This is a genomic window from Chitinophaga filiformis (assembly GCF_023100805.1).
Lineage (GTDB): Bacteria > Bacteroidota > Bacteroidia > Chitinophagales > Chitinophagaceae > Chitinophaga > Chitinophaga filiformis_B.
Map to the genome: position 1 here is coordinate 3,329,802 of NZ_CP095855.1, position 115,343 is coordinate 3,445,144.

Here is a 115,343-nt window from a genome sequence, read left to right on the forward strand (position 1 = left end):
TACGTTTGCCACTACGGTGATATTGGAAGCAGAGCCATTCTCTTCGGCGCCTACTTCTATACCGTAGCCATTGCCTTTACACCAGTTCCTTTCAATTTTGATGTCACGCGCACCATCTACATAAATACCACCACTGGTCGCATAGTCGGCAACGTTATTATAGCAGTTATTCTGACTAACCACACCATTGCGGGCCTGGTCAAGAGAGGCTGTGCTGCTTACACGGTAGTTGCCAATCAATGCAATACCAATGTTAGTGTTGTTATACACTTCACAATGCGTGATGCGGAAACCATCAATGTTACCATCGAGGGAAATAGCCTCGCTGTAACCGGTGATGTTATTGAACACTTTACAACTGTCAATACGGATGTTGCTAACTGCGTTTGCCTGTGTTTTACCTTCCCCATAGACGATGATACCCTGAGCGTTATCGTTATCGCCGGGCGTTTGGGTAGGTGTGGTAGTCCATGCTACTTCAGACACGTTTACATGATTCAGCTCAATGTCTGTCACAGTACCTGTTGAAGTGGCGGTGATGAGGATGCCCTGGGCATCTTTCTTAGTGACCTTGCCGACATTCAGGCCATAAAGACGAATATGGCTTTGATTTGCAATGGTTACGATGGCACTATTGGCGCCGCCCTTCTGGATATAGGCTGGCGCATCGGGAGAACCACTGAAAGTGATCGGCTGTTCGGCAGTTCCGGACACATTGATTTCCAGTTGCTGCTGATAAATGCCTCCGGCCAGGTGTACTGTTGTTCCTGGTTTGGCAAGGTTGGCTGCTTTTTGAATGGTTTTAAAAGCTTTTTCCGGCGATTTGCCGTCATTGTTGTCACTGCCAGTAGGGCTTACAAAATAATCCTGGACTGCGATAGCAGGTCCTGCGGCTAAGTTTTCATTGTTGTCAAGCTGCTCCAGGTTTTTCGAACAGGATGTGAGCACAATAGCACACGATGCTACAAGGAATAATGGTTTCATAATGGTTAAGTTAATTTATTAACTAACCACTAACGTGGGGAATGTCCTATAAAGTATATATACGATCTGTTAAATTAATGAAAACAGGGAAGCCAGCCGGCGCTATATCAGCGTTAGGTAAGCCCTTTGTTTTGATCCCACAGGATCGCCTTTAGCAGAAAAAGTATACCAGCCGCAATATCAATAGGTATCCAGCTTGACTTCCTGTATAAATACACTGGCAGGATGGGGTTAAAGATAACAGCGATCACCAGCAATATAAAGACCCAAAATACCAGGTGCTGTTGATAGGATCTTCTGATAAGCAATAAAGCGCAGATGAACACCAATATTCGCAGTACGGTATAATAGGCAATTGGCAGCTTTAAAATTGCTACGAAGAGCAGGACAGCTATAAGGAAGGTAAAGGAGCGCATGTTGAAGTTATTCTTCAGATCCTAAATCCCGCTGTTCCAGCCGGTGCAGCTTTTCATTTATCTTGTCGAGGTAAAACACGATATCATTGATACGGAGCACCCACCGCACAAGGGCTACATACAAGGCTATTAAGAGTATAAGGATGCCTATAACAACGATAACTGAACCATAATAGTAATTCATATCTGAGGTTTTAGAGGTAAATGACGAAGTGTTTCCGGGATTTAAAGCTAAAGCTTAAATCCATATAGAGCGCAGGTGCGCAGCAAATACGGGAAAAATCCCCTGTCACAGATCCGGATATTATGCGGGATTAAAAAAAGGGGAAATTTCCCCCTCCTGCCCAGGTTTTTTCCGTCAGAACTTAGTTTCATTTTTGCTGGGACAAAGAGATATACCTGCTGGTACAAAAAAATCCCAATAACATGAAGAATGCGAATACCCCGACCCGTGGAATACCCCTGATGTGTATATTGACATTTTTGCTGGGCTGCGGCTCAGGGACAGGCCGGCCAAATAGCGGCAGCTGTAGTGCGCCCAAATATACAGAGCCTGCTGTAAGCTATAGTATCTATATAGAAAATTCAGGTAGCATGGCCGGTTATCTCGGTAATACTTCAGACTTTAAAACGGTGCTGATGAATTTTGTAAGTGATATTCCGGCTTATCTGAAACAGGAACCGAACGTTTTCCTGATAGGCGGGCGTGTTTGCCCTTTTCACCCGGAAGATGGCACGTCTTTCGTCAAAAGTATCATGGGGCTGACCCCTAATGCACTTAGAAATTTATGTCCCTCAAACGGATCTTCGCCACTTCCCCAGATCATCGATTCCTGCACCAGCAACATGGAAAGAAAAGTAAGTATACTGATATCCGACTGTATCTTCTCAGCTAAAGATGGCAACCCTGCTTCCGCTGCTGCGGAATTAAAGGTCTTCATGGCAAAAAAGTTGCAGGCTGAAGGTAGTCTCTCCACCATTATCATCAAGTATAACGCTAACTTTACCGGAACCTATTATGCAGAAGCGGCCGGTGGAAAACCGGTGAAAGTGAAGAACATCAACCGCCCATTCTATTTGCTGATATTCGGTAAGAAGCTTAACCTCGCATCCATACTGCAAAAAATAGACTTTAAACATTATCCCGGATTTGAAGCCAGTTATTGCCTGTCGGCCAATGAGCCTGCAGATGCCGCTTATGCTGTCATGACCTATAAAAACAGGAAAGGGAATTTTGAATTCGTGAAGCCTTCCTGCATGATGCGGATCTCTGAAGCAGAAATGAGCAAGGGTGTGTTCCAGTTCTCTTTCGATGCAGACCTCAGGCAACTGGGCTACCTGGACGACTACCTGCTGAATACACAGCATTATATGGTTAATGATGGATTTTCAGTAGTAGCTGTTAATAAAACGACCGGGCAGCAACCATATAATATTACTTTATCGACCAAACAATTACACCCGCCTTATTTCCTGAAATTGCTGCTGGCATATGACATTCCTTCCTGGGTTATAAAAACGGGTAATGAGAATGACAGGACCCCTTCAGACAGCATTCAGCAGCATCAGACCTTCGGCTTTAAGCAATTAGTAACAGGTATATCTGATGCATACAAAGGTGCCAGCACAGACCGGGCATTTAAGTTACCCATAAGAACTATTGAGATTAATAACTAATACCAAAACTCAACACCATGGATATTTTACCCGGCTTGTTTGAAGCTGTAGGATTGTATTCTACCTCCGGCGGACTCGGAGAGCACTTACGCGGTCTGGGCGTGGACTGTCAGAATATGTCCCGCCAATCTGCCTACAACATTGTATTCCTTTTTATGATTGTGGTGAATGCCCTAATCATACTGAATTATTATTATGGATTGTTAAACAGGCAACCCTTTAACAAATTAGGCTGGTGGCTGATAAACGTCTTTACAGGAGCATTCATTATTTACCTGATCGCTTTCCTGGGGGCCTACAGGGACCTGGTGAACCGGAATTACTGCGAACAGTTATCCTTCCACAGTGGCGATTGCATGGGCTTCGGCCTCAGCGCGGCCATTTATTCTGTGCTCTGGTCAGTATTGCTGTCTCTCTTTATTAAATGGAAAAGCATCTGTAACAAAAAAATCCCTTTTTGACCATGGCAAAGCTATTTTTATTTGCAATAGGTGGTACAGGATCCCGGGTAGTAAAGGCCTTTACCATGTTAATGGCTGCCGGCGTGGAGATAAAGAACACCGATGCTATTGTACCTGTTATCATCGACCCGGACACCTCCAACGGGGACCTTACGCGCACCGTCGACCTGCTCAAAACCTACAAGGCAATCCGGGAGAATGGCGCTTCCGGCAACAGCGATTTCTTCAAAACGATGATCTCCTCTCTCGACGAATTGGGTGATGGCGGTTTCCTGTCAGATAATTTTAAATTCGATATCGATGGCGTAAAGGAACAACAGTTCAAAGAATTCATCGGCTACAGCGAACTTGATAGAAATAATAAGGCCTTCGCATCGCTGTTGTTTTCTACAGCCAACCTGAATGCCGATATGGAAGTTGGCTTCAAAGGCAATCCTAATATCGGCAGTGTGGTATTGAATAAATTTAAGGAGGCGCCCTTTTTTAGAAAATTTGCTTCCAGTTTCGAAGAGCAGGACAGGGTATTTATTATCGGTTCGATCTTTGGCGGCACCGGTGCTGCAGGGTTTCCGCTGTTGGTGAAGAACATCCGGGATGCAGCGCCACCCATACCCAGGCATTTTTACCTGCAGCGGGCAAAGGTCGGTGCAGTGGTGGTACTGCCATATTTTGGTGTAGACAAGGTAAGTGGAGTTACCATCGATAGTAATGCCTTCATTACTAAAACGAAGGCGGCCTTATCTTATTACGCGCGCAATATAACAGCGGAAAGTAACCGGGCAGTGAATGCCCTGTATTATATAGGCGATAAAGTGACCAACGATCAGAAAGGCGCAGATGGCGCGAGTGAACAAAGGAACAAGGCGCACTTTATAGAGCTGGCTGCGGCACTTAGCATTGTCGACTTTATGGCGCTGGAAGATAATAAACTGCAGGTCAGTGATGACCGGAAAGCCGTCAACCCTAAATATTTTGAATTTGGCCTCGGAAAAGAAACGATGAATATTACTTTCCCCGATCTATCAAGACAGACCTATGATCTCCTTGCCAAACCATTGACCCGGTTCAGTCTTTTCAGAAGTTTTATGGACAACCACTATGAAGAGTTCTCAAGGAAGAAAGGCGAAGCATGGGCGAATCACGGGAATAACAAACTGACGCCGGAAGAACTGGATGGCCGGTACCGCGGCGCTATCACTGTATTCAACCGCCATTATACCGAATGGCTGAATGAAATGGCTTACTCTAACGTTGCATTTTCTGCTATTGATACCGGAAAGAATGGGAAGGATATCTATAACCTCATCAATGGAATGCCCGGCAAAACGAGTTTTATGAAGCGCATGCTGGACGCTGCCGGAATAAATAACTTTTTGAAGGTACTGTCAAAGTTGGAACCCGAACTGGATCATTTGAGTAAGCCCCGTAAGCTGCTGGCATTGTTTTCTGCAGCAACAGCTGCTATTGTCAATGAAGAATTAAACCTATAATTGTTATGAGCAAGATCTTTCGCCTACATAAGGGGGCTTCTGAAAATATTGAAGGCTGGCAGGATACAGGAGGGCATCTGCACGATACGTTTATCAATTCCATCAGCGATCCCGCCGGGGCAGACGCCAATACGCAAATTACTTCTATCCCTACGCCATTCGCAAGGATGGACCTCGTAAGAACAGCCTTCCGTAATGTAAACCTTAGTGGCGTGATAGATGGTACTACTATCTATCATCGCATCATATCAGATTGCCTGGACATTGCGAATATATTTTTTAATATCGAAGCACTCACCGATAAGATAGAGATCATAGAATGGAACGCCGGCATCTCCGTCAATGGCAATGATATTGAAATTTCAGATGATAGTGACCTGGGCATGTTGATCAGGTCCAAAGATGCCAGGCATAAATTGCTGGGAGAGACTTTGAAGACATACATTGCACAGGATAAAGCCGCCTTTAACTTTTCGCACCTGAGCCATTTCTACCTGCTTAATTTTAAGAACGGCCCTGAGCCCATTAATATCATCGGGGGCACTTCACCCTCTACTTTATTCTTTTCTTCTGCCAATGACCTGTCTTACGTGGACATCACGTTTGCAAACGACAAGGTATTTGACAGCCAATACTGCCCTTTACATAAAAGAGATAAGGACTTTATCACGTTTATGTATGCATTAAAGGCATCTTTCCCCCAGTTCTCCAGCCGTTTTCCCGATGTAGACGCATATCTTGATACCTGCTTCCCCTTACTGGGGGAAGACCAGCGAACGATTATCCGGAACCTGGACGCCGGATTTTATGAAAAGGAATATCAGAAGATCCCGGTGAATTCAGTAGGCAACAATGCGGAGATATTACGCCATCCGCTGAGATCAAGGAAATACAGCACGGTGAAATTCTCCGATGAGAATGATTTTGTCATGGATGCTTCCCGGCTGGTAGAAGGTCTCATGCCCTGTGTGCTTCCCATGGAACCCTACAATGAACACATGAAATTTGTGGGAGGGCTGTGGCAGAAAGACTATCATAAGAAGGTGCCTGCATACGACCCTGATCCCTTATCTGAAAGGATGCTGCCGAACCAGGGACATGTAAAATATCCTTACCTGACGGTGAGCGATTTCCTGGAGCCTTACCTGGTAAAACTGCCTTATCCTATTGACACGAAGCGTTTCTTTGACGGCAATTATACGATCCGTAGCGGCGATAGTGATCATGGTTATGCATTGCCCATTAAAAAGGATTATTTCAGGTACTTTACCCTGGAAGATCTGCAACGTACCGTGTCTGATGGCAAGAAGCGCTTCGAGATGGTGCAGATGCCCGGAGGAGTAAAGGTGATATTGAGAATTCCTGTCAGGAATGGCCGGTTTATCGAAATGTCGCGCATTTATATAGTGAATCAATTCAGCGACAAGATCCAGTTGCCGGATGAAGCGAATAACCAGGGAATTATCGTTGAGCACCAGTTTACCGTGGCAGTATTTCCATTCCTCCGGATCAGCGATCCCAATATTAAGCCCCACTATAGAATAATGCTGGTAGACAGGGATACACAAGTGCTGACAAAGCATAACAGTTATACACTGAATTTCTATGATGAGACGCAGCCGCTGAAAGCCATTAACATGCTTCCTCCCCGTCACCGCAGCAATAAGCATAAACAGGAGGGTGTCACAACGCAATACAATATACTGGAGAATAATTTTGACTTTATAGAAGTTGTCAATACTACGGCCAGGGCACTGCTTATACCATTGTTCGTGCCGCAGCAAACAGCCGGGAAGGCCTTTAAGTTTGCCATTGACTTCGGTACGACGAATACGCATATTGAGTATAAGATCAGTAACGAATCGCCACGGCCATTCGATATTACAGCAGCCGATGTACAGGTAGGTACGCTGTATGCACCGGACGAGCGGACACTGGCGGCGCTGAAAGTGGCCAGACTGGGCCTGGGTGCTATTGCGCTTACTGAAGTGGTGAGGGAAGAATTCCTGCCATTTACGATAGGGCAGGGTAACCAGTATCGTTTCCCACAGCGCACGGTGATCTGCGACAACGGATCTTTTAATCCGGATGAAGCCAACTTCGCGCTGGCTGATCTGAATATTCCGTTTGGATACTTAAAAGAAGTGGTGCAGTATGGAGGAGAGATTACTTCCAACCTGAAATGGGGCGAGTTCAGGAACCAAAAGCGATTTGAGCGCCGAACAAGGGCTTTCATGAAACAGCTAATGCTCATGATACGAAATAAGGTACTGATCAATGGCGGAGATCTGGCTGCCACAGAGATTGTGTGGTTTTATCCAACAAGTATGACCATTTACAGGAGAACCTTCCTGGACAATGCCTGGAAGGATTACTACAAAAGATATTTCGGTGACGCCAATAAGCTGCATTGCATGTCTGAATCCTTTGCTCCCTTCTATTATTATTATCATAAAGAGAATGTAAGGGCGCACGACAGAAGTGCCGTGAATATAGATATTGGTGGTGGTACAACTGATATTGTGGCTTATAAGGGGGAATTGCCTATCCTGTTAACCTCTTTCAAATTTGCATCAAATGCCATATTCGGAGATGGCTATGGCAGCAACGTCAATTCAAACGGTTTCGTCCAGCGCTTCGAAACAAGTATCAGCGAGTCGCTGAAGAACATTACAGGCAATAATCTGAGTATAGTGTTAGAGGAACTGAAGAGCCGGAACTCAAACTCCATTGAGCTGATCGAGTTTTTCTTCTCCCTGGAAGATAATAAGGTCCTCAGGGACAAAGGTGTCTCGCTTTCATTCTCCAGGATGCTGATGGATGAGGGTGAATTGAAACTTGTATTAATCTTCTTCTATGCAGCAATTATATATCATGTTGCACAACTTATGAAGGCAAAGGGACTGGAAGTGCCCGAGTTCATCACTTTTAGCGGCAATGGCGCCAGGCTGGTGAGGCTTACAGACGGGGCTAACCTGCATACCCTGAATGCTTTTACCCGGATCATTTTTGCTGATGTGTTTGAGCAGGACTGCCCTGAAATTGAATTCAGGTTCAATGATAAGTCCAAGGAGATTACCTGCAAGGGTGGTCTTGAATGCACTGACTTTGTACATTTTCATAATCTGGAGAATGAGATCAGGAGCGTATTGGTAGGCGGAAAACAGGACCGCATCATTCCGCAGACGACGCTAAAGTACAGCCAGTTGGAAGACGAGCAGCTGATACAGGATGTTTGCGCAGCTGTGACTCAATATATCGATAAGTTCTTTGAATGGGATCATAAGTTTAATTACTTCCGCAATTTTGGTGTAAATCCCAGCAGGTTTGAGCAATATAAGCAGTTGCTGAAGGGCCGGGTAAGGAACGATCTCCAGAGCGGCATCAAGGAAAAGCTGAAGGAACTGGCAGGGAACGTTAATGTTGATCTTGAAGAAACCTTGTTTTTTTATCCATTGATAGGGGCTTTGAACAGGCTGGCCTATAAAATTTATCACGAAACTAACCTCATTAACTCATGAAAGGAATTATCACCTTACTGATCTTTGTATGCTTTTTTCATAACGGTGTATTAGCGCAGAAAACGGCGGCTAAGACCGTGACGGAGAAGAACGTGAAGAAGAATACTGCTAAAAAGACAGCTGCCAGGAAAGACGAAAGCCCGCAAAAAAGAAAGGAGAGCAAAGCTCCGCCAGAGAAAAGGAAAGAGACAGCGCCCGAACATGAAAAAAAGAATGTGATGGCTGAACCGGCTGATAGCGCTAAGGCGGCTGAAATAGCTGTCGCGCAGGCTGCTGATACTGTTTCGGCTACACCTTCTCCGCAGGAAGCGCCTGCTGCAATATCTTCAGCACCGGCAACAGCGCCGGCGCTGTTGCCGGTGGATGACTGGAGATGGTGGATAGTATGGCTGTCGCCGGTATTCATAATTGGCCTGGCCGTCTATGTTTTCCAGACAAATGGCAATATCTATAAGAGGCTCCACAGGATTCAGGCAGACCTTGAGGCACAGAAAAAAGATTTTACATGGGAGAAGGCAAAGCTCCCAACGGGGATCACCAGGGCAGAGGTAGAGCATCTGATTAATTCAAATCCTGCACTGACCAGGATGATGGATGAATGCACTACGCTGAAAAGCAACATGGAGAAACTCACGCAGCCCTCGCCTAAAATAGTTTCGTCTGTTCCTGTGGAAGAGTCAATAGCGAACACTTTTTATATGACGGGCCCTACCAACAATTACTTTCCATCCAGTGCAAAGTCCAGTCGCAGGGAGAATACGGTATATAAGTTCACCCTGCAACCCGGAGGGAACGAGGCCAGGTTTGAATTGCATACCACCGGCGCCAGTATCAGTGAGATCATCAAAGTGATTGAAAGCTATATTAAACCTGCCTGCGACGAGGAGAACCTGCCATCTTCCAACATCAGGAATATTGTAACCCGGAAGCAGGGTATTGCGATACTGGACAATGAAAAATGGATCATTAAAGACAAAGCCGTTATAAGATATGAATAATGTACAGGTAATAGAGATACTGGGTGTCATATCTATTATAGGGTTGCAGGTGACAGTGTTTGTAACGACATTAAGGCGGATAAGGACCTTTGAACAGATATTTCCCTCACACGAGGAATTTGAGGTGATCAACGTCGGATTGGCAAGGCGGCTGTTTCAATTACATCCTGCTGAAGTGTTGAAGAATATCGGGGAATATATCAATCGGAGCAATGAAGAAGAGGAAGAGCTGTTGTATGTGGACCTGGTATTGAAGAAGGACAAAGGAAACCATGTCACAGAAAAGATATTGACAAACATCAACACTTATTTGCTTCGGAACAGAGGCGTAGCGGCAGATTTTCACCTTATTAAAGACATGGTGGAGAGAAACGTGGCAGTGGTGGAAAATGATATTCAGCAGGCCGCATCATTGCCCCTGTACCTTGGATTGCTGGGTACCTTTATGGGAATTGTACTGGGGCTCATCCAGATATCCGGCAATAGCCTGGCGGGAGATCCTGCCAGTGCAGGTATGGCCATTCATTTACTGCTGGGTGGCGTAAAGATCGCAATGGTTGCCAGCTTTGCGGGATTGTTATGTACCCTGGCAACGAATAGCCTCTTTTTCAAACGGGCGAAGCGGAAAGTGGAGGATAGCCGGAATGAGTTCTATACTTTTATCCAGACAGACCTGATGCCATTGTTGAATCAGAATATTAATTCCACCTTATATTCCCTGCAGAACAACCTGCATAAGTTCAATGACGAGTTTAAGAGTAATGTATACCAGCTGAGCAGCGCTATGGGACAACATGTGCAGACGATCCAGTCGCAGGAGCGCATCCTGGATACGCTCAACAGGATGGATGTGGTCAATTTTGCAAATGCCAATGTTGTCATATTACAGGAACTACAGACATCTATCGGGCAGTTTAAGGCATTCAATGAATACGTAACCAATATCAGCGAATTGGTAGGCAGCGCACGGACATTTGCCGAAAAGATGGGACAGGTGATGACCAGGACCGAAGAGTTGCATGTATTGGGAGACAATATTGTGGGGGTATTTACGCAGAACAATGAATTGATGCGTTTCCTGCAGCAGCACTACAGCTCACTGGATGATAGTCATCAGCTGATCACAAAAGCCGTCAATGGAGTGGGCAATACCCTGGATGGCAGCCTGCAGCTGTTGAAGGAGTTTACCCAGGAACGGATCATGGAGATCCAGCAGCTCACCTTGAAAGAGATTGACCAGATAAAGAACGATTACTATGAAAAATGGAAGCACCTCGAGAAGCTGGGCCAGTTAGAGAAAATGAATGAGCACTTACAGGTTTTGAAGAGCCAGGGCAGTAACCACATGAGTATGTTCAATGGGTTTAATGAACAGTTCACCAGGATGATAGCAGAACTGCACCTGATCAAAAATATATCTGAAAGCTCTATCTCTGTGCGCATTACCAGGTCGTTTACGAAACTGTTAGGTAAAAAGACGATTGCAAGATGAATACCTCAAAATCAGATACCTTCTGGCCCAGCTATACAGACCTGATGACAAGCCTGTTCTTTGTGATGCTGGTATTGTATATTCTTACCTATGTAAGGCTGAACGCGACTATCCAGCTCCAGGCAAATAAGCTGAAAATTATTGAAACTGTAGAAGCAAACCTGCAGCCGCTGAAAACGGAGACATCATTGTTTATTTACGAGCAACAGTATAAACGATTTAAACTGGCGTTTGACGTGAAGTTTGAAAATGATCAGTACCAGTTAATACCGGGGCAGCTGGATAACTATGAGCAGACCATCAGTCACATCGAAAAAGCAGGGCTGAAGCTGAAATCTATCATTGATCACCTGAAGCAGGAGCGGGCGTCGGATGAGCGGCTGAAACAGGTGTCCTATGTGGTGGTAATAGCGGGGTATGCGTCCAGGACAGGAGAGGAGCTGCATAACTATGAACTAAGCTACAAGCGGGCATTGAAGTTAAAAGATTACTGGAAATCGAAGGGAATAGACTTTGAGGCCAGTGAGTATGAGGAGCTGGTAGACTTACAGATAGCAGGTAATGGATGGGGCGGTATCGGGCGATTGCCTTTGCAGGCCGATAACCAGCGATTTCTGATACAGATATTTCCGAAGATTGGTGATGTGAGGTGAATGAGAGGGCTTTCCCATTATGCCGGAAAGCCCTTTATTTATTTTACCGGTTCATAGTACAACAGCACTGCACCACTGCCAAAGGTTTTTGTCTTTAAGAGGGTAAGCGTTGTCCTGTCACTTATATTTTTAAACAATGGCAACCCTCCTCCTGCTATAACAGGGTGAACACATAACTGGCATTCATCAATCAATTGAAGGTTCATTAACTGGATGATCAGGCCCGGACTGCCAACCAGGATATCTTTACCCGGCTGCTGTTTCAGTGCCAGTACTTCTTCTTCCAGGCTCCGGGTTGCCAATCTTGCACTTTCCCAGTCTACACTTTTCAGGGTGTGGGAAAAAACAACTTTCTCAATCTTGTCCATTACCACGGCAAAATCGTCCATAGCTTTATTGCCCATAGGTTTTTGCACAAAGGGTTTCCAGTATTCCATCAGCTGATAAGTTGTTCTTCCATATAGCGCAACGCCTCCCTTACTTAGCAGTTCTGTGTAATGCTCATGTATTTCATCATCCGGATTGACGGCGGTATGATCGCAAAAACCGTCAAGCGTCATATTTATTGCTGCAATTACTTTTCTCATGCTATGTTGTTGGATCATTATCTTACTATCGTTACAGTACCTGTGAACATGAATTTACCACCTTCCTCGCAAAGCGTTTCAATCGCATATACATAACTGCCGATTGGTGCTACCTGATTCTTCCAGGTACCATCCCATCCTGCGTTGGCGGTATTGATCTGGAAATGCATCCGCTCAAACACCAGGCTGCCCCATCTGTCGTATACCCGCATGTATACCACCTCTTTTACGCCGCGTCCCTTAGGATAGAACCATTCATTCTGGCCGTCCCTGTTGGGAGAGAAGGCAGTCGGGAGGAATATAGCGCCCTCATTACAGGTTATCTTGAAGGCCACTTCATCGGTCGCCTTACAGCCGAATCTGTTCTCTACTTCCACTCTGTAGGTGGTAGACAGGTTGGGTAAAGCTTCCGGTACGGCGCAGGTGGTGCAACTGAGGTATTCCGCCGGGCTCCAGTTCCATTTTACCACATCCGGGCTGGCCTGTGTACGAAGTGTGATCGGTCTTCCTGCTGTTACTGTCCGGTCAGGCCCGGCGTCAATAGTAGGAGCGGGATTGACCGTTATTACCAGGGAGGTGTCGTGCGTGAAACAACCCTCATCGTCGTAACCTGTTACTTCGTAGGTGTAAGTTCCTGCTGCTGCGATGGTCACATTAGGATTCGGACTGTTGGCATCATCCAGGAATTGTCCCTTCCATACATAACGATCTGCGCCGGATGCCCGTAAAGGTACTGTTTGTCCCTGGCATATGGCGGTATCCGGCGTTGCCAGTACCCTGAATGGCAATGCTACGCTGATGCTTACATCGCCGGTATCCTTACAGCCGTTGGCGTCTGTCACCGCTACCTGGTAGGTGGTGTTGACGCTGGGGCTTGCAAGTGGGGATGCTGATTTCGGATTGTTAAGGCTTTCAGCGGGCCACCATTCATAAGTAACACCACCGGTCGCGTTCAGCGTAGTGCCGGCGCCGAGGCATACCACCTCGGATGCTGCAGTAGCATTAGCTACAGGTTTAGGCATGATATTGATCGTGTGATATGCCGTGTCAGTACAGCCACTGCTGCTGGTGGCAATGAGGTATACATCTGCAGGGCCGGTCTTACTGAAGGTCTGATCATCAGGTTGCCGTACGGTAGCGGTGTTACCATTGCCAAAGGTCCAGTTCCAGATCACATCAGGTGTCTTTGTCACATTTCCGCTGAAGCTTACCGGTGCATCCTGGCAGGCTTGCGCAGGACCGCTGATGGTCACGTCCGGTTTAGGATAAACGGTCACCTTTTCCGTCACCGACTGCGTACACCCATAAGCCGTGGTAGTAGTGAGCGTAAAGTTATAATCCTGTGCCTTATTCACATAGAAGCGGGCATTGGCGGTAGTATCGTCTTCTGCACGAACGCCCGGTTCATATGTCCATTTGTATTTCGCCTGTTTTTTCAGGGAGTCGATGGAGAAGCTGTTGAATGTCGGTGCAAAAGAAACCCAGCCTTCGTCGCATACAAATTTCGGAGAAGGCGTCATTTCCACTTCCAGTTTATCTATCACGATAGGATCAGTCAGGAAGGCTGCTCCTTTACAACCAGCCGAATCGGAGAGTATGAGCCGTGGCTGATAAATGCCCGGATTTTTGAAGGTATGCTTAATGACAGAATCTCCTGTTTCGCTCACAATACCATCTGTAAAGTCCCACGTAAAATGATACGCTGCAATTGCCGATACTTTGAATTCGATATCTTTCGTCAGGCAACCGCCATTGGAAGACGTCTTAATCGTACCATAAGGGCCTTTAACCTCCAGTTCCTGTTCGTAGATGTCTTCGTTGCCGGCTTCTCCTATCACCTTCAATCTTACTTTATACTTCCCGGCATTGGTGTAGGTATGGGATGGGTTATCGATAGTTGAAAAGCTGCCATCGCCAAAATACCAGAACGAGCTCTTATAGTGCATAGACGTATTGGTGAATTTGGCGATCACCGGAGGGCATTCACTATTATTTACGAAAGAAGTAGTAACAGTAAAGCTGGCACTAATGGTAGAGACCTTGATCTGTGCCTGGGCGCTGTCGCTACAACCATTATTATCCCTTACAAACAGCGTCACTGTATATACGCCTCTTTTCGGATAGTTCTTCACAGGGCTCTTATCTGCGGAGCTGGTACCGTCTCCGAAGTCCCAATGGTAGGTAGCAGTACCGCCGGTTTCGGTCGTATAATTATAGAATTGCACATTTCCGCCCGGTGGTATCAGTAAGGCGCTTGGGGCAAAGTCTGCGTTGGGGCCATTCACCTGTACTCTGGGGCCGGAGGCAGTGCTGGTACAGCCATCCTGGTCTGTGACGGTCATTTTAGGATAGAAGTACCCCGACTGGTTATAGGTATGTTTGAAAGGAGCAGCAGTAAATACCTGTGCAGCGCTGCTGTCGCCAAAATCCCATGACCATTTGGTTATAGGCTTGCCTTTGGAGGTATTTGTCCTGTCGGTAAATGTCAGTTCCGTAGTCCGGCATTCAGGGGGAGGAACAAGGAATTTTGCCACCGGTCCATGTACATTCGCAACGATCCTGTTGCTGGTATCGGGGCATCCCTGCAGGTTATACGCTACAAAGCGGATGGTGTCGGTACCCGGCAGCAGGTTATGGAAAACGGCGTTCTGGTAATTGCTGGTCTCGGCAGGAGTACTGTCTGAAGAGGTCCATCTGTAGGACCATACATTTAAGCCATAGATATCTTTATTGATAGCCGTTACACTTGCCTTGAGCGTATCGCTGCCACACAGGGTTGCTTTATCTGCGGTGATAGTAACAGGTGAGGGTGCATAAACCTGGACCATCATAGAGTCGGAGCTGGTACAGGACCCGTCGGAGACAGTTAACTTCACTTTGTAGGTGCCGGTTTGGGCGTATTTGTGTTTGATGGTGCTTGTTTTGGTCGTGTAGGCATCTTCCTTTCCATCGCCCCAGCTCCATTTCCAGCTGGTAACAGTGCCGATGGACTTGTCATTGAAGGTCATCTCTGTTCTGTTATTACAGTCGACCGGCTGCATGGTAAAGCGTGAAAAAGGATTTACTGCGGTGATATAACCAACCTTTGTAACTTTTTCGCTGCTGCAGGTGTAGTTGGAAACGCTCAGCGACACCGTAAAGGTGCCTGGTCGCTTGTAGCTGTGTGTAGTACTTTTTGAGCTGCTTACATCTCCTGAATTATCTCCATAATCCCATGTCCATTTGTTACCAACATCTGTCGTCGCCTCAAAATGTACCGTGTTGTTACCGCAGATTGTGGGCGCTTCCGGCGATGTGAAATCTGGTTTTGGCTTTTTATAAATACGGATGGCATTATCCGACTGAAAACTTACCGTGCCTTTACAGCCATTCCTGGTGGTATAACTCAGTGATGCGGCGTATTTTCCTTCCTTGTCGTAGGTATGTGTGGGAGTCGCCTCTGTCGATTTGGGGCTGCCGTCGCCGAAATCCCATTCATAACTTATAATAGAATCGCCCGGCGTGATGTAGCTGGTGAACCTGGTAGAAATCCCTTCACAACCGGTAGGCACGCTGGCATTGATATCCACCCGTGGTTTTACCAGATCTATACTTTGTGTTGCTGTAGCAGCGCAACCTGATGCACTGGTAGCGGTAAGTTTGATATTGAAAGTTCCCAGGTTGCTGTAGGTTACAACAGGGTTTTGTTGGGTGGATGTTTGTCCGTTGCCAAAGTCCCAGCTCCAGCTGTTAGCGCCCTGCGATCTATTGATCAGGTTCACAGTAACCGGGGCATCGCAGATGGGTTTTATATTGGTCGTAAAGTCTGCCTGCGGAGCAGCGGTCACCGTCACGTCTTTTGTTATCGTCTCCTGGCATTTATCGTAAGTTGCCGTCATAGTCACCTTTACAGGACCTGTGCCCGCCGGCGTATAAACACCATTCGCGGTGATGCTGCCTTTATCAACACTCCAGGTAACCTTATCGGCCTGTGGTGTGTTGAGTGGGATAAAGGTAGCAGAACTGTTATCACAAAGAGAGGCCGGCACGCGGAAGTCTGATGTAAAAGTAGCTACCTTGATATCTTCGGAGGTCTTGGTATCAGTACATCCCTTGTCGCTGGTAACAGTGAGCTTTATCTTGTAAACCCCTTTTGTAGTATAGTTGTGCGGACCAGGGTTCGCTCCGGAGGCAGTAGCGCCATCGCCAAAGTCCCACTGGTAGGTAAGATTGCCGGGGCCGGTGGTGGTGTTATTAACAGTTATTGCACCGGGAGTACTACACACCAGGTTGTCAGATACGGTGAAGTTGACCTTCAATGCGGCTGCCACCTCTACAATTTTACTGACCTTTTTTGAGGCAGTACATCCATTGCTATTGGTAACAGTAAGCGTTACGGTAGGCATCAATACATCTTTGTAGGTATGCACCGGATTGCTGCCTGTGCCGAGAACGCCGTCCCCGAAATCCCAGCTGTAGGCAGTGATGGTACCTCCTACAGGATCTGATTTATCGGTGAAAGCAACAGTAAGCGGCATACAACCACTGGCGGGGCTGGCACTGAAATCCGGTTCAGGTTTGGCCCAGACGGTAACAGTTTTGGTTACAGTGCTGGTATTGCCTGCAGCATTTTTTACTGTCAGCGTTACATTGTAAGTGCCGGGAGAAGTATAAGCGGCGCTGGGGCTTTGCTCTGTAGATGTGAAGCCATTACCCAGGTTCCATTGCCAGGAAACAGGATTACCGTCAGACTTATCAATGAATTGTGTGATAAGACTTTCACAATCACTTGTCTTACTCGGAGTGAAATCTGCTTTCAATTGTGCGTGTGCAACAGTAGTCAGCAAGAGTAGGCTCCAGAGTATAGCAAATGTGAGGACATTGCCTAAAGTTGTTTCGGTTTTTAGGGGCATAGCATATGGTTCGGATATGAATGTAACTAAATTCTATGCCAATGATTATAGCACGCAAGTGTTACAGTATTAGTGAGTTATGGGCTGTGTTATAACGGTAGAGCATGCTGGAAGAATAGTAAATTGATTTCGTGTATGCAAGAGATAATGTTATTATCATATTCTAATTTATTTTAGCATATCTGGCCCCTAAAGATTTTTTATTTTCTTTGAAAAATAGCTGAAATGTTTCCGTTGGGGTGATTCCGGTAGCGACCCCAACGATTTATCAGCCAATAGTGTTGCCTATTATTAACAATATTGAGTAGTAAACGCTTCAGTTGTTTTCATGCATTTATCCGACGGCGTGTGGTGGCCTGGAACATTCCATACCGCCACCGTTATGAACCTTTCACAATATTGAGTAGTTGACTCTTCCGTTATTTAAATAGATTTTATCCATCGGTGTCCGGAGCGGCCGTAGCAACGTGGATATGACTGGTATGTTGGCCGCTATAAGAACCGGAAGGCTGTTTATCATGGTGGCGTGTTGCCAGGCTTTAGGGCTATGTACTACAGGTTTCCGGAAGAAAGTTCAGCAGTTATTGTATTAACGAATTCAGAGCCGGCCAATACAATGGTGATAGCGGAGGGTGTAGCGGATATTCTCTTACAGCAGCAGGTTATCAGATGCCTCATGATGCTATTATGTCGGTGCCAAATTTACAATTAAGTGAGTTGTAACAGTGGTGCTACCGCTGTTCGGTTCTACGCCGGAAGCGGGCAATTGTTCGCCACCATAACCAGCCGCTAAGTAATAGCATAATAATAGCAATCCAGAGAAAGACCATACCGATAAATCCTGCCATTCCACAACCAGAAGGAGGGGGTGTGGTAATAGGTAAAACGTACACCATTTTTGCAGCAATTAAAAAAAAGGCAGTGGAGATCAGTGCTGCTATCAGCGAGACATATTTCACGGTAAAGGACTTTGTTTCAAAGGTATCGTTTTTTTTATATATGATCGCTGGTACTGGAAGACCCAATCAAGAGTGTTCCGTAAATAGCCCTTCTGATAAATGAAGCAACAGTAGATGGCGGCTCATACTGGTTCCGAGGGTATTCGCAAGGCCTGATACAACCTCAACTAAACGACTGCCGGAACTCCACTGGCGACAAATTAGTTTTAGCCTTGAACAGCTTACTGAACGACTGGATATGTTCAAATCCCAGTTCATAGGCAATTTCACTGACTGACAGATCAGTGGTTGATAGCATTTCTTTCGCTTTTTCAATCACTTTCCCGTGAATATGCTGTTGGGTGTTTTGTCCGGTCAGGACTTTGAGCAGACTACTTAAATACTTCGGTGACAGGTTTAAGGATTGTGCAACATAAGCAACAGTCGGTAAACCTTTGCCGATCAGCTCATCGCTGTTAAAATAATCATTCAGCAATTGCTCGAGGCGTCCGAGTATTTGATGATTGGCTTTTTCACGGGTAATAAACTGGCGGTGGTAGAACCGGTCGGCATAATTGAGCAAAGTCTCTATGTGGGAGATGATGATGTTCTTAGTGAACTTATCGGTATTGGCATCTATTTCCAGCTGGATGTCCTGCAGTATACGTACCAGCGTAGCTTCTTCTTTTTCAGACAGGAAGAGGGCTTCATGTACGGTATAGTCCCAGAAATCGTATCGCCTGATGGTCTGGGCTAAAGAGGTATTCCAAAGAAAGTCAGGATGGATGAGCAACATCCATCCTGATTGTTTGATCGCTTTAACATGATCGTCGAGCGACAAGCTTAAGACCTGTCCCGGCGCTACGAAAGACATAATCCCGTTATTGAAATCATACTGTTGTTGTCCGTACTTCAACTGCGCATCCCGGGCATTGGCCACTCTTTTTAAAGCAATGGCATAAAAATCATGCAGCCAGCTCGTAGGCGCTTCTATGCGCAGACGTTCAACAGATTCCACTTTAAACACACAGATCAATGGGTGTGCTGGTTGAGGCAGCTGTCTGAATTGCAGAAATTCACTGATCGTGCTGAAACGTTTCATAAGAGTTAGTTTTCGTCCCTTATTTTCAGTACTATTTTCCCCCGGACGTGTTTGGTCTCACTTTCACGATGTGCATCAGCTGCCTGCTGCAATGGGTAAATTTTACTGACCACCGCCTTTACTTTGCCTGCTTCAATTAACTGAGTTGTTCCACTCAGGTTAGACGCATAAGCAAGCCCCACTCCGACATGTGCTGCCCTGGCATTTTTGCTGGCAAGTGCAGTTGTAAGCTCTTCCGCGAACGGGCTGTCGAGTTGTGTGCATACAAAAATACCGCCTTCTTTTAAAACATCGGCCGACTTTAATCTGGCTGCATGATCTCTCACTGGCGAGGCATTGAATACGACATCGATCTTGCCATGTAAATCATCAAACGACTGCTTGTTATAGTCAATCGCTTCGTCAGCGCCATGTTCCTTTAAGAAATCAAAGTTATGTGGCGATGCCGTGCCGATCACATAGGCGCCCATTGCTTTCGCGAACTGTACCGCCAGGCTGCCTACGCCCCCTGCCGCACCATGGATCAACACGCGTTGACCTGTCTGCACCTTACCCAGATCCACAATGCCATTCCAGGCAGTCAGCGCACAGGATGGCAGCGATCCGGCCTCTATAAAGCTGATATTCCGCGGCATCAATACAAACTGGCTGGCCTTTGCTGTCAGGTATTCGGCATAACTGCCATCGCCGGGGAAATTCGGTACCCCATACACCCTATCACCCTTTTTGAAATCTCTTACCTCGCTGCCTGTTTCTTCGACAATACCGGCTGCATCTAAGCCAAGGCCCAGCGGCAGCTTCAGGTAGGGCCTTAGAATTTCATTCCCGCCCTGGCGAATGATGTAATCCGCCGGGTTGACACTTGTTGCATATACTTTTACCAATATCTCGTCGGCCGCAGGAACAGGGCGTGGTACCTCGTCTAGTTGCATTTGCTCAGGTCCGCCAAATGCATGAATTCTGATAGCTTTCATCCTTTGTATTTTTTTACAAAGGTCTATGCCGGCGGGGAGTTAGATTTAGCCTGAATACCTTTTGTTTCAGTTGAAACGCCCGGCAATGGTTGGTACGCCCCTCCCTAAAGTTGATTGATTTAGTCAATGGCTTGCGTGCTGCCAGGGATTTTCTTAGTTCACCCCCTTCCACCATTCCTCAAATACCTGCTGATCATTGTGCAGATCTACCAGCTGACCTATCATAGGTGTAGCCAGCGGAATATCTGCAATGGTCCGCAATCTTTGTAAAGGCTCATCCCAGGGGTGATTGCCCAGCGTAAACTTGGAAGAATGCACGGGCAGCAGTCTTTTTGCTTTCAGGTCTTTTGCTGCCTGCAACACCTCTTCCGGCTGCATGTGGATATACTTCCAGGCAAGGTCGTACTGGCCATTTTCAAGGATAGCGAAATCTATCGGGCCGAATTTGTTGCCTATCTCCGCAAAGTGAGTATCATAACCGCTATCGCCGCCTATATAGATCTTCATTGCCGGTGTTTGCAATACATAAGACTGCCAGAGTGTATTATTCCGGGTAAAGCTTCTGCCGGAAAAGTGACGGGTAGGAGCGGTATGTACCACAAATCCATTCCCGAGATCCACATCCTGCCACCAATCGGTCTCTATGATCCGGTCAGGTGTGTAGCCCCACCTTTCCAGGTGCTCTCCCACGCCCAGTCCGCAGATGACTTTACCAACCTTGTCCCTTAACGCGAGCATCGTTTTATAATCCAGGTGATCGTAATGGTCGTGCGATATGAACAGGTAATCTATTGCCGGAAAATCGTCAGTGGTATAAATATCAGCTCCTTTAAAAGCCTTAGTGCCTCCTGGTAAAGGCGAGGCGCTACCGGAAAACACGGGATCTACCAGGAAGCGCTTTCCGCCTGCCTGTATAAAATAGGAGGAGTGGCCAAACCATACCAGTGCATCCTGCTCCGGCGCGAGGGTCAGCAAATTTGTCTTTACCGAAGGCAGTGAATCTACCGGGCGCAGGCGTAGCCGTTTTTTGAACATAAAATCATATAGAACGCCGCCCATGCTATATCCTTCTGAAAGTTGCGGTGTATTATGGATGTTCTGGAACTGTCCGTCTTTGTAATGTGGCGATTGTTTGATCAATTCTAATCTCTTTCCCGAAGGTTTTTTCCCGAATAGTGGATGTCTCATATATATTAAAACTGTGATTATCAATAGTGCCAGCACGGCCAGCACTATTTTCAGGCATTTGATAATTATCCTGATTAATTTCTTCATATGAGTGTATGGACGAATCAGGTGCGGATATATTTTAAAAAAAGTGAAAATATTTCCGGGGGGATTCGTCCGGCGTAGGAGCGTGTTACCGAATGTGCCCAAACAGGCTCCGGCGGGAAAACTGCGCATTTCTACCCGGCTGTTTTCTACAAACTGATACGAATTTGAAAGGAAACCTGCCGGTATTATATAGTAGTAAGGCAGGCGGGCGTTCTAAGGCCGGGGGCTTTTACTCTAATAGCTTGTTGATTGTTATTATAATATAGGAGATTGCAGCAATCATATAAATCCAGACTTTCTTTTTGGTTTTCTCATCACCATATTTCCCCGACAGTATCAGATAAATAAAAAAGCACATTATTACAGAGATTACCGTGCCGCATATGGCAATAATCACTTTGTTAGGGCCTGCAAAAATGCCGAGGGTGGCAAGACCTGAAAGTATTGTTATTACTGCGACCAGTAAACCTTCATTATATGACACTTGTTTTACTGGTTTGATGCTGTTTAAGATCTCATATAACTCTGTATAATTGTCGATCTGAGATGGAATCTCTATATATAGCAGCATACCGGGGCCGGTTACAAGGAGATTACCAGTGCTTGTCCTGCTTATCTTCCTGATCTCATTCCTCTTTATAAATAAAGTTGGCAGGCCCGCTTGTTCCCGGGAGATTATTTCTTCCGTAATGGTTAGTGTATAGGTCTCTGCTGTCTTTCTTAGCTTTTTGACATTCTTGTTCATTGATACTCCGAGCAAAACAATCATTAAAGGAACAAAAATGAAAAGAGGATTTAAGTCGCCTGCTGCCATATCTTCCTTAAAAATAAAACTGCCGGCTAGCAGGCAGAAACATCCCATAATCAGCATCATTATTATGGTCCGCCTTATTAAGATCCTTTTGAATGTTGATAATTTATCCGGGGCTACTTTGAATTGTTGCATGATATCTTTTTCATTAGGTGAGAGATTACTTTATGTCAAAAGTACACCTCAACCGGTGACGATAGGTTAAGAAGATGTTAACGTGATAGCATACGTCGTGTTATTTCACTTGCAGGGCTCGTTTATCTTTTTGCAGCAATCAACCTATCCAGGATCTTCAGGTACAGATCAGTAGGAACCTGCCTGCCGTACTCATATTTTGTTTTAAAAGCCACCACCAGATCAAGCTTTGGCAGAACAGTGATAAACTGTCCATATGCGCCCGTCGCAGAATAAGCGCCTTCATAAAGATCATTACTGTAAGGCGCATCCCAGATCCACCACAAATAGCCATATCCAAAATGAAAATAAGCTGTTTTTGCTGCTACTGCCTCTTTATAGGGTGTGACGATAGACGTAGTTAATTTAACCCAGTCCGCCGGAATTATCTGCTGGTCTTTCCATTTGCCATTCCTGAGCATCAGGTAGCCTATTCTCGCCATATCCCTTGTTGAAAACCACATATGATAAGCCAGGTATTTTGATCTTGTTGTATCGCCTGTTTTGCGTTGCTCTTTTATATTCCAGTCCTGCATTTGCAAAGGCCTGGCAAGTATAGAGTCGATCAGCTGATAAATAGTCCTTCCTGTTTGTTGTTCCAGGATGTAGCCGGCAACGTTGAAATCCCAGTTGTTGTATAGCCAGAAACTGCCTGGTTTAACGCTACCTCTTTTGGGCGCCATGGCAGAGGCGTCACCCTCATTGCTCGCCGGATGATAAACGCCGGAACGTGCCGTGAGCAGATCTCTGATAGTAGCTTTCTTTTCTATTGGTAACAAGCCACCAACATCGTCAATCTGTAATCGTTCCATTGTGGTGGAAAGATCTATTCTCTTATTCGCTACAAAGGGTCCGTACAATACAGAGAGCAGGCTTTTCCTGCATGACGCCAGATAGCTGGTTTCCTTAACATCGCCATAATCAAATAGTATTTTCCCGGATTGTATTACCAGCATGCCCGTTGCATCGCTGCTGTCTATAATGAAGCGTTTAAGGTTGTTAAGGGCATCTTTGTTCCATCCTGCTGCGGATGCATCAGTTGCGAACTGCCAGCTGCTATCCGGATAAACAGTATTAGCAGGTTCCTGGCAAAAAGCTAAATATGGTGAAAGAAGGATGATGAACAGCAGTTTATGCATGTGGTATCAATTTGGGTTGGTTAAATGTATACCAAGCTTTTGAGATTGTCAAGGCTGGAGAAGGAATACTTCAGGAATGGGAATTGAATGAGCGGAGTTCCGGGAAACCGCTTACTAAGAACAAAGGGCCAACCCTTTTCGGGTCAGCCCTTTGTAAATACGGTCCTGGTCCTACATGAAACCCGTGTATATAACCAGGAGACATTTCCTATTAAACCGATTTTGGGGAATTACAATTTTACATAGGTCAGCTTATGGCTGTGTTGCCTGGTGTCGACTACAACGCCATTATACAATTGCTTCGTAGTAGTGGTGACTGTAACCGGGTAGTTCTCGTTATCGTATGTGAACACATTGGAAATTACCTCACTGTCACTGCCGGAACTGGTAGTGGCCGTCAGTACATTGTTTGCAGAAAGTCCGTCCGCAGGTTCATCCATTTGTAAGTTGAACAGTATCGGTTGTTGTGCCGTGTAGTTAATCTTGTTGTCGTAGGTATATACTGTTACAGTGGTGTCTTTTGTTTCCTTGTCATCCTTCATCGCAATGCTATACTTTTTGGTGATATTCTTGTTCGTATCCCATTCAAGTACGTTCTTTTGAAAGAGAGCGACGCTACCACCTGCTTCAGTAATGGCAGCAACGTAAATGGTAGCTATTTGACCTGATGCATTATATACAAGACTATCATACCTGCCGTATTTATCAAAGCCATATTCATAAGAATATGCTTTGATCAGTTCACCAACAGCATTGTATTCGAAAGTCTTGAACTTGTGCGTGATATCGTTTTTCGATATGCCGATCAGGGCAGCTGTAAGCCTGTTGTTTTCATATACCGGTTTCAGATAAGATGCAAATTCATCTGCTGGTTCATGCTGTTCAAAAAGGATCAGTCTCCGGCCTGCGTCATAACTAAGCGCACTACTATCCATGTCGGTAAGGTCAGTTGCTAATAGTTTAAGAGGATATACGGGGTCTGGAATGGCGTCCGGCTGCGGATCGCATGCGACAAACAATAGTCCGAGTACCAGTGAACTAAAAAACAATTTTCTCATAGGTTGAATATTTGACTGATTAAGATAAAAGCTGTGATGTTGCTTTTAGTTTTTTGACATAAATGTTAACAGATAGATAGGTTTTATTGTGTAGGTAAAACGAGCAGTCTTCCGAAATGTTACAGCGGAAGAAATTTTTTGTTCGACTTAATCTTTAGTGCCTGCTTATATTGAAGAGAGCAGCGCTGTCGGGCTTACTAATTAGTACTTCCACTCAGCAGGCTGAAAATCCCTGATGGCGGTACCAATGGTGTTACATTTTCCAATATCGGTAATATTCAGGTAGGTAAGCTGGTGTGCGCTATCAACCAGTATCAATTGTATATCGAGGTTCTTATGCAGGGTTGTGTAGCTGATAAATGCGCCGTTGTAATCTTTCCATTGGTAAGTATGGGAATTGAAAGTGATACCGGTGGCGTTAACGATCATGGGGTTACTATTGTAATAGTACCTGATAAAGGCATACAGCATAACGGCAAGCGGAAGGAAATAAAACAGACTATAAATGCGCTTTATTGTGAATAGCGTAGAAAGACCCGCTATTAACACAGCATATACGATCAAGATGGTATAATCCCTTTTAATCACTATGGCACCTTCCTTATTTTTCTTCGCCGGGTTATAAAAAGCGTATTTCCAGGCCGGCTTTACGGAGGTGGCTGTTAACCAATGGCTGCCATGCCGGCTCAGCATATGCTGTTCAATTAATTTAATAGTTGCTGTCTGATCCATCGTCTGATCTATCTTAAATCACAATACTGAGATATTCCTCCTTGGCTTTAAGCTGCTATTGTAATAGCTGTATCATTGCTTCCTCCTGGCGTGCTGCTGCCAGTGAAACCGGCGTGTGGCCCTGTGCAATGATGTGCTTGTCTGCACCTGTTGCCAGCAGCGCTTCCGCTATTTCCAGCAAGCCCATTTCTGCGGCACGGTGTAAGGCGGTAAATCCACGGTCATCCTGCGCATTCACATCTGCACCTGCTTTTATCAGTAGTTGCAATACATCCAGCCTTTTGGATTGTACAGCATTCATCAGGGTAGTGGCGCCTTCTGCAGAACGTGCATCAGGATGAGCGCCTAATGCCAGTAAGTGTTCCAGCACAAGGGTATCTTCTGCCACCAATCCCCATTGCAGCGCAGTCAGGCCATCGCCGGCAAGTGCATTCAGGTTATAACCTTGCTGATGCAGACTGGTGATAACATCCAGGTTACCTTCTGCAACCGCAATATGCAGCATTGTATGGGAACGCAGCGGTTCTTCAGATGGCGCTGTAAATTGCTCATCAAATACACCGATCTTGGCCAGGTTACCGAACATAGAGAAGCTCCACATTGCCGCTGTTCGTGTGTTGTCTTTCAGCTCTTCCGGTAAAGGTGCAGGTACGACTTGGTTCCGTACATAGCCTGTCATCAGGAAATGCAGGATCGATATAGTGTGTGCAGGCTTTTCCTCGCCAAAGCTGCCGCGGATGCTTTCCACAATGAGCATACCGTTTTCCTGCCTTGTCTGGGCCGTCACATATACCTGACGCATCCAGCTTCTTACAAATATCAGCTTGTTGTCGTGGAAGTAAATTGCCCATTTATGTTCCATAACCTGCGGAATAAACAACACGCCGGGATATAATTTCCCATCTACCGGGAATGTAAGATTGGCTGCTATTTCCGCTTCTTCCAGCGGTAACTGTTCCAGGAATACAAGACCATCTTCAGAATTGTAAGAAACAGCATTCTGTGCCATCTGCTCATCTTTCGATGTGGAGAGCATTGTTTCAGTAATAGGCCGCATGTCTAATAATCTCACCTGCCAGGGGTTGTCTTCTGGTGCGATCCATGGTAACGGATTTTCCTCCTGCGGAGGCGTGGCTTCTTCTTTCTTTTTGAAAAATTTGCTGAATAGGGACATTTGGGTTCAGATTATCTGGCAATATAGAGAATATCTGTTAGTATTCATAATAGGGCAAGAGGGGTGAAAGTTGCATTGTTTATCCGGAGCCATCTATGTCAGTCATGCCTGACGGAATTAACATACTAACGGTAAATCACCTCGTAAAAGCAATACAGGAAAGGAGATTGGACGATAGTATAGTTAATGGATAGATAGCGCCGGACCTTTCTGTACATTTTTTCATTTCATGTAAATTAATTTCCGTAAATAGCCGCATGGAATCAAAGGAATTAGCTAAACTTATTGGACCAACCCTCAGTGTAATGAGTATTTCCGAGACGATCAACCTGGATATATGGAGTAACAATATTCCGGCTATTACTTATCTCAATGGAATTATTCTGTTTGTTACAGGACTCTCGATTATCCGGATACATAATATCTGGACATCTGACTGGCGTATTGTGATTACACTTCTGGGTTGGGGCGCTGTCGCCGGCGGAGCATTCCGTATTTTTTTCCCTGCAGCCAAACAAGGAGGGCAGAATATATTCACCTATGCAATCATTGCTGTTTTGCTTTTAATTGGACTGTTTCTGTCTTACAAAGGCTATACGCCGGAAAAGCACAAATGATAATATGGCCGTTACGGTTAAGTGAATGTCAGTCTGCTATTGATTACTTCCGGAGAATCTATTAAATTCACGCAGCAAATCTATCCGGGCTACCCTGGGATTGGGCCAACTTGAATTTTAACCCCTTATTGAAAAATATATACATGTTGCGAACTTCAGTTATCATCTGACAATCAGTCTGATTGGCGGGCTTTCCCTCATGTTGCAGCGTTGCTCATTTTTCAACCTATTAAATACCACAACATTTATGAAACCTCTAAAACTACTCGCATTAGTTCTGCTCGGGACGTTATCCGCACATGCGCAATCTACTGCTGACCCTAAACAGGACCTTTTCTCACAGTCGTTCAGCAGGATGATTGTCCAGGACATTACTTATGCCATCGTAGGGGAAAATGCCCCGGTAAGTGGTGTGAAGATCGATGTGTCTAAACCAGAAGGAACAATATCCGCTATGTTCCCTAATAAAGCCCCTAAATGGTATTTTCCGTTCGAGATCTTTGGCTTCGAATTAAAGGGCGGTGTCACTGACAAAAACTTTGGTTTTTTCAAAGGTACAAATGCGAATGCTGCTTTTGAATTCAGACCTTCGTTTCACACCATAACCTGGGGAAACAGTGCTTTGTACGGATACGGAAACGAGGCCAGGGCAAATAAAAAGCTGGTAATTGCGAATAATGACCTGGTTTTACAGCAGTCTGTCAGGCAACGGGATACTTTTTTTGTACTGACGGAATTGTATAACCATCATCTCCAGGTTTTAAAAAGTCCCAAAAAAGGGCCGACAGGAATTGTCGCTGCCGATAGACATAAAAAGATCGCCGAAGTGCTGTTACAAAAGTTGCTTAATAACAAATCTATTACAGTAGATTCGAAGCTAACATGGGACCAGGTACTGAAATTGCTGCCACAGGCCACAGCAGATGGAAATGGCAATATCAATACTGATAAAGACTATTATCCGGAACTGGTTGAGCTTTATAAAAAGTATGAGAAAACAGATAAGAAGCGGAAAGATAACGAGCTGGATAAAATGGTAGCTAACTCCGATGGGCTTTGGACCAGAAAAAGGTACAGCTGGTGGTCGTTTAATCCCTTTGTAAAAACAGAAAAGGTGAATGAATATTACACTACATTCGAAGATAAGGATTCCCTTTATTTTAAACCTGATTATCGATGGACTTACGGAGTTTCAGTTTATTTCAATAAATATTGGCTCACACCTAATAAAATAGCGGTTCTTTTAAGAGGCGGCCCTTCATTGGCGTATAGTAACAACGTATCTAATCTTAGCAGCTTCAATTATGAAACCCGCACGCCCTTTTTTCAAAATGGCTCCTCGCAAACGGAGAAAATAAAGACGGGGACAGCATATAACAATTCGGCTATAAAGGAAGGATGGGAGCGGCAATTGGCGGCAGAATTCTATTTGCTGCCACTGAATTCCTTCGTTCCCGGTTTATACCTGGCGGGGAATATTGCTAATAGCGACCTATACAAGCTGCCAGGCGTGGTCGGAAGAGCTGAGGACACCTGGAAGGCTGGTGCTGAAGGAGGCCTGGTGTTTAATATAAATAACCGGGAAAAAGATAAGTCTCTTCTTTCTATTATTACCTATTTCCGGTATGAGGATTTTACTGATAAGACCAGAACTGACGCCATTACCGGCACTGAAGAGCCAAGACGGGACTTCCAGAAGCGAAACATCGGCATAGGCATTAAAATAGGCATTCCTATCACGTTGCCCAAGCGAACTGAATAAAGCCGGTAGTGAACTGTGTAAAGTGCAGATTAGCGTAAATCAATGCGAAGGGCACCTATCTATTTTGTTGAGAGATGGGTGCTCTTCTTGTAGGGCTTCATCCATTCAAGCTGTTCTTTGGCGCCAGGTCTTACTGGTATTCTTGCCCGTGTTTACAAAGACGTCCTTCTTCCCGCCTGTGATCCGGGCGATAATTTCGGGATCGATAATGGAAATGGGGACGATCAGGTAAGCTGGGCTTCTATGGCGGCCTTATCGATCACCGACCAGACCTGTCGGATCTTGTTATCCTGAAATTTGTAGAATACATTTTCAGCAAACACAACTCTTTTCCCGTTTACAGGAAGACCGAGAAAACTGCCCTTTGGGGTACAGTTGAATTGCAGCCGGCTCGCCAGGTATGCGGCATCGGCAACTAATATCTCAATGTTGTAGTGAAGATCAGGGATATCGCTAAAATCGGTCTTCAGCATTTCAATATATCCGTTTAAACCTAGCGACCTGCCATTATGCTCCACATCTGTGTGCACGAATTGATGAAGGTTAGGCCAGTCCTGCTGATTGAGGCGGGCAATATAATCCAGGTAGATATCACTGAGTGCAGACATAGTGTGTTTTAGTCATCGCAGCAAACTTTGCACCAGGCTGCAAGTTATCATTGCTTCACAGTTCCATCATTGTTAATAAACATAAATTGATGTTCCTGGATTATCTCTTTACCTCCGGCTGCAGAGAAACTGTCCCATAATCCTCTCCAGTCTTCAGAATCTGAACTGTTTTCGGTATCCCAACGGATGACATCATATATCCTGTGATCTACATTTTGTTGCCTGTCCACATTTATTTCGAAGAACTCTTCAGTTACCACTCCACAATCCTCATGCAGTGATACTTTCATAAAGGGATAGAAGTCTGTAACCATTGTTCTTTAGTTTTAGTAGCTATTAAAGCCGTTTGGCACCCGGAGGGACCTGACCACTTTTAAAAGCTTTTTGCTGATCTTTATTACCTAAGTCCATGCTGAAGTTTTCCCATTTCCCGTCGGCGCTCAACACCGCACAGTTCCAGTCTCCATCCACATCATCGGGGAACTGCCACAGGATATGATAGCCCTCTTCATTGGAAAATCCTTCTTCATCAGCCTGTAAGATGCCTTTCACCTTTTCCCAGATGTATGATTGTGTGGTGGTGATAATTGGGTAATTATCCTCTTCCATTCCTATAGGTAACAGCCGGAAGGCGTAAATAACCTGTACACGATCAAAAAAGCTGTTCAACCATTTCGCTGCAGCAGACGGTTGGAAATCAAGGATGCTTGCCCTGAATTCATCCAGCTCTTCCTTTCCCATTCCTTCATTTGTAACTGCATCTCTTTCAATTACAGCCAGCAGTTTGTCATTTTCATTCCTTAATTCTACACGTGTCCATTTTTCGGGCGTTTCATGCTTGAGCGCGCCCAGCCTGGCATTGAGACCTTCCTGGTCCAGCGCTTCTAAAATTTCATCTAAATGAATGTCAGGATTTTCTGTCCCCAGGACGCGTATGTAGTAACTCATGCCTGCTAAAGTAGAATGAAAGTTGCTTCCAGCCAAATAATAGTGTGCGGCTGATTGATTGGTAACATACTTAACATAACTGTTGACCCGGCGTACTGAATTGTTGAACTACCCGGCGTTGATAGTTATAGGTTTAAAATGGAGGATAGTAATGGCTTGCTTTTATATGGTGAATTGGGTGCAGATGCCGATAAGCTATTGGCGCCAGACGTCGCGGTGTTGGACATTCAGGGCTTATTTTATAGTATAAGGTATTTCTAAAGGGATAATGTCTAAGTCCGCTTGCTGAAATAAGGAATGTGGTAAGACGAGCTATGTCATGCCAAGGCAAGATAGAATTTCCTCTATCTTGCCTTTAGCCTTATCATCCTGTAAGGTATCTAGATGCCCAAAGATAGTTTTTAAGATACCAACAGGCCCTGGCACATTACTACCTTATCCCCGAAAGAATGCCAGCCAAGGTTGCCATCTCGCTGTCTGTCAAAGGTTGTAATGGTGTTCTTAAACTGCCTCCGTCTTCGCCAATAAGATGCAAGCCTGCCTTGATTGTTCTTGGTAGTCCTTTAGCAGTAATGAACCTTAGCAAATCGAGCTGTTTATAGAATACTGACTTTGCTTTTTGAAGATCATTTGCCTGAATGGCATCGAATAATGCAATATTCAGCTCAGGGATCAGATTCGGTGCTGCGGTACACCATCCATTTGCACCGGCGGAAAATGCTGCCAGCGCTAATGGGTTTGAGCCATTGTAGAATGCGACCTCATCTCCCAGTTCGTTCCTCAAATGATACATTCGTTGAATATCACCTGTACTTTCCTTGATCATGGTAACATTGGGAATTTGTAGCAGGCGCTTTAATAAGGCGGGCGTCATATCAATGCCTCCTGTTGCCGGATTGTTATATGCCATGATGGGAATAGATATTTTAGCGGCTACGGCGTCATAATGTGCAAAGATCTCATCGTCGGTTAGTTTCCAGTAACTCATCGGGATGATCATTACCGCCTTAGCCCCGGCTTTTTCAGCAAATTGTGCATGGTAGATCGTTTTATCTGTAGTCAGATTTGATACGCCAACAAGGGTTGGTATTCTGCCCGCAACCTGTTGAACGGTAGCTTCTGTAACAGCTTCTTTTTCTTCATCCGTTAAATATGGTAGAACGCCGGTACTGCCTAGTGGAGCGATGCCATGTGTGCCGGCGGTTACCAGGCGATCAACCAGTTTCTTAAATAACGGAATATTTACTTTCCCTTTTTCATCAAAGGGAGTTATTGGATAGGCGATTATGCCCTTAAATAAAATATTGTTCATGTTGTTCTGTAGTTGGTGAATGGAACTCTCCGCAGAGGTTTTTAAAATTAAAGATCCCTTCCTTCTTCTTCGCGCAGAGCAACACCCAGGTTTTGCAGCTGTGGCGCATTTTCGCAGGCCAGGTATTTGGCGGGTTCACTGTCACTGAGATTCTGATGTCTGTGCCAGGCCCAGGACGGAATATATACTGCATCACCCGCTTTCCACTCAACACGCTCATCTTCTACCTCGGTCCAGCCTTTGCCTTCCAGCACATACAGCACTGTTTCATAGGTATGCCTGTGGCGGTTGGTGAGTTGCCCCGGAAGTAAGCCGCCAATGGTCATGCTCACATTTTTGCTTGGGAGATCAACAAAAAACACAGGGTGCTTTCTTTCGGTGGAAAATTGCTGGTGGGTGCCTGCCTGTTCAACGTTCTTGTGGATCAGGTGTGAGGGTTTGACGTAAACCGGTCTGGCAAAGGTTTTATGAAAGTCTTTTGAGCTGAATGAAGGTTGTTCGGTGTTCCCTGTTTGTTCTGTTTTAGCATTTGTCTTTGTCATGTTTAATCTTTTTTATTGTGTTTTTGCAATGATTGCAGTACAAAAGTATATGCGGCCTGGATGAGGTGTATGGTGCAGTTTTTGTAAATTTAGGTAGTCCAGCAATTTGAGGGATAATTGTACATTTGCGGTTGATTATTCTGTATCTGAATTAAATGGATGTTCATATGCTTAGACCCTGGAAAGTAGATATAAGACTGGACTACAACGCCGATAAAGCCATTTATCTGCAGATAGCTGACGCTATTATATCGGCTATTCAGATCGGCAGACTGAAAAGCGGAGATGCCCTTCCTGGCAGCAGGAACATGGCAGAAATGCTGCACGTGAACAGGAATACGGTGGTAGAAGCACTAAACGTTCTGCTGAATGAAGAGTGGATTGTGTCAAAAGAGAGAAAGGGTGCTTTTGTGGCAGACGTGTTGCCCATATCGCACAGGAACAAAAGGTCTTTGAGTGAACAAAGGAATATCGTTCCTCCAACATTATGCCGTATCAGCTTTGATGACGGTTACCCGGATACCAAAATTGCTCCTGTAACGGAATTGGCCAGGGCATACAAGCAAATATTCAACCGGAATGCCCGTTGGCAGATATTGGGCTACGGAAATGAGTTGGGCGATGCTGCATTTAGAAATGCCATCGGACAAATGCTTAATCAACAAAGAGGAATGCATATAAATAGCGAAAGCATATGTATTACAAGAGGCAGCCAGATGGCCATGTATCTTACCGCTCAATGTCTGATCAGCAAGGGAGATTGCATTGTAATAGAGAACCCCGGGTATAAACCTGCCTGGAAGGCGTTTGAAGCGGCAGGTGCTCGTTTATTGCCGGTCCGGGTCGACAGTGAGGGATTAGTCATAGAAGATGTTATCCGCCATTTAAGGTCGTCCAGGAGGATCAAAGCCATATACACAACACCCCATCACCAATACCCGACTACTGTAACCTTAAGTCTTCAAAGGAGATTAGCGTTAATAAGGTTGTCAAATGAATACGGCTTTACGGTCATAGAAGATGATTATGATAATGAATTTCATTTTGGTTACAGGCCTGTATTGCCATTGTCCAGCTTCCCTGAACTGCAGCATTTTGTCTATATAGGTACAATGAGCAAGGTTGTAGCACCTGCATTGAGAATAGGTTATGTTGCGGGCAACGATACATCCTTAATTGAGAAGATAGGCGCATTACGTAAGATAATTGATGTGCAGGGTGATAGCATAATGGAACAGGCAGTATTGCAATTGATCGCTGACGGAACTATTAAAAAGCATGTAAAGAAAGCTACTCTTCATTATAAGGCCAGGCGTGATCTTACACAGTCTTTACTCGACAGGTATTTAAAAGGTAAAGCAGATTATCATCTGCCGGATGGAGGTTTGGCCATTTGGTTACAACCGGTAGCGAAAGTGGATTGGCAGGCGCTTGCTCAGAAATTGCTGCGGAAAGGTATAAAGATGTTGCCCCCTGATTTTTATCATGGGGAAAGTGAAACTACGGGGATGCGTTTAGGTTATGGAGCATTGGGGGAAGAAGAACTTGAAGAAGGGATTAAAGCGCTGGCAAAACTATTGTAGGATAACGCATAACCCGGCGGATTTTGTCTGAAAACACTTGAATGGCCGTCTGTATTAGCCGGTACCAGAGCAAAAAGAGGCGATATCATACTTTTAAGTGCCCCCAAAAGTGCCTGACGTTCGGGGGCACTTAAAAGTATGATATCGCCTTTTTTGATCTGGCTAGCCGAAGGAAATCGTGATGCGTACTTCCGGTGAGCAAAACAGGTTAAAAGCGGATAGTACAAATTACAGGGAAGTGGTCCGAAGGGAAGCGAAGATCCCTGCAATCCGTTAATACCGCGTAGTTGAGTACTTCTACATTATTATTTACGAAAATAAAGTCAATCCGTCCTTCTTTTACCACTTTGGTCCAGTTGTGGTATTTGAAGTCCTGGAAGGTGCTGTCGGGGCCATAAGGTGGCGTTTTTGATACCAGTTTCGCATCCCGGAACTGTTTTACAATAATACCATAAGCGCTCGTAGCGGGGCTGGAGTTGAAGTCGCCTGTGATGATCACCGGCGTTTGCTGGTCAGACAACAGGTGTATCTTTTCAAGGATCATCCGGGCGGCATTTTCCCTGGCCTGTATCCCTTCATTGTCGAAATGGGTATTGAAGACACAGAACTCCTTTCCCGTAGTTTTTTCAACAAGGCGAGCCCAGGTACAGATACGGATATACGCAGCATCCCAGCCTTTGGAGGGCGTTTCGGGGGTAGGCGACAGCCAGAAGTTGCCCGATTTAATTACATCATATTTTTCTTTACTGTAAAAGATCGCGGAAAACTCGCCGCCTTCTTTTCCGTCGTTCCTTCCAACACCTACATGGGCGAAAGTGCCCATTGCTTCCAGGTCATTCATCTGATCGATGAGGGCTTCCTGTACTCCGAATACATCGAATCCATGATACCTGATCAGGTCTTTCACCATTTCTTTACGGTAGGGCCATGCATTTGCACTGTCGTAAGCAGTATTAAGACGCAGGTTAAAGGTAGCCACTTTCAGGGTGCTAATGGATTGTTCAACCAGCTGTGGGGCGATGGCCTTCTGCCAGATGCGGTAACCTGCAGGTGTCATATGTAGCTGATCGTCCCTGAAGATCGTTGCATTGACAGTTCCGTCGGCGCGCAGCATTTTGCTGTACACATCGACGAAGAAAGTATTGGGCTGTTTGGCCAGGAACTTTTGGATAGCTTTATTGCTTTTCTGTATTTCGGGCAGCAATCTTATCCGGCTCGGACTTGGCTTAATAGAGATATAGGTGATCGGAATATTGGGTAATTTATGCCGGATCAATGTAAATAGTGCCTGGAAGCGGTTTAGCAGTAAGGGGGCTTTAACAGTATCCGACGCCAGGTCATTCTCTCCGCAATAGATAACGATTTGCGCCGGATGATAGGCAAAGATGATATCGTCAGCGTAATGTATGATGTCCAGCAGGTTGGATCCGCCGAAGCCGCGGTTTATGATGTGGTGCCCTGGAAACCAGTTGTTCACGTCCTGCCAGTACGTAAAGGAGGAACTTCCAATGAAAAGTATTTCGTTGCCTCGCGGAGGATTAATAGCGTCTTGTTGCCTGAACGCCTGTATGTCGCTGTAATACGGATATTGTTGGGCATAGGTGATGCTGAATGCGCAGATGCAAATAATTGCGGTAAAAATCCTTCTCATGGAATATCTGTTAATAGTTTTTCTTTTTCATATAGTGTCGAAAAGCTGTTAACTTACCCCATGGGTGCAAAAAAAATTATCTGGAGCTGCGGGGGCGCATGATGATGGTCGTGCTATCCCGTTTCACCACCTCGGTGTTCAGTACGGTGGAAAGGACGAATAGCGCATCGTCCAGTGAGGATATAAGAATGGGACCGTTTACGGTCCTGTTACTTAGCGCCGGGTCTTCCATAATTATTTTCTTTCCGAAAGTATCTTCCAGGTAAGTAAGGATCTCACTTACTTTAGGATCCTGCAGGATCAGCCGCTGGTTCTTCCATGCGCTGAATTTTTCAGGCGAGGTACTGGTTGTAAATGATTTCTTCTCCACGTCGTTGTACGATACAATCTGCCCGGGCGTCATGATGATATCCTGTTCATTACCGTTGGCAAAGCTTAGTTTTATTTTCCCGCTTTGCAATACTACCTCCGTTTTGCTGCGCCTTTGCCTGATGTCGAAGACGGTGCCCAGAACGGTGACAGTAAGATCTTTGATATGGACGAGGAATTTCTCGCTGTTATTAACAGGCCTTACACTGAAAAGGCCTTCACCTTCCAGCCATACCTCCCTGTTGCTGCCTTTTTCCCAATGCTCACTATAAGTGATCTTTGAATTGGCGTTCAGGTCAACCTGCGATCCATCCGGCAACCTGACCTGTTTTATTTCCCCGAAAGCGGTGCTGGCAACGATCTGCTCTTTACCGCCATGACGGAAAATGAGCCAGGCGCCAGTAATGACTATTATACCAGTTAGTACAGCGGCGGCTCTGAACAGGGTACGGCGTGAAAGGAAATGTACCTTATCAGACGGTGCAGGCAGGGTTTGCAGGAGCTGCAAATGTTTTTCCCAGGTCCTTTCTACCTCTTCATCTGTAGGTGTGTGAGCCACAAACGAGATACTTTTCAGGTATAAGCGGGCGTTTTCAATGGTTTCCTTTTGCTGGGGAAGGGCCTTGATCACTTTCTGCCAAAACGTTTCATGATCTGCAGAAGGTTGATACACCCATTCCTGGAAATAGGAATCCGCAAGAAAATCGCTTTCCTTATAGTGAACATATTTATGTGCTATGGATTCTTTTTTCATTCTATTATATATAGTATCTGGTGGCGCTTATTTTACCCCATACAGTTTCTGAAAATTTATACAAATAGTAAAAACAGCAAATATTAGAATAATAATAAAAAGATTATAACCTTTTCTTTCAGCGCTAAAAGGCTCCTTGCCACGATCTTATAAGTAGCTTTAACTGAAATATTAAGGATGGATGCCACTTCCTTATAGGAAAGTCCTTCGTAATACTTCAGGAATATCGCTTCCAGCTGCCGGCCTGTCAGTGTTTTAATTGCTTTTTGTAGTTTAATTTGCAGCTCCTCGTTAAGCTCATTACTGATGATCACATGCTCACTGGAGAATTCATAATCTACTTCTGCAGACTGATTTAATACAATTTTATCATGCTGCCTGATTTTTTTTATGAGAACGTAGCGGAATGATGAGTAGAGATAAAAATTGGGTGAATCTACATGCGATAGTTTATTCCGCCTGTTCCACAGATCAAGGAATACTTCCTGTATACTGTCTTCTATAAGATGAGTGTTGCTGGTGAACTTCCTGCCATAATTGTAGAAACGCCTGTAATACTCTTTGTACAATCCGGAGTAGGCGTCAATGTCGCCATTCATAATATGCTGGAAAACCGGATTGTCCATTTTTGATCAGTGATTAGTGGAATAGAGGTACAAAATTATTGAAAAAGAATATTACCTACGGAACTGTACCTGTTTTAAAGATAGCTTATATATTAAGCTATTGTTAGCGGGAATCTTTATGTGAACCGGAGAAATTAATGTTATTGCTGAAAATTATTTGATTGTCAATGTTTTGTGAAATTGTGTTTTCGGAGGGTATAACTATACGTGTATTTTGTACGCTCAATGTTGCTGAAAAAAAATTATCAGGTAGTGGGGTAATTTTTAAGGTATCTGACACTTCTTCTGTAAAGGAGCAAATTCCACATTAACTAAACGAAAAAACGCCAACTATGACGCTGCGCTATTTTAAGCGGTTGCTTGTAGTGCTGTTACTGGCTGTTACCAGCCAGGCGTACGCACAAAAAGCTGTCCCTGTAATTGATGCCTTGAAAGCTATTACCCGAGAGTACAAAACCGATTTTGTCTATGATCCGCAGGTTGTCAGAAATAAGACAACCACCTACAACATCAGCAACTTTGCAGGAAAGAAGCTGGAAGATGTATTAAAAGGAATATTATATCCGAATGGGCTGGTATTCCTGTATGTAAAACCTAACTACTACACTATTGTAGAAAAAGACAGGGTAGGCGAGTACCTGGCGCCTGTGCAAAATTTAAAGAATGAAGATAAACAGGTCGTCCCGCTTGTACAGAAGATCAAAGTAAGCGGTGTAGTAACGGATGGCACTCAGGCTATTCCTAATGCCGTTGTATTGGAAAAAGGAACCGGCAATGGTATTATGACCCAACCTGACGGTAGCTATTCCATCTCCGTTGCCAACCCTGACGCTACCCTGGTTTTTTCCCTGATAGGTTTTACCACCCGCGAGGAACTGGTGGGGGAACGTACCCGCATTGATGTAAAGCTGGAGGGTGCTTCCAAACAACTGGGCGAAGTGGTGGTAACTGCACTTGGGGTGAAACGAGACGAGAAGGCCTTAGGATATGCGGTACAATCTGTAAAAGGCAGCACAATGCAGACGGTGAAAGGGGTAGATCTTGGAACATCGCTTACAGGACAGGTTTCCGGCCTCACTGTTAAGAACTCCACAGAGTTCAACGGCACTCCCAAACTGGAAATGCGTGGGGAAACGCCGCTATTGGTAATAGACGGTGTGCCGTATGGTAATATGACGATGCGCGACATTCCGACGGATGATATTGAAAGTATTAACATGCTGAAGGGCCCTACTGCAGCGGCCTTATATGGCTCCCGCGGCGCTGCCGGTGCGGTAATGATCTCCACCAGGCGCAGCAGGGAAGAGCTGCTTACCATCGATGTAAACAGCAATACCATGTTCAATCTGGGGTACCTGGCACTTCCGGAAGTACAATCCTCCTATGGCCATGGTCTGGACGGTAAGATCAACACCGATTATGTCTGGGGGCCTAAGCTTGACATAGGACAGACAGCTACGCAATGGAACCCCGTTACAAAGCAGAATGAGAATATGCCACTGGTGTCCAGCGGTAGAGATAACCTGAAGAATTTCATGCAGACAGGCCTGATCACCAACAACAGCATCAGTGTTACCAAAGGTGGCCGGAATGGCTTTTTCAGGGCGGGACTGAACCACGTCTATAACAAAGGACAGTTCCCTAACCAGAAGCTCAACATCATTAACTACACCATGAGCGGCGAAATGAAAGCAGGTGAGAAATTCTCCCTGGAAAGCCACATGGGGTATACCCGTACTACGGCCCCCCAGCTGTGGGGCAGCGCCTACGATCAGCAAGGCTATATCTACCAGATATTAATGTGGACAGGACCAGATTATGACATCCGCCAGTACAAGGATTATTGGATTATACCTAACCAGAAACAGAACTGGTTGTACACCGCCTGGTACGACAATCCATACCTGATCGCTTACGAAAAGCTGAGAAGTACTGAGCAGAACAAACTGAATGCAAGTCTGACCATGAACTACAACTTCTCCAAAGACCTCAAACTGATATTCAGGAATGGATATGATTACTACAAGAACGAGGATGTAATCCGGAACCCGGCTGGTATCAACTCCACCAGGGGGATGACCATTGGGAATACTTTCGGATTTGATTTCAGCGGTAAAGGTTTATATGGCCAGAACCAAAGCTGGGGTAGCAGTATTAACAGCGATCTCTTACTTACCTATAACAAGCCGCTCGGGAAATGGAATTTCGACGCATTGGGTGGCGCCAGTATTTTCTATTACAAGCAAAGAGAACAGGGCGCCAAAACAAGGAACGGCCTGGCCGTTCCGGGCTGGTACTCCCTGGCAAACGCCGTCCCTTCAGCAACAGCCGGCGTTGACGGCATTGTTAATAACTACGGTACCTGGGCAAAACAAACTAACTCAATCTATGGTAAAGCCACACTATCCTGGAACAGCGCAGTATTCATTGATATCACGGGAAGGAATGACTGGAGCTCCACCCAGGCGGAGGACCAGCGCTCTTACTTCTATCCCTCTGTTGCCACAAGTGTATTAATGTCTGAGTTTATGAAAATGCCGCGCTGGATCGATATGTGGAAAGTAAGGGGCTCGTGGACGATGACTAAAACACCGCTGGACGTTTACGCCAATAACCTGGCCTATACCATTAATAACAGCTGGGGGACGCTTAGCGCTACAACGCCTGATAACCTGACGGGAAGCCACCTGCTACCTACCACAACAAGGACCTGGGAATTCGGTACTGCTGCCTACCTGTTAAACAAACGCCTGCATGTGGATGTGGCTTACTTCACCAAGCTATATTACAACAACCAGATCAAACAAACCCTCGCTCCGTCTTCCGGCTACGCTACGACCCTTATCAATACAGGTGAGACCTACGCAAGACGAGGTATTGAGATAACACTGGATGGTACCGTAATAAAGAAAGGCAGGCTACAATGGAATTCTATGGTGAATTTTTCCACGCAGAACAGGTACTTTGTGGATATTGACCCGGTTTATTCTGCTAAGAACCTCTGGACCAAATCGGGTGGCCGTATGGATGTATTAGCCTATACCCAGAAAGCGCTCAGGGATCCTCAGGGGAATGTGATCCATCAGGCCGGTTTGCCTATGTTGAGTAACTATACACAGCAGTATGGTTACACAGATCCTAATTTTGTATTCGGCTTCATTAACAATGTAGCCTATGGTAACTGGAACCTTAATATCAGTATTGATGGCCGTATCGGTGGTATGATGTACGATTATATCTACGCCAAGATGTTCGATACAGGCGCCAATCCTGAAACAGATAATAACCATCGCTATGATGAAGTGGTGAATGGCTTGAAGAACTATGTTGGTAAGGGTGTGAAGGTGGTCAGCGGTGAAGTAACCTATGACAACAACGGAAAGATCACCAAAGACACCCGTCAATATGCCACTAATGATATTCCTGTAAGCTACCAGGCCTATACACGTAAATGGGGTAACTCTTACGAGAATGGTGTAATGAAAAAGAGCTTTGTAAAGGTCCGCGAAATTTCACTTGGGTACAGGGTACCACAAACCTGGTTTGGTCACTCAGGTATCAAGAATGCCTCGGTTGCGCTCACCGGACAAAACCTGTTCCTGTTCACCAGATTCAAATACTCAGATCCGGACGTCGATACCGAAAATATGAACGCTCCTGCACAACGTATGGTAGGTTTTAACGTTAAGGTTGGCTTCTAAAACACTAATAATATGACTAAGCATATATCTAAAATAGCTGCTATGGCAATAGCCGTTTGTGTCGGTTTCAGCAGCTGTACCAAAAAGTTCGATACCATTAACACCAATCCTGATAAGGCATCTTCCGCCTCTTCTGAGTGGCTGGCCACCAATATCCTCACTTCGGTGACATCGAAGGATATTTCGCAGGGGACCAACTTCCGCCAGCCCTTTACCCTGGGGAAATATATTGGCTGGACAGAACTGGTGAGTGACTATCAGTACAACAGGATGATACGGGTGGATTTTGGAAGATTGCTGGTGCTGCGGGACGTAGAACCAATGATCAAAAATGCAGGCAATGAAAATCTGAAAAAGACTTACGAAGGTTTCGGGCATTTTATCCGTGCATGGCAGTTTTTTCAGACCACGATGCAGGTAGGTGATATCCCTTACACAGAAGCTGTTCAGGGCTCTGCAGGGCTTATTAAAGCGAAATACGATACCCAGAAGGAGGTGTTCCGGGGCATACTGAACGAGCTGGACCAGGCAGATGAGCTGTTGTCTGGCGCTGTTAATTTCTCCGGCGACTTCATTTACCAGGGTGACGTTGATAAATGGAGAAGGTTGGCCAACAGTTTCCAGCTATATGTATTGATCAATCTTTATAAGAAGACTGATGATACGGAACTGGATGTGATCAATAAATTTAAAACTGTTGCTGCCCGCCCGCTGATGAGGGACTTCAACGACAACTTCGCAGTTACCTACACCGCATCTGCAGGTTACTGCTACCCATGGAGCAGCACTCCTGCACAGTTGAACTCTTTCCTGAGTTACCCTGTACTTTCCAGTTACCTGTTGGATCCTATGAAAGCAACTGCCGACAGGCGCCTGTTCTATATGGCAGAACCTTCGCCGGCACAGATCGCAGCTGGTCAAACTGCTTCAGATTACAGCGCCTACCTGGGTATTGACCCCGCTGATGAATTGGGTGTGATCGTAACTAATAAGAATGCCGGTAAATTCTGCGCCGTTAATAAACGTTACGAGGAAATGTACAATGCCGAACCGGTTGGTTTGCTGAACTATTGGGATATTCAGTTCATTCTCGCTGAAGCAGCTGTACGGGGCTGGATTTCAGGTGCCGACGCACAGACCTTCTATGCCAACGGTATAAAAAGCCACATGCAGTTCCTGAAAAAGTATGCCCCTGCGTCTTATGCACACGGCATGGCAATGGATGACAACTATATCAACGATTTCCCCGCTACAATTGCACTCACGGGAACTGCAGATAACCAGATCAAACAGATCATTACACAGAAGTATATTGCAGGCTTCTTTCAGAACTCCGACTATACCGCCTGGTATGAAAACAGGCGTACAGGATATCCGGTGTTTACGCTTAATACAAGTACGAACCTGAACACTCCCGCCAGTGTATTTCCTTTAAGATGGATGTATCCTCAGAAGGAGCTGGATTATAACGCCGGAAATGTTACAAAAGCGTTGCAGGATCAGTTCAATGGGAATGATGACCCGAGCAATGCAATGTGGTTGCTGAAATAAGAATAGTGATGGAAGAGAGGCCGTCCCGTTTTTCGGGACGGCTTTCTTATGTGCGGTAAATATGCCAGGCTCTTTAAGGCATAGATCCCGGAGGAGTTGTTAAGGAGAAACGCTGATCCGGAGTAATGCACACATACATGCAAATGATTCAATACAAACGAGTATGTTTAGGTTGTTTATTATGAATTGATTATAATCTGCTGATCACGGTCATTGTTTATTAGATATCTGCTCGAAAAGCAACACAGGATTGAGATCAAGCCCCCTTTTTACGCCTCAAAAAAGGCCAAAGCACCTGTTTACACACAAATTATTTTCGCACGGCCTGTTAACAAGTTTTGACAGGCATGCTGAATGGATAAGGTATTTTGCACCTCGAAAAGTACACATCTCTAAACCATTCTAACAATGAACTACGTTATCAAAAGACATGGTGCGTTCGAACCCTTCATGCCATTTAAAATAAAGGACGCGATAGAAAAAGGGTATGCAAGTGTAAATAAAAAGTCAGATGATACAGTATATGAGAAAGTGATTGCAAGATTGCGGAGTAAGGATGTGTGGTCGGTGGAAGAAATTCAGGATCTTATCGAGAAGGAACTCTTTGCGAACAGCGCGTTTGAGGTCATGCGGTCCTTTATGTTATACAGACACACCCGCAAATTACAGCGGGAGCATGTACCTGGTATAGCTGAGCATACAACCATGGTAGATAGTACCCAGACAATAGAAGAGTATATATCACAAACAGACTGGCGGATCAATGCCAATGCGAATACTTCTTATTCCAATGCTGGCATGGTAAATAATGTGGCGGGTAAGGTCATTGCCAATTACTGGCTGGATAAGGTGTATTCGAGGGAAGAAGGATATGCACATCGTAACGGAGATATTCATATTCATGATATAGACTGTCTGACAGGATACTGTGCGGGATGGAGCCTTAGGGCATTGTTAAACGAAGGGTTCAATGGTGTGAGGGGACGTGTGGAAAGCCGGCCGCCGAATCATTTCCGGGAGGCATTGGGACAGATGGCCAATTTCCTTGGCATCTTGCAAAGCGAATGGGCGGGTGCACAGGCATTCAGTTCCTTTGATACTTATCTGGCTCCCTACGTTTTCAAAGATGACCTCAGCTATGAGGATATCCTGAAGGCGGTGAGAAGCTTTGTGTACAACCTGAATGTACCGGCCCGCTGGGGACAATCGCCATTCACGAATATTACCATCGACTGGACTGTACCAGAGGATCTGAAGTTACAGTTTCCCACCAGGAAAGATATTCATCTCTTTAATGGTATTACTGATCCGGTGATAGTGCAGAAAGCGAAGGACAGAGGCGTTAATGAACTTTCTGAACTAACCTATATTCATTTTCAACAGGAAATGAATATGATCAATAAAGCCTACTATACGGTGATGACAGCAGGTGATGCCAATGGTCAGCCGTTTACGTTTCCGATTCCAACGGTGAATATTACGGAAGATTTTGACTGGTATGGCGAAAACACAGACCTCTTGTTTGAGAACACTGCCCGTATCGGCTCTTCCTATTTTCAAAACTTTATCGGTAGTCAATATATCTATGATGATAATGGCAATCGCATAGAGAACCCCAATGCCTATAAACCCAATGCGGTAAGAAGCATGTGTTGTCGCCTGCAACTGGACCTGCGTGAGCTGCTGAAACGCGGAAACGGGCTGTTTGGCAGCGCTGAAATGACGGGTAGTATAGGTGTGGTGACAATCAATATGGCACGCTTAGGCTTCCTGCATAAAGGTGACAAGCCCGCTTTGTATGCTAAATTAGATAATCTGCTGGACCTTGCTAAATCTACCCTGGAGAAGAAGAGAGTATTCATCCAGGAGATGTACGACAGGGGATTGTTTCCATACACGAAACGTTATCTGCCACATTTTCGCAACCATTTTTCTACCATCGGCGTGAATGGCATTAATGAGATGATCAGGAACTTTACTCATGATCAGGAAGATATCATTTCCGATGCGGGTCGTAATATGGCTGCTGAGGTGCTGGATCATATCCGTAAGAAGATCACGCAATACCAGGCAGATACCGGTAATCTATACAACCTCGAGGCTACTCCTGCTGAAGGCACTACCTATCGTTTTGCGAAAGAGGATAAAAAGCGCTTCCCGGATATCATACAGGCAGGTATGGATGCTAATATCTACTATACCAACAGCTCGCAGATCCCGGTGGACTATACCGACGATCCTTTCGAAGCCTTGCTGCTACAGGATGAACTGCAGTGCAAATATACCGGTGGTACGGTTTTGCATCTTTACATGCGGGAAAAGTTAAGTACGCCCGAAGCGTGTCGCAACCTGGTAAAGAAAGTGCTTTCCAGCTTCAGGCTGCCTTATATTACCATCACGCCTGTCTTTAGTATTTGCCCTGAGCATGGGTACCTTTCCGGCGAACATGAACATTGCCCTACATGTGATGATAAATGCCTTGTTTATACGCGTGTAATGGGCTATCACCGGCCTGTTGAAAGTTTCAATATTGGTAAAAAGGGCGAGCATAGGCAACGTGTTCATTTTGTAGAAACGGTTGACCATGGCTAAGCCTATCTATAACATCACCCCCTTTACATTACTGGATTACCCTGATAAGACAGCCTGCATACTTTGGTTTGCAGGCTGTAATATGAGATGCCTGTATTGCTATAATCCGGACATCGTGGAAGGAAAGGGTAGATATAGTTATGAAGATGCCATTACATTCATCCGTAAGCGTAAATACCTGCTCGACGGCGTGGTATTAAGCGGCGGTGAATGCACATTGCATAAGCAGTTACCTGCTTTTTGCAGACAACTAAAAGATGAAGGTATGTTGATCAAGATCGACACCAATGGTACTAATCCTGATCTCATCCTCGATCTGCAGACTGATGGCCTGGTTGATTACATTGCATTGGATTATAAAGCGCCTGCCGCTAAACATGCGTCCATCACTCAATCTTCATTGTATGCGAGATTTGAAAGTTTTTTAAAGATATTGTTAAAAAGCAATATCCCTTTTGAGATCAGGACAACTGTTCATACGGACCTGCTCAATGAAGAAGACCTGCAGGAGATGATTGCTTTTTTGGAAAAGGAAGGATTCGCAGGGAAATTATTCATTCAACATTTTGTGAATGATTCACGGACGATCGGACAACTACGGAATATAGCCGGCAAAATAGATCCTGGTAAATTTGCATCCGGTGGCATAGAAATGGTGTTTAGAAATTAATTTATTCTTTTTTCCTGCTCCATAGAAGCAAAAGCAGGACATGCAACACGGTGAGCAAGCATAAATACAAGATGGGTTTATGATGGTACAAGCCCTGGCACATCCGGCTCAGCGATATCAGCACGGTTATCCATAAGAAGGCGAATGATAATTTATCTACCCTGGCTGAGCTATACCTGCTGGCAAGATACAGAAGCAAATGGCCACTTACCATGTGAACGAAGTACCAGCTAAGGAACTGTTTGCCCGCAAGATGATAGGGGAACCAATCGGCCAGTAATAAATAACCGTATAAACACGGTAATAAGAGGTAGCCGGCAATGGAAAGCAGGTAGCTTGTTTTATTTGTTGACACCATATTTCTTTGTTTTATAAGTTTGTTTTTAAATTAACTTCCGCATCCTCCGCATCCGCCACCACAACCTCCACCGCATCCACTACCACACCCACTGCTACAGCTACTTCCACAACTACTACCCTCGCTATCATTATTTTTTCGTTTTTCTTCGCTGCCTCGGGAGCCCGTTATGATCGATCCGATCAGTACCATAAGACATATGATGAAGGGAGCAAATCCGATATCGCCCGGACTGCATGCGGTAAGAAAGAGGAGTGGAAGGAGTAAGAGTCTTTTTAAGATCCGGGAAAGGACGTTTCTTGAGGGGGATTGGTCGCTCCAAAATTCGGGTGGTGGTTCTGTGTGAAACGTGTTACGGTAGAGATCAAGCGTATCTGTTCGCCAGTTTTCGTGTCTGTTTCTTTCCTGTGGGCCACCTGCGGAAGGGTGGTGGTGAATATTGCGATTTAATGTTTTTCCGCAGAATTCTTCCCAGTAGTTCTGTGTATAGATCAGGTGCAGGTGCCATACCTCATCTATTACCTTGGAAGGAGACGCTCCCTGCGGCGAGATACAACAGAGGAAAATGAACTTCCTGTATTCTTCTATGGCTTTCAACCCGAAATTATAGTCCCATTTGTTCTCCCGGGCAAGCTTGCGTGAAAAGGGGAGCCGGGCATCTGGGTCATCAAAGGGAAAGGATAGGATCCTTTGCCATAACTGCTCCTGTTGTGTAGTAAGTGTAGTTGTTTGATTCATAATAGTTTGTTTTTATACTGCTACAAAGCTCGCCCTGTTCGGAAAGATGGACGTATTGGAATTATCCTTTTCAGACTTATTTTCGTATTAAAATCGTATTATGACGACAGACGAACTGGCGCACCTCGAACGGCTCATGAACTACATCGCCCACCATTTTATCAAAAAGAGCAACTGGGAAGATGTATCAAAGGCAGAATGGCTTTACATTTCAGCTGAATTCAATAAATTAATGCAGAAGGGAAAACAGCTGCCGGAAGAAGCAGCCTTCCTGGGTGATAACTATTTTTATGAACACCTCATCATTAAAAGACTGAAGGCTGCGAAGACGGGGAAGGCGTTATCCGGGATCAGTAGTCCCAATTTCGGGAAAATGAATACCATTGCCGGTATACTGGGCTACGACAGCTATATGGATTTCCTCCGGAATGCCGCTACCGTTTTCAGTTTCCATGAACTCAAGATCAATATTCCGCTGGGAGTGGTCAACACGGCACTATTGGATCACCTTACGGGATGCTGGTATTGCTATAATAGCAATCTGCCGCTGACGGGCCCCGGTGCTAAAGAGGAGCGGGTAAGGCGTTCAGCCATGGAGATCTATCAATCAGGTGGTGAGTACCTGGTGGAGCGCAGCGGTAAGGACAACCATATGTATTACGGCAAGATCACCGCCTACGGCGACTACATTTTCATCATCATGAACAGTACTACTTTCATTCGCCAAAGGCATTTTATTGGCCGGGTGAAAGATGCCACCCGTAAGCTGAAGCAAAAAGACTTCAGTGTAGACCAGATGAATTTTGTAAGTACCTGTGTCAGTTTCAGCGAAGACCCGGTAGCACTGAACGAAATATTTGACCGCGTGCCTGCAGCGGATTTCGAGAAGCTGTCCGTTGATTTGCCGCTAAGTAGTCCTGAATTGCCGGCGCATATCCTGGAACAGCTTAAGAATAAGGGCTTGCACCAGATATCGGATTATTGATCGTTGCAGTGAAGAGATATTTTATGTTTTCTGCCGGCTTATCGGAAACAACTGGTTGTTAAAGAACGGGAAGCAGGGTACGGGATTTTTTGGGGGAGATACCTTAACTTTGATTTTTACAAATAAAAGGTATGAAAAGTGTTTCAATGAACGAACTTGACATGCGCCTGGCTACCGGGTCTCCTCTGGAGCTGAGTGCCTTGCTGCCAGAGGGTATTCAGCATGAGATCGGCCATTTCAACATATTCAATATAGCAAAGATCCGGCAGACTGTTCAGAACAGACCGAAAGAACCCTATCAGTGCCGTACTTTTTATAAGATCAATCTTTTACAGGGGCATTCGGAGATTGAATTTGCTGACAGCATTATACATCTGTCACAGCCAACCCTCGTCTTTACCACGCCTAAAAGTCCTTTTACCTGGCTACCGCTGGAACGGCAGTCCGGCATGTGTTGTGTATTCACGCCAGAATTCCTTCATCCGACAAGGAGTGGTGTCGTGCTGGATGAACTGCCTATTTATAAATCGCCGGAGCATCCTGTGTTTCCGCTGCAGAAAACAGATGTAAAAAAAGTAAAAGACATCTTTGAAAAGATGGAGGCAACCATCGTTTCCAATTACGCCTACAAATATGACCTGCTGCGTGCTTACACGCTTGAGCTCATTCATCTGGGGCAGCAGTTGCAGTCAACGATCATGCTTCATCCCAATCACAGCAGCTTTGCGCGTACAACCTCTCTGTTCATCGAGTTGCTGGAAAGGCAATTTCCGCTGGAAAGCCCTCACCAGAAAGTAACGTTGCGCACTGCGAAAGACTATGCTGATAAGCTATCCGTACATGTCAACCATCTGAATAAAGTATTAAAGGAAACCACTGGCCTGACCACATCTGCATTAATAGCCGGAAGGATTCTGCAGGAAGCGCAGATCCTGTTGCGGCAGACGAATTGGACCATCGCGCAGATCGCTGATAGTCTGGGCTTTTCAGACTTTGCACATTTTGCGAAGTTCTTTAAGAATGAAACAGGTATTCCACCCGGGTCATATCGCTCACAAACCGAAAGTTTGAATTTTACATAAAATGGATTGGTGTTACCATTGTGCATATTTGTTGTTTGGGGGAATTTTGTACTGTTCTTAAATCAAAATAGTACAACAATGAGCTCTTCGAAAATTGCATTAGTAACAGGCGGTAGCCGGGGCATCGGACAGAATATTGCATTGAGCCTGGCGCAGAAAGGCCACGACATCATCATTACATATCTTAACAGGAAAGAGAGTGCAGAGGAAACTATATCGGCTATTCAGGCACTGGGGCGTAAGGCCGTAGCCCTGCAGCTCAACACATCGGATACTAAAGGTTTCGACGCTTTTGTTAAGCAGTTAAGCGATGTATTGAACAGCACATTTGGAACTACCCGCTTCGATTTTCTCATCAATAATGCGGGCACTGCTTCGCAGGCGCCGATTACCACTGCTACGGAAAGCCAGTTCGATGAAATGATGAATATTCATCTGAAAGGAGTTTATTTCCTCACACAAAAGCTGTTACCGTTGTTACAGGATGGCGGCAGGATTGTCAATATTTCATCCGCAGTATCCCGGATCTCTTATCCAGGCGTATCAGTGTACGGTATAATGAAGGGAGGAATGGATGTATATACCAGGTACCTGGCTGCTGAACTGGGCACAAGGGGGATATCTGCAAACGTTGTAGCGCCGGGAGCCATCTTTGGCGGTGGAGCAATGGAGGATAATCCTGATATGCGCGCATTCGTGAAAGGAATAACGGCACTGGGTCGTGTGGGCTTACCGGATGATGTTGGCGGCGTGGTGTCATTCCTTTGCAGTGATGACGCTAAATGGGTAAATGGCCAGCGTATTGAGGTAACTGGCGGTGTGGGATTGTAGTTAATTATATTTACTTGCACCAATGCAGACCTTTTAAAAATTGAACAAGCAAAAACGCCGGAAGTATCTCCGGCGTTTGCCATTTGATGCCACCCTATGGTTCCATTTTTGTTATACGATTTTAAAAATGCTAATGAGTACAGCAGCGACGTTTAAAAATGAGCAGCCGGTAAAATTTATCAGCACTGATTCCCTGTTGATGGCGTATCTCGAATATGGCCCCGGTAATGGCTGGCCGGTAATTTTATCGCATGGATTTCCTTATGACGTGTCTGCATTCGAAGAGGTCGCTCCGATTTTAGCGCAGGCAGGTGCGCGGGTCATTGTTCCGTATACCCGTGGATTTGGGCCAACCAGGTTTAAATCTGATGATATGATGCGTAACGGACAGCAGGCAGCGCGTGGCGCAGATCTGATCCAGCTATCGGATGCCTTAGGCATAACGCGTCCGATCCTTGCAGGATTTGACTGGGGAGGAAATGCATCCTGTGTCGCGGCGGCGCTGTGGCCGGAGAAAGTTGGCGGGCTGGTGTCCTATGCGGGTTACGACGTGATAGATATTGAAGAACAAAGACATACTTATGTACCATCGCTGGAACGCACATGCTGGTATCAGCATCTCTTTCAGTCCGAACGTGGGCGTGAGTGCCTGTATAAATACCGCCATGAAATTGGCCGGATGTTGTGGAGTGAATGGTCGCCTAAATGGCAATTTGGAGAAGATACTTATACAAGAGCCGCTGCAGCTTTCGAAAATCCTGACTTTGTGGATGTGGTAATACATAGTTACCGCTTTATGCATGGCCTCGAGGCTGGTGATCCTGCGTTGCAGCCGCTTGAAGACCGTTTGGCGCAAAAGCCGGAGATAATAATTCCAACGGTGACTATCGATGGTACGAATGACCCTTTAAAGCCGGGCGGAACAGCAGATCATGCCAGTTTATTCGTTGGTCAGCATCAACATGTGGTTGTAGATGCAGGACACAATGTGCCACAGGAAGCGCCCCCGGTATTTGCAGAGGCTGTGCTGAGGGTTCACAATTGGCTGGTGGCGGAGTAGGAAATGTATAAACTGGAAGGCCGGAGATATTACCTGTTATCTCAGGCCTTCGCCATTTTGTACGGGTGGAGGCAGATGCCCGAACCCTGGCTATTATTTAGTTAACTACCGGGAAGTTTCCGCCATCAATAGTGAGATTCGCACCGGTAATATAGGATGCCGCAGGTGTTACCAGGAAGTAAACCAGTTCAGCCGTTTCTTCCGGCGCGGCCATTCTTCCCAGTGGTACACCGCCTACTCTCCGGAAAAGGTTCTCAGTCATTTCTTCTACAGTAATACCGGCCTGTTTGGCACAATCCTCCAGAAAGGCGGTCATAGCTTCTGTTTTATTTAAACCGGGAGATACAGTGACAACTCTTATACCTTTGCCGGCCACCTCTGTAGCCAATGCTTTGCTGTAGGTGTTCAATGCCGCTTTTGCAGCACTATAAGCCATAGTGGCTTCCCAGAGGGTGAACTGACTGCTGGTAGTGGAGATATGAATGATCACGCCACTTTTGCGCTCCAGCATTTTAGGTAGCAAAGCCCTGTCCAGGCGAACTGAAGAAAGCAGGTTGATCTGCAGGGCCTGGTTCCAGTGTTCGTCGGTCAGGGTACTAAATCCTCCTCCCGGAAATGTGTTTGCGCCCATGTTATTGATCAGTATGTCGATGTGCCCGAATTGCTCATGAATGAAATTGGCTACTTTGTTTACCTCTTCAGTCCGTGCCAGGTCGGCAGGAATGAAAGTATATGTAGCATCCTGTTCTTCCGGTTGGTTTCTGGCCGTGACAATAACAGTTGCGCCTGCCTGCTGTAATCTTTTAACGATAGCTCTGCCAATACCTTTTGTTCCCCCGGTTACCAGGGCAATTTTACCGTTTAATACCCCATTGGTTGTTTGTGTACTTTCCATGCCAGATTTTTTTAAATACGTGTTATTCGTTTACTGAAAAAATAGATTTACTTTAGTTTCATAAAGTAACTAAAACTGTTGCTTGTAATTATTCACGCAACACTAATTGGCAGTAACGTTCATGTAACTAAAAGCCGAAAAGTGGTAACATTCATGTAACCAATGAAGAAATTCAAAGAACATACATCCACTTGTCCCATCGTTCATATGATGACCTATATTGGCGGGAAATGGAAACCCATTATCCTGGGGCGGTTGTTAAACGGAACTGTCCGGTTTGGAAAGCTGGCAGCGCAAATACCGGATATATCGCGTAAGATATTGACTGAACAACTGAAAGAGTTGGAGGGGGATGGATTAATTATCCGGCATAGCTATAACGAGAAGCCGCCGCGGGTTGAATATGAGTTAAGCGAGATCGGACAGTCGGTTATCCCTGTTTTATTGGCAATGACTGCTTTAGGGGAGCAAATGCATAATGCGATAACTAAGCATAAGCGTGGGGTTATGCAGGCGCAGTGATAAATAGCGGATTGGGCAAGTGAGTTTTGACAGCATTGCCTGCAACGCCAGTGTCCAAACGAATATTAAAGGGAACAAGAATTATTGCAGAACAAGTTGAAACTTGCAGTGATAGCTGGTTTATTTATCTCCCATGCTTATGCCAAGAAATTCTGACAATGTTGATTCAATAGCCGCCCGGCATACAGCGTGTAAAATGATAAAGGCGTTTAAACATAATCTGCGGCACATTCTGGATCTATAGAGAGAGTTATTGACCATCTGAACATACGTAGACTTAGTCAATTTTTGAGCACCATTTTAAGACATCCATTTAAAAAAAAATCAGTCAATTTTCAAAATTGCATTTGCGATAAAGAATAAACATATAAGGCCCACCAGATATTGAGCAAAGAAGAATGCTACAAGGCGGATACTTTTGAAAGACAACTTATCGAAGTTAACTTTTAAGGAGAAAAAGATATATGCGGTATAAAGAAATATGTAAAAATACTTCCTCACATAGTACATCTTAGGATAGACATATCTATTAACTTCTGTTGCCTCAAGCTCGAATGGATAGACGGATTGAATTTGCGTCCATAGTAAACTGTTGCTGAGAAAGAAGAGGAACAGGAAAAACAATGTCCACCCGACAATATTCCCTTTTGCATAGCCGTGATTCCACCATATTTTATCAAGATAATTAACAGACATATCCCACCAGGTACCACTACTAGCTTTGAAGTTCCGGTACTCAATGTCCAGACGCTTATAAGAGTCAGATTTGCCCTCCTTTCTGAATTTGTTTAACAGATTTTCATAAGTGTTGTAGGCAATGTCTTTTGTTGAATCTTGTGTAAATAATAGTGCTACCTGTGCCGGATAATTGAAAGAAATGTCCTCAAAATTGGTATTAAAGACCTCCAGCATACACTTCGTTAAGTTTGGCAAAAGTGCCAAATTAAGTGTGGAAGGGAGCTTATCACAGTTGACGAACCTCACGGTGTCGGCCTTAATGGAAAGGAATGAGGCATTGGATCCAAAATTACAATTTATAAAGGTAATATTTACCGTATCTGCATTGTCTCTTTCTGGAAATGGAGCATTGATATAGCAATGCTCAAATACAATTTCAAGAAAATTTCGTTTTGCGGGCTGTAACGCATTATTCTTTGTAACTTCTTTATTCTGAAAATAAATCAGAGAGGAGATGGTGTCGTTATAAAATTTGATCTTTTGGTGTTTAAATTCATTTAAAGAGATGGATAAATCATTAATATTAGTAAAAGTGATATAAATCCTGGAAGTATCTGCCGAAAACTTATTGCCTGAGATGTCGAGTTCGTCTATATTACCACCACTAATACGTATATCAGATCCAATGCTATTAAATTCAAGATTTGTAGATCCCGAACATTGACTGAATGCGATCTCCTTAAAGTTATTTCGTTCGATGTATAAAGGTTCCTTAAAAATGGCATTCGTGAAATTAAACCGACTATCCTCTGGTATTTCCAGGTCAGTGACTATAAGGCCATGAATGAATTCAAAGGCGCTGCCAGTTGAAAATTTCTCATAGTCCCAATTATTTATACCACCCGTCCAATAGCGGACGCAATTTTCGATCCCCATCTTCTTATCAAACGACAAGGTGTCATGTCGGTTTTTTGCAAACTGATTTAAACTCTTGCAAAAGAAAAAACTGCATAGAAAATTATCCTCAAGAGTGTTTATATAAGGCAAAGCAACATTTGTTAAGAACGCAACATTTTCTCCATGATATTCCTTTATTTCCAAGGCTGCCTTACTATTGTTCTCATTGTAAGTAATTGTATCATACTGGCAATATGTAGCATGGTGCCAAATTAATCCTAACAAAAGAAGCGAGCATTTTGAAAAGAATTGGCTATCGATCTTCATACTAGTAGGAGACTAGGTTAATGAGATTTTGGGATTATAAATACGATAACAACATAATTGGTGTAACTCGGTAAGAGGAATATACTAAGATTACGGTAGTTTATGTGAATCTAAGCAAAATGATCGGGAATATAAAATTATTTAAGCGATAAGTATAGGCAATCAATAGGAATTGCCAATGGTTATAAAATGCCTGTTCTCTAAAACTACTTTATAAAGATTCATCAGAAATCTAAACATTTTCTTTCCCTGGATGTTCTTTTTGTTGACGTGTCCTTTGCTCGCGAATTAAATATTATTAGATTATAAGAAGATGGCCCATAAAGTTATACTCGGTTTACCTGGAATAGAAGTGAGCAATTCAAATGCGGCTTTTGTAATAAAAAAAGATGGTAAACAAATCGGAAAAATTTCAATATCCAGGGGAGGAGTTGAATATTTTAAAGGTAGAAGGCAGCGTCCAATTAAAATGAACTGGACGAAATTTGATGAAATGATCCTTGAATTTAACAAGGCTAAATAACCTGTTACCTTTAATAGGATATTCTGATTATGATAGCTAAAGATCAAATGTTGACGTCCATTTTATTTTTATTTGCAACGGCATCTTGTATTGATAATTCTCAGCCTGATACAACAAAAAGCGGTACAAGCCAAATGAAAGCAGTTGTTAAGAGGGATACTTTATTTGTAAGGAAAGAGGATTTGGCCAACAATGAGTTTAGGATGGCGATTATGAAACAAATTGCCATCGAGAGGGATTATAGAAAGCTGGATACATTAATTACCTTACTTGATAAGAGGGGACTTTCGTTTTGTCAATTTATAAAGAGATTGTACGAACTAGATGATTCATGTTTTGCCCTGGCGAGAAGTCAGTTCCCTGACCCTTCACAGCAAAGTGATCTCTCTAATGTTCATGATAAAGCAATCAAGCGGGCAGAAGCAAATTATATGAAGGAATTAAATCTAAGTGAAAGTTGGGCATTATTTGCGGAGGTGGTATATGGTTTTGATGGGAGGATTAAAAATTACTGTGGTGCTTATTAGTTTATGTTGGAAACGGCACCGAGATAATAAGAAGCAAACAATCTGTTAATGTTCCAGGGAGGTGTGGCCTACTCTATTGGCCAGCAAAAGTAACATCTGAAGATAGATCAGTATAGCGTCTTTTTTATCATCATGTATTCCCTCCACTTCATCCCTTATCATTTTAAAAAGCATCCCTATGGTGGCCGCCTGTCCACGCGGTAAGTTGCTGATAATTCCCCTGAAGTTGAAAATTGAATCCTGTTTGAACAATTTGGTCATATAGGGATATTGCTCAAAATATAGTGGGCTTACTTTGCAACAATGCAAAATTGATCTGCAAGACAAGCTCCAGGCAACACTGCTGCCAGGCTTTATAAAAATAAGGTCTCCTGCCGCAAGAAAGGAAAGATGTTTTTCCCGGAAAACAAACCCTGTTCCCGATACTAACTGAAAGATCTGATAAGCATCGTCATTTAGATGCTCTTCGAGTAAATTTGCACTTGTATAGCATCTGATGGTCAAGTCGTTATTTTCCTGCATTGTAATCTTTTGGATCATGATTCTGTAATGCTAAAGTTTTTGCCTTTTTGCAGGCTGTGGGAATGTGTCCCGGTCTTGCAATCCCGGAAGTAGCAACAGCGGCAGGTAATAATTATAATCATCTTTATGATTAATTACCCTATGTATAAAGGAGCTGGGAATGTGGTGTATAGTGGTTCTTTAAACCGAACCTACCCTTACAGTATTGACCGTTTTTCGATACGCCAGGGGGGAAATATTCTCTTTTTTCTTGAAAAAGGAAGTAAAGGCCGCCTGTCCTGAAAATCCAAGGCCGTCGCTAATCTCATTTATTCCCCAATCGGTATGAACAAGCAGCGATTTTGCTTCGTGAAGCAAGCGTTCCTGGATGTGATCTCTGACGGTTTTACCCGTATGTTTCTTTACAAGCGAGTTGAGGTAGTTGGGATGTACATGCAGTTCATCTGCAAATTCAGTTGCTGTTTTTAGTTTGCTTAACGCGTTGCGGTTTTGTACCTGAAAAGAGGCCTCCAGCAATGACAGGAACTTGTATATATGACCATAACTTTCCTGCACTTCCGTCTGCATACGATTTTTTCCTGCCCGCTGACTTTCCAGTAAGAGTAACTGCAGCTGCAGCATAATTGCCTGTTTGTTGTCTTCGCTATCGCTTTGAGCTTCTCTCAGCATCGTCGAAAAATACCCATTGATAGCGGCTGATTGATCTTCCTGCAACTGGACAACTGCTTTGTCCGGCGAAAAATAAGGGAACTGTCTTAACCACTGCAGCACATGCTCAGCATCGCGGCCAAAAAAGTCAGGGTGTATCAAACAAAAGTGGCCACCAGTTTCTTTTGATGTGGTTTGCCAGGATACAATCTCGTCAGGATGTAGAAACCCGATCTCATTTGGTCCCATTTCATACTGGTGGAGGCCCACCGTAAGTATGCCTGTTCCGGAGGTCATATGGAATATCTTGTAGAATTTCCGGCGATGTGGTGAGATGTAATCCTTAACAGGATAGGTTTCTCTATTCTGAATGACAAAATAATTGGAATCCACCGGATAATGCTGCACATCGAGCAATGGTACTTTATAACTCTCTGTAGCGAAAGTTTCAAGCTCTTTCCTTGGTATTGAAGAATTTTCCATACTACTATGCCTAAAAATACTTAAGAAAAATCAACAAATTGTATTTACTGATAAAGCATTGTTGGTATGCTAATTTACCGAAAAATACTTTTAAATATGTATGACCGGGCTTCTACAGGACCGGTCATACATATTTCATCGACCAGGCTTCTAAAAATCGGTAGACCTGCTAATGCTTTCATATGCCTTCAGATCTGCCTGTAAGGCTTCAATTTTACCATTGGCCATACCGAATGAGTCCGAACCCAGGAACAGGTGCAATGGTTTGGTTTCCATTTCTGCTACCTGAATTAGCGCTGCTGCTGCTTTTTCAGGGTCTCCCGGCTGGTTGCCGATGATTTGCTCATTGTGGATTACTTCCAGGTCACGCGCCTCTTTATATTCACTGATAGGCGAAGCAGCGGTACGAAGTGAACCCTGCAGCAGGAAATTGGTTTTGAAATAGCCCGGATAGACAATGGTTGCAGATACGCCCATGGATTTAATTTCGGCAGACAGTGCTTCTGTCAATCCCGCTACCGCAAACTTAGTGGCGTTATAGATACCCCATCCAGGGAAGGTGCCCAGGAAACCGGCTATAGAAGAGATATTGAAAAACGCCCCGGATTTCTTCTCGCGGTAATGCGGCATCACGTTGCGGATCACGTTCAATGTGCCGAACACATTTACGTCAAAGTTGCTGCGGGCTTCTTCATCAGTCAATTCTTCCAGCGTGCCTAGTTGTCCATAGCCGGCGTTGTTAACCACAACATCAATTCCACCGAGTTTGGCGATTATTTGCTTAACTGCCTGCTGAACGCTCCCGTTGCTGTTTAAGTCAACCTGAAGGGGCAGAAAGTTGTCACCCTTATAGTTTACTTCCTTACTTAGCATATCAGCATCTCTTGAAGTTGCTGCTACTTTATATCCTTCCTTAAGTAAGCGTTGTACCAGTGCCAGGCCTAAGCCTTTTGAAGCACCTGTGATAAACCAAGTTTTTTTCGTAGTCATGATTTTTTTATTTTTTATTTATTTGTGTGTAACAAAGTTGATACATATTTGCCGGGAGGTGTTTACTCAGATAACAGGGAAATTTGCGACTTTCAAATATGCATGCTTACCTGATTTCAGCAGCTATTGCCTGTATAAACGCCTGGTTCATGGCGGGAATATCAGACGGCATGCGGCTGGTAATGAGTTTACCATCAACGACAACTTCCTGATCCAGTACCTCTGCACCTGCATTTCTAAGATCAGTGCGGATGGCATACCAACCGGTCACCTTCTTTCCTCTCACAACATCTGCTTCAACCAGCAACCATGGGCCATGGCAGATGGATGCGATCAACATACCTTTTTCTGCAGCTGTACGTACCAGTTCTACTGCCTTCGGAACTATGCGCAGCTTATCCGGACTGATAACCCCACCAGGAAGATAAAGCGCATCATATTCCTCAAGGTCAACCTGCTCCAGGCTTATATCTGGTGTGATATACTCACCTGATATATTGGACATTCCAGATGCGGCATCATAAATCACACCGTGTATAGGTTGAGTGTCTAAAGCCGCTAACGTTATTATCGCACCAGCATCCTGTAATGCATGGAATGGCTCAAATAGTTCTGCCTGTTCAAACCCGTTTGTTGCAATCATTAAAACACGGGCGTTATTAATTTTAGTCATGGTTGAATATTTTGAAGATGAATTAGTTTGTTGGTTGGATGATTTTCTGTTGTATCATCCGCGTGTTTGTGATAGTGCAAAGAACGATAGAAGTGGGAGAGAAGGGGTTATTTGAATAGCAGGGATTTTTTCGAATTTCAAATATTTGTTTGCTCTTAATAGTTGAGCAATTATTTGGTCAGGGAAAGTTGGGCTTGGGAGATGGGAGACTCTGTTAAGTGAATGTGCTTTTGGAAACTGTGCTGTTCGATACATATTCGTTTCGATAGGCTTTGAGATAGCTTTATCTTACGTTCATTTCACGTTGAAGACGCAAGATGAACGTAAGATAAAGCCATCTCAAAGCCTATCGGAACGAATCTAATAGCCGTATCTTTTAAAATTTAAGCATCGATTTGATCCATAAATAGTCACTTTTCATTAAATTAGGAGAGTATTGTTGATCTCCTGTTCCCGCGAACAAATTCATTTTAAAAGAAAAAACATGAAGACCATTTCAAATAGCCTCAGCACAAATAAATCCATTGTCCGCACCCCCCTTACCAGTCAGAATAACCCTATGCTACTACTATACTTGCTACTATTATACTCCCTATGCAACTTCTATGGCTTTTTCTCTCTCTGTCTTAATCAGAAATCGTTAACCAGTAGCCTGAAATCATATGAAGAACCGTATGCTTATGCCTACCAAAGGTGGCATTCAGAAGATGATCAAAAGCAATGAGATCATCTATATCAAAGTACACCTTACGAACAGCATTATTAAGTTTTCCGATGGCCATTCACTGGTAATACCGCTTAGCCTGAGACAGTTTGAAGCACGCCTTCCGCCTGAATTATTTTGCCGGACCCATAGGAATTATATCGTTTGCCTTGATCACGTTATAAGCGTAGCCGAAAATCATATTACCCTCACAGGTGAGAAAGAGGGCATTCCGCTGAGTGAAAACTATAAAAAGGAGTTTTATAGTCATTTTATTGTGTTTTAAAGACAGCTCTTATGAGGCGTTTTTCGGCTCTTATGAGCCAATTTCCGGCTCTCGTATAGTTTTTTTTGAGGTCCTTTAAAATCCTGCCTAACATTGTGTCATGAAATCACAACCAAAGGGGCTGCACCCGCAATAGGAGAGAGGTGCCTCCTGTTACACCCGGTGATTGTGGTTGTAGTAAAATTGATTTTTTAATCCTCAAAATTTAGAGACTATGGCACAAATAAAACAAAATAAAATGATGGAGGGGACGTCTGGTACTATCGGGAACGTAACCTTTAGCGTAAGAAAAGGTAAAACAGTTTCAGGCCCCAGGCGTGGCCCTAGTAAGAAGCCGCCGACCGAGAATCAGGTGGCGGTTCAAATAAAATTTGAACGGTTTCTGGCGTACGCTCAGGAGGCGATGTCTGATCCTATAAAGAAGCTGCTGTATGCAGACGCTGCGAAAGGCGGACAAACGGCATATAATGCAGCCTTTCAGGATGCAGCCAGGCCGCCCAGGATCCTGGAGATTAATACAAGTCAGTACAATGGACTCGTAGGCGATGTGATCAAATTGCTGGTGAAGGATGTTGTTACTGTCGAATCTGTAAAGGTGAGGATACTGTCTGCGGCAGGGGCGGAGCTGGAACGGGGAAATGCAGTTGTTGGTAAAGGCAATTTCTGGAACTATACGGCCACTGCTGCAAATGCTGCATTGCCTGGTACACGTATCCTGGTTACAGCAACTGATCTGCCAGGTAATATTACCAATGCGGAGGAAGTAGTCTAGTATTATGCGATGGAGTAAGTTCAGGTGCTGTAAATAGCATAACATCTATGAATGAAAGCTATATAGCAGTTCAATGAATAGATAACCGGAAAGGCTACCTCCTGTGCATAAATAGGAACACAGAGAGCCGGTGTGTTGCCGGCTCTCTTTACTTACTAAGGCTCCATTCGTTTCTCTTATTCTGAAGGTAACGGTAACGGCGGTGGGGTTGATGGCGTAGTAAAACGGGCGTACATAGAAAAAGATTGGCTTCTCTGGAAAAATACTGGAGCACTTAGACAACTTCGCAATCATTTGAATGATTAAATCGTTCAGGCTTTGCTGAAGGCATGCCACACATCTAAGTAGCATCTATACACTGATATGAGTATGCAGTGAGTAGATGTATGATGATCAGCCGAGAACGGGCGCAGGCCAACATGTAGTCTCGTTTTACTGTCAGGAGAGATATCTGTTCAACACAAAACTTATCTATCTTTCACCGGTAAACGATTTAATATATATTATTGAGAAGTCGTATTTTTTTCAAAAATATATTCGCGATTTGATTAATGATATTGACAAACTTCCTAAATTGCTTTTTATTATAATTTTTATAACATGAATATCAAAATGAAAATTATGTATATAAAACATCTTTTAAACAAGCTGTTGGCCGATCTGGTCGACATGCCTGATCTCTCAGGTTCAGCCTCAATCAAGGCTCTTCTTAGCACCCGTTCTTCTCTGTTAGCCTCACTACACCGACTATCCCTACTATCCCTACCTGTCCTACTATAATTCTCCAGGACGTTGCCCCACCTCCCATAACTTTATAACGAATTCTTAGTATAAAATAATTCAACGCATGTACGTATGTGCGCAAAGATTTTTGCGTCTGCTTACTTGCCTTGAACTTGTAATTACTTTTTAACCAGTTTAATAACATGATGATGTTAAGTCATCTCGCATTCCTCATTGACAAGGAAATTCCAAAGCAATCGAGGACATTGACGGTTCTCAATCTGACATTTATCAGGCAGGTAATGTTTGGAAGATTCTTCATGTTGGAGTTCCTGGATCGGCAAGTCTTATCAATGTCCACGAATTCAGTCAGCAGAGAAATTGTCAATATATCTGTAGCGTCCAGCGGGTATAGCGGCGTTCTAATGCTGCACAAATTAATACAGTGGCTGCCGAAACATAATGTACAACAAATCAACATTCCTTGGACGCTGTTTCCGCTTCCTCGGGAGCCGCCTGTAGTGCGTTGTAGCACTCTATGGGTACCAGCAAATTTAATTGTCTCGCATTCTGACAAAACATTTACTTATGGCAAAAACAAGAAACGTTTTATTGACCGGTTTTAAGGTTAGTAAAGCAATATCAGAAAAGGGATTTATAGTTAAAACGAGGCGAGGAAAGACCTTTCTGACTAAATATCCTGATATGAGCAATGTGGTTCCATCCGCATCTCAGCTAAAGGAAAAGTCCAAATTTGCAGCAGCTGTAGCATACGCCAGGGAGATTGTTAATGATCCGGTGCGGAAAGCAACTTATAAGGCGCGACCTGGAAGCACGGTCTATCACAGTGCAATTAAGGATTATCTGGAACGGAGATCATAATGCAGCATAAACGCTCCGCTTCCGGGGGTTATATGCCCTTGCATTATCCCTCTTGTGTCCGACATCTTGTATGGGTTTGTTTGTGTAAAGTTCACTTTGCGTAGTAGGCATATTGATACCATGGGAAGAAAGTTTGTGTCAAAAATGATTCCTAAGGTGTTGGCTTAAATAAATTCATAACAGGCATATGCATAGAGGCCTGACGTAGCATACTTATTTAAAACAAAAAAATAAAGTCATGAAATATATAAACAATATCAGATCTGAAATGAAAATCATTGTTAGTTCAGTAACCAGTCAATATCGACTATGTGCCTTATCTGGCCTGCGTATAACTGCATTTTCAATCTTTTATTTTATTCATTTTATAACGTTTAACCTAAAAAGCATATGGAACAACCCTTCCTTATACTTACAAAAGAGACGACCCGGGAAATGATCGAATCAGCATCGATCGTTTACGTGACCGTTTTAGATAAGTATATTCAGCTTAAGCTTACAGATAACCGCACCCGTAGGGTGAGAATCAGCCTCCGGCAATTTGAGAAACATCTTCCTCCCAATCTTTTTCTCCGCATACACAAAAGATATATCGTCTGCATTCGCCATGTCAGATTTGTTGATATGGATGTTACTATGAGGACCGGAGATAAATTGCCCATTAGCAAGGAGTTTAAGGATGCATTTCTTAGTCATTTCATCATCTTGTAATAAGTTCCTGAACCCGCGATTTTGCGTCCTATGGACACGGTTTTGCGTCCTATGGATACCGCCGGAAATGACCCGGATAATCGTCTTAATATTACGTCCGCAATCATGATCAACAGCGCTGCACCTAAGGCAGGAGAGAGGTGCCTCCTGTTTAACCTGGCGACTATGATTTTGACCAAACACATTTTTTAATTGCTAAAACTTATCAATATGGCATATGTAAAAAGAAGCATTTTTTGGCAGGGAATATCCGGCACCGTTGGAGATACATTGACCTTTCGTGTCAGGAAGGGCAGAACGTTTGTCTCCGTTAAACGCGGTCCCAGTACCAAGCCACCGACTGATGCCCAGCAGGAGGCTAACAAGCGATTTGTAATGGCGTCATTGTTTGCTCAGGATGCAATGAAGGATCCTGCAATCAAGGCGCTGTATCAGAAAGCCGCAAAAGGTGGTCAGACCGCATATAACGTAGCCGTGCGAGATGCAATGAGTCCGCCGGTCATTAGCTGGATAGATGTCGGTGGTTATAAAAGGACCCTTGGTGACATTATTACTATCAAGGCAAGAGACGTTATTGCCCCAAGGTCTGTAACAGTGATCATCTTTTCACAGGCTGGCACAATCCTCGAACAGGGCGATGCTGTCATTAAGACAAATGATAGCCGTTTCTGGATTTATACGGTAACTACGGCCAACGCGATAATCAGCGGTAACCGTTTGGTCGTTACTGCGACGGATTTGCCTGGTAATAAAGCCGAGCAGACATTCACAATTCCTTAAATGCGTAAACGGTGTCCCGGTCGTTGACCGGGGCGCTTTTTCTAACATTAAAACTTATTTATCATGAAAATTAGTAAGCATTTATCAATATCAGGTTCAAACATAGGAAGACGACTGCAACATGCTGAAGGAAAGCCTATTGACAAGCTTCCGGATATCAGGATGGTAATCACTGACTACTACAGAGGAGCTATCAACGACGTGATCTATATGATTATAAGAAATGTTGATCATGTGATGGTCAGTATCTTATCAGCCGAGGGGATGGAAATTGAAACAGGGGCTGCGATGAATAGCAGTGGTGTTTGGAGCTACCGGACTGTCACTGCGAATCCTGCCTTTCCGGGTGGAAAGGTTGTTGTGAGAGCTGGGAATATACGCGGAGATCATGTGGAGATGGGAGTTGGGGTGTTTTGACGTTGGTATTCGATGGGTAGGAGACGTCCGGGGAAGTTCCGGACGTTTTTGATGGTTAGAGTTCTTTGACATTTTGGTATTTATTAACGGGACGAATTTTTGTGTTTGTTTCTTTTCCCAATTTGCTGTCGAAATTTTTTTGATGTTGGCGGAATTGCTTCGAAGCCCATTTTTTTAAAGGTATTTACCAAGGTTCAACTCAACGTCGCTGTGTTGCTGTAGGCCTTTTCCCAGTAAAGCTTTTACCCTTTGTCTGCTACCTTCCCACTGCAAGGACTCAAAGAAGAGCGTTTGAGTTTCCATGATATGCTCATTTTTGGGAAGTGTAGCCCGTTCGTTCATGATAGATTTGATGGCAACAATAGCAGGTTTGTCAAATGAGGCAATCCTCGCAGCCAGATTATCAACAAAGCTGTCCAGTTGCTCATCAGGAATGGCCCGGTTTATCCAGCCGTACAAAGCCGCCGTTTTCTGCATCGTAGTCATTGGCGCTTAATATAATTTCTAATGCCCTTGCCTTGCCGGTGAGCAGATGCAAAAGTGGAATAATAAAAGCTACAAACAAAAAACGTGGGTGTATCAAAAGTAAGATACACCCACTGTTTTTTCGGATATCTATCGGAGACTTGTGGTCGTTTACGCGACCCTCAGGGCGTGATTTTATTTTTGAGACATCCTCGTTTCCATTAAATGTATTTGTCTTATAATAATTCACCCATTCCGAACACAGTTAATCCTTTGGCAAATTGTTCGGCGATGGCCTGGTTGGCGGCTTCAATGTATTGGCCGGTGATGGGGTCAACCACGGTACGTAATGGCCGGGCGCCGTTAGGCGTGTCGATAAGTTTTACAATGGCGTCGGCAACATCCTGCGGGTTTGGATTTTTAGCCTGCATCTCTCCGCCCAACGCTGCTATCATTTTGTTGGGTATATGGGCAATGGCACTGTATCCTTCAGACACACCCTGATCAGATGCTGGGTTATTCTTTTGCTGCATCTCGGTGGGGAAAGCACCCGGCTCCACAATGGCCACATCAATGCCTAGACGTTTTACCTCGTAATGCAGGCCCTCACTTATTCCTTCCAGCGCAAATTTCGAGGCCGCATAAATAGTAGCGAACGGGAACGATACCCGCCCAAAGCCACTGCTCACGTTAATGATCAGTCCTTCGGCCTGTTTACGCATTGCGGGCAACACTTGTTTGACCAGTCGCCAGGGGGCATAAACATTGATATCAAAAGTGGTGTGCACATCGGCCGTGGTAAAGCTTTCAGCCACACCAGTCATGCCGTAACCAGCGTTGTTCACCAGCACATCAATAGCGCCTTCTTTGGCGAGAATGGTTTCAACGGCCTGCTTGACGCTCTCGTCGTCGGTCAGCGTAACGTCCAAAACTTTCACGTTCTCCACGGCTGAAAGGGCATGGGCTTTATCGGCGTTACGACCCTTGGTATCGCGCATTGTAGCATACACCTGGTGCCCTAAGGCGGCCACGGTATGAGCGGTAAGCCAGCCAAAACCACTATTTGTTCCGGTTATCAATACAATCTTTTTGCTCATCTTTTTTAATTGTTTAAATGAATAAGCAAATGTTGAAAATGGCAACCAAAAAACATTTACCATTTGGTAAAAAGCGTACTAACGGATGTTTCGGCGTATACGGCTTAGCGATTGCTGGGTAATGCCCAGGTAGGAAGCTACGTACGAAAGTGGGATGCGGTTGATGAGGTTAGGGAACGCTTTAATGAACGACAGATAACGCGTGGTGGCATCTTCTGACACCAGCGGACTGCGTCGCTCCATGGCCAGCGTAAGGCACTTTTTTACCATATTGGCCTTCATCATATCCCAGCCCACAATGGTGTTGGATATTTCGTCCCAACCCTTTTTGTTAAAAACAAGCACCTTGCAGTCGGTAACGGCCTGTACATATTCGGACGCCGTGATCTGCGATTCGAACTTTTCATTATCGACTACAAAATTGCCTTCTTCCACAAAATAATTGGTGATCTCCTCACCCTTGTTGTTATAATAGCAGAAGCGGAACACGCCTTCCAATATGAACGCCACATAACGAGGCACCTTCCCGGCTTCCGACAGGTAGTCGTCTTTTCTGAATTCGAGCATTTCAACCTTGCTCAGCAAAAACTCGATCTGCTGTTTGTTCAGGTCACCAAATTGGAGGATAAGATTTATAAGCGCTTCCATCACTTAAAGATAATACAGAGCGCGGAGCATTCAGTTATCATATGGTAAAAAATGAGGTACGGCAGATACAAGCGCTCAAAGCTGTGAGATCTTCAGGCGCTGGTCGTAGGAAGCCTCATCAAACGGTGTATCTCCATTACGGAACTGATCCGGTAGGGTTTGCTGTTTGCCATACTGGAAGTTATTTAAATTTAAAGGGATACTTTAGCCATATCATAATTAATGGCATCGCTAAAAACGGGATCTCTATCAACGCGATGCGGTAATTTTCCGCCCGCAGCGCCAGCCCCATAATCATGATGACCAGGAATGCATTTAGCATGTTGCCCAGGAAAAATGTATAGGGGATGAGCAAAAGTATGCCGATAGCTATGGCTACAGCAGCCAGATATAGAACGAACGCTTCGCTGATCCCTAAACTTTCCATCATCTTAACGGACTCCGGATTGTTTTTAAAATGTACGGTATCCCAGGCATGTTTGAAACTGAGCGTTACCGAAATGAGCAGCAGCAGTGCGGAACTAATATTCTTTACCATTGTTTAATTAAGGACAAAATTGTTCATAATATAAGCTCCGAGTATGGCTATCGGCACGCCGATCATTGCGCTTGTTAAAGCTCTTCTCGCCTTATTGGGATATACCTTTCTGTGTCTGAAATACAGGAAGAATCCTATAGGAGGAACGGCATTGGAAACGACGAACCAAAACTTTGACAAATGGTCTGTATTATCTTTCATGAGTATTGTTTTATAATTTACTGCACTCTTTTCCAGTTGAATGATTTGCCCATCAATGGTATACCTTTGTAGCCCCGGGTTTCAAGTTCTTCAGGACCTTTCAGTTTACCTTTGAAACTATAGGTGTTTCCATCCTGTACGCTATACAGCTTACCGTCCACGTATTCGCCATCCTTGTAGACAAGATCGGTAATATGCGTAATGCCTTGCACGGATCTGCTCCGGAGCTTTTCATCAGGATTTTTAAGGTCCTTCTTTGACGTTTTTCCATCTGCTTCGAACATGTCTTTCGACCATAAGAGTTTGGCCGAGTAGGTGTTGCCTGCTTTGAACACCTCGATCTTGTAATCATCACATTGCCATACTCCTGTAATTTGGTCTGCAGGTAGTTTCTGCGCGGAAGATGCCAGTGATAAGAGCAGCGTAAACAATGCTAAAATTGTTTTTTTCATAGCCGGTTATTTATTGTTGAATATTAAGTTTTCTGAATTTTTCAAATTCCCTGTGCCCTAATTTCATTAATTGCTTAGGCATCAGCCTGCTTAAGAATTTTATCACATTCACCAGGAACGGCTTAATCTCAGGCGTGTCGTTCAAAAGTCCTTTGATGGCTACACTCACTAGTTTATCCACATCCATCATTTGGCTTGGATTCGGTGGCAATACCCAATCATTCTGAAGATTGGTATTCACCCCCGGAGGAACTAGTTCGAATACCTTGACATTGGTTTTGCTCAATTGGAGGCGCAGTGCCTGGGAATAAGCATGAACCCCTGCTTTTGAAGCGCTATAAACCGGAGCGGTGGAGTAGGGTATGAAAGCAATGGCAGAGGAAACGTTCACAATTGCTGCCGTACGCTTTTGGGTCAGGTGCGGTAAAAACTGATGAACCATCCGGATCGTTCCGGTGAGATTAATATCAATCTCACGGGTTATGTTTTCCAGGTCCTTGCTGGCATCCTGAAGGTCAAGCAACCGCATTTCACCCGCATTGTTGATGATTATATTCAGATCAGGATATTGTTTTGTCACCTCTTCATACAGGCGCTCAATATCTTGCGGATCACTTACATCGCTCCGAAAGACGTGTATCCCGGGGAAACGCCTTTTCGTATCATTTAAGGCTTCTTGTTTGCGACCTGTAACGATAATCGTTGATCCCTGTTCGGTAAGTTGCCTGACGAGTTCCAGCCCTATACCGCTGGTTCCTCCTGTGATCAGGATGGTGTTGTTCTTTAAATCCATATTTTCTCACTATTGTTGAAGCAAAGGTCACCTGATGCCGATGAGCAGATGTATCCAAAAGTCGCCAGGTTGTAGTAAAAAGGAATATTGTCGGTTTTTATGACAAGTAAGCAGTTTATAACTTTACTTAAGATCGTAAACACCATTTGCTTTGCAGATGCAATGTTAGCAGGAACAAAATTTTCTAAACCTCTACTTCTTTGGCTTCGCAAAGGGACTAAAAGAAAGTCCGATGTTGACGTAAGGTGCCGCATCAGCGCTGCCTTCCCAGGTGTAATCGGTGAAAGAACGGTCTTTTTCAAACGTCCGTGCATAAGGATTTATACGCACGCCGGCCCGCAAGGACAGGATGATGCTTCCCGGTAAAATATGCTCATAAAGCAACCCAGGGTTCACGTCGACCTGGCGATACTGATAGGTTGTGCCGTTTTCGTCAAGGTCGTTCAGAAAGAAGGTAGTTTGCGGGTCCAGTTCCCAACCTGCGGAAAGCCTGCCCTTGCTAAACAATTTTTTTCGCAGGTAGGCATACCGTGGCAGAAAGACATCCGCAATTAGGCTTTCATTGAACTTATGCTCGTAAAGCAATGTAGGAATTACACGGATGAACATACCAGGATCGGTGCTGTACAAAATACCGACATTGATTTTCGTTCTGTTGTTCGCTTTAAGCACAATAGCGCCGGTAAACACCCCGCGAACCCTTTCCAGTGAACGTTCACTCCAATCTATATTGATACTACCGCTATAGATGGCGGTCTTCCCAAAGAGTTTAGAGAAATAGGTAAGGTTCAGGCCTTCTGTATGATAATGAAGATCCCTGCTGACTGCTTGTGATGTTTCTGTTGTGGACGTCGGAAAATTATATTGAGCAGAAACATACCGGTAAAAACCAGTGGCTTGTACTAACCATCGACGGTTTTGAAAAAGATTGATATTAGCACTTGCACTCAGTTGGGACCATTTGGTGAACTCCCCATCTGGAAGGTCTTGCCCTCTAAGGGTAGACGATGAATTATAATTGCCATATTGTTTATAGTCTATGCTGAATAGCCTGCGTTCGGCAAACTTATCCGCTGTATATTCAGTTACCTTTCTGGTGAGGCTATCCTGGCGCTGTGCCTTACCGGTGAATGGCAGCATTGCAATACCCATGACTACTACCAGCGGCAGAATATGGCCGGAAGCTGCTCTTATTGAGCTACGGGCGCCAGAAATCGAAAAATTGTGATTGAACATAATTGCTAAGTTTAATTGTATGGAAGTATTATTTTTTGCGACTGAGCTTGATCTTGACGAAGATGTCGATGCCGCAGGTAGTCAGGCCAACATAACGTATGGGTGTCGACCGAAGGCCGAACAATACCCGTTCATACTGTTTTATCAGCCGTTATCCTAGACCGCAGGTTGGATAGTCAATGACTTATGTTATTTAATGAAAGGTAATTACCTGTATCTGTAGGGATATTTTGCCTGGATCTTTCAGACAGGTGTTCCCTGATCTTTTTGCTGGCAATGAATATGGCAATGCTGCTTAGTACACTGGCAATAGGAACGATCATCATTCCCCAGCGCAAACCGTTTACTTCATAAGCGGCGCTGACCGTGTCACTGATTATGCCCACGAGTAGCGGCGATAGTGCCGGGCCTAACAAGCCGGAAGCGATCATGAGCAAACTGGAAGACAACGCCTGCTGCCCCGAACCTGCTATAAGATGACCTGCACCAAAGGCAAATGGAAGCAGAAACGCAAATGCCAGCATAGCAGGTACAAAAAGCGCAATGGACATCCAGCCTTCGGGCGCCAGGAGCCCTGCGATCGTTGCGATTGCAGCAATGCTGAAAACAACAGCTGGCGGATGCAGTAAACGGTTGGCCCCACGGTTTAAAGCGCTGTCAAATAACCGGCCGCCACCCACGGTGCCGATAATGCCCATCAGCCCTTGTAACAAGCCGAACGATAGTCCTACCTGGCTGGCTGTCAAGCCGTGTGTCCGTATCAGGAATGGAGCGGTAAAAGAATAAAATGGTGCAGCGGCAAAGCCTAGAAAATTCGCGCCGATGAACATCCACAGGAACGCCGGTTTTGACAGAAGCCCGCGACCGGCGGACCAGATATTACTGTTCTCGCTGCTGGTCTTTGAAACAATTGCGATTTTCCCTGTAAACGTCAGGACAAGGATCACTAATAGTAATCCGACCCCTCCTGCAATAAATAGCGCAACGCGCCAGCCGATATGATCACTTGCCCAGCCGCCGACGCCAAACCCTATCATCGTACCCAAAGGGATGCCCATTGAATAAATGCCAAGCGCACGACCGCGCCGATGCCCGGAAATGTTCCCGGCGATCAGCGCATGACTGGCAGGGGTTCCTCCAGCTTCCCCAAGTGCTACACCAAATCGTGAAAGCGCCATCGTGACGAACCCCACCGAAAAACCGCCTAGTCCGGTCATAACGCTCCAGATCAATACGCACCAGAGCAAAACCTGTCTGGACGCACCGCGGTCTGCTAAACGGGCCAGCGGCAGAGATGCCAGTGAATAGATCACTGCGAATGCAATTCCATTGATCAGCCCTAATTGTGTATCGCTGAGGTGTAATTCTTTCTTAATGGACTCAGCCAGGATAAAGGGTAATATCCGGTCAATCTGGCTGAAAGCGCTGACCAAAAATAATGTGATGATAAAAGCCGTTCTGCGCCAAGGGCTCAGCAGCAATACTGACGTTATTGGATCCTTCATGACAGTAATTTGTTTGTTAGCAGAAATCTTCTAATACCAGGGGGGATTATTTACCAGACATGGCTTTCTCGCCCATCTTAGTGGCTTGCGAAAGCATGAATTTGGGGGCAAGCCTGCTCAGGATACGCATGATCCTGGCAGGACCAGGGAAGATCTCATAGGTATCACTTATTATTCCTTTAATAGCTTCAGCTACTATTTTTTCGGGAGACACTAACATTTTGGTATCAACTGTACCGCCATTCCTGAATCTGTCATTCAAGGGGGTTGTGGAGCCAGGAGCAATCAGTTCAAATACCTTGACCCCGGTGGATCTAACCTGTACCCGCAGACATTGCGTGAACGATCGTAATCCTGATTTACTGGCACTATAGACAGGGGCAATTGGAAACGCACCAAGGGCGATACCAGAGGTTACATTGATGATGGCAGCGGTGTGCTGTTTTTTCAGGTGGGGCAGAAATTCCTGGACCATACGGATGGGGCCCATCAGGTTGATTTCTATTTCGCGGGTAAGGTCATATAGATCGTGATCATCATGCAGGGAGATCTTCCGCATCTCTCCGGCATTATTAATCAGCATATTCAGTTGAGGAAACTTTTTAGTCACTTCTTTATACAGACCGCTAATATCCTCAATCTTGCTAACGTCACTTTTTATAGTGTGGATGCCGGGAAGGCGCTGTTTCGTCTCTTCCAGTTTTTGTTCGTTCCTTCCTGTGATAATTACGGTGTTGCCGAGTTCGAGAAGCCTGGAGGCAAACTCGAAACCAAAGCCGCTTGTTCCGCCGGTGATCAGGATTGTGTTCTTTCTTAATTCCATCTTCTTTAATTTGATGGAACAAAGTTGGCAAGAACGAATAAGGTGGGCTTTGCAAGAATCAAAACAATGTTTGCAAGAAAGAAACCTTTTCCTAGTTTCTAAAGGTCTGTGGAGAACAGTCGGTCTGTTTCTTGAAAAAGTTAGAGAAATGAGCGACCTCTTCAAATCCCAGACTAAAAGCGATCTCGGACACGTTCCATTCCGTTTGCCTGAGCAGTATCTTGGCTTCCTGAATGATCCGGTTGCTGATAAGATTCCTGGTTGTCTGGCCGGTCTGTTGTTTCAGCACCCGGTTCAGATAGTTAACATGGATAGACAGCTGATCGGCATAGTCTTTAGGCTTCCGCAGTTTAAGTCCCTGAAATGGTGAGGCAATAGGGAACTGGCGCTCTAAAAGTTCGGCGAATAATGAGGAGACACGAGATGAGGCGTTATGCTCCTGGTAAAGGTCGGTAGCAGGCTGCAGCTTTTGTCCATAATGGATCAGTTCCATCAGGTAGTTGCGTATCAGGTCATACTTATAAGCATAATCGGAATTGATCTCTTTATGCATCTTTTTAAAAATCGTTTTGATCTCTTCTTTTTCCTGATCATTGATATGGAAGCAGGGATATCCCCCGGGCTTAAATATAGGCAGTTCGTCAAGTACAACACCAATTTTGGACTGAGCAAGAAAATCGGCACTGAAGAGGCAAAAGTAGCCACGCTGGTCCATGTCTTTTGCAATCCAGTTATAAGGCACCTTAGGTGTGGTAAACATTAGTGCCTGCGTTTCGATATCAATTACCTTATCGGCATATTCCGCCCGGTTGCGCCCGTCGATCAGGTTGATCTTATAATAAGCACGCCTGTTGTAGGTCATATTGGGCTTAACTTTCACCAGCTTTGCCAATTCACTGACATCAAATACATTGAAATGGCCGACTTCTTTTGTAAGCCCCTGCGGCAATAACTGGCTGATGTCTTTATTTAAATTTTTGGAAGCTGTTTTATAAAAACCTTCAATTGTGGTAATCTCCATATTGATCGATTTGCAAGAATCAAATATAATTATTTTATCCCCCAATTTTTGACATGAATCGACAAAAATCTGAACAAAACCCACCAGAAATATTCTATTTCTTCGCATAACTCATGCCTCAGTGCAGTAAAGTGATTTCGCAACAGGCGAACACCTGATCCGAAATAGACAATCACTAAAATTCATAAAACGTTATGCGAAAAATATTTTTTTCCCTATTAACAATTTTATCTTTTCAATTTGCTTCCGCTCAACAAAACTCCTTTACCACATTTCCTAAAGGCGCTGCCCCTGAAGATGTAGGCAAACGATTAGCCTACCACTTTGTTGACGGCAGGCATGAACTCTATGCCGGCCAATACATCCACTACGCCGAAGTTTGTACCTGGAATGGCGCTTTGGATTACGCCCTGAAAACCAAAGACCAAAAACTGATCAAACTCTTGCAGGACAAATTTGAACCCTTCTTTACCCGTGAAAAACCACTTCTGCCTCCAAAGAACCATGTTGACTATAACATGTTCGGTAGTGTGGCACTCAAACTCTACCAGATCACAAAAGACGAACGCTATAAAACAATAGGCCTGGCCTACGCAGATTCCCAATGGGAATTGCCTGACAATGCAAAGCCGGAAGAGAAATCCTGGGCAGACAAGGGCTATTCATGGCAAACCCGCCTGTGGATCGACGATATGTACATGATCACCGTAGTACAAAACGAAGCTTATAAAGTGACCGGCGACCGCAAATACATTGACAGGGCGGCAAAAGAAATGGTCCTCTACCTGGATAGATTGCAGCGCCCGAACGGCCTTTTCTATCATGCCCCTGATGTTCCCTACATCTGGGCAAGAGGTGCCGGCTGGATGGCAGTAGGCATGCCGGACCTGCTTCGCGACCTGCCTGAAGACCACAAAGACCGCCCGCGGATCATGGAAGGTTATCTGGCCATGATGAAAAGCCTGAAGGAATACCAGAGACCAGATGGTATGTGGAACCAGCTGATCGATCAGGCAGATTTCTGGCCTGAAACATCCGGCACGGCAATGTTTACCTATGCGTTTATAACAGGTGTTCAGCAAGGCTGGTTAGATGCCGCAGTTTATGCGCCCGCGGCCCGGAAAGCATGGCTGGCAATGGTTGCCCATATTGATGAACGCAATAATGTAACAGAGGTTTGCATTGGTACCGGTAAAAAGAATGATAAACAATATTACCATGACCGGCCCCGCAATGCGGGTGACCTCCATGGACAAGCCCCTTACCTCTGGTGCGCCGCTGCTCTCCTGGGAAAATAACTGCATACCGTTGGTGGGCCAGGACAAACCCACCAACGGTTACCTTACTTTGGAACGATTCGACAAAAAGTTGAATAAACCAAACAGAAAAAGAATGATTACTTCGCAATAGCATATCAACCATGTAGATCGGAAAAAAGAGATCAGGGATCAACCAAATACGAATAGAAAAAAACAGATAACACTTGCAGGGTTCGCGCTGATGAATATTCCACTTATGAAAGGCCTAAAGTATTATCTCCTGATAGATTGAAGAAAAATTTCACGAATGATGAACCATCAACAGATGGCTCCTGGGGTACTATGACCAAAATCAACCCAATAATAAATTAGCTGATAATTATGGAGCAAAATTATACAAAAACAAACTCTCCTTTGCATAAGAGGTATTTAATGCCTGTGTTATTGTTTTTACTGTTTCCCTTTTATGTCGCTGCACAAAACCAGGTGATAACAGGCCGGGTCACTGACTCCCTGGGAAATGGAATTGCCGGCGTTACAATCGCAGTCAAAGGAACTACCGTGATCGCAAATTCAGATGCATCCGGTAACTTCAGCATCCAGGCAGGCAAAGGAGTTCCGCTGAGAGCCTCGCACGTCAGCTATATCACCAAAGAGGTAGTGCCGGTTGGAAAAACTCTTACCATCATCCTGCAGCAAGCTACGAACGACTTAAACAATGTAGTCGTGATTGGCTATGGTACCATGAAGAAAAAAGATCTTACCGGGGCAATATCTTCCATTCGCCCTAATAAAATTGCAGATGAAAATCCTAAAACAGTACAGGACATCATCCGTGGTACACCCGGCGTAAGCGTAGGTTTCGATCCCTCTGCAAAAGGAGGAGGTACGATACGCATTCGTGGCCAGCGCTCAGTATATACTGATGGCGGACATAATGATCCTTTGCTCATACTGGATGGTATGATCTTTTACGGTGAATTGTCGGAAATAAATCCCGATGATATCGATCAGATTGACATCCTTAAAGATGCTTCTGCCGCTGCGATCTATGGCGCGAAATCCGCCAACGGTGTATTGATCATCACCACAAAGAAGGGCAAAAAAGGTAAGCCTGTTATTAACCTGACAACCAATCTCGGGTTTTCCCAAATGGCTGCCAACAGAAAGGTGTTTGGCCCCGAAGAATATATGCAATACCGCGAGGACTGGTATACTGCCGGCACCTATGGTACCAACCCTGCAACAGGCGTTTATGAACCATATATCTCCGAAACCGCTACCGCAGGTAAACCGGGATATTATGAAATGCCTACCGATAAAATGCTCAATAAATATGGTATCTCTATTGACCAATGGAGAGCCTATTCAACAAATACAAGTGGCGCATCCGATGACCGGATCCGGGCTGAACGTCTAGGTCTCCAGTTCACCACCCTGGAAAACTACCTGCAGCATAAATCCTTTGATTGGTATAAACATAGCTTTCGTACCGGCATTAACCAGGACTATAACCTGAGCGTATCCGGCGCCAGCGACAAAATTAATTACTATTTGTCTGCAGGCATGTTGTCTAATCAGGGAGTGGTGGCAGGTGATAATTACAGGGCAGTACGCTCCAACCTGAAAGTGAATGGGCAGGTGACTGACTGGCTGGATATCAGTGCCAATGTCAATTTCCAGGACCGGTCTGATGGAAATATTGCCGTGAACTGGGGATCACAGATCACTAACAACAGCCCTTTTGCGGCTTACAAAGATGAGGATGGAAACCTGGAGGTACACCCTATGGGCGATGAAATGACTGCCAGCAAAGGATATAATTTTGATTTCAATAAGCAGTATATGAAACTTGAAAGAGGCTATACTGTACTGAATACAATTTTCTCCGCTAAAGTAAAACTGCCTTTTAACATCAAATACGCTTTCAATGTTTCTCCCAGGTATCAATGGTATTACAACCGCTACTTTGAATCATCAGAGCACCCCGACTGGCTGGCCATTAATCATGGCGTAGACCGCAACTGGAGCAAACGTTTTGACTGGTCTTTGAATAATACCCTCAGCTGGGAAAAGATAATTGCACAAAAGCATACTGTCAATGTCACCCTGGTGCAGGAAGCAGAAAACAGGCAATACTGGAGCGATGTGATCAATGCACGGAATATCCTGCCCAGTGATGCACTGGGATTCCATGAAACGGGTACCGGCGACCCGCTTAACAGCAGTTTTAACACCGACGATTCTCGTGAAACGGCAGACGGTATGCTTGCACGTGTGTTTTACTCATACGATGATCGGTATATGTTAACCGCCTCTGTGCGGCGTGACGGCTACTCTGCATTTGGTACGTCTAATCCGCGGGCTACCTTTTTCTCAACAGCCATAGCCTGGACATTTACGAATGAAAACTTCTTTAAATGGAACCCATTGAGCAATGGTAAACTGCGTTTGTCCTATGGGCAGAACGGGAACAGGTCACTTGCTAATCCTTATATCGCACTGGCCAATCTTGCTAATGGCGCCACTACACAGGGATATGTCGATGCCAACGGCAATTATGCCCAATACTATTATCTGAGGATCGATCGTATGGCTAATCCTCATTTGCAATGGGAAAAGACCACCGCATACAATGCCGGATTAGACCTCGCCTTCCTGAATAACAGGATCAGCACAACACTCGATTATTATTTCATGCCCACAACAAATATGATCATGAGCCAGTCGCTGCCTGACTTTTCAGGATTTACCAGCATCACAACCAATTTAGGAGAAGTACAGAACAAAGGTTTTGAAATGTCCGTCAACATGCAAAATATAAAGACGCGCAACTTTAGCTGGAATTCCACATTTGGGTTTTCGAAATATAAAAACACTGTGAAGCACCTGTATTACCGCTACGAAGATGTATTAGATGCCAGTGGAAATGTGGTCTCCTCAAAAGAATCCGATGATATATCCAATGGATGGTTTATCGGTCAATCCATCAGTGCCATCTGGAACTACCGTGTCACAGGAATATGGCAGGTGAATGAGGCTGCTGAAGCTGCCAGGTATGGCCAAAGGCCTGGCGATCCTAAAGTCGCCAATAATTATACGGCAGACGATATTAAAAATACTGACGGAACAACAACAGCAGTGTATAATAACAGAGATAAGGAATTCCTGGGTCAGACAACAGCACCGGTTATGTGGTCATTGCGAAATGATTTTACCTGGAAAAACTTCAATCTCTCATTCAATATCTATTCTTACTGGGGCAATAAGAGCCTGAGCACTGCTTACCTGAACCAGGACAATAGTGTTTCCCAGGTTACCTATAATGCCAATACCTATGAAAAAAAATACTGGACGCTTAACAATCCCAGTGATTTCTTTGGGCGCCTCGATGCCAGAGGTCCTTCCGGTGTTGCCGCGCCTAACAGGCTTTTCGATCGGTCCTTTATCAGGTTGGATAACCTTACCATTGGGTTTGCAATGCCACAAAGGCTGCTTTCCCGGGCAAAGATCGAAAACCTGAAAATATACGCCACGGCACGCAATGTGGCTGTCTGGAAAAAAGATAAGAACTGGAACTACTGGGATATAGAAACCGGAGACATTGCGCCACGGATCTATACAATTGGATTAAACCTGACCCTCTAAAATTTACCCATGAAAAATTACTATATAATAATAATTTTCTTCCTAACGATCATTGCTGGCTGTAGTAAGAAATACCTTGATCCGGATCCGTTATCTTTTTATGAGCCGGAAAAAACCTTCTCTACCAAATCAGGACTTGATGCGGCAATCGCGATGTGCGATAAACATTTGCGTAGCTACTGGAGCTACATTACAACAAGGGATATTTCAGTACCAATAAACACCGAGTATATGTTGTCAGACATGGCCGTATCCGGTAAAACAGATGATGGAAGCATCTTCGCAGATGTGGCTACGCGCCTTACACCTACAGATGGCATGTACACGAATGATGTGAACATGATGAGCTTTTTCTGGGGAGAGACTTACAATGGCATTAAGTATGCCAATACAATCACCACGTTTATTGATAAAGTACCCGGTCTGAATGAGGCAACAAAACATGAATACATCGGCAGGGCCTACTTCCACAGGTCATTCCGTTACCTGGCCTTGTGTTTTCAGTTTAACAATGTGCCGCTGATCACCCAGATTCCATCTACGCCAAAGCAAAACTATAAAAGCACCAGCCGGGAGGCGATCCTGGAAATGATCACCAAAGATATGGAAGCTGCCGTGCAATGGGTGCCCGACCAGTCCGGTATGGCTTATATAGGAATGATCAATAAAGGCGCCTGCCGTCAGCTGCTGATCAAATGCTATCTCGCCACCGGTCAGTGGGATAAAGCAATTGCACAAGCCGATACATTGATCAATAATTCAGGTTATTCATTAATGACAGCGCCATTTGGCACCTTCGAAAGTCCGCTGGAAGCCACCTGGCATATTACCCGGAACGTGATATGGGATCTGCACCGGCCTGTGAACAAATGTATCCTGGCAAATAAAGAAGCCATACTTGCAATGCCCAACCGTGATAATACAGATGCTGCCATAAAAATGCGCAGCATGCGTAACTGGGGCCCAATGTGGAATATATCTACCCTGGTCTCACCTGCAGGAAAATTCATGCAATGCTATGCATCATCAAGTAAATCCTACCAGGCTAATCTTGATTTTAATTCAGCTGTTGGTCGCGGTATAGCCATGATCCGGCCTACCTGGTTTGCAACACAGGACCTTTGGTACGTGAATGGAATAAATGATACGGCTGATCTCCGGCACAACAGCAGGGTGGGGAACTGGGCAAGAATGGATTCCCTGAAATATAATGATCCTTCCGATGCAGCGTATTTCGGTAAAAACCTGCGACTTTACGAAGGCAGTAAAATTTTGTGTTCAGACACCATCCGTAACTGGTTCGATTGGCCGCATTATAAGGTCTTTGTAAACGACCCTGATCATATCGGTAATGCTGCAAGTAATAATAACAGGGGAGGTGCGGCAGACTGGTATTGCTATCGTCTTGCGGAGACTTATCTCCTTCGTGCTGAAGCTGAATTTTACAAAGGAGACATAGGTGCAGCAACTGCAGATGTGAATGTTGTAAGACAAAGAGCGCGATGCCAGCAGTTATGCACGACTGTCACTATTGGCGATATTGTCAATGAACGTGCACGTGAACTATGGATGGAAGAATGGCGGCACATGGAGTTAAGTCGCATATCCTACAGCCTGGCCCTGAGTGGCAAGCCTGATGAATGGGGCAATACCTACAATGCAGCAACCCTTTCTGACAACAGTTACTGGTATCAGCGCATACAGCACTACAGCAATTACTACAACAAAAACAAAGTGACCGTAAAGGGCAGATCCTATACAATGGCTCCTCATAACATCTATTGGCCAATCCCTCAATCAGCTATTGATGCCAACCTCTATGGGAAACTAAGCCAGAATCCTGGCTATAACGGTTATACCCCTGGAACAGAGATGTGGACGAAATGGGAAGATGCTGTAAATGACGAAGATAAAAAGTAAGCAGGAACAAAAAATGCTTACTCCCTTGGCAATGAATTCGCATATTCATTCGGTGACATTTTGAAATATTTCGAAAAATTACGGCTGAAAAGGCTTTGCGAGCTATAACCCACCATCTTTGAAATTTCATACAATGAAAATTCATTGCAGGCAATTAAAGTAGCCGCTTTTTTAAGGCGCGTAAGGTCAATTAGTTCTTTTGGAGATAGTGAGGATAAGAATTTGATCTTTCGATACAGTGTAGTGCGGCTCATGAACATGTGCCCGGCAAGCATATCAATATCAATGTTAGGGTCTTTAATATTGTTGCTGATATATTCGTCCAGTTTCTTCAGAAAGGCTTCATCTGTTTTGGAATGTGCCATTATCCTTACATCTTCAAAAGGCGAACTGGCAAAATGCTCTTTTATTTTACGGCGGTTTGTAAGCAGGTTGGCAATCTGGATCTGCAGCAACTCTGTAGAGAATGGTTTTTGGATATAAGCATCTGCACCTACTTCCAGCCCTTCTATGTGCGCTTGATGGGTGTTCCTGGATGTTAGTAAAATAACAGGGATATGACAGTATTCCACATTGGATTTAATGAGCTTGCACAACTCAAGCCCGTCAATACCCGGCATCATAATATCAGATATGATGAGGTGGATGATCTCTTTGTCTAAAATGCTTTGTGCAATTTCTCCGTCGGCAGCAAGATGCAAGGTATAGGAGTCTTTTAAAACTACAGACAGGAACTCCAGGATATCTTCATTATCGTCAATAATAAGAATACTTTCAGTCATACTATTTTATCTTTTTCCAATTGCTTAATTGAAATTCAAACTTTTGATGTATGGGCAATTGTAGCTCAAAAATAACAATGTCAGCATCGCCGCTGATCAATCGCAAGGACCCATTATGCAACTCAGTGAGCGATTTGGCCAGCGACAGACCGATACCGGTTCCCGGCTTGTTATTACCTCTCACCCTTACAAAGGGCTTAAAGATCTCATCTCTGAATTCATCGGGTATGCCTTTACCATCGTTGTGAAACCTGATGGTAAAATATTCATCGGTATCGTTTACAGTGTGTATGTTGATCGTGGCGCTGCGAGCTGCGTATTTAACGGCATTTGACAGGATGTTGCTGCAGATTTTAACGAATGCCTCTCTGTCTACAAAGGCAATAAATTGTTTTTCCGGTAATACTATAGCCAGGTCAATGTTGTTCCTGGCCGCTTGTTCTCTAAAGCTCGTTAGCAGATCACTTATCAATGCAACAATATCAGTTTTTACAAAGTTAAGGCTGAACTGATTCACCTCTGTTTTTCTGAAATCCAGTAATTGGCTGGTCAGTTCTGTGAGCCGCCGCGTGTTTCTCTCCGCTATAGTGAGGCTATTCTTTACATCAGGATCTTTGCTGTATTTCTTGAGCAACCATTCAATTGGTCCCGCTATAAGTGTAAGTGGGGTTTGTATTTCATGTGTAATACCCGTAAAGAATTCGATCTTAGCCTGGTATATTTCCTTTTCTTTTTCGTGTTCAAACAATTGCAGCTTGCGCAAATTTTTACGCTCGAGGTGCTGGCGATACAGACGGGCCGAAAGGATGATAATCGTGCCTGAGAGCAAGAGGTATAAAATATAAGCGATCCTGCTTTTCCAGAAAGGAGGCAGAATTTTGATGACCAGGCGTCTTTCTTTGCTCTCCCAGCTTCCGGTATTGCTTTCAGCGTGAACAACAAACTCATAAGTACCGTGACTAAGATCAGTAAAATAAGCTTTGCGGTTAGTCGTGAGATAGGTCCAGGGCTGATCAATGCCTGTCATTAAATATTTATAGCGCGTTGCTTCGGGTGATGAATAGTTCAATGCGGCAAACTCAATACTGAAATTATTCTGATCGTAGTTTAATATAATAGTATCTGTGTATAGAATAGATTTGGAAAGAGGACTGTTATGCCCACCAGGTATCGTTTCAATATTGTTGATCTGGAAACCTGTAATATAGGTAGGGGGACTGGGCTCTGGCTGGTTAAATTGCGCCGGATCAAAGGCTATCATCCCTTTAACTGAACCGAAATACATTTTACCATTGCTATGTTTGTATGCTGAGTTGTAGTTGAACTGGTCCGTGATCAATCCGTTGGCTTTAGTGTAGACTTTTACCTGTTCAGAATGCAGGTCGAATGAAATAAGGCCTTTAGACGAACTGATCCACAAATGCTTTGAATCGTCTTCCAGGATGCTGTACAATACATTGCTTGGCAGTCCGTTTGCGGTAGTATATCTTTTCCTGCTTTTCCGGTCAGGGCTCAGTTTTATCAATCCGCAGCCGGTGGTGGCAAACCATAAAGCATGTTCACTGTCTTCAAAGATCTTATACACAGGAAATTCATTAATGGTATGGCCCTTTGTGGTAGCGCTGAAACGTATATTGCCATGTTGGCCGCTTGCAGGATTATAATAGAACGCCCCTTCCTTTACACTGCCTGTCCAGATATTACCTTTGGAGTCTTCAAATATATCGAAGATGTAAGTGTTGTATGGTATCTCATTTATGCGTTTGAACGTCTTGTGTTGCCTGTCATACTCAAAAAGCCCCGCATTACGATAAGCGGTGCCTACGAGTAGTTTATTATTCCGTGTACGGTGGAATGAAATGACAAAATCACTTATCCGGCCCCTGCTGTCACTAATCAGTTTGAAACGATCTGTAATCAGGCCGGTGCGCATATCCATGATTTCCATCCCCTGTAAGAAAGCGCCGATAAATAGTTCCTTGCCCCAGGGAAGCAGGCCATGAATATTCGAATAGGAGATACTCCCTTTTTTCCCTGTATCAGTATAGCTTGTAAATAGGCCTGTTTTCAGATCCAGCTTGTTGATCCCGGCATCTTCGGTGCCGACCCACAGGTTGCCGCTGCTATCAGCGCAGATTTCCCGGACCGCATTGCCTGAAATAGAATTGGTACCTGGTAATGGATAATATTTTTCAAACCGCGCATTGACCTTTGAATAGTAATTTAACCCGCCAAAGAAAGTACCCGCCCACATACCTCCCTGCTTGTCTCTGCATATAGTATAAACGGCATTGTCTGCCAGCGCATAAGGGTCGCCGGCTCTTTTTCTAAGGCAGATGCTTTTATCTGTGGTTAAGTTGTAAATGTAAATCCCTAATTCGGTGGCGATCCAGTATTGCCCATCGTGATCTACCGCAATGTCTCTTACAAAAATGTCTTTATGCTTATCGGCATCCAGAGACAATGTTTTGACAATACCGGTTTTAGTATTGTAACATTTTAATCCCTGTTTAAAGCAGCCTATCAATAGCCCCTTATCAGGAGCCGGGTATATTTTGCTGATAGACCGTGCATTTGGAGGCAGACTTTTCTCAACGATCCTTATCCTGCTACCAGGCTTTTCATTTGGATCGTAAATATGAATGTTACCATCATCGTCGCCCATCCATACATTCATATTTGCATCCAGCGCAAGGCAGGAGGCCTTCACTTTCAGGTTCACCAGCCTGTCCTCTGCCTGAATGTACTTGTAGAGGGAGAATTTAATGAGGAACCAGAGGTTATTATCATTATCAATAACGAGATTGTTAGTATAATCTTTCGGATCAGTTTCGAGCTCAGTGAGCACTTCTGTGAACGGGTTGTATTTAAAAAGACCTTTGCCGGTTGCTATCCAGATCATTCCTTTTTTATCCTCAGCTATACAGTTAATAACATCGTTCCCCAGGCTACCGAATTGATCATTATTGTTTTTGTAGGCCTTGAAAGAGTAGCCGTCAAAACGGTTCAAACCACCACGGGTGCCTACCCAGATCAAGCCCGTGCGATCCTGGATGATAGTATTTACAGCATTGTGTACCAGTCCGTCATCCACCTGGTAATGCTTAAAGTAATATTGGCCAAAACAGGAAGAAATAGTGAACAGTAACAATAAGGTCAGCAAAGTATTATAACGTGGAAATTTCATAATGCCTGATTCAAATATAAATATATGAGATCAAATATTCTATCCCGTTCGGAGAAAATTTCGGAAAGCCTTCCATTTCGGATGGGACAAATCGACAAAAAGTTGAACAGATTATGTACCATCCATTCGTTTATTTTGAATGGCACTAATCAAATCACTTAACCCACAAATCTCTATGAAAAACGACCTATTTACCAGTACTATTGTTGCCATCGCATTGCTTGCGGCCGGTTGTAACAAAAAGCAATCGGAGGGCATTACCCAGCTGAGCCTCCCTAAAACTATCGCCGTTGCACCTCCATTGGGAACACTGGAGGATAGTGCTATCTATCGCATCAGGGGGGTCTCTTCATTGCCAGCCGGCCCCGTAGTTGAAGTGACCGGCAACTCAACGGCTGAAGGTGCAAAAATTCAGCAATGGGGATGGTTTCCCAATAACGGACAGAAATGGAGACTTATAAAGACCGATGCCACTTATTATAAGCTGGTCAATGTTACCAGTAATAAATGCCTTCAGTCGCCATCGGCTACTTCCGGCGATATATTACAGCAGGGAACTGATGATGGTTCTGATGCACAACGCTGGGCCATTGCCTATTCCGGCAGTAACAATGTTTTTTCACTGACCAACAAGCAAACAGGTATGAAAATGGTTGTTGATCCTGAAGATACTGTACCCGGGAGAAAAATCAGACAGAAAAGTAGCGTAACAGGTACGCAGGATCTCTTTGAATTTCGTAACCTTAATTTTCAAAATCCTTTAATTGCTGCCAGTCGCCCTGATCCCTTCATCGCGCAAAGAGACGGCTATTATTATTTCCTGTATACGAAAGGCAATAAGATAGGCATTACGAAGACCCCATCCGTATCATTACTAGCGGCTATGACTGAGACCATTGTCTGGACCCCTCCCACAGGTACAGCGTATTCATCTAATATATGGGCGCCTGAATTACATTTCCTGTCAGGCAAGTGGTATATATATTTCGCTGCTGATGATGCCGGAGGCGATGATAATCACCGTATGTTCGTGTTGGAGAATCCCAATGCTGACCCTACAACCGGAACATGGACATTCAAAGGAAAGATATCCGATTCATCTGATCAATGGGCTATTGACGGTTCTGTGCTGACCATTGGCACTAAAAATTACTTCATATGGTCGGGCTGGGAGAGTGTGGCCACCAAGTATAAACAATACATTTACCTTGCTCCTATGTCTAATCCCTGGACTATCAGCGGTCCCAGGGTAGCGATATCATCGCCTACCAATACCTGGGAAAAATATGAGCCCAGTTCAATAGGGCTTGGCGTGAATGAAGGTCCCATCATGCTACAGAAAGATGCCAGCAGCCCGGTTTTCATTATATATTCAGCCAGCCGTTACACGAGCGATAATTATTGCCTGGCGCAAATACAGTTAACAAACGGAGGTGATCCCACCGTTGCGGCCAACTGGATAAATAAGAAGCAGGTGTTTGTCAGAAATGATGCTAACAATGTTTATGGACCAGGACACAATGGCTTTTTCACCAGTAGTTATACCGACGCAAACAATGTGTTGCATACCGAAAACTGGTTTGTATATCATGCGCGCAGTGTAGCCGCAACTACAAACGGCGGCAGACCGGCAAGAATACAAAAACTGACATGGAATTCGGATGGATCACCAAACTTTGGGGTGGCCGGAGCGACGGGTGTTGATATGCCTATTCCGATAGGGGATTGAGATTAGCTGCGATCTATTCTCCAATTATGATGACCGCCTGGGGCCAGGGAACGTCTTATAACCGGTTGATGCTTCAAAGTTGCCCCTTAAAAACAAACCAGTAACTGACAGGATAAAAATGTTCCTGTCAGTTACCGGTTTGTGTATTTCAGAAAGAAACTTAAAGCGATACTTTGAATAGCAACCTGTCGGCTGTTCGTGTGAGTGTAAACTGATGCTCCTCGATTACGGGATCGCCTACAACGATATACGTGGGGTTACATGGACTGTTCGTGTTTTCTTCCCTGTTAGAGTAGGACAGGGTAGCCGTGTCTACGTTGGGAATGCTTATTTTATATTTGAACGCTCCTTTTTTTGTGTCCGCAATATTAAATACCAATGCTCCATACAGGGGGGCGCCGGACTGCGTTACAATCATTCCTTGTTCTGCAGGGACACCTGTTGTTTCCGAAGTAATCTTTATAGTTGTAGGATCAACGTTTCTTGACAAAAGAATATTTTCCCCGGTTTGTCGATCTATCAGCGTTAGTCCTACCTGTGTAGGCGTTCCTTCACTGACGATATCATCGCAGAGCCGGGATTTTTTCTGACACGCTGCTAGAAAATTTGCAGTACCCAGTAATATCAACGGCACGTAATAAAATTTCTTTGTAAGAAAATAGGCTAATGGTTTCTTTTTCATACGGAATTTGCTTTAAAAATAGGGAAGGTCAATCGTCAGTTATGATGCCATGCTTTATTAAACTTATCTACCTCGGCTTTTGAGGGGTTCGTAACTGCAATAATTTGTCCTGTTCCATTGCTTAATATAAAGAACTTTAATGGACTGAACTGTTTAGTACTTTCCAGGATAGCGTCATAATATAAGTCACCGTTTTTTACACTCCGATCAAATTTAAAAAAGGATGCATATTGTGCCAGGCTAAGCTTATATAAGGTTCCGGTGTCCAACGATATGCTATTGGCTACAGTTACAAGCGGATAAGCGTTGACTATAATAGTTGTATCTGGTTCGGGCAAATTTGATGCAGCTACAGTACTTTGTTTTTTGCAGGCAACAACCAGTGGTAACAATAGGTAACAGAGGAAATTAGTATTCATAACCGAATTTACACAAAGAAATTCAGACCTGAAACACTCAAAAAAAGGTGTGATGCTCCCACCGGGCATGGGATTTAATGGATCGTGAGAAAAACCGCAGAGGTCGGGGTGTAAAAAATAATTACAATTCCCTGGGACAAGCGGCTGTTATAACTCATGAGTTGTTGCATGCGAACTCACATTACGAGATAGATGACGCAACATCTTATAAAGGGGCAGGGAAGCTACATTGTCGTATGGAAAATACCTTGACAAAATGCGATCTGTATTGAAAGATTTTGTCACAGCAAACAATATAGACGGAGTGTCTGATCTTGATATAAAGGCAATAAGTGCTATTAGCATTGGTATACAAGATAAAAGTAATAATATTATTACCGAAGTGGCGGATATAGTAGGGGAGTATTCAAAATCAGTTTTGGGTGGATAATAGTTTCTCCGACTATGGAAATAAATTAGCCGCTGCTTATCAGATTATGAAGGAGGATGTCACAAATCGATTGTTAAGCAAAAAGAGCAATTAAATGAGACTATTTATTATTGTGATGCTTTTTCTGACCTCGTGTGGAACGTTGAAAGAGCCAAGTAAAAGTAACCCTAAATTGGAATTAAGATATTATTCAGACAGTTGCGATCAGTATGTGGAATATGACCGTGAATATATTACTGATTCCAGCTATGTTGAGAGAATGGAAAACAGGGTTGATTCTCTGATTCTCAAAGGCGGGCAGCTATTTACGTTGCGTCAAAGGAGTGTATATAAAATAATTGATACTGAAGAAGATTTTATCAGAAATGGAAAGGTGTATCGGTATTATTTTTACTGTGTAAATGCAGTTGATACCATATTGAAGCCTGGAGAGTCATATTTGCGCCGTAATATAAGACTCGAGGCATCAGTAATTGCAGTTATCCCATTTAAAGAGGCCTTGATTAACGGCAAAAGTGTGTTTTTATATTATTTGATAGGAGATTGTTACCCACTAAGTGATGAGAAATGCATCGAGTCTAGTATTATAAATGGGCACTATACTATTCTTTATTTTGAAAATGGGATCGGTTATGTAGGATATCAGGTAGGAAAGCAGGGTTGTAGGTTTGATATTACTGCAAAATCTCATGAAATTTTAAAAAGTAAAATAAATAAGTGACTGTTATCAATAATTCATGAGTAAAAGAAAAGCTTATATATATTCGTACATAATATCTATTTTTTATGTTGGCTGGGCAACTATTGCTGATAGGTGCCGCCCAGCAGGGTCTCTAGGCATTATCATTTAGTGATATGCCGGGAGACCCTGCGTTGTTTTATTAACTAACATTGTTAGATCGCATGAGGCATTCTTCTCCGTTGGATTATTTCCCGACTTCTGTTGTCGGTCAGAAGTCACGACAACGGAGTCGGGAACACAAGCAGGAGCAGCAAAAAGCTAACTGGTACGCCGGAATATTATACGGGAGAATTACTTAATAACAGATAATATGAAAGCATTTTTTGTTGTCGTAATTGTAATTTTATTTTCAAGTCAGTTGAAAGGCCAAACATTAACAAAGAAGAAGCTTACAAAACATGATATAAGAACTGGAGTTTTAATGAAATTTTATAGCTCTGCCAACGACAGTTACGGTACTGTTGAATTATTGTTGATGAAGGATAGAACTTTTTTATATAATTTGAATGCTATTGCGAATAATGGAGTAAGTCAAGGCAAATGGGAAATAGCCAATGGTGTACTAATGTTACAAAGCTCACTTCAAATTGATAACGTTCCTATAGAAATAAGCAGTGATAGTAACAGACGTTTTGTCTATAAATCGAATATTGCTATTGTAGAAAATACGAAGCATGAGCTTTTAACTGATGCAGTTGTGTTAATCAACGAAGATAGTATTAAATGTCTTCCCATGATAGGAAGCTGTAACGGTTCATTTGATAGAATAACCCGTGTAAAAGTGGTTTTTGAAAATGGCATGTCATCAAAGTGGATAACAATTGAAGGGAATAAGAATAAAGTAGCGATTACTGTACTGACTGATGTGCCTATTAGTAGGTATATTGTTATGAATAAGCAGCGGTTTATATTGAGCGGTAAATATCTAAAAAAAGAATGCCCCTAAAAGTAAATATAGTCTTTGCAGATCCTCAGTAAGAGCATAGCGCCCTATCCCGCCGTTGTCGTGGTAAGGTCGTTTTGGTTGAACACTAATGATGTAAAACTTGTAAATTGCAGTGACGATTAAATGTATGAAGAGACGGGGTCGGTTATAGCAGAAAGCGTAGCAGCAGAAATATGAGACTATAAAATATATTGTGTAAACACATAGTCAACTGATCAAATCCGACATCTGTTTTCAAAAATAGTTAAATATTGATGGAGCACCAGCCCCCAGTTATGGATAGGCATGCTCCATTTTTTTTCAATGTTCATGATAGCCAGGTAAACGGCCTTTTGAGCCGCAGCATCATCCGTAAATTGAACTTTGGTCTTAGTATACTTGCGGATGCCCCTATTAAGATTTTCGATGGTATTTGTGGTATACATGATCTTGCGGATCTCCATTGGGAAGTCAAAGTAGCTGGTAAGATTATCCCAGTTGTTCTCCCACGATTGAATCGCATGTCTGTATTTAGCCCCCCACTTATCAGAACAAGTGACTAACGCATGCTCTGCAGCTGCGCGATTAGGCGCTCCATAAACTTCCTTCAGATCAGCACAAAACTCTTTCCTGTCCTTCCATACCACATATTTACAGCTATTGCGGATCTGATGGACAACACACAGCTGGGTAATTGTTTGTGGGAATACACCCTTAATAGCATCTGTAAAGCCTTTTAAGTTATCAGTGCAGGCAATTAATATATCCTCTACTCCTCGAGCCTTTAAATCGGTTAAAACGCTCATCCAGAAGGAGGCGGATTCAGTTTCTGCCATCCACATGCCCAACACTTCTTTCAACCCATCATTTTTCAGTCCGATTACCAGGTATATGCATTTGTTGATATACTTACCGTTTTGCTTGACTTTCAGCACTATTCCATCCATCCAGACCATAAAGTAAACAGGCTCAAGAACCCTGTTCTGCCAGCTTTTTACATGCTCCGAGATACGATTAGTGACATTGGAAATGGTGCCTTCGCTTACGTCTACACCGTATACCTCTTTCACCTGATCACTAATGTCTGAGGTTGTCATTCCGCGGCTGTACATGCCGATAATAGCCTCTTCCAGCTTATCACTCATCCGTTGTCCCTTGGGAATAAGGACTGGGTCAAACTCACTATTACGATCACGGGGAATATTAAGGGCAAGGTCGCCGAGAGATTCTGTCTTAATTTTCTTTTTGTAAGAGCCATTGCGGCTATTACCTGAGTTTCTTCCTTCAGGGCTATGTTTCTCATAACCAAGATGTTCATCGAGTTCTCCCTTCAGCATTTCTTCCACACCCTGCTTAAACAGGCTATTGAAAAAGGCGTGAAACTCCTCTTTGTTCTTAAACTGCTTGAAGAACTCCTTCGAGAATTGTGGTTGTTGATTGTCCATGGTACTGTATTCAAAGTTAAAAAATATCGGGGGCAAATCCAGCCGCCGTACCCAGCAGGTGTCGTTCCGTTCGGCTCCGCTACGCTCCGCCTCACTTCACTCCACCTGCTGGTGGTATTAACTCGATACAGTTGAATATATACTTACACAAAGAATTTTACACTACCAGAAATATCGGTATCATACATGTGTAATAGCTCCGATTTGATCCGACAGTCGGGTAATATTTTAGGCAGTTGGCGGTAGCTCGTCCAGCTGCTTTTCTTTTGCTAAAGGTACTGTTTCTTCGAAAGTTTGTAAAGGAGTTCGTCCGAAGCAGTATTTACCAGTATGTGTCCGATTACGATTGTAGTGATCAATCCACTCATCTAAATCGGTCTGGATCTGCTCAAGAGAAGTGTAGATCTTCTTCCGGAAGGCTATCGAGTAAAACTCGTCTTGAACCGTACGGTTAAATCGTTCACAGATTCCGTTGGTTTGAGGGCTTCTCGCTTTAGTCTTAGCATGATCTATGTCCTCTAATGCTAAATAGAGCTCAAATTCATGATGATCTCTTGCTCCACAGTATTCAGTGCCTCTATCAGTTAATACACGCAGCAAGCGTACTCCATATTCCTCATAGAATGGTAATACCCTGTCGTTTAACATGTCTGCTGCAACCAAAGCGTGTTTACGGTCATATATTTTGGCAAACGCGACCTTAGTGTAGGTATCAATAAATGTCTGCTGATAGATTTTTCCGACACCTTTTATAGTGCCTACATAATAGTTATCCTGTGCGCCGAGATAACCAGGATGAAGTGTTTCGATTTCGCCATGAGCAACCTTTTCCTCTTTTGCTCTTTCCAATGCGATGACCTGAGCTTCAGTTAAAACCAGGCCTTCACTTCCAGATTTCTCTTCCAGAGCTTTTAGACGTTTCTTAAATGTTTCCAGATTATGCCTTAGCCATACTCCCCGCACGCCTGCAGGTGAGTGTAAATTCTGGTCATGTTGGTTCTTCGTCACTTTTGGTGGTTACTACCTTTGCAGCACCAATCGCTTTCGTAACAGATTGAATCCAGCCCGTCCGTACATCTGACGCTTTATTGTCTTCAATTTATTAATTTGGCCTTCAACCTGTCCATTACTCCAGGGAAATGAGACTGCATTTGTTACAGCAGTGATGTCTGATAGTAATCCTTTGCAAAGCTTTTAAGCTCTTTAAGGTTGGTACCAGATACTTCATCAATCCAATCTTGTAATCCTTCTCCATGTTTATTTTCTAATAGTTTACGAAACCTGTTTACATAAAGTGAAGTTGTTTGAATATCCTTTGACTTTTTCTTTAAATTGGAGATCAATTCCCTCTCTTCCATTGATAGTTGCTTTCTTTTTCGATAAAGTAATAGACTTACTTTCCTTGCGGACCAGTATGGCATTGAAGAGGATGATATTGTTGGATACCGTTTCCCTTTCTGATATCCCTTTAGGTGTTCATAGAATACGCTTTTGCTTCCCTTATATCCTCTTTCTTTAACTTCATTCCATAACTGAATAATTTCCACTTCAGGTTCTTCTCTCAATCTGGACTGGATATAATCTACATATCCAGTTAAGTTACTTCTGGCGGGTATTTTAGGTGGTGGCTCGTTTAGGTGCAAGTATTTTTTTACAGTATTTCTACTTGCTCCTACCAATCTGGCAATAGTTCTTATTGGTACGCCATCCTTATAATATTTCCTTATTTGTTCGAATTGCGAAAAGCGCTTCGGCAATGAGCCATAAGAGGATTCTTTCAAAGCCTGGTTTCCTGGTTCCAGGTATTCCTTTGCTGCTTTCACCTTGTTTACCAATTGAGGTTTCATGCTTTGCCGAACCCGTTCTAATAGTTTAGTCAAAGCATCACCCATATTTTTTATCAGATGCCAACGATCTGCTATTTGTAATGCCTGCGGAGCACCTTTTGAAACTCCTTTGGCATATCTAGCGAACCGATCCCGGGTTACTATTTTTATATCAGGTCTTTGCTTTAACCAATCTTCTACGGTTTTAGCTTCCCTATCGGGTAATAAATCAATGATCTTTCGTGATGTCAGGTCGATAATAGCAGTTCCATAAGTGTGGCCTTTTTTATATGCCCAATCATCTATCCCTATCTCATTTGCCTCAAAGTTTTGAGGAAATTTCTGTTTGTGTATTAATCTGATAAACGTGGAACTACTCGTAGGTATATTTAAGGTTTGAGATAACTTTGATCCCATATTACCACCAACCAACAATGCTATCTTCAAAAGCTTTTTATTCAGCCTATTGGTAGTCCTACTATACTTAGAAAAAGTATTATCAAGAGATTCAACGAAGATCTTTCTGATACATGACTGGTTTTCACAATAAAATTTCCTACATTTTAATCTTATCAATACTTTATTCTCAAACACTGGTAAATCTCTGAAGGATCGATAATAGTAGCTATGAAGTTTGGTCGCAGGAATATTACAAAGAGGGCACAACTGCTCCACTTTCTGGCTTCTCATAAATAGAGTGATATTACCTGCATCTACTTTGTAATCCAATAAATCAAAGCAAAACACATCACAATCAAATATTAAATTTTGAGGCACATGAAATTTATAACTTATGTTACATTGAGTCTCATTATGTAACACTTCCCAACCACCAAAAGTGACGAAGAACCAACATGACCAGAATTTACAGTTGAAATCAATTATGTAATACTAGTTATAATTATGTATAAATGCTTTTGATAAAGAGCTTGTGTTTCGTGATATGTGAAAGATCGGGATGGCATCGCGAATATCATAGCGATATTGAAAGTAAAAGAAGCTGCTATCACAAATTGATTATATATCGGCAGGCGGTGTTCGTAGCGTATGGCAAATGCACGACCTGGAGGTATTCGATAAGAGATTAAAGGCGCTGGAAGCTAAAGTGGCCCAGGAAGGCATTATCCTTACGGAAGCCCAGATGATAGCTCTTGAGCGTAAAAAGGAAAAAAGAGAAGCTTACGGTGAGATTGAAACCGAACACCCTGGTTATCTGGGAGCACAGGATACTTATTAGGAAGAGTTTACGTTATCGCATTCCGCAAGCGACTTTACACCACATTGGAGCAGCTGCAGGCCGACTTAGATAGTTGGCTCAATTACTATAATAATGAGCGGCCACGTAGCGGAAAATACTGTTACGGTAAAACACCCATGGAGACTTTTATGGCAATTAAGCATCTGGCCAAGGGAAACAACTAAATCAGTTATCTTTAGTTAAAATTTAATCATACAAAATCCCTTGCACTGTCAGATCAAATATTGACTATTGCAATTTATAAGTTAATTTCAATATATATACCATACTAATATTCCTTATATCGTACTTATACACCTCAATTAGCCTGCATGGATATCAGTGATAATACAACCAAGATTATTTTAGCAGTAATGGGTCTAATCACTGCGTTCTTTGCCGGGAAGTTTATTGTTAACAAATTTTCAAGGAGAAAATCTATCAAGTAGATTAACAATACGGTATCTAAAGAAAGTCTTGATTTCAGTCCTTTCTTAGACGGCATTGGTGATTTGTTTTTTTAGTCAGTAAAAAGTTGAAATTGTTGATTATTTCTATCAGGATCTTTGTGAGAGGGAGGATTATATATTTCTTTGATCAGGAGGTCGATAATAGACTCTGATAGATAGTCTTGATACTTTTGATATTTATTTAAAAGTTGTACTAATTTAAAAGTATAATTTTGATCTACTTGAGATAAATAATTCAACTGTTCTAAAATGTATTTCCGTAATTGAACTGAGTATGATAATCCATATTTTCTTCTAAGGTAAAATGCTCTTAAAACATTCGCCTCTCTTGTCGGGTTTAATTTTTTATACTTTGAGTTTTTCTTTAAAATATCTAGCTCTTTATTGATAGCACAAAAATTGTAATGCTTGAAACTGCTCCTAAACTTATGAAGATCTAAAACAAGAGAATCATAATTAAAAAAAGTCCCCTCAGCAATTTTTTCAACATAATTTGCTTCAATATTTTTAACGAGCTCCTTTTTAAACGCCCAGTTATCATCGATACTCCATACATCGATTGCGATTTTTTCTAACTGTATTTTGTATCCTCCTAAACGGTTCTCAGCAAATTCCTTAAAGCAAAGTCTAACAGTATCATCCAATTCATCTTTACTCATTCTAACAATTAAATCAAGGTCCCTTGGTTTTTCCCCGTTTATAACATTTCGGAGAAATCCACCAACGATATAAATATTGTGAAATAAACTTATCTCATATATAAATTTATTTAGAGAAGGGTTTTCCTCGCGCGTTTTTTCAAACTGTGCGAGGAAAATCCTTTTGAATTCTTTTTTATTTTGAGTTTCTCGTAATACCATCATTATAAGGCAATACCCTTCAGTTTTTGGTAATATTTTAGTGCATACGAGTCAGTCATGCCACTTATGAAATCAATTATTAGTTGGAACCTTCTATATTCATGATTAGTTCCAGAATAAATAGTAGAATGGGTCTCAAACATATGCCGTAGACTGTAGGAAATCATATTGTACAATCTAGACTCGTAATTATTACCATTGCTATTAAAATTGTTATTTAGACTTGCTGGTACAAAGATATTCAACAAGCCTTGAATTACTTCCCAGCCAGCCAATTCTGCTTGTATAATTCCCTTATGCTTAAAAACCAGAGTAGAAAGATTTTGATATGCTTTCCTAATATTTTTGGCAGCACAGTTCGATATTAACTCAGTTTTATACTCTCCATTCATGATTAATGAATAGTTAGCTAAAAACTCATTTATTGTCTCTTGGATCATTATTGCCTGTGTAAATATTCTGAATTTGTTAACAGTCAAATTTAACCGATCAGATCCATTTGCTTTGAATGTGCCATAAATATTTTTAAGTTCCATAAGCGTTTTTTCTTCAAGCTCGGTTCCTCCCTTTAGCGATAGTTCAAATGTTTCGTAAATGCTCTCGAAATCCAATGTTCCAAGCTTTACACCGTCTTCAATATCTGCTGCAGAGTAGGCAATATCATCAGCTGCCTCAAGCAGGAAAACAACAGGGTGCCGTTCATTTTTTAAGCCTAGTTTATTCGAAATATGATTATAGTCATCTTCTTCTGTAAGAAAATATCCAAATTTTTTGTCCGCAATATTGCCAGTAGTTTTTCCTTTATTACCCTTGACCGAATTCCTTGGGTATTTAATTATGCTGGCTAATGTAGGAAGAGTTAAATTATAGCTGTATTCATCGCCTAGATATTGAAGTTTGCGGAGAATTCGCAGGGTTTGTACATTCCCATCAAAATATATAAAATCATTTTTTTCTTGTTCTGTCCACAGATTACCTTTATTTCCGTCCGTAAAGAATTTTCTAAAGTAGCTCTTAATTGCAGACTCTCCAAAATGACCGAATGGAGGGTTACCTAAGTCATGAACTAGTCCCGCTACAGCTAATAGTGAAGGAATTTGCCCTATTAATAGACCGTCTAATTCCTTTTGCTGTATCAGCGTTTTCTCTACACTTTTTCCAAGTGACCGGGCTATTGATGATACTTCCAAGGAATGAGTTAGTCGAGTTCTAATAAAATCACTTTCATGTAGTGGGAAAACCTGGGTTTTATCTTGGAGCCGTCGAGTGAAGGAGCTGGAGATAATTCTGCTATAATCATTCTCAAATGGGTCTCTGCCATCAAAGTGTTTTAGAGGACTTCTGGGTCTGAAAGTTTCATTCAAAAGAAGTTGATCCCAATTCATAAGTATTTCAATTGGTGAGTAAAAAATAGCAAGCAAATGCACGAGGGGTAATGTAAAATAAAGAAATTTGACTCATCCTACAAAGCGTAGTTACGAGGACATGATCCGAATGGTTTTAAAACAATAACGCCGGAGATTATGTCTCCGGCGTTAGCCAAGTGCCCAGAACTGGATTCGAACCAGCACACCCTTGCGAGCGCTGCGACCTGAACACAGTGCGTCTACCAATTTCGCCATCTGGGCAACTGTTTTCCGTGTTAAGGGATTGCAAAGGTAGACACTTTTTCTAAACTTCCAAATTTTTAAACTAAAATTTTCTAAAACAACCACACACCATTCATCATCGCCACACCACAAGTGGTCTCAAAAGAATTAACGTAGTTGTCCGGTGTACGGCGCCACCACTGGCCCCACATTAAGCCGTTAGAGTTACGATAGGTCCAGGCCTCAGAAGCATTGTAGTTGAGCCATGTAGCATAGGTGCTTTGCAGGCCATGGTCGCGGACGAACTTACAGGCCCAGCGGGCGAAGATGGCCTTGAATCCCTGGCAGTCGTCGCAGTCATATTCGTCCGGCAGCAGGCCTTGCGCATTACACATATTCGCCTTCGTGTAGTCCATGGCTTTAGCGGCCATTGATTTGTAATTACCGGAAGGGAAGGAGCTATGCAACATGCTGCAGGCGCCGATAAAAGTACCTTGTGTATAAGTACGGGCACCTTCCGTGATCGTACCGGCAGCATTCATGGCGCCTTTTACTTCACCGGAGGAGGTATACAGCTTGCTCACCATCCAGTCGACGATCATCTTGGCCTTGTCCCGGTAGCTTGCATCTCCTGTGGCCTGGTACAGGTACATAGCGCAAATCGCCGCCGGAGCATTGACACAGGCGTTTTTCGTGTTGTTGGCAGTGGTCCACCAGAGACCGCCCCCCAGGTTCGTATCCCAGGCACGGTTCCAGACCATATCGAAGTTATTCTTCGCCATGTCTTTCATACCGCCGTCATTGGTGATCTGAAAGGCGCGGATGCACATTAAAGCGCCCCAGATCACATCATCATTATAGATGTTGGAACTCCATAACAGACCGTAGGCGTCTCTCATACCATTATACAGGTACACCATCTTATTCCGCAGGTCTGCGTCATTATTGGCCGTATACGCGTCTATCAGCGTCTCAATGGCCTCCGCCTGTCGCCAGAAGTCCATTCTGCCCGTGCGGGTCACATCTGAGTAATAATAGGCCTTGAAAGAAGGTCCATAAGTGCCATACTGGTTGTAGAATGCGTTGTTGTAGCACTGCATGGCAAGTAAAGCCTCGGAACGGGTGGGTTGTGCGGCTAGGCCCTTGGTAACATCTGCAGGAGATAGTTTTTGAACGTCTTTTTTGCCGCAGCTGGTCATAGCGAGGGCAAACAGTAATGCCAAAATTCGTGGAATTTTCATGTTTTTCATTTTTTATGAGTGAAGGGTTTTACGACGTGGTTCGTGGAATCTCGGGTTTTCAATCTGCTACCTCAATAGGACAGGCGGGAGGAAAAAATTCCTTACAGGAGCAAAAAATAAAAGCCGCTTCCGGGATGGAAGCGGCTTCAAAAATATATGTGACGCAGGCTTATACAGCTACGTTGAATTCTCTCAGCGTGTCGTTCAAGCTGGTTTTCAGGTCGGTAGACGCTTTACGCTGACCGATGATCAGTGCGCAAGGTACCTGGTATTCGCCGGCAGGGAATTTCTTGGTGTAGGTACCAGGGATCACTACGCTGCGTGCTGGTACACGGCCTTTATATTCAACCGGTTCCGGACCGCTTACGTCGATGATCTTGGTGCTCTTGGTCAGTACCACGTTAGCGCCCAGTACCGCTTCTTTTTCTACGATCACACCTTCTACCACGATGCAGCGGGAGCCGAGGAAACAACCATCTTCGATGATCACAGGACTTGCCTGCAGTGGTTCCAGTACGCCGCCGATGCCTACGCCACCGCTCAGGTGAACATGTTTACCGATCTGCGCGCAGGAGCCTACGGTAGCCCAGGTATCCACCATGGTGCCTTCGTCAACATAAGCGCCGATGTTTACGTAAGATGGCATCAGGATAGCGCCCTTACCAATAAAAGAGCCATAACGGGCTATAGCATGAGGCACTACACGTACGCCCAGGTCCTTGTAGCGGGATTTCAGTTTCATTTTGTCAAAGAACTCGAAAGGTCCCAGATCTATGGTCTCCATTGGCTGGATAGAGAAGTACATCAAAATGGCCTGTTTGATCCATTCGTTTACTATCCATCCGTTCTCGCCCGGTTCGGCCACTCTGCTTTTGCCTTTGTCTACAGCTTCGATCACACATTTTACTGCATCACTGTATTGTGATTCCTGCAATAAAGCGCGATTCTCCCAGGCTGCTTTTATTAGTTCTTTTAGCTCCATCGTTGAAAATTTTTTACAAACATAAGGAAAACCTGTTAGTAGTTGCAAGCTGGGCGCGATTCCTTACCTTTACAGCCCTTTAAATGATGCTATGAATATCGCTTTTGACGCAAAACGGGCCTACCAGAACAATACGGGATTGGGCAATTACAGCCGGACCCTGATTAGCTCCCTGGCTACCTGGTACCCGCAGCATAATTATTATCTCTATGCGCCTAAGCTGACCAACATGTATGCCACGGAGGCCTATGCGAACATTCAGCCTGTATTGCCTGAAAAACGGCTGCACCGCTGGTTCCGCAGCGCGTGGAGAAGCAAATATGTGGTGGGTGAACTGGTGGCCAAAGGCATCGATATCTACCATGGGCTCAGCCACGAGATCCCCTTTGGTATTCATGAAAGTGGCGTGAAGAGCGTCGTGACCATGCACGATCTTATTTTCGAACGCTATCCCGCACAATACAATCCGATCGACGTACAGACCTACAGAAGAAAGGCAAAATATGCCTGTCGTTACGCAGATAAAGTCATCGCCATCAGCGAACAGACCAAACAGGATATCATTCAATATTATAAAACTCCGGCAGAGAAAATAGAAGTGGTTTACCAGAGCTGCGATGAATCTTTTGCCGTTACGCACGACAAGGCTCGTATTGCGCAGATGAAGGAACAGTACGGGCTGCCGGCATCCTATTTCCTGTATGTAGGGTCCATCATAGAAAGAAAGAACCTCCTGGGCATATTGCAGGCTATGCTGCAGCTGAAAGGAGAGATCGACCTGCCCCTGGTGGTATTGGGAGGTGGCAGCAGCTATAAGAACAAGGTGAAGGCTTTTGCCGAAAAACACGACCTTTCGGGGCGGATCATCTGGCTGAATGAGAAGGCCAGGATCGCAGATGCCGATGTGCCATTATTATACCAGGGTGCGGAAGCTTTATTATATCCTTCTATCTTTGAGGGCTTTGGTATCCCCATCCTGGAGGCGCTTTGGAGCCGTACGCCGGTCATCACTTCCTCCGGGTCCTGTTTCGGGGAAACGGGCGGTGATGCCGCTTTATATGTCAATCCCCTGCAGCCGGCCAGTATTGCAGATGCGATGAGACGTGTACTGAATGAACAACCATTCGCAGCAGAAATGAGAACAAAAGGATGGGCGCATGCACAACTGTTCAGCCGGGAAAGATGTGCTGCGGCCGTGATGAAGGTCTACGAAAGTTTATAAATTATGATCGATTTTGAAAATGATGTAACAGCTTCCCTGCAGGTGTTACGCAGCGGGGGCCTGATCCTCTATCCCACAGACACCATCTGGGGTATCGGCTGCGATGCGACCGACGAAGCGGCCGTTAGCAAAGTATTTGCCCTCAAACAAAGGCCGGAGGCCAAAAGCCTGGTCATCCTCCTGGCAGAAGTGCGCGACCTGCTGAAGTATGTGGCGCATACCCCTCCTGATATTGCGGAGATCATCGCAGGCTTTGACCGTCCCACCACTGTCATCTATGAAGGGGCGCTTGACCTTGCTCCGAACGTGATCAACAGCGATGGTACTATCGCAATCCGGATCGTACAGGATACCTTCTGCCGCCACCTGATCAAACGCCTGCGGAAACCATTGGTTTCCACTTCTGCGAACATCAGCGGGCATCCCTCGCCGGCTTCCTTCAGGGAAGTGGAAACAGCCATAAAAGAAGGAGTGGACTATGTTATTAACTACCGGCAGGACGATACGACCCCGGCAACGCCCTCCCGGATCATTAAGCTCCTGAAAGATGGCAGTGTTCAGGTGATCAGATAAAAAAACTTACTTTTGCCGTTTTATTCATTTATGATCAGCAGAAAGCCTATAGATATTCCCTGTACTTTACAGGAACGGAAAGTGTTGGAACAGATAGCATTAGCGGCCCACGAACTGGGTACGCCCTGCTACCTGATCGGCGGCTTTGTGCGGGATAAAATACTGAACAGGCGTACCAAAGATATGGACATTGTATGCGTGGGGGACGGTATCGCCCTTGCTCATAAGGTGGCCGGATATTTTGATAATGCGAAGGTTAGCTTCTTCAAAACCTATGGTACGGCACAGGTCAAATGGAACGACCTGGAAATCGAGTTTGTGGGCGCCAGAAGAGAAAGCTATCGCCACGACTCCCGGAACCCGGATGTGGAACCCGGTACCCTCAAAGATGACCAGCTTCGCCGCGACTTTACCATCAATGCCCTGGCTATCAGCCTCAATGAAGCTGATTACGGCAGCCTGGTAGATCCCTTTGGCGGTATTACCGACCTGGAGGCGAAGATCATCAGAACACCACTGGAACCGGCACAGACCTTCATCGATGATCCCCTGCGGATGATGCGCGCCATACGCTTTGCGTCACAACTGCAGTTCACCATCTCCGAAGAAGCCTTCAGAGGTATCAAAGAGAATGCAGAACGCATCAAGATCATCTCTCAGGAACGGATCTCAGACGAATTCAATAAGATCATGCTGTCGCCCGTGCCTTCCGTAGGCCTCGACCTGCTTTATAAAGCCGGCATTATGAAAATCATACTGCCGCAGATGGTAGACCTCGTAGGGGTGGAAACGGTTGACGGAAAAGGGCATAAGGATAATTTCTATCATACCCTGCAGGTGGTGGACAACATCTCCCGCCATACCAAAGACCTCTGGCTGCGTTGGGCCGCTTTGCTGCATGATATCGGCAAACCCGCCACCAAACGCTTTGAGCAGGGACATGGCTGGACCTTCCACGGACACGATGCGGTGGGAGGGAAGATGGTACCCCGTATCTTCACCAAACTGAAACTACCGCTGCATGAGAATATGCGACTGGTAAAGAAGCTGGTGGAACTGCATCTTCGCCCTATCAGCCTCACAAAAGAGAATATAACCGACTCTGCTATACGCAGATTGCTCTTTGACGCTGGTGATGATATAGATGGCCTGATGATGCTCTGCGAAGCAGATATCACCTCCAAGAATAAAGTGAAGGTAAAGCGCTACCTAGAGAACTTTGAACTGGTGCGCCAGCGACTGAAAGAGGTGGAAGAAAGTGACCGTATCCGCAACTGGCAACCACCCGTTACGGGAGAGATCATTATGGAAACTTTCGGCCTTACGCCTTCCAGGGCCGTGGGCGATCTGAAAAATGCCATCCGCGAGGCTATCCTGGACGGGATCATTCCCAATACCTACGATGCGGCTTTCGCATTCCTGCTTGAAAAGGCGAAAGAGATGGATTTGACACCAGTTAAATAAAAATGTTAATTTAGTAGTGTTAATTAATGTTAACGCTGCCTTTTTCAGGATCGGGTGTGATGTTTGTAATATTGATCTCATCCTGGAAATACCAGATTATTAATAAAATCCTTTATTGTCATGCCTGTTTTGAAATTCAGAGTTTACTGGGAAGAAGATGAAAGTGTGTACAGGGATATTTCCATTAAACCGGACCAGACATTTTTACAATTTCATCAAACTATTTTACAGTCATTCGAATTTGACAATAAACATAAAGCGACTTTTTTCCGTAGCAATGATAACTGGCAACGGGGCAGAGAGATCATCCTTGAACAGGATGGTGCTGCACGTAAGGTAGAACCACTGTTAATGGAAGACACGCCTATCGCCGCAGCTGTAAAAACCCCCAATCAGAAGTTCATCTACCTGTATGACTATGCGAAGAACTGGACATTCCTGGTAGAACTGATCGGCGTATCGAAAGATGAAAACTCCAAAATAGCATATCCTTTCTGCACCAGGAAAGAAGGCCTGGCCCCCAGCCAGTACGGCACCAAAGGTCTCGTAGGCGACAAACTGGTGGAAATGGAAGAGAAATATGACCTCAATAAAGAAGGCATGAGTGAAGACGGCTTCGGAGAAGAAGGAGAGGAAGATACCACCGATTCTGACGACGAAGCAGCTGAAGATAATAGCAACGAAGACATGTATTCGTGAAGACCGTTATTATCATCGCAGGTCCCACGGCGGCGGGCAAAACGGCTAAAGCAATAGAAGTAGCGCAACACTTCGATACAGCCGTTATCTCTGCAGACTCCCGTCAGTGTTATCGTGAAATAAGTATAGGTACAGCAAAACCCAGCCGGCAGGAAATGCAGGCTGTTCCCCATTATTTTATTGATTCCCACTCCATCAGGGAGGAAGTAAGTGCCGGTATTTACGAAAAACTGGCACTCAGCTATGCTGCCGAAGTCTGGAAAGACCGGGATGTAGTGGTGATGTGTGGCGGTACGGGACTGTATATCAAAGCTTTCTGTGAAGGCATTGATAGCATTCCCGCAGCTCCCGCAGCTGTCCGGACGGCCATCCAGGAACGCTATGAAAAAGAAGGCCTGGCCTGGCTGCAGCAGGAAGTGCAGGAGAAAGATCCCGCATTTTATGCCATAGCGGAAATTCAGAATCCACACCGGCTCATAAGGGCATTGGAAGTGTTATATACTACCGGCCAGTCCATTACCATTTTCAGAACAGGGAATGCGGTACAGCGGGACTTCAATATCATCAAAACGGCTATTACCCTTCCCAAAGAACAATTGCACGCTAATATTGAGCGCCGCGTACACCAGATGGTGGCCGATGGCTTGCTGGAGGAGGTACGGGCCGTATTGCCTTACCGCAATCATAACGCCCTGCAGACAGTGGGGTATAAAGAGGTGTTCGATTACCTGGATGCTAAGATCAGCTGGGACGAGGCAGTAGAGCAGATCATTATTCATACCCGCCAGTATGCCAAAAGACAGTTAACCTGGTTTCGTAAAGACAAAGACTTCAAATGGTTTGAAGCAGGCAAAGGCCTGCTGGAAGAAGTAGCGCAACTGCTTAAAACCTGAGGCCACAGGTCAGCGCCATTCTCGTGGTGGCATTGTTGATCTGCGCCGCCGGCGGATTCACATAGCCATCTTTGTTGGGCAATAACTCATAAGGTACCTCCCGCCGCTGCTGACGCCCACCCCTGATCAATGAAAGGTCCATATAATAACCATTGTTAGCTTTATAACCCAAGCCTCCGCTGTAATAAATCCGTGCCCCATCAATGTCCCTATCCCTGTAAGGGCTTCCATAGCGGGCAATGCCGAGTCGTAATGCATAGAGCAGGTATCTTATTTCCGCACCCGCGCGGATATTGGCTGCTGTACGATAGCTTGCTTTTACCTCTTCGGCATAGTGATAATTCTCCAACGCATTCCCGTATTTCAGCTTCATGGAGCGATAGTCGTCCAGCTCATAGTCAACACTGATAAACCCACCGGGAAGCTCCGGATCGTCGGCGGTATTGAACAGCAGCACCGCGCTGGCCGTTGCTTTCCAGGGCGTTCTGAGGCTGTAATTCAGATTGTCGGCTTCCGACTGCGTCGTATCGTCGACCGTATAAATGGTAGATGCCTTTACTACTCCGGCCGATTTGGTGTCGGTCAGCATGTCTGTCTGATACTCCTTGTTCACGCCATACCAGGTGGGCGACTGCAGGGTCAGTCCCAGGTTGAGAGGTGCCACCGGTTTATAGATGCCCCCTAATTTCAGGTTAATGCCTATGCCGTTGGTAGAGGTGATCTGTGTTAGCTGATAGGCGTTCAGGTCGGCATGTACCGGGTTGATATTTTGCTCCTTCCAGGTATCCTGCTGGCCCTGTTTGATAAAGTCAATATTCATACTGCCTCCAATGAACAGCTTCTCGCTATGTTGCTTTCCAAAGACGAGCGCGAGTTCTGTCATGCCCCCATGTGTGAGGACCTGGTGCGATTGATGAACCAGTATGCTGTGGTCGTCCGCCTCGGCTGCAGAAGTGAATTGATACTGATCGCCCGCCCGGTAGGGGCTGATCAGGTAGGTCTTGTATGCCAGGGTGGCCGCATGTCGCATGGCTACGTCCAGTCCGGCAGATAATAAGGCGTCGGGATTGCTGACATGGGCATTGTCTGCCTGGATATAATAATTGAGCGACTGGGAGGAATTGGCTATGATTCCCTGGTAATACACATTTTCCCGGAAGTTGTTGGTCCGGTTCACGCCCATCGCAAATATCAGGGAGCGCTCTTTCTCCTTGCTGCGAATGAGCAGGGTGAAGTTGTCAAACTTCAGACCGCCTTTTTTCGAGTTGTCTTTATTGTCCAGGTAATAGTTGGTATTGTTAATATGCTGATAGCCAATAGAAAAAGAGAGGTCGCTTTTATGAAAGAAACCAGCTGCCGCAGGATTCACGTAGATGGCTGCCACTTCACCGCCCAATGCACCGGTAGCACCTCCGATGGCTTGTCCGCGGGCGGAGCCGACGGAGATATCGCTGCTGAATTTTAAGACGTCCTGCAAGGTTTGCGCTGCAACAGGATATGTGATTGCCGGTAAGGCCAAAGCCAATAATAGTGACAGTTTGTAAGTCATAGGTATGTATAGCCGGCGCAAAAATAGACAAAAATGGGCCTGATCCTCCCGCTATTCGAAAAAAGGGCGTCCACGCAAAGTGAACGCCCTTTCCAGGTAAAATTATGTTTGTTGACGGAATTAGAATTTCCAGCCAAAGGTAGCATTGATATTCGCCTGTTTGCTGTCGATCTTGGCTGCAGCCGGTGTTGTGTAGTGGTCGGCCGGATCAGCATTGGATGACAGTACATATGGCTGGCTGGTGATGGTATTGCTGCCATATACCAGCCCCAGGTCCATGTAGAAGCCGCGGTTCCTGTAACCGATACCACCGGTGAAGTACTCGCGTTTACCGTCGATAGTAATGTTCTTGTACGGACTGCCATACAGGGCATAACCCAACCTGAAAGCGATCACGTGAAGTTTTAACTCACCACCCACGCGGATGTTGGATGCTCCCTGATAGGTTGATTTGATGGCCTGGTTACGCAGATCGGAATCTTCCTTGTCAAAGCTGTTATCATTTCTGAAACGCATCTTCATGGACGCGTAGTCCATGTATTCATAGTCGAAGGTGATGAAACCTGTCGGCTTCCTGGTGTCGGCAGAAGGAGCAAACAGGAAGGCAGCACTCAGCACGCCTTTCCAGGGCGTTCTTACAGTGTACTTGGATTCATCTTCATAACCGTCATTCGTCTCCGTAGAAGAGGCAGATAGTACGCCAAAAGTCTTGGTGGAAGTGGTCATGTCTGTCCGGTAATTATCTGTAAAGCTGATCCAGGAAGGGGAGTGGAAGGTAGCTCCCAGGCTCAGGGCCTTAACAGGTTTATAAATACCACCAACTTTAAGGTTGATACCGGTTCCTTCTGATCTGAGGCTTTCGGTAACATCAAAGCTGTTCAGGTCTGTAGGAACGGTGTTCTGGTTCGTTTCCTTCCAGGTCCTTGAATTTTTGTAGGTCATGGTCGGAATATTCACGCTACCGCCGAGGTACAACTTATCGTCATAGTTGGCGGCAAATGCGAAAGCCACATCATAGGCGCCTCCTTTGGCGTCGACGATGTTCTCCTGTTTTACATTGATACTGCGATCCTGTGCCTGTGCCGCAGAATAGAAAAAGCCATCCGGCTGACCATTGTTCATGTAAGGAGAGATCAGTCCTGTCTGGTAAGCCAGTGCAGAAGTATGTGCGAGGGAGCCGATGGTCTGGCTGCCGCCCAGCTGTTCCTGCGGATTGGTAACGCCTGCTGCTTCTGCATCGAGGTAATAATTCAATGACAGGGAGGAGCTTGTATTGGTGCCGGTATAATAGATCCGCTGATTGTAGTTCTGTGTGCGGTTCAGTCCCAGTCCGAAGCTGAAGTTCTGCCATTTGCTGTCCGGCTTCTTCCTTCTGCCACCAAAGATCAGGGTAACATTGGAAATGAGGGGGATGAACTTGTTATCATCGCCCTTCGTGTTCAGGTAGGTGCCTGTGTTGGAAATATTCTGGAAACCAACGGTAAAGGAGAAATCATTTGTTCTGAAAAAGCCAAGTCCCGCCGGGTTGACGTACAGGGAAGAAGATTCGCCGCCCAAAGCGCCCAGGGCGCCACCTACTGATTGTGCTCTTGTTGTACCTGAAGGTGAAGTTGTGCTGAATCGTAAGGCATCGTCTATTGTTTGTGCATGCAGGGACACACAGGTTCCTGTCAATGCCAGGGCGAATACCATTCTTTTAATCATCATAGTAGAATTAAGGGTTAAAAAATACCCTGGCTTTTGACCAGGGTACATTTTTTAGAATATCAATGATCAAATCATTTAAGTATTAATTTCTTGATCTGCCTGCGCGACCACCACCGCCGCCGCCACCGATGGAACCACCACCACCGCCACCAGATCTGGGCGTATAGGATGGAGCCGGTGTATAAGAACGCTGTGGTTGCTGCATTGGCTGGAATGACCTGGTAGGAGGATTGTAAGATCCGCTGGTACGGCCACCGCCATCGCCACCTACAGGACGTTCGCCTGAAGAAGGTGTAAATGAACGTCTTGGAGTGTAGTACCCGTCAGGATTGGTTCTGCCACCTGCGCTGGAATTGGAACCATCCACCACACGTCCACCCGGATTGGTAACATTACCTCTTCTGGAAGGAATATAATCCGTTCTGGTTGTACGTCCGCCAGGATTAGGCGTTGTACCGCCAACTACCCTGCTGGGATAAGAAGTTCCAAAGCTGCCACGTGTACGGCGTCCCGGAGAAGAATAACCGTAGTAGCCGCCGTGACCACCCCAGTAACCACCAGGATATCCGTAGTAGCCACCGCCATAATATCCACCATAGTACCATGGGTTGTAAGACCAGCTGCTGTACCATGGGCTATACCAGCCACTGTACCATGGATTGTAACCCCAGCCGTAACCGATGCCTATGCTGATGGAAGGGCCCCAGAAAGAGCTGTAGTAAGGAGAACCCCAGCCATAGCCGAAGCCGGTACCATAGTAGCTGCTGATGCCCCAGCCACTGCCGTAGTAAGGACTACCGTAATAACCGGAATATACATTTGGTGAATAGTAATCGTAGTAGGAACCCTTGTAGTTCCTGTTAAACATGTCTATACGGCGTGAATAATCTCCCTGATCTTCGTCGTCGTATGTAACATAGGTACCACCGTCGCCGTCGGCATCCGTTTCACTAACGTTATCATTATTTTGATTATTGCTGGCTGCATAAGTGGGTTTAACTCTCGGAGAGTAGTACACATCATCCGGAGTTTGTGTGGTTTTATATGCTGAGGAACAACTGCTTAAAATAAACAGTGCCACTGCAGCGAGGTAAGGAACTGATTTCATTTGTCGGAATTTTTTAGCCTGATTTCTATAGTAAATTTACACTATTTTTAACGTAAAGAACGGTTAATGCTACAATAATATCTAGCCACTCATAATATTTTACCAAACTGTTTGCACGTTTCTGATTTTCATGTAGGTTTGTGACATTTTACCTTTTGGTAATATATCTGGTACAAATATTAAGCCAAATTCAGATTTGTTTTAAAATATATGTACCGGCCACGATTATAAATATTTCAACGCTATATGAGTAAAGAGATCACAGCCCGTTCTGAAGATTATTCACAATGGTACAATGATTTGGTTCTGAAAGGAGGATTGGCAGATTATTCTGCGGTGAAGGGATGTATGGTGATCAAGCCATACGGTTTTGCACTTTGGGAAGGCATGAGAGATGTGCTGGACAAAAAATTCAAAGACACCGGACACCAGAACGCTTACTTCCCCTTATTCATTCCTAAAAGCTTCCTGAGTAAAGAGGAAGATCATATTGAAGGCTTCGCCAAGGAGTGCGCGGTCGTAACACACCACCGTCTGATGAAGAATCCGAACGGTAAGGGTGTGGTGGTAGATCCTACCGCCAAACTGGAGGAAGAACTGATCGTTCGTCCTACTTCCGAAACAATTATCTGGAATACATATAAAGACTGGATCCAGTCTTACCGCGACCTGCCCCTGCTGATTAACCAGTGGGCGAACGTTGTACGCTGGGAAATGCGTACCCGCCTCTTCCTGCGTACTGCCGAATTCCTCTGGCAGGAAGGTCATACTGCACATGCTACCGCTGAAGAAGCGATCGCTGAAACAAAGCAGATGCTGGAAGTATACGCTGACTTCGCAGAGAACTATATGGCAATGCCGGTAGTAAGAGGCGTAAAATCGCCTGCTGAGCGTTTCGCCGGTGCTATCGACACTTATTGTATTGAGGCGCTGATGCAGGATGGTAAGGCCCTGCAGGCAGGTACCTCTCACTTCCTCGGTCAGAATTTTGCCAAGGCATTTGATGTACAGTTCTCCAACAAAGAGAACAAACTGGAATATGTATGGGCTACCTCCTGGGGTGTATCTACCCGTCTGATCGGTGCGCTGGTAATGGCGCACAGCGACGACGACGGCCTGGTACTGCCTCCGCGTATCGCTCCTTTACAGGTGGTGATCGTGCCTATCTATAAAGGCGATGACCAGAAGGCGAAGATCGATGCAAAAGTACACGAGATCATGGGCCAGCTGAAGAAAGCCGGTATCCGTGTAAAATATGACGATAGCGACAACGCCCGTCCGGGATGGAAATTTGCAGAATATGAAATGAAAGGTGTGCCTGTGCGCATTGCACTGGGCGCCCGCGACCTGGAAAATAATGTGGCTGAAGTGGCCCGCCGCGACACCAAAACAAAGGAAAGTCTGCCGCTGGATGGCCTGGCAGAACGTATCGGTACGCTGCTGGAAGATATTCAACAGCAGATGTACAACAAAGCGCTGAGCTTCCGCGACGAACATATCACGCCTGCCAATACCATGGAAGAATTTGAACGCCTGCTGGAAGAAAAAGGAGGATTCATCTCTGCTCACTGGGATGGCACCACCGAAACAGAAGAAAAGATCAAGGAGCGCACTAAAGCAACAATACGTTGCATACCTTTAAACAATAAGCAGGAGGCTGGTACCTGTATCCTGACAGGTAAACCTTCTACGCAAAGGGTATTATTTGCCCGTGCATATTAAAAAGATTTACCGGTAGTGCCAGCCGACGCTGGTACTGCCGGTTTAATTCTAAAAATCCGACCCGTCTTGATGCCTAAGGTCCGTTATATGTTTTTATGGTGGATACTAATGGTTCTGAGCACTGTCAAAGCAGCTGCTCAGGGACCTATGATCCGTAACTATAACGTAAAGGATGGTCTCGCGAATGCTACAGTCTACGCCGTTGTGCAGGACAAGGAAGGATTTATCTGGTTTTCAACTCCCACCGGTGTCAGTAAATTCGATGGCAAACGCTTCCGCAACTACTCAAAAAAAGACGGGCTGACCGACAATGATGTCGTGAAACTCGCCGCCGATTCGAAAGGACGCGTCTGGTTCTTTACACTCAACGGTTTACCTTCTTTTTTCTGGAATTACACCATTCACACCAGTCAGAATGATTCCTCCCTGTATGTGGACGCCCGCGGCAAATACATGCAGTATATGTTTGAAGATTATGCGGGATTCATCTGGTTCCTGAATACCGATAATCGTATCATACAATACAGCGGCAGGAAGATGACTTACGACAAGCTGGGCGCCCGGCCTACAGACCTGTTCTACTTCCTCCGTAACGATACTATTTTCAAACCCCGGCAGCCTTACTTTAACCTGGTTGATCTGAGCGATATCGATCACCCGGATCAGAAAATAGAGAACACAGGTTTTCCCCTTGACCAGGCGGTGCTTGAACGTACACGGAAACATCCCGTGATCATCGTAGACAATAATCTGTATACCTACAGTAATAAAGAGGCTGTTTGTTTTTTCAGGGGAAGCGACTGGGGCATAAGAGATGAGATCAGTAATATTTGTGTGGATAATGATAATTTGTGGATAGGTACCCCAAGAACGCTTTATTACCTGAAAGGATTTTTCCGCGGCGAAAAGAAGCCTGTTAAATTGCTGGAAAATCACTACATCACCTCGCTGCTTAAAGACAGGGATGGCAATATCTGGATCACAACCTTTGGAGACGGTGTTTATTATATCCCCTACAAGAATTTTTATTTTAACTATCTCGACAATACGAATGGCCTGTTTTCACACTCGATCTTCAGTATCTGTAAAGACGAGAAGACCGGTCTGCTCCTGATAGGACAGAATGCCGGCGTATTAAATACAATAGATACAAATAACCAGTTCCGCCAGTTCAACCTGGATACCACCAGTGGACGGAACAGCATTCTCAGTATTCTACCGTACAGGCAGAATGAAATGCTGATCGGTACTGACAACGGGTTGTTTTCGTTTAATACGGTCCAGCAGAAAAAAACATTGCTGAAGCGGGTGAATACACTGAAAGATGTCGATATCAGTCCCAATGGCAAAATACGTATAGCGGCTAAAAATCAGGTGATCTGTGGAGATGATTATACGATCAGCAAGAAAGAAGAGCTGATTACTTCCATTGCGTGTATCAATGATTCGGCTTATTATGTCGGTACCGACGCCGGGCTGTTTTATAGTGATGATCGCATCCGCAAACTGAAAATATGGACAACTAAACCTGCCTTTGATTTAAGCATTAAAGACCTGAAATGGATCGACGGCGAGCTCTGGATAGGCACCAGCGATCACGGGCTTTATGTGCTCGGTACAGATCACAGCGTCATCACGCATTTGAGTACGGCAGACAAACTTGTCAGCGATATCTGTCAGCAGTTGTATTATGATGGCATAGGCCGCTTATATGTCGCTACCAATAAAGGGGTTTCCGTTATTGATGTGAAAACAAAAGCGCTCATCCGTAACATCACATCCAACGATGGGCTGATGAGTGATGATGCACGCAGTGTATATTATCAGCGGGGCATCTTATATATTGCTACATCCAACGGTCTTAGTTATTTCAATGATGCGAAGATGCCGGTAGATACGGTACCGCCGGCTATTTACCTGAATCATGTGCGGTATGGCGACAGTACCTACCTGCCCGGGAAACAATTTGTGCTGATGTACCAGCGGAAGGCCTCTTTTGAGGTGGAATTCGGCGCTATCGCCTATGATCTCCCTGACCTGGTAGAGTACCAGTACAATTTTTCTTCAGATACTTCGAGTGGATGGATCACGACAATGTCTAATATCGTACCTTTCCCGGACCTGCAGCCGGACACCTATCAGTTGCAGATCAGGGCAAGGAAATATAAAAGCGACTGGAGTCAGCCGGTGGTCATTACCGTTACCATTCTGCCGCGCTGGTACCAGCAATGGTGGGCGAGAGGGATCCTGATACTGCTAGGCTTAATATTGGTGGCTTTCGTGCTGAGGGACGTCATCAGAAGGATACAGCGGGCGGAGATGAGGAAGACGGAGTATAACAGGCGGATAGCGGAACTGGAAGCCAAAGCGCTGACAAACCAGATGAACCCTCACTTCATCTTCAATTCACTGAACTCAGTGCAGCACCTGATCATGGAAAAAGAGGAGAAGCAGGCGCTGAACTTCCTGTCAGATTTTGCCACCCTGATGCGGCAGATGCTGAACAATTCCCGGAAGTCATTTATATCGCTGGAAGAGGAGATAGCCTTCCTGACGCGCTATATCGAACTGGAGAAGATCCGTTTTGCCAACGTGTTCACCTACCAGTTCATACAGCAGGATGACCTGAAAGATTATACGATCTATATACCGCCTATGATCATACAACCGATTGTTGAAAATGCCATCAAGCACGGTCTCGCCCCAAAGAACGGCAGCGGAAGGCTGGAGGTAAAACTGGTGCTTCGTGAAGATATGTTATATTGCTCCGTAGACGATGACGGGATAGGGTGGGAGCGTGCTAATGAGATCAAAAGCGGGCGACTGGTAAAGCACGAATCAACGGCTTTGAGCGTGATTAGGGAAAGGTTGCAGATTATAAAATCTTTTAATGGAAATGTTGGAAAGTTAGAAATTATTGATAAATTTAAGTCTGGTTTCGGCAATAAGGAGGGTACCCTGGTTGAAATTCTGATTCCCATTGTTAAGATGTTATGAGTAATATAAAAGCTGCGATCGTAGACGATGAAGTCCGCAACATCCATATTTTGCGAAATATTCTGGAGAATTACTGTAAAGATGTTACGGTAGCGGGTGAGGCTCAGAACATTCATGACGCGGCGGAAATGATCAAGAATACCCAGATAGACGTCTTGTTTCTGGATATTGAAATGCCGCCCCATAATGGCTTCCAGCTACTGGAAATGTTCCCTGTGTTGAACTTCGAAGTGATTTTCATTACAGCCTTTCAGGAATATGCATTGCAGGCGATCAAATTTGCTGCATTAGATTATCTGCTCAAACCTATCAAGGTGAGTGAGGTGGAAGATGCTTTGGAAAAAGTGAAGAAGAGCAAAAAAGGCCGCCTCAACGAACTGGCATCTATCCTCAAGGACTACGTTAAGAACAATGACAACGCTTTCTCCAAGATAGTCATCCCTGTTAATGACGGTTACAACGTTATCGATCTGAAAGACATCATTTACTGCGAAGCATTTGACAGCTATACCAAAATTCAGCTGATCAACAACGTATCGCATCTCATCTCCAAATCACTGAAAGAGTATGAAGAAATGCTGTCCGATAAGGGTTTCTATCGTGTACATAAATCCTTCCTGATCAACATCCATCATATCGTCAAGATCATCAAGGGCCTGGGCACCGCTGTAGTCATGAGCGACCAGAAAAACATTCCTATCTCTTCCCGTAAGAAAGATGAATTCTTCGCCCAGCTGAAAGGGGTGATCAATTTGTAAGCGAGTTTCATTTATTGTAACACAACTGCTGCCGCCGTGAGGGGGCTTTTGGTGTTTGTGCTTTCATATCCAATCCATCCCATTCGTCATATTCATTTCCGTTCCATTTTTCCGTTTTCATAAATCCATTTCATTCCCCGGCGGTATTCCGTGTTATTTTTCATTCCCCGGGTTATTCGTTGTTGTTATCCACCCCCCGGGGTTAATCCGTGTTATTTTTCATTCCCCCGGGTTATCACCGGGGGCTACAAACACGGGCACTCCTAACGGAGTGCACAGCGCGGCCTGATGGTCTGTTTCATTCCTAATCCCCGTATTTAATTTCGTTTCCGGTTTTCGTTGCGTTTTAATCTGTTTTTATTTCTCCATGTATTCCCCGTTGTTTTTCCATTCTGGGTTATTTCTTGTTGTTGTCCATCCCCAGGTTGGCACCCATTGTTTTCATCCCGGGGTCATTTCATATTGTTATCCATCCCGGGCGGTATTCCGTGTTATTTTTCATTCCCCGGGGTTATTCATTGTTGTTATCCATCCCCCCCGGGTTAATCCGTGTTATTTTTCATCCCCCGGGTTATCACCCGGGGCTACAAACACGGGCACTCCTAACGGAGTGCATAGCGCGACCTGATGGTCTGTTTCATTCCTAATCTCCGTATCTAATTTTGTTTCCGGTTTTCGTTGCGTTTTCCGTTGGGTTTTCATCCGTTTTTATTTCTCCATGTATTCCCGGTTGTTATCCATCCCCGGGTCATTTCATGTTGTTTTCCATCCCTGGCGGTATTCCGTGTTATTTTTCATTCCCGGGTTATTCGTTGTTGTTATCCATCCCCCGGGGTTAATCCGTGTTATTTTTTATTCCCCGGGTAATTCGTTGTTGTTATCCATTCCCCCGGGTTAATCCGTGTTATTTTTCATTCCCCCGGGTTATCACCCGGGGCTACAAACACGGGCACTCCTAACGGAGCGCATAGCGCGACCTGATGGTCAGTTTCATTTCCTAATCTCCGTATCTAATTTTGTTTTCGGTTTTCGTTGCGTTTTCCGTTGGGTTTTCATCCGTTTTTATTTCTCCATGTGTTCCCCGTTGTTTTCCAACCTGGGTTATTTCTTGTTGTTATCCATCCCCCGGTTGGCCCCCATTTTTTTCATCCCGGGGTCATTTCATATTGTTATCCATCCCCGGTGGTATTCCGTGTTATTTTTCATTCCCCCGGGGTTATTTTTTGTTGTTATCCATCCCCCCGGGTTATCACCCGGGGCTACAAACACGGGCACTCCTAACGAAGTGCATAGCGCGGTCTAACGGTCTGTTTCATATAGACGTCTAACTATATTTTGGAGGCCGTACGCAGGCGAGCGGGCAGGTGGGAATCGCTGGCCTTAGTTGTTTGAAGTATGCTGATGCGACCAACCAGGGGTTAAATAAATATTCAACAGCCAGCCCGCCATCCCAAAGCTAAATATCAAGGAACTTCAAAAAACTACAGCCAGTGATCACAGCCTGCACCGTGAGCAAGAAGGCCAACGCAATAATCACTGTCAGCCTGCATAACGACAACCAGTGAGCAAGAAGGCAATAATCATCTCCAGAAAGGCAACCTGCAAGCCAGAAACACGCAAAAAAAAGAAAGTCCCGGAATCACCCGGGACCTTCTCTCCTTAACCTATAAATCTATATGAAAACGCTTAAAACTCTGTTCCATTCGCAAGATCAATATTATAATAATACACCCCATTCAACTCAGGATACACCCCTTCAACCTGCACTTTCTTCTGTTTCTCCAGTATCCTCCTCAACTCCTCCACTGAATTCACCGGCTGACCGCCAGCTTTCAGTATAATGAAAGACCGCTTCATATTAGTCTGTTTCTTTAGCACCCCACCGCCGATATTATCAACATACACACCGCCACGGATACCCAGTTTGGCAGCATCGGCTTTATCGAGCGTTACCAGGTCAGCGCCCAATGCATCGAGTACGCTGGTCTTGATAATGTCGGTATTACCGTCAGCATTTTTGAGGATAGTGCTGGTCGTATATTGTTTATCGTTACGCATGTAGCTGATGCTGATCTTATCGCCTGGTTTATAACGGGCGATCTGTTCTGTCATCTGTGGGATGGAAGGTGTTTCTACGCCGTTGATGCCAGTGATCACGTCACCTTTTTTGATGCCTGCAGCAGCAGCGGAACCGGTTTCCTGTACACCTGTTACGGTTACACCGTTGATGTCTCTTCTGATACCTGCTTCAGCCCATCTTTCTTCAGGAATGCTGGTCGGATCCTGGTAATAGATACCCAGGTATGCACGCTGCACATTGCCATATTTCATGAGGTCATTCACTACTTTCTTCACCAGGTTCACCGGGATAGCGTAGGAGTAACCAGCATAGGCGCCGGTAGGAGAAGCGATGGCGGAGTTGATGCCGATCAGTTCACCGGCGGTGTTGATCAAAGCACCACCACTATTACCCTGGTTCACCGCAGCATCTGTCTGGATGAATGATTCTATGGCATTTCTTCTTACCTGTTTGTTGATACCGATGGTACGGGCTTTGGCACTTACGATACCTGCAGTAACGGTCGTTTCCAGGTTTAACGGATAACCAACTGCCAGTACCCATTGGCCTATTTCCACATCGTCGGAATTACC

Annotated in this window: 97 protein-coding genes, 1 tRNA gene and 3 pseudogenes (2 of these 101 cut by a window edge); 44 read left to right on the forward strand and 57 right to left on the reverse strand. The window is 44.6% G+C overall.

From position 1 onward, the window contains the following. From MYF79_RS13300 to MYF79_RS13310, 3 genes are all read right to left on the reverse strand, one after another. Positions 1-984 carry the 5' portion of a right-handed parallel beta-helix repeat-containing protein gene (locus tag MYF79_RS13300; RefSeq protein ID WP_247814369.1) on the reverse strand. Its footprint begins 522 nt before the window's first position, so the window shows 984 of its 1,506 coding nt (coding positions 1-984); its start codon is at positions 982-984; its stop codon lies off the left edge, out of view. Positions 985-1,097: 113 nt separating this feature from the next. Further along, positions 1,098-1,400: a DUF6804 family protein gene (locus tag MYF79_RS13305; RefSeq protein WP_247814371.1), complete on the reverse strand. Its 303-nt coding sequence runs from the start codon at positions 1,398-1,400 to the stop codon at positions 1,098-1,100. Between the two features lie 7 nt (positions 1,401-1,407). Further along, entirely contained in the window at positions 1,408-1,584 is a 177-nt protein-coding gene (locus MYF79_RS13310; RefSeq protein WP_247814372.1) for a hypothetical protein, read from the reverse strand. 242 nt (positions 1,585-1,826) lie between these two features. Between MYF79_RS13310 and MYF79_RS13315 the strand changes: the two genes are divergently transcribed. Genes MYF79_RS13315 through MYF79_RS13345 form a run of 7 tightly spaced genes read left to right on the forward strand, consistent with a single transcriptional unit; the run spans position 1,827 to position 11,692 of the window. Next, a complete protein-coding gene (locus tag MYF79_RS13315; RefSeq protein WP_247814373.1) occupies positions 1,827-3,077 on the forward strand; it encodes a hypothetical protein in 1,251 nt (416 codons plus the stop codon). A 17-nt stretch (positions 3,078-3,094) separates the two neighbouring features. Next, positions 3,095-3,538, forward strand: coding sequence for a hypothetical protein (locus MYF79_RS13320; protein WP_247814375.1), 444 nt, complete (start codon positions 3,095-3,097; stop codon positions 3,536-3,538). Positions 3,539-3,540: 2 nt separating this feature from the next. Next, positions 3,541-5,028, forward strand: coding sequence for a hypothetical protein (locus MYF79_RS13325; RefSeq protein ID WP_247814377.1), 1,488 nt, complete (start codon positions 3,541-3,543; stop codon positions 5,026-5,028). Between the two features lie 5 nt (positions 5,029-5,033). Further along, entirely contained in the window at positions 5,034-8,549 is a 3,516-nt protein-coding gene (locus MYF79_RS13330; protein ID WP_247814378.1) for a cell division protein FtsA, read from the forward strand. Next, complete coding sequence (locus MYF79_RS13335) at positions 8,546-9,547, forward strand: hypothetical protein (RefSeq protein ID WP_247814380.1); 1,002 nt, start codon at positions 8,546-8,548, stop codon at positions 9,545-9,547. The genes MYF79_RS13330 and MYF79_RS13335 overlap by 4 nt, the downstream gene beginning before the upstream one ends. Further along, positions 9,540-11,039, forward strand: coding sequence for a MotA/TolQ/ExbB proton channel family protein (locus MYF79_RS13340; protein WP_247814382.1), 1,500 nt, complete (start codon positions 9,540-9,542; stop codon positions 11,037-11,039). The genes MYF79_RS13335 and MYF79_RS13340 overlap by 8 nt, the downstream gene beginning before the upstream one ends. Then, positions 11,036-11,692, forward strand: a complete 657-nt coding sequence (locus MYF79_RS13345; RefSeq protein WP_247814383.1) for an OmpA family protein — start codon at positions 11,036-11,038, stop codon at positions 11,690-11,692. Before MYF79_RS13340 ends, MYF79_RS13345 begins: the two co-directional genes overlap by 4 nt. Before the next feature lie 38 nt (positions 11,693-11,730). Here the strand turns inward: MYF79_RS13345 and MYF79_RS13350 are convergent, their stop codons facing one another. Further along, positions 11,731-12,279, reverse strand: coding sequence for a dihydrofolate reductase family protein (locus tag MYF79_RS13350; protein WP_247814385.1), 549 nt, complete (start codon positions 12,277-12,279; stop codon positions 11,731-11,733). A 17-nt stretch (positions 12,280-12,296) separates the two neighbouring features. Further along, entirely contained in the window at positions 12,297-17,171 is a 4,875-nt protein-coding gene (locus MYF79_RS13355; protein ID WP_247814386.1) for a PKD domain-containing protein, read from the reverse strand. A gap of 526 nt (positions 17,172-17,697) precedes the next feature. Between MYF79_RS13355 and MYF79_RS32495 the strand changes: the two genes are divergently transcribed. Continuing rightward, a complete protein-coding gene (locus MYF79_RS32495) occupies positions 17,698-17,883 on the forward strand; it encodes a hypothetical protein (protein ID WP_410688367.1) in 186 nt (61 codons plus the stop codon). Positions 17,884-18,293: 410 nt separating this feature from the next. Here MYF79_RS32495 and MYF79_RS13360 read toward each other — a convergent pair whose 3' ends face one another. The 8 genes from MYF79_RS13360 to MYF79_RS13395 form a co-directional block, all read right to left on the reverse strand. After that, positions 18,294-19,211 (reverse strand): helix-turn-helix domain-containing protein, encoded by a 918-nt coding sequence (locus MYF79_RS13360; protein ID WP_247814388.1) that lies wholly within the window; start codon positions 19,209-19,211, stop codon positions 18,294-18,296. A gap of 5 nt (positions 19,212-19,216) precedes the next feature. Further along, positions 19,217-20,185 carry an NADP-dependent oxidoreductase gene (locus MYF79_RS13365; protein ID WP_247814389.1) on the reverse strand — a complete coding sequence of 323 codons (969 nt, stop codon included), beginning with the start codon at positions 20,183-20,185 and terminating at the stop codon, positions 19,217-19,219. 153 nt (positions 20,186-20,338) lie between these two features. Next, on the reverse strand, positions 20,339-21,373 hold the full coding sequence (locus tag MYF79_RS13370) for an MBL fold metallo-hydrolase (protein WP_247814391.1): 1,035 nt from the start codon (positions 21,371-21,373) through the stop codon (positions 20,339-20,341). 316 nt (positions 21,374-21,689) lie between these two features. After that, positions 21,690-22,406 (reverse strand): hypothetical protein, encoded by a 717-nt coding sequence (locus MYF79_RS13375; protein WP_247814392.1) that lies wholly within the window; start codon positions 22,404-22,406, stop codon positions 21,690-21,692. Positions 22,407-22,528: 122 nt separating this feature from the next. Then, positions 22,529-23,584: a serine hydrolase domain-containing protein gene (locus MYF79_RS13380; RefSeq protein ID WP_247814394.1), complete on the reverse strand. Its 1,056-nt coding sequence runs from the start codon at positions 23,582-23,584 to the stop codon at positions 22,529-22,531. A 230-nt stretch (positions 23,585-23,814) separates the two neighbouring features. Beyond that, positions 23,815-24,642, reverse strand: coding sequence for a hypothetical protein (locus MYF79_RS13385; protein WP_247814396.1), 828 nt, complete (start codon positions 24,640-24,642; stop codon positions 23,815-23,817). 201 nt (positions 24,643-24,843) lie between these two features. Continuing rightward, complete coding sequence (locus tag MYF79_RS13390) at positions 24,844-25,374, reverse strand: hypothetical protein (RefSeq protein WP_247814398.1); 531 nt, start codon at positions 25,372-25,374, stop codon at positions 24,844-24,846. Between the two features lie 55 nt (positions 25,375-25,429). Beyond that, positions 25,430-26,548 (reverse strand): ankyrin repeat domain-containing protein, encoded by a 1,119-nt coding sequence (locus tag MYF79_RS13395; protein WP_247814400.1) that lies wholly within the window; start codon positions 26,546-26,548, stop codon positions 25,430-25,432. Positions 26,549-26,805: 257 nt separating this feature from the next. Here MYF79_RS13395 and MYF79_RS13400 point away from each other — a divergent pair, with 257 nt between their 5' ends. Together MYF79_RS13400 and MYF79_RS13405 are read left to right on the forward strand one after the other, a co-directional pair. Beyond that, positions 26,806-27,165, forward strand: a complete 360-nt coding sequence (locus MYF79_RS13400) for a hypothetical protein (RefSeq protein ID WP_247814402.1) — start codon at positions 26,806-26,808, stop codon at positions 27,163-27,165. Between the two features lie 247 nt (positions 27,166-27,412). Further along, complete coding sequence (locus MYF79_RS13405) at positions 27,413-28,927, forward strand: hypothetical protein (RefSeq protein WP_247814403.1); 1,515 nt, start codon at positions 27,413-27,415, stop codon at positions 28,925-28,927. Positions 28,928-29,151: 224 nt separating this feature from the next. Here the strand turns inward: MYF79_RS13405 and MYF79_RS13410 are convergent, their stop codons facing one another. From MYF79_RS13410 to MYF79_RS13430, 5 genes are all read right to left on the reverse strand, one after another. Beyond that, on the reverse strand, positions 29,152-29,535 hold the full coding sequence (locus tag MYF79_RS13410) for an ester cyclase (protein ID WP_247814405.1): 384 nt from the start codon (positions 29,533-29,535) through the stop codon (positions 29,152-29,154). Between the two features lie 47 nt (positions 29,536-29,582). Then, positions 29,583-29,849: a hypothetical protein gene (locus MYF79_RS13415; RefSeq protein ID WP_247814406.1), complete on the reverse strand. Its 267-nt coding sequence runs from the start codon at positions 29,847-29,849 to the stop codon at positions 29,583-29,585. Between the two features lie 22 nt (positions 29,850-29,871). After that, positions 29,872-30,483 carry a hypothetical protein gene (locus MYF79_RS13420; protein ID WP_247814408.1) on the reverse strand — a complete coding sequence of 204 codons (612 nt, stop codon included), beginning with the start codon at positions 30,481-30,483 and terminating at the stop codon, positions 29,872-29,874. Between the two features lie 430 nt (positions 30,484-30,913). Continuing rightward, on the reverse strand, positions 30,914-31,795 hold the full coding sequence (locus tag MYF79_RS13425) for a dihydrodipicolinate synthase family protein (RefSeq protein ID WP_247814410.1): 882 nt from the start codon (positions 31,793-31,795) through the stop codon (positions 30,914-30,916). Between the two features lie 47 nt (positions 31,796-31,842). After that, positions 31,843-32,337 carry a cupin domain-containing protein gene (locus MYF79_RS13430; RefSeq protein WP_247814411.1) on the reverse strand — a complete coding sequence of 165 codons (495 nt, stop codon included), beginning with the start codon at positions 32,335-32,337 and terminating at the stop codon, positions 31,843-31,845. Positions 32,338-32,504: 167 nt separating this feature from the next. On the opposite strand from MYF79_RS13430, the gene MYF79_RS13435 reads away from it, so the two are divergent. Then, entirely contained in the window at positions 32,505-33,920 is a 1,416-nt protein-coding gene (locus MYF79_RS13435; RefSeq protein ID WP_247814413.1) for a PLP-dependent aminotransferase family protein, read from the forward strand. A gap of 208 nt (positions 33,921-34,128) precedes the next feature. Here the strand turns inward: MYF79_RS13435 and MYF79_RS13440 are convergent, their stop codons facing one another. The 3 genes from MYF79_RS13440 to MYF79_RS13450 form a co-directional block, all read right to left on the reverse strand. Further along, positions 34,129-35,571 (reverse strand): endonuclease/exonuclease/phosphatase family protein, encoded by a 1,443-nt coding sequence (locus MYF79_RS13440; RefSeq protein WP_247814414.1) that lies wholly within the window; start codon positions 35,569-35,571, stop codon positions 34,129-34,131. A gap of 76 nt (positions 35,572-35,647) precedes the next feature. Continuing rightward, positions 35,648-36,694 (reverse strand): FecR family protein, encoded by a 1,047-nt coding sequence (locus MYF79_RS13445; RefSeq protein ID WP_247814416.1) that lies wholly within the window; start codon positions 36,692-36,694, stop codon positions 35,648-35,650. Between the two features lie 83 nt (positions 36,695-36,777). After that, positions 36,778-37,320: an RNA polymerase sigma factor gene (locus tag MYF79_RS13450; RefSeq protein WP_247814418.1), complete on the reverse strand. Its 543-nt coding sequence runs from the start codon at positions 37,318-37,320 to the stop codon at positions 36,778-36,780. Between the two features lie 332 nt (positions 37,321-37,652). Between MYF79_RS13450 and MYF79_RS13455 the strand changes: the two genes are divergently transcribed. The 4 genes from MYF79_RS13455 (at position 37,653) to MYF79_RS13470 (ending at position 45,834) form a co-directional block, all read left to right on the forward strand. Next, positions 37,653-41,021, forward strand: coding sequence for a SusC/RagA family TonB-linked outer membrane protein (locus tag MYF79_RS13455; protein ID WP_247814419.1), 3,369 nt, complete (start codon positions 37,653-37,655; stop codon positions 41,019-41,021). A 12-nt stretch (positions 41,022-41,033) separates the two neighbouring features. Continuing rightward, complete coding sequence (locus MYF79_RS13460) at positions 41,034-42,572, forward strand: SusD/RagB family nutrient-binding outer membrane lipoprotein (protein WP_247814421.1); 1,539 nt, start codon at positions 41,034-41,036, stop codon at positions 42,570-42,572. A gap of 408 nt (positions 42,573-42,980) precedes the next feature. Further along, entirely contained in the window at positions 42,981-45,164 is a 2,184-nt protein-coding gene (locus tag MYF79_RS13465; protein WP_247814422.1) for a ribonucleoside triphosphate reductase, read from the forward strand. Continuing rightward, entirely contained in the window at positions 45,157-45,834 is a 678-nt protein-coding gene (locus tag MYF79_RS13470; protein WP_247814424.1) for an anaerobic ribonucleoside-triphosphate reductase activating protein, read from the forward strand. Before MYF79_RS13465 ends, MYF79_RS13470 begins: the two co-directional genes overlap by 8 nt. Before the next feature lies 1 nt (position 45,835). On the opposite strand, the gene MYF79_RS13475 is transcribed toward MYF79_RS13470, so the two are convergent. Continuing rightward, positions 45,836-46,192: a hypothetical protein gene (locus MYF79_RS13475; RefSeq protein WP_247814425.1), complete on the reverse strand. Its 357-nt coding sequence runs from the start codon at positions 46,190-46,192 to the stop codon at positions 45,836-45,838. A 30-nt stretch (positions 46,193-46,222) separates the two neighbouring features. Continuing rightward, positions 46,223-46,930, reverse strand: a complete 708-nt coding sequence (locus tag MYF79_RS13480) for a glycine-rich domain-containing protein (protein WP_247814426.1) — start codon at positions 46,928-46,930, stop codon at positions 46,223-46,225. A gap of 100 nt (positions 46,931-47,030) precedes the next feature. On the opposite strand from MYF79_RS13480, the gene MYF79_RS13485 reads away from it, so the two are divergent. The 4 genes from MYF79_RS13485 (at position 47,031) to MYF79_RS13500 (ending at position 50,888) form a co-directional block, all read left to right on the forward strand. Then, positions 47,031-47,915 carry a hypothetical protein gene (locus MYF79_RS13485; RefSeq protein ID WP_247814428.1) on the forward strand — a complete coding sequence of 295 codons (885 nt, stop codon included), beginning with the start codon at positions 47,031-47,033 and terminating at the stop codon, positions 47,913-47,915. Between the two features lie 131 nt (positions 47,916-48,046). Further along, positions 48,047-48,997 carry a helix-turn-helix domain-containing protein gene (locus MYF79_RS13490; RefSeq protein WP_247814430.1) on the forward strand — a complete coding sequence of 317 codons (951 nt, stop codon included), beginning with the start codon at positions 48,047-48,049 and terminating at the stop codon, positions 48,995-48,997. Between the two features lie 78 nt (positions 48,998-49,075). Next, positions 49,076-49,828 carry an SDR family NAD(P)-dependent oxidoreductase gene (locus tag MYF79_RS13495; protein WP_247814432.1) on the forward strand — a complete coding sequence of 251 codons (753 nt, stop codon included), beginning with the start codon at positions 49,076-49,078 and terminating at the stop codon, positions 49,826-49,828. Between the two features lie 133 nt (positions 49,829-49,961). Then, positions 49,962-50,888, forward strand: coding sequence for an alpha/beta fold hydrolase (locus tag MYF79_RS13500; protein WP_247814433.1), 927 nt, complete (start codon positions 49,962-49,964; stop codon positions 50,886-50,888). A gap of 97 nt (positions 50,889-50,985) precedes the next feature. Here the strand turns inward: MYF79_RS13500 and MYF79_RS13505 are convergent, their stop codons facing one another. After that, complete coding sequence (locus MYF79_RS13505; RefSeq protein ID WP_247814434.1) at positions 50,986-51,783, reverse strand: SDR family oxidoreductase; 798 nt, start codon at positions 51,781-51,783, stop codon at positions 50,986-50,988. Positions 51,784-51,945: 162 nt separating this feature from the next. On the opposite strand from MYF79_RS13505, the gene MYF79_RS13510 reads away from it, so the two are divergent. After that, positions 51,946-52,305 carry a winged helix-turn-helix transcriptional regulator gene (locus MYF79_RS13510; RefSeq protein WP_247814435.1) on the forward strand — a complete coding sequence of 120 codons (360 nt, stop codon included), beginning with the start codon at positions 51,946-51,948 and terminating at the stop codon, positions 52,303-52,305. Between the two features lie 324 nt (positions 52,306-52,629). On the opposite strand, the gene MYF79_RS13515 is transcribed toward MYF79_RS13510, so the two are convergent. Then, positions 52,630-54,207, reverse strand: coding sequence for a hypothetical protein (locus MYF79_RS13515; protein ID WP_247814437.1), 1,578 nt, complete (start codon positions 54,205-54,207; stop codon positions 52,630-52,632). 313 nt (positions 54,208-54,520) lie between these two features. On the opposite strand from MYF79_RS13515, the gene MYF79_RS13520 reads away from it, so the two are divergent. Next, positions 54,521-54,730: a hypothetical protein gene (locus tag MYF79_RS13520; protein WP_247814439.1), complete on the forward strand. Its 210-nt coding sequence runs from the start codon at positions 54,521-54,523 to the stop codon at positions 54,728-54,730. A gap of 29 nt (positions 54,731-54,759) precedes the next feature. Next, positions 54,760-55,257: a hypothetical protein gene (locus MYF79_RS13525; RefSeq protein ID WP_247814441.1), complete on the forward strand. Its 498-nt coding sequence runs from the start codon at positions 54,760-54,762 to the stop codon at positions 55,255-55,257. 45 nt (positions 55,258-55,302) lie between these two features. On the opposite strand, the gene MYF79_RS13530 is transcribed toward MYF79_RS13525, so the two are convergent. The 4 genes from MYF79_RS13530 to MYF79_RS13545 form a co-directional block, all read right to left on the reverse strand. Next, positions 55,303-55,797, reverse strand: a complete 495-nt coding sequence (locus MYF79_RS13530; protein WP_247814443.1) for a hypothetical protein — start codon at positions 55,795-55,797, stop codon at positions 55,303-55,305. A 162-nt stretch (positions 55,798-55,959) separates the two neighbouring features. After that, the gene (locus MYF79_RS13535; protein ID WP_247814444.1) at positions 55,960-56,910 is read right to left on the reverse strand and encodes an AraC family transcriptional regulator; all 951 of its coding nucleotides are present in this window, start codon (positions 56,908-56,910) and stop codon (positions 55,960-55,962) included. Between the two features lie 150 nt (positions 56,911-57,060). Further along, entirely contained in the window at positions 57,061-57,900 is an 840-nt protein-coding gene (locus MYF79_RS13540) for an SDR family NAD(P)-dependent oxidoreductase (protein ID WP_247814446.1), read from the reverse strand. A 106-nt stretch (positions 57,901-58,006) separates the two neighbouring features. Continuing rightward, the gene (locus MYF79_RS13545; RefSeq protein ID WP_247814447.1) at positions 58,007-58,573 is read right to left on the reverse strand and encodes a type 1 glutamine amidotransferase domain-containing protein; all 567 of its coding nucleotides are present in this window, start codon (positions 58,571-58,573) and stop codon (positions 58,007-58,009) included. Between the two features lie 662 nt (positions 58,574-59,235). Here MYF79_RS13545 and MYF79_RS13550 point away from each other — a divergent pair. The 6 genes from MYF79_RS13550 (at position 59,236) to MYF79_RS13570 (ending at position 63,847) form a co-directional block, all read left to right on the forward strand. Continuing rightward, on the forward strand, positions 59,236-59,562 hold the full coding sequence (locus MYF79_RS13550) for a LytR/AlgR family response regulator transcription factor (RefSeq protein WP_247814449.1): 327 nt from the start codon (positions 59,236-59,238) through the stop codon (positions 59,560-59,562). A 214-nt stretch (positions 59,563-59,776) separates the two neighbouring features. After that, positions 59,777-60,334, forward strand: coding sequence for a hypothetical protein (locus MYF79_RS13555; RefSeq protein WP_247814451.1), 558 nt, complete (start codon positions 59,777-59,779; stop codon positions 60,332-60,334). A gap of 1,311 nt (positions 60,335-61,645) precedes the next feature. Beyond that, complete coding sequence (locus tag MYF79_RS13560) at positions 61,646-61,939, forward strand: hypothetical protein (RefSeq protein WP_247814452.1); 294 nt, start codon at positions 61,646-61,648, stop codon at positions 61,937-61,939. Positions 61,940-62,374: 435 nt separating this feature from the next. Continuing rightward, positions 62,375-62,650 carry a LytR/AlgR family response regulator transcription factor gene (locus tag MYF79_RS32500; RefSeq protein ID WP_410688419.1) on the forward strand — a complete coding sequence of 92 codons (276 nt, stop codon included), beginning with the start codon at positions 62,375-62,377 and terminating at the stop codon, positions 62,648-62,650. A gap of 210 nt (positions 62,651-62,860) precedes the next feature. Further along, positions 62,861-63,430: a hypothetical protein gene (locus tag MYF79_RS13565; RefSeq protein WP_247814453.1), complete on the forward strand. Its 570-nt coding sequence runs from the start codon at positions 62,861-62,863 to the stop codon at positions 63,428-63,430. A gap of 63 nt (positions 63,431-63,493) precedes the next feature. Continuing rightward, on the forward strand, positions 63,494-63,847 hold the full coding sequence (locus MYF79_RS13570; protein WP_247814455.1) for a hypothetical protein: 354 nt from the start codon (positions 63,494-63,496) through the stop codon (positions 63,845-63,847). 174 nt (positions 63,848-64,021) lie between these two features. On the opposite strand, the gene MYF79_RS13575 is transcribed toward MYF79_RS13570, so the two are convergent. The 11 genes from MYF79_RS13575 to MYF79_RS13625 all read right to left on the reverse strand — a co-directional run bounded on the left by MYF79_RS13575 (position 64,022) and on the right by MYF79_RS13625 (position 72,626). Then, positions 64,022-64,333, reverse strand: coding sequence for an enoyl-CoA hydratase/isomerase family protein (locus MYF79_RS13575; RefSeq protein WP_247814456.1), 312 nt, complete (start codon positions 64,331-64,333; stop codon positions 64,022-64,024). A 215-nt stretch (positions 64,334-64,548) separates the two neighbouring features. Next, a complete protein-coding gene (locus tag MYF79_RS13580; RefSeq protein ID WP_247814458.1) occupies positions 64,549-65,409 on the reverse strand; it encodes an SDR family oxidoreductase in 861 nt (286 codons plus the stop codon). 78 nt (positions 65,410-65,487) lie between these two features. Next, the gene (locus MYF79_RS13585; protein ID WP_247814459.1) at positions 65,488-66,057 is read right to left on the reverse strand and encodes a Crp/Fnr family transcriptional regulator; all 570 of its coding nucleotides are present in this window, start codon (positions 66,055-66,057) and stop codon (positions 65,488-65,490) included. 181 nt (positions 66,058-66,238) lie between these two features. Beyond that, positions 66,239-66,595 (reverse strand): hypothetical protein, encoded by a 357-nt coding sequence (locus MYF79_RS13590; protein WP_247814460.1) that lies wholly within the window; start codon positions 66,593-66,595, stop codon positions 66,239-66,241. Positions 66,596-66,598: 3 nt separating this feature from the next. Continuing rightward, positions 66,599-66,796, reverse strand: coding sequence for a hypothetical protein (locus MYF79_RS13595; RefSeq protein ID WP_247814462.1), 198 nt, complete (start codon positions 66,794-66,796; stop codon positions 66,599-66,601). Between the two features lie 17 nt (positions 66,797-66,813). Next, entirely contained in the window at positions 66,814-67,248 is a 435-nt protein-coding gene (locus MYF79_RS13600) for a DUF2147 domain-containing protein (protein WP_247814464.1), read from the reverse strand. Positions 67,249-67,258: 10 nt separating this feature from the next. Then, entirely contained in the window at positions 67,259-68,041 is a 783-nt protein-coding gene (locus MYF79_RS13605; protein ID WP_247814466.1) for an SDR family oxidoreductase, read from the reverse strand. Between the two features lie 192 nt (positions 68,042-68,233). After that, positions 68,234-69,277: a hypothetical protein gene (locus MYF79_RS13610; RefSeq protein ID WP_247814468.1), complete on the reverse strand. Its 1,044-nt coding sequence runs from the start codon at positions 69,275-69,277 to the stop codon at positions 68,234-68,236. Positions 69,278-69,453: 176 nt separating this feature from the next. Beyond that, the gene (locus tag MYF79_RS13615; RefSeq protein WP_247814469.1) at positions 69,454-70,782 is read right to left on the reverse strand and encodes an MFS transporter; all 1,329 of its coding nucleotides are present in this window, start codon (positions 70,780-70,782) and stop codon (positions 69,454-69,456) included. A gap of 46 nt (positions 70,783-70,828) precedes the next feature. Next, positions 70,829-71,605 carry an SDR family oxidoreductase gene (locus tag MYF79_RS13620; protein WP_247814471.1) on the reverse strand — a complete coding sequence of 259 codons (777 nt, stop codon included), beginning with the start codon at positions 71,603-71,605 and terminating at the stop codon, positions 70,829-70,831. Between the two features lie 91 nt (positions 71,606-71,696). Continuing rightward, entirely contained in the window at positions 71,697-72,626 is a 930-nt protein-coding gene (locus tag MYF79_RS13625) for a helix-turn-helix domain-containing protein (RefSeq protein WP_247814473.1), read from the reverse strand. A gap of 194 nt (positions 72,627-72,820) precedes the next feature. On the opposite strand from MYF79_RS13625, the gene MYF79_RS13630 reads away from it, so the two are divergent. The 3 genes from MYF79_RS13630 (at position 72,821) to MYF79_RS13640 (ending at position 79,453) form a co-directional block, all read left to right on the forward strand. Beyond that, positions 72,821-73,924 (forward strand): glycoside hydrolase family 105 protein, encoded by a 1,104-nt coding sequence (locus MYF79_RS13630; RefSeq protein WP_247814475.1) that lies wholly within the window; start codon positions 72,821-72,823, stop codon positions 73,922-73,924. A gap of 342 nt (positions 73,925-74,266) precedes the next feature. Continuing rightward, entirely contained in the window at positions 74,267-77,533 is a 3,267-nt protein-coding gene (locus MYF79_RS13635; protein WP_247814476.1) for a SusC/RagA family TonB-linked outer membrane protein, read from the forward strand. A 9-nt stretch (positions 77,534-77,542) separates the two neighbouring features. Then, entirely contained in the window at positions 77,543-79,453 is a 1,911-nt protein-coding gene (locus tag MYF79_RS13640; RefSeq protein ID WP_247814477.1) for a RagB/SusD family nutrient uptake outer membrane protein, read from the forward strand. Positions 79,454-79,470: 17 nt separating this feature from the next. Here MYF79_RS13640 and MYF79_RS13645 read toward each other — a convergent pair whose 3' ends face one another. Next, positions 79,471-80,235 (reverse strand): response regulator, encoded by a 765-nt coding sequence (locus MYF79_RS13645; RefSeq protein ID WP_247814479.1) that lies wholly within the window; start codon positions 80,233-80,235, stop codon positions 79,471-79,473. A 1-nt stretch (position 80,236) separates the two neighbouring features. Further along, positions 80,237-83,422 (reverse strand): two-component regulator propeller domain-containing protein, encoded by a 3,186-nt coding sequence (locus tag MYF79_RS13650; RefSeq protein WP_247814481.1) that lies wholly within the window; start codon positions 83,420-83,422, stop codon positions 80,237-80,239. A gap of 175 nt (positions 83,423-83,597) precedes the next feature. On the opposite strand from MYF79_RS13650, the gene MYF79_RS13655 reads away from it, so the two are divergent. Further along, entirely contained in the window at positions 83,598-85,151 is a 1,554-nt protein-coding gene (locus MYF79_RS13655; protein ID WP_247814483.1) for a family 43 glycosylhydrolase, read from the forward strand. Positions 85,152-85,311: 160 nt separating this feature from the next. On the opposite strand, the gene MYF79_RS13660 is transcribed toward MYF79_RS13655, so the two are convergent. Both MYF79_RS13660 and MYF79_RS13665 read right to left on the reverse strand, forming a co-directional pair. Beyond that, a complete protein-coding gene (locus MYF79_RS13660) occupies positions 85,312-85,833 on the reverse strand; it encodes a hypothetical protein (RefSeq protein WP_247814484.1) in 522 nt (173 codons plus the stop codon). 35 nt (positions 85,834-85,868) lie between these two features. Beyond that, the gene (locus tag MYF79_RS13665) at positions 85,869-86,252 is read right to left on the reverse strand and encodes a hypothetical protein (protein WP_247814486.1); all 384 of its coding nucleotides are present in this window, start codon (positions 86,250-86,252) and stop codon (positions 85,869-85,871) included. A 268-nt stretch (positions 86,253-86,520) separates the two neighbouring features. On the opposite strand from MYF79_RS13665, the gene MYF79_RS13670 reads away from it, so the two are divergent. From MYF79_RS13670 to MYF79_RS13680, 3 genes are all read left to right on the forward strand, one after another. Further along, positions 86,521-86,682, forward strand: a complete 162-nt coding sequence (locus MYF79_RS13670; RefSeq protein ID WP_247814488.1) for a hypothetical protein — start codon at positions 86,521-86,523, stop codon at positions 86,680-86,682. A 94-nt stretch (positions 86,683-86,776) separates the two neighbouring features. After that, positions 86,777-87,403 (forward strand): hypothetical protein, encoded by a 627-nt coding sequence (locus tag MYF79_RS13675; RefSeq protein WP_247814489.1) that lies wholly within the window; start codon positions 86,777-86,779, stop codon positions 87,401-87,403. A 331-nt stretch (positions 87,404-87,734) separates the two neighbouring features. Further along, entirely contained in the window at positions 87,735-88,370 is a 636-nt protein-coding gene (locus MYF79_RS13680) for a hypothetical protein (RefSeq protein WP_247814491.1), read from the forward strand. Between the two features lie 215 nt (positions 88,371-88,585). Here the strand turns inward: MYF79_RS13680 and MYF79_RS13685 are convergent, their stop codons facing one another. The 4 genes and pseudogenes from MYF79_RS13685 to MYF79_RS13695 form a co-directional block, all read right to left on the reverse strand. Next, positions 88,586-89,794, reverse strand: a complete 1,209-nt coding sequence (locus MYF79_RS13685) for an IS256 family transposase (RefSeq protein WP_247814492.1) — start codon at positions 89,792-89,794, stop codon at positions 88,586-88,588. A gap of 228 nt (positions 89,795-90,022) precedes the next feature. Continuing rightward, positions 90,023-90,769 (reverse strand): annotated as a pseudogene (locus MYF79_RS13690) (integrase core domain-containing protein); the annotation flags it as partial. A 45-nt stretch (positions 90,770-90,814) separates the two neighbouring features. Beyond that, a pseudogene (locus tag MYF79_RS32505) lies at positions 90,815-90,937 on the reverse strand (hypothetical protein); the annotation flags it as partial. An 11-nt stretch (positions 90,938-90,948) separates the two neighbouring features. Then, entirely contained in the window at positions 90,949-92,310 is a 1,362-nt protein-coding gene (locus MYF79_RS13695) for an ISL3 family transposase (protein ID WP_247811729.1), read from the reverse strand. Between the two features lie 328 nt (positions 92,311-92,638). Here MYF79_RS13695 and MYF79_RS13700 point away from each other — a divergent pair. Beyond that, positions 92,639-93,042, forward strand: a pseudogene (locus tag MYF79_RS13700) (IS481 family transposase); the annotation flags it as partial. A 335-nt stretch (positions 93,043-93,377) separates the two neighbouring features. On the opposite strand, the gene MYF79_RS13705 reads toward MYF79_RS13700, so the two are convergent. From MYF79_RS13705 to MYF79_RS13725, 5 genes are all read right to left on the reverse strand, one after another. After that, the gene (locus tag MYF79_RS13705) at positions 93,378-94,190 is read right to left on the reverse strand and encodes a hypothetical protein (protein WP_247814494.1); all 813 of its coding nucleotides are present in this window, start codon (positions 94,188-94,190) and stop codon (positions 93,378-93,380) included. Continuing rightward, positions 94,190-95,572, reverse strand: a complete 1,383-nt coding sequence (gene dgt, locus MYF79_RS13710; RefSeq protein ID WP_247814495.1) for a dGTP triphosphohydrolase — start codon at positions 95,570-95,572, stop codon at positions 94,190-94,192. Before dgt ends, MYF79_RS13705 begins: the two co-directional genes overlap by 1 nt. Positions 95,573-95,731: 159 nt before the next feature. After that, a tRNA-Leu gene (locus tag MYF79_RS13715) sits at positions 95,732-95,815 on the reverse strand. A gap of 74 nt (positions 95,816-95,889) precedes the next feature. After that, positions 95,890-97,017 carry a glycoside hydrolase family 76 protein gene (locus MYF79_RS13720; RefSeq protein ID WP_247814497.1) on the reverse strand — a complete coding sequence of 376 codons (1,128 nt, stop codon included), beginning with the start codon at positions 97,015-97,017 and terminating at the stop codon, positions 95,890-95,892. A 169-nt stretch (positions 97,018-97,186) separates the two neighbouring features. Next, on the reverse strand, positions 97,187-97,999 hold the full coding sequence (locus tag MYF79_RS13725) for a 2,3,4,5-tetrahydropyridine-2,6-dicarboxylate N-succinyltransferase (protein ID WP_247814498.1): 813 nt from the start codon (positions 97,997-97,999) through the stop codon (positions 97,187-97,189). A 91-nt stretch (positions 98,000-98,090) separates the two neighbouring features. Here MYF79_RS13725 and MYF79_RS13730 point away from each other — a divergent pair, with 91 nt between their 5' ends. The 5 genes from MYF79_RS13730 to miaA all read left to right on the forward strand — a co-directional run bounded on the left by MYF79_RS13730 (position 98,091) and on the right by miaA (position 102,850). Beyond that, on the forward strand, positions 98,091-99,221 hold the full coding sequence (locus MYF79_RS13730) for a glycosyltransferase family 4 protein (protein ID WP_247814500.1): 1,131 nt from the start codon (positions 98,091-98,093) through the stop codon (positions 99,219-99,221). 3 nt (positions 99,222-99,224) lie between these two features. After that, complete coding sequence (locus MYF79_RS13735; RefSeq protein ID WP_247814501.1) at positions 99,225-99,794, forward strand: L-threonylcarbamoyladenylate synthase; 570 nt, start codon at positions 99,225-99,227, stop codon at positions 99,792-99,794. Positions 99,795-99,824: 30 nt separating this feature from the next. Then, positions 99,825-101,258: a CCA tRNA nucleotidyltransferase gene (locus MYF79_RS13740; protein ID WP_247814503.1), complete on the forward strand. Its 1,434-nt coding sequence runs from the start codon at positions 99,825-99,827 to the stop codon at positions 101,256-101,258. A 120-nt stretch (positions 101,259-101,378) separates the two neighbouring features. Further along, the gene (locus tag MYF79_RS13745; RefSeq protein WP_247814504.1) at positions 101,379-101,957 is read left to right on the forward strand and encodes a plasmid pRiA4b ORF-3 family protein; all 579 of its coding nucleotides are present in this window, start codon (positions 101,379-101,381) and stop codon (positions 101,955-101,957) included. After that, a complete protein-coding gene (gene miaA / locus MYF79_RS13750) occupies positions 101,954-102,850 on the forward strand; it encodes a tRNA (adenosine(37)-N6)-dimethylallyltransferase MiaA (RefSeq protein ID WP_247814506.1) in 897 nt (298 codons plus the stop codon). The genes MYF79_RS13745 and miaA overlap by 4 nt, the downstream gene beginning before the upstream one ends. Here miaA and MYF79_RS13755 read toward each other — a convergent pair. From MYF79_RS13755 to MYF79_RS13765, 3 genes are all read right to left on the reverse strand, one after another. Next, positions 102,840-104,399 carry a hypothetical protein gene (locus MYF79_RS13755; protein WP_247814508.1) on the reverse strand — a complete coding sequence of 520 codons (1,560 nt, stop codon included), beginning with the start codon at positions 104,397-104,399 and terminating at the stop codon, positions 102,840-102,842. The genes miaA and MYF79_RS13755 overlap by 11 nt on opposite strands. A 120-nt stretch (positions 104,400-104,519) precedes the next feature. Then, positions 104,520-106,106 (reverse strand): OmpP1/FadL family transporter, encoded by a 1,587-nt coding sequence (locus MYF79_RS13760; protein ID WP_247814509.1) that lies wholly within the window; start codon positions 106,104-106,106, stop codon positions 104,520-104,522. Positions 106,107-106,188: 82 nt separating this feature from the next. Next, positions 106,189-107,214 carry a hypothetical protein gene (locus tag MYF79_RS13765; protein WP_247814511.1) on the reverse strand — a complete coding sequence of 342 codons (1,026 nt, stop codon included), beginning with the start codon at positions 107,212-107,214 and terminating at the stop codon, positions 106,189-106,191. 246 nt (positions 107,215-107,460) lie between these two features. Between MYF79_RS13765 and proS the strand changes: the two genes are divergently transcribed. The 3 genes from proS to MYF79_RS13780 all read left to right on the forward strand — a co-directional run bounded on the left by proS (position 107,461) and on the right by MYF79_RS13780 (position 112,691). Then, positions 107,461-108,936, forward strand: coding sequence for a proline--tRNA ligase (gene proS, locus MYF79_RS13770; protein WP_247814513.1), 1,476 nt, complete (start codon positions 107,461-107,463; stop codon positions 108,934-108,936). Between the two features lie 69 nt (positions 108,937-109,005). After that, positions 109,006-111,933, forward strand: coding sequence for a two-component regulator propeller domain-containing protein (locus MYF79_RS13775; protein WP_247814514.1), 2,928 nt, complete (start codon positions 109,006-109,008; stop codon positions 111,931-111,933). Beyond that, complete coding sequence (locus MYF79_RS13780; protein ID WP_012793534.1) at positions 111,930-112,691, forward strand: LytR/AlgR family response regulator transcription factor; 762 nt, start codon at positions 111,930-111,932, stop codon at positions 112,689-112,691. The genes MYF79_RS13775 and MYF79_RS13780 overlap by 4 nt, the downstream gene beginning before the upstream one ends. 1,686 nt (positions 112,692-114,377) lie before the next feature. On the opposite strand, the gene MYF79_RS13785 is transcribed toward MYF79_RS13780, so the two are convergent. Continuing rightward, on the reverse strand, positions 114,378-115,343 hold the 3' portion of the coding sequence (locus MYF79_RS13785; RefSeq protein WP_247814515.1) for a trypsin-like peptidase domain-containing protein. The gene runs 573 nt beyond the window's last position; only the last 966 of its 1,539 coding nucleotides appear in the window; its start codon lies beyond the right edge, outside the window — the gene reads right to left on this strand; its stop codon occupies positions 114,378-114,380.

What these genes read in the sequence shown, in the direction of transcription:
- MYF79_RS13325 (WP_247814377.1), top strand. Translation starts at nt 3,541, where the DNA reads ATGGCAAAGCTATTTTTATTTGCAATAGGTGGTACAGGATCCCGGGTA.
- MYF79_RS13600 (WP_247814464.1), bottom strand. Translation starts at nt 67,248, where the DNA reads ATGAAAAAAACAATTTTAGCATTGTTTACGCTGCTCTTATCACTGGCA.
- MYF79_RS13535 (WP_247814444.1), bottom strand. Translation starts at nt 56,910, where the DNA reads ATGGAAAATTCTTCAATACCAAGGAAAGAGCTTGAAACTTTCGCTACA.
- MYF79_RS13730 (WP_247814500.1), top strand. Translation starts at nt 98,091, where the DNA reads ATGAATATCGCTTTTGACGCAAAACGGGCCTACCAGAACAATACGGGA.
- MYF79_RS13570 (WP_247814455.1), top strand. Translation starts at nt 63,494, where the DNA reads ATGAAAATTAGTAAGCATTTATCAATATCAGGTTCAAACATAGGAAGA.
- MYF79_RS13425 (WP_247814410.1), bottom strand. Translation starts at nt 31,795, where the DNA reads ATGAACAATATTTTATTTAAGGGCATAATCGCCTATCCAATAACTCCC.
- MYF79_RS13415 (WP_247814406.1), bottom strand. Translation starts at nt 29,849, where the DNA reads ATGGTTACAGACTTCTATCCCTTTATGAAAGTATCACTGCATGAGGAT.
- MYF79_RS13735 (WP_247814501.1), top strand. Translation starts at nt 99,225, where the DNA reads ATGATCGATTTTGAAAATGATGTAACAGCTTCCCTGCAGGTGTTACGC.
- MYF79_RS13475 (WP_247814425.1), bottom strand. Translation starts at nt 46,192, where the DNA reads ATGGTGTCAACAAATAAAACAAGCTACCTGCTTTCCATTGCCGGCTAC.
- MYF79_RS13635 (WP_247814476.1), top strand. Translation starts at nt 74,267, where the DNA reads ATGGAGCAAAATTATACAAAAACAAACTCTCCTTTGCATAAGAGGTAT.
- MYF79_RS13505 (WP_247814434.1), bottom strand. Translation starts at nt 51,783, where the DNA reads ATGGAAAGTACACAAACAACCAATGGGGTATTAAACGGTAAAATTGCC.
- MYF79_RS13660 (WP_247814484.1), bottom strand. Translation starts at nt 85,833, where the DNA reads ATGAAAAAGAAACCATTAGCCTATTTTCTTACAAAGAAATTTTATTAC.
- MYF79_RS13330 (WP_247814378.1), top strand. Translation starts at nt 5,034, where the DNA reads ATGAGCAAGATCTTTCGCCTACATAAGGGGGCTTCTGAAAATATTGAA.
- MYF79_RS13645 (WP_247814479.1), bottom strand. Translation starts at nt 80,235, where the DNA reads ATGACTGAAAGTATTCTTATTATTGACGATAATGAAGATATCCTGGAG.
- MYF79_RS13615 (WP_247814469.1), bottom strand. Translation starts at nt 70,782, where the DNA reads ATGAAGGATCCAATAACGTCAGTATTGCTGCTGAGCCCTTGGCGCAGA.
- MYF79_RS13420 (WP_247814408.1), bottom strand. Translation starts at nt 30,483, where the DNA reads ATGAGTTACTACATACGCGTCCTGGGGACAGAAAATCCTGACATTCAT.
- MYF79_RS13775 (WP_247814514.1), top strand. Translation starts at nt 109,006, where the DNA reads ATGCCTAAGGTCCGTTATATGTTTTTATGGTGGATACTAATGGTTCTG.
- MYF79_RS13725 (WP_247814498.1), bottom strand. Translation starts at nt 97,999, where the DNA reads ATGGAGCTAAAAGAACTAATAAAAGCAGCCTGGGAGAATCGCGCTTTA.
- MYF79_RS13525 (WP_247814441.1), top strand. Translation starts at nt 54,760, where the DNA reads ATGATAGCTAAAGATCAAATGTTGACGTCCATTTTATTTTTATTTGCA.
- MYF79_RS13665 (WP_247814486.1), bottom strand. Translation starts at nt 86,252, where the DNA reads ATGAATACTAATTTCCTCTGTTACCTATTGTTACCACTGGTTGTTGCC.
- MYF79_RS13680 (WP_247814491.1), top strand. Translation starts at nt 87,735, where the DNA reads ATGAAAGCATTTTTTGTTGTCGTAATTGTAATTTTATTTTCAAGTCAG.
- MYF79_RS13760 (WP_247814509.1), bottom strand. Translation starts at nt 106,106, where the DNA reads ATGATGATTAAAAGAATGGTATTCGCCCTGGCATTGACAGGAACCTGT.
- MYF79_RS13720 (WP_247814497.1), bottom strand. Translation starts at nt 97,017, where the DNA reads ATGAAAATTCCACGAATTTTGGCATTACTGTTTGCCCTCGCTATGACC.
- MYF79_RS13400 (WP_247814402.1), top strand. Translation starts at nt 26,806, where the DNA reads ATGGAATCAAAGGAATTAGCTAAACTTATTGGACCAACCCTCAGTGTA.
- MYF79_RS13455 (WP_247814419.1), top strand. Translation starts at nt 37,653, where the DNA reads ATGACGCTGCGCTATTTTAAGCGGTTGCTTGTAGTGCTGTTACTGGCT.
- MYF79_RS13550 (WP_247814449.1), top strand. Translation starts at nt 59,236, where the DNA reads ATGAAGAACCGTATGCTTATGCCTACCAAAGGTGGCATTCAGAAGATG.
- MYF79_RS13480 (WP_247814426.1), bottom strand. Translation starts at nt 46,930, where the DNA reads ATGAATCAAACAACTACACTTACTACACAACAGGAGCAGTTATGGCAA.
- MYF79_RS13440 (WP_247814414.1), bottom strand. Translation starts at nt 35,571, where the DNA reads ATGAGAAGGATTTTTACCGCAATTATTTGCATCTGCGCATTCAGCATC.
- MYF79_RS13675 (WP_247814489.1), top strand. Translation starts at nt 86,777, where the DNA reads ATGAGACTATTTATTATTGTGATGCTTTTTCTGACCTCGTGTGGAACG.
- proS (WP_247814513.1), top strand. Translation starts at nt 107,461, where the DNA reads ATGAGTAAAGAGATCACAGCCCGTTCTGAAGATTATTCACAATGGTAC.
- MYF79_RS13350 (WP_247814385.1), bottom strand. Translation starts at nt 12,279, where the DNA reads ATGAGAAAAGTAATTGCAGCAATAAATATGACGCTTGACGGTTTTTGC.
- MYF79_RS13485 (WP_247814428.1), top strand. Translation starts at nt 47,031, where the DNA reads ATGACGACAGACGAACTGGCGCACCTCGAACGGCTCATGAACTACATC.
- MYF79_RS13575 (WP_247814456.1), bottom strand. Translation starts at nt 64,333, where the DNA reads ATGACTACGATGCAGAAAACGGCGGCTTTGTACGGCTGGATAAACCGG.
- MYF79_RS13610 (WP_247814468.1), bottom strand. Translation starts at nt 69,277, where the DNA reads ATGTTCAATCACAATTTTTCGATTTCTGGCGCCCGTAGCTCAATAAGA.
- MYF79_RS13405 (WP_247814403.1), top strand. Translation starts at nt 27,413, where the DNA reads ATGAAACCTCTAAAACTACTCGCATTAGTTCTGCTCGGGACGTTATCC.
- MYF79_RS13685 (WP_247814492.1), bottom strand. Translation starts at nt 89,794, where the DNA reads ATGGACAATCAACAACCACAATTCTCGAAGGAGTTCTTCAAGCAGTTT.
- MYF79_RS13495 (WP_247814432.1), top strand. Translation starts at nt 49,076, where the DNA reads ATGAGCTCTTCGAAAATTGCATTAGTAACAGGCGGTAGCCGGGGCATC.
- MYF79_RS13375 (WP_247814392.1), bottom strand. Translation starts at nt 22,406, where the DNA reads ATGCAACAATTCAAAGTAGCCCCGGATAAATTATCAACATTCAAAAGG.
- MYF79_RS13765 (WP_247814511.1), bottom strand. Translation starts at nt 107,214, where the DNA reads ATGAAATCAGTTCCTTACCTCGCTGCAGTGGCACTGTTTATTTTAAGC.
- MYF79_RS13640 (WP_247814477.1), top strand. Translation starts at nt 77,543, where the DNA reads ATGAAAAATTACTATATAATAATAATTTTCTTCCTAACGATCATTGCT.
- MYF79_RS13355 (WP_247814386.1), bottom strand. Translation starts at nt 17,171, where the DNA reads ATGCCCCTAAAAACCGAAACAACTTTAGGCAATGTCCTCACATTTGCT.
- MYF79_RS13755 (WP_247814508.1), bottom strand. Translation starts at nt 104,399, where the DNA reads ATGACTTACAAACTGTCACTATTATTGGCTTTGGCCTTACCGGCAATC.
- MYF79_RS13520 (WP_247814439.1), top strand. Translation starts at nt 54,521, where the DNA reads ATGGCCCATAAAGTTATACTCGGTTTACCTGGAATAGAAGTGAGCAAT.
- MYF79_RS13515 (WP_247814437.1), bottom strand. Translation starts at nt 54,207, where the DNA reads ATGAAGATCGATAGCCAATTCTTTTCAAAATGCTCGCTTCTTTTGTTA.
- MYF79_RS13315 (WP_247814373.1), top strand. Translation starts at nt 1,827, where the DNA reads ATGAAGAATGCGAATACCCCGACCCGTGGAATACCCCTGATGTGTATA.
- MYF79_RS13780 (WP_012793534.1), top strand. Translation starts at nt 111,930, where the DNA reads ATGAGTAATATAAAAGCTGCGATCGTAGACGATGAAGTCCGCAACATC.
- MYF79_RS13390 (WP_247814398.1), bottom strand. Translation starts at nt 25,374, where the DNA reads ATGGATCAGACAGCAACTATTAAATTAATTGAACAGCATATGCTGAGC.
- MYF79_RS13370 (WP_247814391.1), bottom strand. Translation starts at nt 21,373, where the DNA reads ATGAGACATCCACTATTCGGGAAAAAACCTTCGGGAAAGAGATTAGAA.
- MYF79_RS13410 (WP_247814405.1), bottom strand. Translation starts at nt 29,535, where the DNA reads ATGTCTGCACTCAGTGATATCTACCTGGATTATATTGCCCGCCTCAAT.
- MYF79_RS13500 (WP_247814433.1), top strand. Translation starts at nt 49,962, where the DNA reads ATGAGTACAGCAGCGACGTTTAAAAATGAGCAGCCGGTAAAATTTATC.
- MYF79_RS13560 (WP_247814452.1), top strand. Translation starts at nt 61,646, where the DNA reads ATGGCAAAAACAAGAAACGTTTTATTGACCGGTTTTAAGGTTAGTAAA.
- MYF79_RS13340 (WP_247814382.1), top strand. Translation starts at nt 9,540, where the DNA reads ATGAATAATGTACAGGTAATAGAGATACTGGGTGTCATATCTATTATA.
- MYF79_RS32500 (WP_410688419.1), top strand. Translation starts at nt 62,375, where the DNA reads ATGATCGAATCAGCATCGATCGTTTACGTGACCGTTTTAGATAAGTAT.
- MYF79_RS13595 (WP_247814462.1), bottom strand. Translation starts at nt 66,796, where the DNA reads ATGAAAGATAATACAGACCATTTGTCAAAGTTTTGGTTCGTCGTTTCC.
- MYF79_RS13435 (WP_247814413.1), top strand. Translation starts at nt 32,505, where the DNA reads ATGCTTAGACCCTGGAAAGTAGATATAAGACTGGACTACAACGCCGAT.
- MYF79_RS13580 (WP_247814458.1), bottom strand. Translation starts at nt 65,409, where the DNA reads ATGAGCAAAAAGATTGTATTGATAACCGGAACAAATAGTGGTTTTGGC.
- MYF79_RS13540 (WP_247814446.1), bottom strand. Translation starts at nt 57,900, where the DNA reads ATGACTACGAAAAAAACTTGGTTTATCACAGGTGCTTCAAAAGGCTTA.
- MYF79_RS13740 (WP_247814503.1), top strand. Translation starts at nt 99,825, where the DNA reads ATGATCAGCAGAAAGCCTATAGATATTCCCTGTACTTTACAGGAACGG.
- MYF79_RS13655 (WP_247814483.1), top strand. Translation starts at nt 83,598, where the DNA reads ATGAAAAACGACCTATTTACCAGTACTATTGTTGCCATCGCATTGCTT.
- MYF79_RS13345 (WP_247814383.1), top strand. Translation starts at nt 11,036, where the DNA reads ATGAATACCTCAAAATCAGATACCTTCTGGCCCAGCTATACAGACCTG.
- MYF79_RS13565 (WP_247814453.1), top strand. Translation starts at nt 62,861, where the DNA reads ATGGCATATGTAAAAAGAAGCATTTTTTGGCAGGGAATATCCGGCACC.
- MYF79_RS13490 (WP_247814430.1), top strand. Translation starts at nt 48,047, where the DNA reads ATGAAAAGTGTTTCAATGAACGAACTTGACATGCGCCTGGCTACCGGG.
- MYF79_RS13395 (WP_247814400.1), bottom strand. Translation starts at nt 26,548, where the DNA reads ATGTCCCTATTCAGCAAATTTTTCAAAAAGAAAGAAGAAGCCACGCCT.
- dgt (WP_247814495.1), bottom strand. Translation starts at nt 95,572, where the DNA reads ATGAATTGGGATCAACTTCTTTTGAATGAAACTTTCAGACCCAGAAGT.
- MYF79_RS13545 (WP_247814447.1), bottom strand. Translation starts at nt 58,573, where the DNA reads ATGACTAAAATTAATAACGCCCGTGTTTTAATGATTGCAACAAACGGG.
- MYF79_RS13430 (WP_247814411.1), bottom strand. Translation starts at nt 32,337, where the DNA reads ATGACAAAGACAAATGCTAAAACAGAACAAACAGGGAACACCGAACAA.
- MYF79_RS13305 (WP_247814371.1), bottom strand. Translation starts at nt 1,400, where the DNA reads ATGCGCTCCTTTACCTTCCTTATAGCTGTCCTGCTCTTCGTAGCAATT.
- MYF79_RS13360 (WP_247814388.1), bottom strand. Translation starts at nt 19,211, where the DNA reads ATGAAACGTTTCAGCACGATCAGTGAATTTCTGCAATTCAGACAGCTG.
- MYF79_RS13510 (WP_247814435.1), top strand. Translation starts at nt 51,946, where the DNA reads ATGAAGAAATTCAAAGAACATACATCCACTTGTCCCATCGTTCATATG.
- MYF79_RS13650 (WP_247814481.1), bottom strand. Translation starts at nt 83,422, where the DNA reads ATGAAATTTCCACGTTATAATACTTTGCTGACCTTATTGTTACTGTTC.
- MYF79_RS13605 (WP_247814466.1), bottom strand. Translation starts at nt 68,041, where the DNA reads ATGGATTTAAAGAACAACACCATCCTGATCACAGGAGGAACCAGCGGT.
- MYF79_RS13320 (WP_247814375.1), top strand. Translation starts at nt 3,095, where the DNA reads ATGGATATTTTACCCGGCTTGTTTGAAGCTGTAGGATTGTATTCTACC.
- MYF79_RS13385 (WP_247814396.1), bottom strand. Translation starts at nt 24,642, where the DNA reads ATGAGAAAATTGTTTTTTAGTTCACTGGTACTCGGACTATTGTTTGTC.
- MYF79_RS13450 (WP_247814418.1), bottom strand. Translation starts at nt 37,320, where the DNA reads ATGGACAATCCGGTTTTCCAGCATATTATGAATGGCGACATTGACGCC.
- MYF79_RS13460 (WP_247814421.1), top strand. Translation starts at nt 41,034, where the DNA reads ATGACTAAGCATATATCTAAAATAGCTGCTATGGCAATAGCCGTTTGT.
- MYF79_RS13590 (WP_247814460.1), bottom strand. Translation starts at nt 66,595, where the DNA reads ATGGTAAAGAATATTAGTTCCGCACTGCTGCTGCTCATTTCGGTAACG.
- MYF79_RS13335 (WP_247814380.1), top strand. Translation starts at nt 8,546, where the DNA reads ATGAAAGGAATTATCACCTTACTGATCTTTGTATGCTTTTTTCATAAC.
- MYF79_RS13620 (WP_247814471.1), bottom strand. Translation starts at nt 71,605, where the DNA reads ATGGAATTAAGAAAGAACACAATCCTGATCACCGGCGGAACAAGCGGC.
- MYF79_RS13625 (WP_247814473.1), bottom strand. Translation starts at nt 72,626, where the DNA reads ATGGAGATTACCACAATTGAAGGTTTTTATAAAACAGCTTCCAAAAAT.
- MYF79_RS13585 (WP_247814459.1), bottom strand. Translation starts at nt 66,057, where the DNA reads ATGGAAGCGCTTATAAATCTTATCCTCCAATTTGGTGACCTGAACAAA.
- MYF79_RS13530 (WP_247814443.1), bottom strand. Translation starts at nt 55,797, where the DNA reads ATGATCCAAAAGATTACAATGCAGGAAAATAACGACTTGACCATCAGA.
- MYF79_RS13705 (WP_247814494.1), bottom strand. Translation starts at nt 94,190, where the DNA reads ATGATGGTATTACGAGAAACTCAAAATAAAAAAGAATTCAAAAGGATT.
- MYF79_RS13380 (WP_247814394.1), bottom strand. Translation starts at nt 23,584, where the DNA reads ATGCATAAACTGCTGTTCATCATCCTTCTTTCACCATATTTAGCTTTT.
- MYF79_RS13310 (WP_247814372.1), bottom strand. Translation starts at nt 1,584, where the DNA reads ATGAATTACTATTATGGTTCAGTTATCGTTGTTATAGGCATCCTTATA.
- MYF79_RS13630 (WP_247814475.1), top strand. Translation starts at nt 72,821, where the DNA reads ATGCGAAAAATATTTTTTTCCCTATTAACAATTTTATCTTTTCAATTT.
- MYF79_RS13365 (WP_247814389.1), bottom strand. Translation starts at nt 20,185, where the DNA reads ATGAAAGCTATCAGAATTCATGCATTTGGCGGACCTGAGCAAATGCAA.
- MYF79_RS13555 (WP_247814451.1), top strand. Translation starts at nt 59,777, where the DNA reads ATGGCACAAATAAAACAAAATAAAATGATGGAGGGGACGTCTGGTACT.
- MYF79_RS13695 (WP_247811729.1), bottom strand. Translation starts at nt 92,310, where the DNA reads ATGAGAAGCCAGAAAGTGGAGCAGTTGTGCCCTCTTTGTAATATTCCT.
- MYF79_RS13465 (WP_247814422.1), top strand. Translation starts at nt 42,981, where the DNA reads ATGAACTACGTTATCAAAAGACATGGTGCGTTCGAACCCTTCATGCCA.
- MYF79_RS13745 (WP_247814504.1), top strand. Translation starts at nt 101,379, where the DNA reads ATGCCTGTTTTGAAATTCAGAGTTTACTGGGAAGAAGATGAAAGTGTG.
- MYF79_RS13470 (WP_247814424.1), top strand. Translation starts at nt 45,157, where the DNA reads ATGGCTAAGCCTATCTATAACATCACCCCCTTTACATTACTGGATTAC.
- MYF79_RS13445 (WP_247814416.1), bottom strand. Translation starts at nt 36,694, where the DNA reads ATGAAAAAAGAATCCATAGCACATAAATATGTTCACTATAAGGAAAGC.